This is a genomic window from Pedobacter sp. D749 (genome assembly GCF_019317285.1).
Taxonomy (GTDB): Bacteria; Bacteroidota; Bacteroidia; order Sphingobacteriales; family Sphingobacteriaceae; genus Pedobacter.
Genome location: NZ_CP079218.1, coordinates 3806306 through 3921648 on the forward strand (window position 1 = coordinate 3806306; position 115343 = coordinate 3921648).

The following is a 115343-nucleotide window of genomic DNA, read 5'->3' on the forward strand; positions in this document are numbered from 1 at the left end:
AAGTTTAAAAGTTAGACCTGAACAAGGCCTTTTAAAAATCCGTAAAGAACTTGGTCTCTTTGCCAATCTCCGCCCAATATTACTATTTGATGAACTTCTTCAGGCATCGAGCATTAAACCAGAAATTTTAAGAGGAACAGATATTTTGTTCTTCCGCGAATTGACAGGAGATGTTTATTTCGGAGAAAAAACACGATCTGAAGATCGCAATACGGCTTCTGACCTTATGATTTATCACCGTTATGAAGTAGAACGGATTGCACATAAAGCTTACCAGGCTGCGCAACAACGCGACAAAAGATTGTGTTCGGTGGATAAAGCAAACGTTTTAGAAAGCTCACGCTTATGGCGCGAAACCGTTCAGGAAATTGCAAAACAATATCCTGATGTAGAAACTGAGCACATGTTTATCGACAATGCAGCCATGCAGTTAATCAAAAATCCTAAAAAATTCGACGTGGTTTTAACGGCTAATTTATTTGGGGATATTTTAACCGATGAAGCTTCGCAGATTGCGGGCTCAATGGGTATGCTGGCTTCGGCATCTGTTGGCGAAAGTACAGGTTTCTTTGAGCCGATCCACGGTTCGGCGCATGATATTGCAGGTAAAGATTTAGCTAATCCGTTGGCCTCTATCCTATCGGCAGCCTTAATGTTGGAAATTGGTTTCGGACTTAAGGAAGAAGCCAAATTATTGGTTGATACCATCGATCAGGTATTGAAAGAAGGTTTCAGAACCCATGATATTGCCGATCAAAACACAAACCGTTTCAAAGTTTTGGGCACAGCCGAAATGGGCAAATTGGTTATTAAATTCTTATCACAAAAATTAATCACTTCCTAACCTTAAGATTATGATTCACGACCCAAACAAAGTTTATATTTTCGACACGACATTGCGTGACGGAGAGCAGGTTCCAGGCTGCCAGTTAGATACAAACCAAAAAGTAGAAATCGCAAAATCACTTGAGCTTTTAGGAGTTGATGTAATTGAAGCAGGTTTTCCGGTATCTAGTCCAGGAGATTTTAACAGTGTAATTGAACTATCGAAAGCAGTTAGCAATCCAATTATCTGCGCTTTAACCCGCGCAAATAAAAATGATATTGATGTTGCTGCAGATGCTTTGCGTTATGCAAAAAGACCGCGGATCCACACCGGAATTGGTTCATCTGATTTCCACATTAAGCATAAATTTAACAGTACCCGCGAAGAAATTTTAGAACGCGCCGTGGAAGCTGTAAGGTATTCGAAAAAATTTGTGGAGGATGTTGAATTCTACGCAGAGGATGCCGGCCGTGCCGACATTGAATTTTTAGCCAAAATGGTTGAAGCAGTAATTGCTGCAGGTGCAACAGTAGTGAATATTCCGGATACCAATGGTTATTGCTTGCCAGACCAATACGGTTCTAAAATTCTTTATTTAAAAGAAAACGTAAAAAATATCGATAAAGCCATTATCTCTGTGCATTGCCACAACGATTTGGGCTTGGCTACAGCCAATTCTATTGCAGGCTTACAGAATGGTGCCCGTCAGGTAGAATGTACCATCAACGGCATCGGAGAGCGCGCAGGCAATACATCCATGGAAGAAGTCGTGATGATTTTGAAAACGCACAAAATTTTAGGCTTAAACACACAAATTGATGCTACCCGTTTCTATGAAATGAGCCACATGATACGTAACCAGATGAATATGCCGGTACAACCAAATAAAGCAATTGTTGGTGGAAATGCATTTTCGCATAGTTCAGGTATCCACCAGGATGGTTTCTTGAAAAACCGCGAGAACTACGAAATTATTAAACCTGAAGATGTTGGTTTCCCTGATGCTACCATTGTATTAACGGCAAGAAGTGGTCGCCATGCTTTAAAACATCACTTAGACCGTTTAGGCCATAAATTAGAAAAAGACCATTTAGATATTGTTTACAAACAGTTTTTAGTTTTGGCTGATAGCAAACAGGGCATTAACGATTACGATCTGAACCAATTGGTTGCTTTGCACTTAGCATAAAAGGTTAAAGACTAAAGCTAAAAGCAAGCTGAGAATTGCCTTAAACTTTGAGGGGTGTCCCTCTTTGGAGGGGGCAGGGGGAGGATTTAAGTTTGAAATACAGACCTAGCCCACCTAACCTGATCCGATAGCTATCGGATGAAATGAGCATGAAGCGCAGCGGAATAAAATGTAAAGCAGGACTGCAATAACCGAAAAGTACCAAACCCTGCTTTACAAAACACACAAGAGAATATTGGTCTTGATACTTGATTCTCTCTATACCTGATACTACAACAATGAATACTACAACACCACATACACTGGATTTTAAATCTGCATCAGAAAGGCTCAAAGGCGTGGTAAAACGTACCCCACTTGAGTTTAATGCCGGCCTTTCTTCTCACTACAACGCCAACATTTATTTAAAAAGAGAAGATTTGCAGATTGTACGCTCTTATAAATTGCGTGGTGCCTACAATAAAATCAGTTCACTGCCTCAAGAATCGTTAGTTAACGGTGTTGTTTGTGCAAGTGCGGGCAACCATGCACAGGGCGTAGCTTATTCATGCAAAAAACTCGGTATTAAAGGCGTTATTTTTATGCCGGAAATCACCCCGAAACAAAAAGTTAAACAAACTTATATGTTTGGTGGCGACAGCGTAGAAGTCATTTTAGTTGGCGATACTTTCGACGATTGTTTAAAAGAAGCATTGGCCTATAGTGCCGATAAATCGGCAACTTTTATTCCACCTTTCGATGATGAAAAAGTAATTGAAGGACAGGCAACGGTTGGTGTAGAAATTTATGAAGACCTTCCTGATTTAGACATTTTGGTGATGCCTGTTGGCGGTGGCGGTTTGGCCTCGGGCGTGAGTGCCTACATGAAAACCGTAAAACCTGATGTAAAACTGGTTGGCGTTGAGCCGCTGGGTGCACCATCTATGGTTACTGCCATGGAAAACGGCGGTCCTTATACTTTAGACGAAATAGACCGCTTTGTGGATGGTGCCGCTGTAAAAAGGATCGGCCATATTACTTACGAATATTGCAAGGAACTTCTTGATCAGATGCATTTAATCCCTGAGGGCAAAATCTGCACCACCATTTTAAAGCTGTATAACGAAGACGCCATTGTGGTAGAACCGGCTGGCGCACTATCCATTGCCGCATTAGATCAGCTGAGAGATCAGATTGCCGGTAAAACTGTAGTTTGTATTGTTAGTGGCGGAAACAACGATATAGAGCGCATGCAGGAGATTAAAGAGAAATCTTTGCTTTTCGAAGGTTTGAAACATTATTTTATTGTACGTTTTCCACAGAGACCAGGCGCTTTAAAATTATTTGTAAATGAGGTTTTGGGTCCGCAGGATGACATTACCCGTTTCGAGTTTATCAAAAAAACGAATAAAGAAAATGGACCTGCGTTGGTTGGTATCGAACTTTCTAACAAAAACGATTATGCTAGTTTATTACAACGCATGAAAGATTTTAAATTTGAAATTATTGAGCTGAACCAGGATCAGACTTTGTTTGAATATTTGGTTTAATGGTCTAATCTTTAACCGCAAAGGGCGAAAAGTTTTTCGCAAAATACCCAAAGGCGGTTCGTCATTCCCAACTTGATTGGAAATCCTAATGCAATAGCTTTAAGATTCCCGCCTGCGCGGGAAAGACGACAGTTCTTGTAATATATTATAAAAGATGAATTTCAAAGACTTAAGCAACAAAGCATTAATTTCGGATAGCGATATCGATTGGGAAGATTTAGGCGCTGGTGTTAAACGCAAAATTATGGCTTACGATAATAACCTCATGCTTGTAAAGGTAGAATTTGAAAAAGATGCCATTGGCACCATTCACAATCATCCTCATCTTCAAATGAGTTATGTAGCCAAAGGAAGTTTTGAAGTGACCATGGGGGATGATAAGAAAATTTTAAATGAAGGAGACGTTTTCTTTGCCCCATCAAATGTTTTTCATGGTGTAGTTTGTTTAGAAGCTGGCTTATTGGTTGATATTTTTAATCCGCATCGGGAAGATTTTTTGAAATAAGACTGGTGATCGTCATTTCGAGTGGAGTACAACGAAATTGAGAACCACGGAGGTGCTCAGCGAAGCTAAACCTATCTCGAGGTAGATCTCTCCGCTCCACTGCGTTCCGGTTGAGATGACGACATTAGCTGTGAAGATCGCCAGGAACCTTACACCCTCAACCTTACACCTTAAACCTTACTCAAAAGTAAACCTCACATTTTTATAACCCAATCCTTCAATAATTGGCTTAAGCACGGTTGTCGCATTGGTTTTTGTCTGTGCTAAAATACTCGATTTTTTAACTTCGGCAGTTACTTGTCTTTCGGCTGCTTTATACGCTTCGTCTACTAAACTGGCCTCCCGGAAGAAAGCCATCTTCGTATCGTAAACACGGGAGTTTTTATGGTCGATTTTTACATAACAAATTTCGGGCTGTGGTAAATTTACTACAGCAGTGTCCGCATCAATCTCAATATCTTCGTGGGTAATTTTTGTTAAGTCGATACAGCCTACTGCTTCGGCTTTAACGATCAATAAAACACTGGCTTCGGGTAAAAAATCTGTTTTATTTTTGTGCTCCAAAACGTCGCTGATCTGATACCTTACCAGCTCTAATTTGCCAATGGCCTCAATTTTCTCTACCAGAAGCTGATGTTTGCTCTCTACAGAGGTGTTGATACTAAACTTTTTGGAGATAAATAAGTATCCTGCAACGATTAAAATTAACCAGGGTAAGAGGCGAAAAAAGAGCTTCATATTTTAAAAAAATAGGGTAATAACATTTGTGTATTTAATCTGTTGCACAATAATTAATCCATAAATCTCCAATTCTATTTTTTTGGCAACAGATTTGTAATACCGATATCACACACAAATAAATACTAATCAACATGAAAAAATTTACTATCCTAATGCTTTGCATTGTCACACTAGGTCTGGCATCTTGCAAAAAAGATCCAATTATTAATCAAACTACTCCGAACCGAACGATTATATTTGATAAACCGGGTAATAGTTGGAGGTTGTTAGCAGGAACAACAAACACTTATTATGTTGATTTAGTCGCTAATGAAATTGATAATATCAATGTTCAAGATGAAGGTGTTTTGGTTTATATTGCAACAGACGGAACTACTGCTACTGGTTATTTTCAAATTCCTAATCAGGCACAAAGTTATGATTATGATATATATACAGGTTCAATCCGGGTTTATTCTTACGGACCACCCCCAACAAATACAATTCGTATAAAAGTTGTTCTGGTTGCCGCAGAAAATGTGACGTAGAAAAAAAATAATTAAATTTTAAAAAACGACTAATGTTCCCCTGAACGTGGTCGTTTTTTTTTTATGCCATATTTCTAATTAGAAAAGTTATAATTATAACTTTTACAAAAAACCATTAAAATTATAATTACAGTTAAAATTCTAAGAAACGATTAATATTCAATTGAACGTGGTCGTTTTTTTTATGCTCTCCCCTGTTCAACTGTAAGGCCCGAACACTAACGCCATTTCTTTCTAACAGCAATTCGTCGTAAAAACCTTTATAGTAAACATCTTTTACTTCAAAACGTCTGCTGCTCCAATTATTGCTGATTTCTGCCCATTCCGGATAAAAAACTACATTTCCTGCAAAAGTTTTTAAGCCTATTTTCTCTGCATCCCCACGAGACAAAACAACTGCATTACCTAAAATCTGAGCAGTGTAAATGTGTTTTGGATTTTGATAAATATCTATAGGCTTACCAGTTTGCAAAAGTTCACCGTTTCGCAAAATCAGTAATTGGTCGGCAAGAAATAAACCATCAGCAGGGTCGTGAGAGACAAGAATAACAGTTACGCCAGTTTCCGCAGCAACACGCTTAATATCTGCCCTAAGTTGGTTTTTAAGTAAAGCATCAACCTGGCTAAACGGTTCGTCTAAAAGTAAAATCTGCGTATCGGCAACCATGGCTTTTGCTATGGCCACACGCTGTTGCTCCCCACCACTTAACTCGATGATTTTTTTATTTTGCAACGGTAAAATCCGAAGGTGCTCCATGATCTGAAGTGTTTTTTCGGCCTTGGTTTTCAGATCGGTATTCGATAGCTGTGAGGCAATATTATCGTAAACTTTCGCATAAATATTCAGCGAAAAATCCTGCGTCACCATTTTCATCTGCTTGTGGCCTGGGATAAGTTGTTCATCCGGTCCTTTAACCTTTTGATCTTCAAAAAAGATTTCACCCTCATCGGTTTTAAGCAATCCGTAAATGGATTTTAATAAGGTTGATTTTCCGCTACCGCTCTCGCCGATAATGGCAACCACATCACCTCTTTTAATGTCAAAACTTACATTTTTGATTCCCCCGGCCTGTTCTGACTGGTATTGCTTGGTTAAATTTTTAACGCTGATTATGGTATTGCTCACGTGGTAAAGATAAGAAAAAGGTGGAGGGTTTTGAGGCAGAGGGTATAAGGTTACAACTTGTATAATTGTTAATATTTTATTTAGAAATTCACAAAAATGGTATTTATCTTTAAATCAACTAAATACAAAGACATGAAAGCTAAAATCACACTAATTCTTGATGATGCTGTTATAGAGCAGGCTAAAATTTATGCGGAAGAGAGAGGAATAAGTTTAGATGAATTTATGGAGAATTGCTTTAAGTCTTTGATAGATGAGAATAACCCTGCTGAAACGTTATAACAAAAAATCCTGTCTCGCCTAACCGAAACAGGATCTGTTTTATTTGTGCATTAAGTCCCCTTTAGGGGATTTAGGGGTTAGTTTAGTCCGAAAGTAACCCCGAAACTCATATTCTTTAAGCCAGCTTGTTCAGCGGTAGTAAACATGTCGTTAAAGTAATATTTAGTAAATAATCCTATACCTCCGTAACCAAATCTAACTGTACCTCCGTAACGAACCGATTGAAAGTGGTAGCTATCATATTGTTTTTCTTTACCACGTTCTTCGCTTATCTGTTTAATTTTTCCATTTAGCAAAAAGCTAACCTCAGGACCCAACACCAAGTAAAATCTTTTGCCGTTTTTGTTTTCGCTGGTACGGAATTCGAAGTTTAATGGAATATGTACATAACTGCTGGAGAAACGGTTTTTAGAGAAATGTACTGGTGATTGATCGGTATAAGCAAACTCGTTAGCGTTTTTAGCAATCGTAATATCTTTTCTTAAACGGATTAAAGTCCAGTCAAAGCCTCCCGCTACATAAACTTTAAAATTAGAATTAAAACGGTAGCCAAACTGTAAAACATCAAAAGAGAATGTACTGGTTTTACCACCTTTGTAATCTAAAAAATCATTATTAGGAGATAAATTAAAACTTCCATTATCTATTAACCTGGAGAACCCCCAATCAACCCTGGTAAAAGTAATTCCACCCACGAAACGGCCTTTTTTTGCTGAATCTGCTGATTTTGTAGTAATCATAATACCATGACCTTCACTATAATCCATTTTCTTTTTGGTACTGTCTTGTTGTGCAAAAGCACCTGGAGCCATAACACCGGCAAGCCCGCTTACCAAAAGTGTTGTAAATATTAGACGTTTCATATCTGTGTGTTTTTTATTTTAATGAGTGAATTATTGATGGATTGAATGAGAGAATGAATAAATGATTTAAGTATAATGTTTAAAGATTTAAGTTTAAATGTTAACTGTTGAACTGTTAATTGTAAATCGCAAACTGTTTACTTCTTATTCCGTTTGCCTATTTTAAATGGACCAATATTGATTGATGACAAAGAAGAATCATCATCATCCGTGCGGAACTGAATTAGCTTATCTTTTCTTTTATCCATTTTGTTAACAATCAGGTTTACTACATCGCCAACGTTGCGGATACCTTTATTGCTCTGTTCGTTTTCGTTAACAGGATCATCCGTTTTAATGGCTGTAGAGTTAGCAACTATTACAGTTTCTTCTTTAGGTTGCAGAATCGCCTCTTCGATTTTCGTTCTAATATCTTTTTTAGGCTCTTCAACTTTAGCAACAATGGTTTCTTGCTTTTGCATTTCAGGGGCCGTAATTATCCGCGGTTGCTTTAAAGCAGGTTTATCTTGTTTCACCTTAGTTTTGGCAATAGCTCTTGCTTGTTTAGCCTCAACGGGTAAAATTGGTGCAACATCTTTAACCGGTTCAACTACTACAGGTGGCTGATCTTTTACAACTGGTGTTTCCACTGCTGGCTTAGGCTTTTCAATTGTATTATTGGCTAATTGTTTACCCTCATTCGTATTATTCTGCTGTTGATAAAGCAAAACCCCAATTGTGGCGATAAGCAAAACCGCTGCAGCTGATAACCAATAAATTGGTATGATTCTTTTTTTCTTAGGTATTATTTCACTTTCTATATTGCTCCATAAATCTCTCGAAGGTGCAACTTCCGCATCAGCAAAAGCATCCTTAAATAACTGATCAAAATCCTTATCCCGTATAGGTTGCATAACCAAATCCCTCCATTTTTATAATTTCTTCTTTTAATATTGCCCTTGCTCTCGACAGTTGCGATTTACTCGCGCCTTCAGAGATCCCAAGCGTTTCTCCAATTTCTTTGTGCGAATAACCTTCAATTACGTACATATTAAAAACCATGCGGTAACCATCAGCTAATTTTTGTATTACCTTCATCAAATCCTGCATTCCTAAAGTGCCAAAATCAAATCCGGTTGATGGTTGTTCGTAAGCTTCATCTATTTCTACAACATTTAAGCTGCGTAAATTTTTACGGTAACTTTCAATCGCAGTATTCACCATAACCCTTCTAATCCAGCCTTCAAAAGAACCATCACCCCTATACTCTTTTATTTTCTGAAAAATTTTAATGTACCCCATCTGCAGCACATCTTCTGCCTCCATCTTATCTTTGGCGTAGCGCATACAAACGGCCAACATCTTAGATGCAGTTTGCTTATAAAGCAGCTCTTGCATCTTCCGGTCGCCAGCTTTGCAGCCTTCCATCAAATCGTTTATCGTATAGCTTCGCGTCAATTTCATTGTGTGTTTGTATATAGAAGATGGCTGATTACAAACAATGGTTGCATGAGGGGAGAAAAAAAGTTAAATAAAGTTAAATTCAGAAATATATCTACTGATTATCAGATAGTTATGTTTTAAATAATTTTTAAGAAAGATATAGATTTTTTATTTGAAAATGAACATACAGCATTCCATCGGGAGCAGCAGTCCCGCTATTCGCTTCAAACCCTCGGTTCGTTCCTCACCTTCGTGTTTTTCGCTGCTATCGGGTTTAGGAACATGGGACAGGGCTTAAAACAATAAACCCCGCAGGTTTATATACCTCGGGGTTTGAAATGATATGAGCTTAGCTGCCCTAAACCTTACACCTTTTACCTCTCAGCCTTCTTCACCTTAAACAATTTGAAATCCTGTTTATAGGTCAAAAAGAAGGAGTGGTTAAACTGAAGTTGTTTATCAGTATTGTCTAAATCTATATGCGGTTCGAAACGTACATCAAGGTATAAATGTGGAATTAACTCTTTTTGATACGCATAACGCAATGAAACAATGTTTCTTGAACTTTGTCTCAAGCCCGGACTGTACAGGTTATCTGATACCGATTCATAAAGTGGCATACCTTTAATCGAAATAAAATTATTGCCCTTCCAGTAAGAGGCCACCAAACTGCCCCACTTACTTTCTACACCAGCATTTAGCCATAAACCAAAACCACCTTGGTAAGCCCTTCTTTTGTCAGGAGAAAAATCTTTGTAAACGGCGATATAGTTATCGGTATATACCTGTTTAATGTTGGAATTAATAGCTTTATGCAACTTTATACCCGTTGCGCCATTAAACATTGTCGTAATCGGGATTTCTTTTAACACATCAATTTGCCCGCCCTGGTGGAAAGCTAAAAACTGTGCAGGAATACTCAATTTCCAGTCTTCATTTTTGATTAAGAAACTTTCGGTTGATAAACCACCAATAATCTCTTCTTTCGCCGGATCACCCTTATAAATCATTTTTTGCCAGGCAATCCAGGCATCTAAAGTAAATTTCTTGCGTTCTACCAATAACTGCGTTCCATATTCAATCGGCGTAGTTAAAGTTCTTTCGAAATCGTATAAAGGTTCAATATATTTATGCTGAATGTTACCTTCTAAACTACCAAAAATTAAGGTAAGGTTACGCTTATGGTATTTTACGCTAAACAATGGTTTGGCATCAGAAATTCCGTTCCGCCCGAAATCTTTTCTGATAAAAGCACCGGCGGTAATCGCCAGATTAGGATGTGCGTAATAAACAATTTGAGGTTGCAACTGTGTTCCGTAAAGGGTATAACCATCATGAAAATCGTTGGTATACTCGTAATTACGGACGTAGTTTAAATTGTAGAAATTGAAGTGAACCTCATTGGTTAAGCTGCTATCGGGGCGGATTCTGTTTTCGAAAGCCGATTGATTAAACTGTGCCGAGGCAAAATAAGAACTAAAAAGAAAAGTTATCAGTAGTAAGGACTTTTTCAGGTCCGGGGTTGTAAACATGCGCTTGGATTTTATCGTCCAAATTTAGAATAGTTTTTGGTTTATTTAAATGAAGAGTTAATGAAGTTTACGAAAAGGAAACAAAATTGCTAGCTGGTTGACAACCAAGGCACAAAGAACACAAAGTTTTTTTTTAAAAGCCTTTATTTACAAACATATTCTTGGTGGCCTAGTGACTTTGTGGTAAAATGATTATTCGCCACGCTTCTTACGATAGTTTTTATACAGTTTAACTGCAATCATGATGGCCATCGCTACGCCCATTATGCCAACTAAACCGTAAATCCAGTTAATGGCGCTTTTAAGAATCACAACAAATACAATGGCAATCATAAAAATGGTAGCCAGTTCACGCCACAACCTCAACTGAAAGCTAGTTAGTTTGTACTGATCGTTTTTAAGCTGTTTAACGATGTTTTGACAAATGAAATGATAAATGAGTAAGCCAACTACAAAACCTAGCTTTACCCACATCCAATCGGCATCAAGCAGGTCTGGATTTAACGTTAACATTGCTGCCCCTGCCAGAACAGAAATAATCATTGCCGGGGTAGCAATAATCTTCCATAAAGTAGCTTCCATTTTAACAAACTGTTTTTGGAGGATACTTTTTTCAGGCTCAGGTTTATCGTTTGCTTCTGTGTGGTAAATAAAAAGACTTAAAATATAAAATAAACCAGCCATCCAGCTAATTACAAACACAATGTGTACAGCTTTAAAATACTGGTAAAATGGCAGTAGGGTTTCTATCATTTAATATAAAAGAGTTATAATTTCTGTGCAGCCTGCTCTTCAGAAATCTTTTGTAATCCAGAATCATCTTCTTGAAGCAACAGTATCCGCTCAATCAATTCATCTGCCGAAAATTCATCTGGCATCTCTTTCAACATATCTATAACTTCTATCTTCTTCATTAGAAAAATTTTAGAATAAGTAGCCCTATATATCCAAATATAACAATTCGGGTTCGCTGTTCAAAGTCCCCTTTAGGAGATTTAGGGGTTAATACCTAAACTCCTTTACCACCTCAATGGCATACTTCACATTATCGAAAGGAATATCTGGCATAATACCATGACCTAAATTGAAGATAAATCCTTCAGTACCGCGCATGCGTTCGAATAACTTGTGGATTTGTGCTTTAATTACTGCTTTATCTGCGTATAAAATATGTGGATCTAAATTTCCCTGAACAGCAATACCAGCTGGCAAAGCATTTTTAATGTTCAATAAATCTGCATTCCAGTCAACCGAAATCACATCTGGTTTGGCTTCTGCCATAATTGGTGCAAAAACCGAACTTCCTTTACAAAAAGAAATTACCGGAATATCTTTCCTATTCAAGTTGGCAATAATTTCCTGGATATAACGGTGAGAAAACTCCTGATAATCATTCCATGATAAAGCAAGCGCCCAACTATCGAAAATCTGCACTGCATTAACGCCGGCAGCAATTTGAAGGTTAAGATAATCGGCTGTTACTTTAGCAATTTTAGCCAAAAGTTTATGCGCCAGTTCTGGTTGGTTGTGTATAAATAACTTGGTTAATTTAAAATCTTTAGATGAACCGCCTTCAATTAAATAACTCATTACCGTAAATGGTGCACCAGCAAAACCAATTAAAGGAATATTTCCATCCAAACGTTGTTGAATCACTTTAATGGCATCAGCTACATATTGTAACTCATCTAAACAATCAACATTTAGATTTTCGATATCCTGCGCGTTACGTACAGGGTTTGCAAACTTTGGACCAACACCTTGCGTGAAACTTAAATCGCCTCCCATGGCCTCTCCGGTTACCAGAATATCACAGAATAAAATCGCGGCATCAATTCCCAATAAATCAACAGGTAACATAGTCACGTCGGCTGCAATTTCGGGAGTCTTACACATTTCTAAAAAAGAGTATTTGTTTTTAATTTCCCAATATTGTGGCATAAAACGGCCTGCCTGACGCATCATCCACACTGGTGGGCGTTCTGTTTGTTTTGAAAATGCTGCGTCTAAAAATAAGTTATTCTTCATGATTTGTATCTGGTATCGCACTACGCGTCATACTGAATTCAGGATGACGAATGGCTTAAAATTTAATTGGGCAAAGGTATTAAATAAAAAAAAAACGAAGTACCTTTTTATCAAAAACTGGTGCTTCGTTTATTCAAAACGACAATAGTCCTATTATATTTTGCTTATTTCTTTTTCAATCTTAACGATAATATCTTTTGATCGTTGCGATTCGGCAAGTTCCTTAGCCAGTTTAGTATAAGCTTCGGCCCTTTCTCTGTCTTTCTTCCGCAAAGCGAGATTAGCCAAATGGATCAGCACATACGATTTCTCGTTTTTTCCGCCCACCGGAAAACGACTCGCCAACTGAAAGTGATATTCAGCCTTATCGTAGTCTTCTTCCTTCAAAGCCATATTGCCTTGCATAAATTCGTAATAACCCCTTCGATTTTTAGCTAAGCGCTCTGGCCTAACCACCTCTGCCAATAAGGCTTTGGTTTTACCGAATTCGTTATTTTTGAAATGTTTCGATGCCATCAAAACTGAACTATGCTTAAAATGGCTCCAAACAACAAAAGCAAATAAAAGGCCTGAAACAGCGGCTAACTGGTATTGATTGTAAAAAATACAAACCAACGCAGCCAGCACAAAAACTGCCATTAAAGCATATCTGCCTTTATTATTGTACATTAATGACTATCAGTGAACTTATAGCCTACACCACGAATAGAGTGGAAATAAACTGGATTTTTTTGATCTGGTTCGAAATACTTACGGAACGTTAAGATGAAATTATCAATCGTTCTGGTTGATGGATAAACATCATAATTCCAAACGGTTTCTAAAATTTGCTCTCTCGAAACGGCATCGTTTTTACGCTCGATCAACAGTTTCAGCAACATCGTTTCCTTTTTGGTTAACGGTGTGATGGTACCATCATCATGTTTCAATTCGAAAGAGTTAAAATAGATCGTTTTATCACCAATTTTGTAAGAATTCAATTCTTTTAAATCGTCAGATTTTAAACTGCGTTTAACCAAAATACCCACACGAAGAATTAATTCTTCTAAGTTAAATGGTTTAACCAAATAATCGTCAGCTCCTTTTTTCAAACCTAAAACACGGTCTTCTGAAGTGTTTTTAGCTGTTAAAAACATAATCGGAACTTCTGCATTCTCTAAACGGATTGTTTCGCAAACCTGGAAACCATCCATTTCAGGCAACATAACATCTAAAATAATTAGATTGAAGCGTTCTTCTTTAAAAATTTTAAGAGCGGTTTTGCCATCTTTAACGGCGTGAACTTTATAACCCTCAAGTTCGAGGTTTAATTTGATAGCATCTAACAAGTGGTCCTCGTCTTCTACCAATAGAATTCTTAATTTTTGTGACATAATTGAGATTAACTAAATGTTACTTCAAAAATACTTCCTTGAGGCAAATTGTCTTTTACTATAATATCTGCATCATGGTATTGTAAAACCTCTTTCACAATAAACAAGCCTAAACCTGTTCCTTTCGCTTTTCTGACATTCTCGTTACCAACGCGGTAAAACTTATCAAATATCAACATTTTTTCGGCATCTGAAATACCAGGCCCTTTATCTATAACACTTAAGTGAATATGTCCATCTACTTCGTTTAAATGCACATTTATCTCATCACATGGACTTGAATACTTAACTGCGTTCTCAATTAAATTCGTTACAACTGACGATAAGGCAAATTTGTCACCCATTATCTGCAAATTTGGCTGAATTTGAGCACTTATTAATTGTTCGTTGCCACAAGAGTGAACCTGAAGTCGATCTGTAATTTTATAAACCAGTTCTGAAAAATTAAATTCCTCTTTCGGAAAGGTATACGAACGATTTTCAATCTTGGTAGCCAAAAGCATATTTTCAACCAGATCGTCCAAACGCTCAATATCTTTTAACGAATTATTTAATAAGGAGATTTGACGTGCTTTATCCAAATCCCGTTTAACAATAGTTTGAATAGAAAGTTTGATTGCCGCTAAAGGAGATTTTAACTCATGAGTGATCGACATTAAAAAGTTCTGTTGCTGTTCTCTTAATTTATCTTCACGTTTTAAGGATTGATGAAGAAAATAGCCACCAATACAAAGCAAAAATACAAATACCGATCCTTCACCCATAATCATCGTCATGCGACTGGGTTGCAAACGCACCACCAATGTTCCCCACGAAATGAGCTGAATCATCGCATAAAGCAATAAAGCGTAAAATATAATTATAGATTTCTTCATTTATCAGTTTTTCCTTCGGGTTGATTACACAGATTATTTTTCTTGTTCGTCATTGCGAGAAGGCTTTTTCAGCCGACGAAGCAATCTTACAACTGTCGCTACTAGCGTGCGCATTAAGATTGCTTCGTTTCTCGCAATGATGATCTTTCGAATAAAACTTATTTTTTAAACACCAAATCTAATGCTTCAAAAATAGCACGTTTAGCTTTCTCCAATTCAATCTTTGTATGTGCTGAAGATACGAAACCAACTTCATATCCCGATGGACCTAAATAAATCCCTCTATTCAATAATTCACGGTGCATCACTTTGAATTTCTCCATGCTTCCAGCATCGATGTCATCAGCCGATTGGATTTTATCCTTATCGGTAAAAGCAAACCAGAAGATAGAGCCAATGGTAAATACTTTAAATTTATAGTTACGTGCTGTGGCAAACCGCTGAATACTGGCTACAAATTCTTGTGCCTTGTTATTCAGGTCTTTGTAAAAACCCGATTTATTTAATTCTGTTAAAGTTGCAATTCCAGCTGCCATAGCCACAGGATTTCCAGATAACGTTCCTGCCTGGTATACACCGCCATCAGGAGAAATATGCGCCATAATTTCAGCGCGTGCACCATACATCCCAACTGGTAATCCACCACCAATGATTTTGCCATAAGTAACAATATCAGGCGTAACACCATAATGTGCTGCTGCTCCTTCAAAACCTACCCTGAATCCTGTAATTACTTCATCAAAAATTAAAAGAGAACCGTTATCGGTACAAATTTTACGCAAGAAATGAATATATTCTTCATCCTGCATAATTAAACCGTTGTTTGCCGGAATTCCTTCAATAATTACCGCAGCAATCTGATCTTTAAACTGCGCAAAAGCTTGTTCGATAGCTGTTTTATCATTTAAAGGCACCACAATGGTTTCTTCAGCAAAAGATTTTGGTACACCTGCTGAGGAAGTTTCTCCAAAAGTAACCAGACCTGAACCTGCTTTAACTAAAAGCGAATCGCTATGACCATGGTAACAACCTTCAAACTTTAAAATCTTATCCCGACTGGTAAAACCCCTTGCTAAACGTATGGCCGACATTACCGCTTCGGTACCTGAACTTGTGAAACGGATTTTCTCAACAAAACGGTTGTTTTTAATAATCAGCTCAGCCAATTCATTTTCTAAAGCCGTTGGCGCACCAAAGCTCATTCCATTCTGCATCACCTCGGTAACTTTTTCGCGGATTTTAGGATTGTTATGGCCTAAAATTAGTGGACCCCAGCTACCACAGAAATCGATAAATTGATTACCGTCGGCATCCCAGATAAAGCAGCCGTCACCTTTCTCGATAAAAAGTGGCGTACCATAAACAGATTTAAAAGCCCTTACCGGAGAGTTTACCCCACCAGGGAAATACGTTTTTGATTTTTCGTACAGTTCCGCGGATTTTACTCTAGAAATATCAGGTTTACTCCCTGTATTTACCGGAATATCGGCTTCGTTGCCTGAAAACATTTTCTTTAATGAATCTAACATCTTTTTAAGGTTGAAGGCAAAAGGCTTAAGGTTAATAGCATATGCCAGAGAACCGAAATATTACATTTACCTATGTTTTTTTAACGTGGTGTAGATAAGGAATGGCAAGGAAACCCTACACCTTAAACCCTTTACCTTTCACCTTTTTAAAGCCAGTTGTTATTTAAAATATCTTTAATGTGGTAAGTGGTAATAATGCTTGCACCTGCACGGGCAAAGGCATGCATGGTTTCCATTACCACTTTTTGTTCGTCTATCCAACCGCGTTCCGCAGCTGCTTTTACCATGGAGTATTCGCCGGATACATTGTAAACAGCAATGGGTAAATTGGTGTCTTGTTTTAACCTTTGGATGATATCCAAATAAGCTAATCCTGGTTTCACCATTAACACATCAGCGCCTTCCTGTTCATCCAGCTGCGCTTCCTTTAAAGCTTCCAGCGGGTTTCTGAAGTCCATCTGATAAGTTTTTCTATCGCCTTTACTTGGTGCGCAATCTGCAGCCTCCCTAAACGGGCCATAGTATGCTGAAGCAAATTTTGTAGCATGACTCATGATGGCCGCATTTACAAAACCGTTTTCATCTAGAAGATTACGCATAGCTTTAATCCGGCCATCCATCATATCCGATGGCGCAAACATATCAGCACCAGCTTCGGCATGCGTTAAAGCCATTTTAGCGATTACCTCAACTGTTTTATCATTTTGAACATAGTCGTTTTCTAAAATACCACAATGGCCGTGACTGGTATAAGAACAAACGCAAACATCGGTAATGACATATAAATCATCACCGAATTGTTTTTTCAACTCGCGCACCGCCGTTGGCACTAAAGAATGATCATGATAAGCCGATTTTGCATCTTCAGATTTTTCGTCGCCAACGCCAAACAACATAATTTTGTTGAGCCCTTTTTTTATTCCAACTTCAACATCTTTTATCAAAGTATCAACCGAATAATGGTTTACACCTGGCATTGCATCAATGGCATGGATAACATTATTGCCCGGCACAACGAAATAAGGGTACACAAACATATCTTTCGATAACCTTGTTTCGGCTACCATCTCTCTCACTAACGGATTTTTCCGTAATCTTCGCGGACGATTTAACATTTTTTTTTATCAAGTATTTAGTATCAGGATTTGAAGTATCGAGATTTTAGTATCGAGTATCAAGACCTGAATATCTTTAAATTTTTTCCTTCGGAGTGATTACACAGGTTTTTGGATTTTACATTTAGTATTAAGATTTAAGTATCAAGTATCAAGGCAGGAAACATTTAACCCTAAACATCCCTACCCTCTACCTTACTTCTATTCCAAAAACCGCTTCAGCCAATCCAATTTCATCAGGCGAGTATGGCAAAGTATATTTCACGCCCATTTCATCAAACTTCTTACCTGTAGAGTTTCCAATAGCAATTACCTGTTGCTCTGGCTCCAATAAATTATCAGCAAAATATGCATCAACATTTGAAGGGCTGGTAAAAATGAGCACATCAGCATAACTCTGATCGATATCTTCTTCGATTACCGTTTCGTAAATCGGCAGATCGATTATTTTAGCATCAGCTGGTAATGATTTCTGAATAGACTGCAAAGAATCCTGTGCTCTTGGAAACAATATTTGCTGACCGCTAACCAATTTTGCAAAATCTTCAGCTACTTCAGTAATATCGCCACTTTCACCAACAAAATCAGCAACATGATTAAATTTACGTAAAGCATCTTCTGAACCTCTTCCCACCACACCAAACTTTGTTTTCTTTGGCAGTACCGGTTTTAAGTTGAAAAAATATTCAACGCTGTTGCGGCTACTGAAGAAAACCCAGTCTACATGCTTCAAGATAAACTGATCTAAAACAGTTACTATCGGGAACGTCCGAATTAATGAACGTCCTTCTATTTCAATATTATTATTTTCTAATGCCCTACGGAAATAACTGTGCTCGCCGATTTCCCGTGAAATGAAAACCTTTGCTGGCTTCTTTCTTTCTGCATTAAATTTGCTTACAATTTTTTCTGCTAAACCTTCGGTACTTTCTGCACGCAAAAACAAACGCTCAGGAAAATGATCAGCGGTTTCGGCTTTTGAAGTCCAAATTTCGAATTTTCCATTTTCCTTTCTGCAATAACAGCCTAAAGGCATGTGGCAGCCACCTTCAAAAAGATTTAAAACCTTACGTTCTACAGTTACCGTTTCCGCGGTCTCCGGATCATGCAATTTTTGCAGTGCATCAAAAAGTTCAGTATCGTTTTCCCTGATCTGAATAGCCAATGCGCCTTGTGCAGGAGCTGGAATAAACTCTGTGGTTTCCAATTCTTCTACATGTAAATCACTCACATCAAGATTTAAGCGCTTAACACCAGCTTTTGCAATTAAAATGGCATCGTAATCCTCGTCACGGAGTTTTTGGATACGGGTAGGTACATTTCCACGGAGATCCTCAACCTCTAAATCAGGACGTAAGCCCAATAACTGCGCTTTGCGGCGGTTAGATGAAGTGCCCACCATTGCGCCTTTTTTTAGCGAAAGCTTCTGCGAAACATCTACGCAATCTTTTAAAATCAAAAGATATTCGCTTGCTTCCTCTCTTGGTGGTAAAGCAGCGATAATTAATCCTTCGGGATGTGTAGTGGGTAAATCTTTTAGGCAATGTACAGCCAGATCAATTGTTCCACCCAAAAGCTCTTCTTCCAATTCTTTGGTAAAAAAGCCTTTGCCCTCCAGTTTATCTAATCTTAAATTCAGGATTTTGTCGCCCTGAGTTTTAATGATTTTTATTTCTGCTTCTATTCCAATTACAGACAATTCATTTTTTATATGATTTGCCTGCCATAAAGCCAGGTCGCTACCGCGTGTTCCAATGGTTAATTTCTTCACTATAAAGGTTAAATGAGTTGCAAATTTAATTTAATTAGTGGTTTATACCATGAATTGTTTAAAAATGAGACAGTGAGGTTACAGAAGAGATAATTTAAAGGATTTCTGTGACATTATACAATCGGTTTGTCATTCTGAGCACAGCGAAGAATCTGTAACCCATAGGCATTGTTTTTAAACTCAACAGAAACAGGATCCGAATTAATTATCATGAGCTTTATAGAATTGAACCATATAAGAAATGTAAGGCCATTTAAGCTCAGAAGTATGAAAAAAGATACTGAAACAGGTTCAGGATGAAGGTAAGCGAGTGTAAGACTCCAAATTACAATTGGTATTAATAAATTCCTTTCAAGAAATAAAAGATTCTTCACTGCGTTCAGAATGACAGAAAAAAGGAAAATTAAACTTGGTGTTCTTTGCGCCTAAACTTAGCGATCTTTGCGGTTAAACCTTAAGATTGGTTAACCAAAATTTCTTTAGCCATAACCATCGGAACGCTGATGTATTTTTTCTCCATGTAGTTCATTACACGTTCTAAAACTTCGCGCGAGGCTTCATCCATCTGACCAATTTCATCTGCAAATACGCCATTTATAGCCGTGTTTTTGATTTCTTTAATTTTTCTTGGCACCTCTTGCATCGCAAGTTCAATACGGCGTTGTTTTAAAACAGAGAAAAAATCGGTAATGTTATTGCTGATAATTTCTTCGGCATGCACCAGTTCGTTGTAACGTTCCTGGATATTTTTACGCGCCACCTCTTTCAGCGACTCGACCTCAATATAATGTACAGGATTGTTATGGATTACTGCAGGTGTAACATCATTTGGAATGGCTAAATCTACAATTACCTTTTTGCCCTGATCACCATTTAACAGCTTAGCGTACAACGCTTCATTAATAATCGCCTCCGTTGAACCGGTACAGGTAATAATCACATCAAATCCTTCATTAAAATCTTCAAGCGCTGCCAAAGGATAAGCCTTACCACCCAGCTCTCCTGCTAAAGATTCGGCCTTAGAAAGCGTACGGTTGAAAATTGAAAAATTGGAGTATTTATGTTTGTTGAGGTATTTTGTTATATTCTGATTGGTTTCGCCCGCGCCAATAATTAAGATCCGCGAGTTGCCACACATATTCAACTCTTTTAGTTTACGGTAAGCCAATGAAACAACAGAAACCGGATTTTTCGAAATATTGGTATGCGTGTAAACTTCTTTTGCAGTTTTAACCACACGATCCATAATCATCCGCATGTAATCGCCGGTAAAACCAGCATCACGGCAGTTTTCGTAAGCTTTACGGATTTGTGCAAGGATTTCCTTTTCGCCAACTACCAAACTCTCTAAAGAACATGATGTTCTGAGCAAATGGTTAAAAGCTTCTTCGTTTTCGTATACCGTAACATTATCCAGGAAACGCTCCATAAATTCAGGAGGCAATCCCATGTCTAAAACAGTAAGAAACCTGGTTACAAATTCCTTGTCGGTCTTCTCTTTGGTAAGAAAAACAAACTCCACGCGGTTACAGGTTCCGATATAGAAAATTTCACTAACGGGAAGTTCTGCCTGAACATTCTTCAACCTGCTATCTAAACTCTGATCACAAATAACTAATTTCCCTAAAGATTTCAGGTCGATGTGGTGATGCGTAAAAGCTATTACTTTTAAATATTCCAAGTGCTTCCGTTATTAACTATTATCGGGATACAAAAGTAACATGGTGAAGGCATGTGACTGTCATTAACCTGTAATTTACATCAATTTAGAACGGTTTTAAATAACAACCTTCTAAGATTAAACCATATATCGATCATGATAAACAGACCAATTTATAAATTTTTTCTCTGGGTTTATGCCCTTTTCTACGTTCTGGCAGGATGTAACCATTTTTTATCCACTACAGTCTATTACGGCATTATGCCAAAATGGTTGCCTGCACATGGATTTTAATTTATTTTTCCGGAGTATTAGAAATCGCTTTTGGGATTTTATTATTGATTAAGAAGACAAGAAAGCTTGCCGCTGTGCTGATTATCCTGATGTTAATTGCCTTTATACCTGCGCACATCTACATGATCCAAAAGGCACCTTTTATATTGGGTAAAATACTGGTAACGCCGTTTATAGCATGGGTGAGGTTGCCTTTTCAGCTGTTGTTTATTGTCTGGGCATGGTATTATCATAAGAAAACAACCTGATGATGCCTTTTTTGAAAAGCAAAACCTGTATTTCATTTTCAGTGTTAGTCCCGCTATTCGTTACAATCTTTTTGTGAATGTCAGTCTGAGCCTATCGAAGACCGACATCAAAAAGTATTTTCACTCCTATCAGGTTTAAAGAACATTGTCCTCTGATTCTTTGAACGGTTTTCATAGCGCCTGCACAACAACAATATCATCAAGCCAATATAAAATCACACAACAAAATTAGATTTTATAGGTTTATATTTTATACCCATTCCTTTAAACTATGATTACACAAAGCAACTTTAGCCTTAGCGGTGCAGACGGAAAATTAATTATCGGCGACATCACTTTTGATGACAAAAACCCAAATACACCCATCATTCTTTTTGTACATGGCTTTAAAGGTTTTAAAGATTGGGGCGCACATAATTTAGTGGCAAGGTATTTTGCCAGTAATGGTTACCGTTATATCAAGTTCAACTTATCGCATAGCGGTGTGCCGGTTGATGACCCTATTGATGTAACGGATATGGATGCCTTTGCCCGTAATACGGTATCGAAAGAACTTTTTGATCTAAATGCGGTACTCGATTTTATCGAAAAAGCCTACGGTAAAGACACGAAGGTAAACCTGATCGGCCATAGCCGCGGCGGTGGCTTATCCATCATAGAGGCTGCAAACGATTTAAGGATCAACAAACTAATTACCTGGAGTGCCATTGCAGATTTTAGTAGCCTTTGGAAAAAGGAACAAGAGGCAGAATGGAAAAAGAATGGCAAAATATTCGTCACCAATGCCCGTACCAAAGAGCAAATGCCTTTAAACGTAACGTTATTGGAAGATCTGGAAGAAAATGCAGCAGCATTAAATATTTTGGATGCAGCAAAACGGGTAAATATCCCCTGGTTAATTATCCATGGCGATGATGATGTAAATGTTCCTTTTGAAACCGCACAAACCTTGGCAGAAGCCAATCCGGGCAGCAGGCTAATCAAAATTGAAGGTGCCAACCATGTGTATGGAGCAACACAGCCTTATACCAGCGAAACTTTACCACCGCTTTTGTTTAAGGTTTGTGAAAAGGTTTTGGTATTTTTGGAGGAAGAATAATTAAATGTTATGACTGCTTTAACCTCAGAACAAATTAAAGAAATTGCAGACACAATCGATTGCGGTTTCGTATGCCACTGGAACATTAAAAATAACAGACTGATTTTTATACCAAACGACGAAGGCTTTGAGCCTGCCGACAATGATGCATGGGATGAGGATATAAAAGAGTTAAAAACAAATTCAAGTGAATATAAGGAAATTGAAAAACCAGATTCGACTGAGTCTTTTAGATTTATGGAAGATTTCACAGATGAGTTACCTGATAATACACGGATAAAAGTTACACTAATGGAGGCACTTAATAAAAGAAAGCCTTTCAGAGAATTTAAACATGAAATAGATAATTCAGGAGATTACCGACAACTGTGGTTTGATTTTAAAAATCAAAAAATGATTGAGTATGTAAAGGACAGGATAGATTATATTATATTATTAAATACAAAACTGCTTAATGCTTTTTTTTGAATTTTAGTAGTGGTTTCATATAATTAATTATATTCTGCTCATGTAAATATTCTGGAATTCCGTATTCTAAGGTGAGGTTAAAATGTTTAGCAATTTCATCCAACGTTTTTGTAGTTGCTTTAATTTCTCCCTCAAACCAGTTGTTCCATACTAACAATATGGTTTCTTTATCTTTTTCAAATCGATAAAGATCAAAGTCAATTCCTTTGTCAAAGATTCTCTCATCATATTCAGCAGTCAATACCCAACTACTCTTCTTCAAGAATTTAATCACTGCATAAAATATTTCAGTTTCAACATTTGTAGCAATTTTTATTTCCATGTTATTCAAACTTGAAGACGTTAATCATCACCTCTCCTCACAAAATTACGCATGTCGCTACCACTCGGGCTTTGAAAAATTTCGAGATCAAAATAAGGTACTGCAGCCAATAAATGATCGAAAATATCGGCTGCTACTTCTTCGAAACGTTTTAAACCTTTTTCTTTCGAGAATACATAAATTTCGATAGGCAATCCGTTTTCTGTTGCCTGTAACTGGCGTACCATAAAGGTGAGTTCCTTATTAATATGCGGATTGCTTTCGAGGTATTTTTCAGCATAAACCCTGAAAGTACCAATATTTGTCATGTGGCGACCGTTAACCAAGTTATTTGGATTTACCGTGTTTTCGGCGTTATAACGTTCAATAAAAGTTTGAGTTTCTTTCAGATAATCCTTTAAAAAATCGATGCTCTGTAGCCTCCCGATCAGTTCCTCATCGCAGAACTTAATACTCGAAATTTTAATATTGATATGTCGCTTGATCCTCCTGCCCTCACTTTCTTCCATGGCACGCCAGTTCTTGAAAGATTCACTTACAATGGCATAACTGGGCACAATAGTTACCGTTTTATCCCAGTTACGTACTTTAATGGTAGTTAAATTAATCTCGGTTACTTCACCGTCGGCGCCATATTTTTCTACCGTAATCCAGTCGCCTACCCTAACCAGATCAATGGCACTCATTTGTACAGAAGCCACAAAACCTAAAATCGGATCTCTGAAAACCAAAATAAAAACTGCAGTAACCGCTCCAAAACCACCAAATACATACAGAGGTGATTCGCCAAGAATAATCGATAAAATGAGCACAAAACCAACAATGTAAAACACAATTTTGGCTACCTGTTTATAACTTCTTATGGGTTTATCGGCGTATTTTTTTGATGATTCCATGATGGACACCAAAGCATTCAGAAATGCATTTACAGCAAACATTACGGCTAAAACCATATAGATTTTAGCAAATATTAAAGCATAAAATAACCCGTTTTTAAAATCGATAAAAAGATAAGGAACAACATTGTGAATAATGTATGCCCCAAATATTAGGGCAAATGCCCTAAAAACCCTAAACTCGAACAACGCATTTTGCCAATCGGATTTGGTTTTTGCACTTTTTACAACCCCAATAAAAAGCTGTCGGGTTAAAAATATAGTAATGTATAGAAATAAAATAACACCAAGCAGCCCAATAAAAAAGTAAGAATACATGAGTTCGCTACCAGCAAGGCCTTTGCCAGCGAGCAAGTTTCTAAGTTCGTTAAATAAATATTGAAATTCCGGGATGTTCATCAAGGCAATTTAGGATTTATTGGTCAGAAAATTTAATGTTGCTCTCGTCTTTGTCATTCTGAATGCAATAAAGAATCTGCTAAATCCTCGGTCTGTGTACCCACAGACCGAAAATAAACGAGTAATTATAATTGTGATCTGTGGGGACACAGGCCACGGAATAAGCTAGTATTGATAATGGCACAGTAGTTTGTAATTCGGTGCTAACTGGATATAGATTCTTCGCTGCGCTCAGAATGACAGTATAGTGGTTTGTGGGGACACAAACCACGGCGCGCGACCACGCGCATAGTTATTAAACCTCTTTCTTATTAATTCTTCTCTACCCAGTTGCCATCATCTTTGATGATATCGATCAATTCATCAAGCGCATAAGCCGTAGTTACATTTCTCTTTACGACCTCTTTACCACGGTATAAAGTAATTTTATCAGGTCCGGTGCCCACATAACCATAATCGGCATCGGCCATTTCGCCTGGCCCATTAACAATGCAACCCATGATACCAATTTTGATGCCTTTTAAATGATCGGTACGTGAACGGATCAGCTGTGTGGTTTCTTGTAGATCGAAAAGCGTTCTTCCACAACTTGGGCACGAGATGTATTCTGTTTTACTGATCCTTGTACGGGTAGCCTGTAAAATTCCAAAACTGGTTGAGTTGATCAATGAAAGATTTTGCCCTTCCGCGTCAATCCATATGCCGTCGCCAAAACCATCAGTAAATAAAGCACCAATATCGGTAGCAGCATAAAGCATTAAATGATCAGCATCTGCATCCTGATAAGTCCTTTTGATAATTACTGGAACCTGATTTTTTTGTTCTTGCAAGGCTACAAAAAAGGCCCTTTGCTCGGCCATTCCGTGAGTTGAACTGGTTTCGAGGATTAAAACAACTGTGCTATCCAATTGTGGAATTGTTGTATTGTTAAATTGTTTTGAATCAATGTGTACAAAATTCAAAAATTCATCTTTAATATCTGCGGAACCATATTCTGCAAGCGTAAATAAAGGATGGCAATTGTTTTTATCGTTAAGTTTTAACCAGGTTTGGTAATTATAAACCTGTTGTAAATTCCCGGGGAAAGAGAACGATGGCAGATTATCACCTAAATAAGCTAAATCGCAAGCCTGATCGGCCAGGTTATACTTATCTAAACCTGCGCTGTAGTTGTAACCAACAGAACTTAAAAAATAGGGATCTTTTAAATTTTCTTTGGAAACATCAATCATCACTACCGGATGGTGATGCCCGCCAATATGTTGTACAGGCGTGGTAATGCGGCGATTGTACTCGTAAGGATTATAAGTTTGGCGTGGAGCGTGGGGCGTGGGGCGTAAATTAATCGATTCCGCACTTCCGGCTTCGGAATTCGGAATTCTTAAAGCATAGCGGTCTGCCAAAGCTTTAGCTACGGGTGCTTCAAATTCAGGATCTTCGGTCAGGGAAACACGAATGGTATCGCCCAGTCCGTCTTCTAATAAAGTACCGATACCAACGGCTGATTTAATGCGACCATCTTCGCCGTCACCAGCTTCAGTAACGCCTAAATGCAAAGGATAATTCATCCCTTCATTAGCCATGGTTTCTACCAATAAACGGTATGCCTGCACCATCACCTGAGTATTGCTGGCTTTCATCGATATCACCAGGTTATAATAATTCTGGTCTTCGCACATGCGGATAAATTCCATTGCCGATTCTACCATTCCTCTCGGGGTATCGCCGTAATGGCTCATAATCCTGTCAGATAGTGAACCATGATTGGTACCGATGCGCATGGCTGTACCATACTCTTTACAGATTTTAACTAAAGGGATAAATTTTTTATAAATCCTGGCCAGCTCTGCATTATAAGCATCCTGTGTGTATTCTAAATTCTCAAATTTCTTTTTATCGGCGTAGTTACCTGGGTTAACACGTACCTTTTCTACAATTCGGGCGGCCATTTCGGCAGCATTAGGCGTAAAATGGATATCAGCAATTAGCGGAACATTATATCCGCGGAAACGCAGTTCTTTTTTAATATTGGCCAGATTTTCGGCTTCTTTAATGCTCGGAGCAGTAATACGCACATATTCGCAACCCGATTCTACTATACGGATCGTCTGTTCTACCGTACCCAAAGTATCCATGGTATCGGTGGTTGTCATCGATTGAATACGGATTGGATTATGTCCACCCAATGCAATATCACCAATATTCACCTCGCGGGTTAAATACCTTGAATAAGCCGTTAAACTGTTGCAATATCCGCCAGCCAGATCATGTTTTGCCAATATATTTTCCATCTGTTTGCAAAGATAAGGATTGTTGGAATGTTTTAATGTTGGAATGTTGTAATTAAATCAGTTGATTTATAAAGGAATAATTTGATTTTTTTTTGGAAACGGAAGGGCAGGAGTGCCTAGGAAATGCAGTCCCGCTTTACGCTTTACTCCGTTGCACTTCGTGTTCGCTTCAATCGGGTTTATTTTTTAACGGTGGGTGGGTTTGGCATCATTGCACTGGCCTAAGTTTATTAAACGGGATGGAAGCGGCATACTCCGATTTTACATCGGAGATATAGCGTACAGCCCGACTAACCATTACAGATGTACTGTCCCTGCTTTTCTAACTTATATTAACCTGTCTTTTATGACCAAAGTATTGGCAGCAATATCATGCCAGCATTGGTTTTTCTTATTAAGAAAACTATATAAATAGCCAAAGAAAACAGGAATTACAGATAAAATTTTAGAGAAGTTTCTAACCAGCGAAATACCAAAAGAAACCTGGCTGCCTTCTAAATCGGTTACTTTAATATTGAGGAGTTTTTTACCAATAGTAGCCTGACTGGCTGATGCCTCTGCAATACTGCCATAAATGAGTTTAATAATAAATATGGATGGGAATGGGATCAGAAAAGCCATAATCCGCTGATCTTTGCCTTCAATAAAAATATAACTCGTTAAAATAATGATGCTATATATACCGAAAATAATAAAATGATCAATTACTGATGCCAATAATCTTTGATCAAAAGCGGCAAAATATTGAGGTGCAGTTTTTTGATAGCTAAAACCCAAAAGCTCACGCAATTCGGGAATTGCATGAGCTTCTTTATAATCGTCCATTCCGGGCTTACGTATAAAAGTATTCGCTGTGATGTTTAAATCTTTCAGTTCGTTTAAACTATACGGCCCTTGTGGCTTACCATTAATTACAACTATATATAATTTTTCTTTATCAGGATTCATTGGATTATAAGATTTCAAGATCAGCGTTTTATAAAAGTTAGACCGACTAAAGCCTTACACCCTCCACCTTAAAACCTTCTGCCTTTATATCAGGATTCATTAGATTGGATCAGAGTTGTTTGGATTTTAGGATTGCAGAATCAAAGCTTTATTAAGACTCAGTTAGCGAAGTCTAAGCCTTACGCCCTCCACCTTAAAACCTTCTACCTTTCTAATATCTGCTTACCTCAAAGTTACTCAATCCGCCATCTAAATTAATAAAGATTTTTTTAGCGGAAGTTTTATAATTAGAAGTCTCGTAAACTCCATCGCTCAATTTCTCAAATCCGTCGAAATCTTTAGCTGATAAACCTGTTTTAGTTCTAATCCTGCAGCCTGAGTTAGTAGGAACTTTGATTTTAACATCAGCTACACCCGATTTTACGATTACATCGGTTATTGGCAATAAATCTCCGAATTTAATATCCAAAGCTGCAGCTCCACCATCAAATCGGAAAGTACGTACTTTGTAATTGGCAAAGTCAAAGTTTGCTTCGCCAGCACCCAGTTTCATCAATATATCCCAGTTGGCTTCTTTATTTAATTTGAAGTCAACATCGTTACCACCATCACCAAAATTCCATTTATTCTTTTTATCGTCCATTTGGAAAGTAAGAACGGTAGCACTATCGGTAAGGACTTTCTTTAAAGAAAAGTTGCCATGTTTTTTCTTTACGTCTGCCTTGATCAACTCAGCTGTCTCACCATCAAGATTAAAAGAGATGCCACCTCCGGAAATATTTAATACCGTTTTTTTTGCATTATCTGCAGCTAAAAATGGTTCAGACAAACTTAAGTGATTATATGATGTGTCGTTATCATGATCATCGTCGTCGTTATCGTTGTCGTCATTATTGTGTTCAATATTAATGTCGACATCTTTTTTAAATTGACGGCCCCACCAACTTCCACCTTCGGGAACCTGTTGACCTTTATAAAAAAGGAACGAAAGGGCTACCACTAAAACACCAATAGAAATGATGCTGCCAGTTTGCGAATTGTTTTTATTAAACAGGATATTTAAGCCTGCTATAATTAAGAATACCGGCCAAAAGCTCCATACGTTGCGCCAATAAAAAGTGATTACGCCAAAGTTTTCGAGTAGAAGTACACCGCCAATAAAAAGCAGGATAATACCCCATATTAATCTATCTAATTTCATTTTAATTATACTTGAGGGTTAGCGGATGTTGAATTATCATCTTTGTTAACTGGTGTTGCAGGTTCATTTTCTGCAATGGTTTCAGAAAAATCAGCTGCCTTTTGTTGCTCAGCTTCCTGTTGGTGCTGAAAAGCTGCCCAATCGTTCTTTCTTTTTGATTTGGCTATAATACTTATGCCTAAAGCAATAAATATTAACGGCCACATGTACCTGAATAAGTTGCGGATACTAAACCAATCAGGGATGAAATCCATTTCTCGCATCAGGAAAAAACATCCTACTACAAGCAACACCAATCCGCCTATCGTACGACCAGTATCATTAGATTTATTGAATTTGTCGAAATTTGGTTGTGTTTCGAAAGGTGTTTTCTGTGTACCATCTACAGGTTGTGTCCAATTCTGATTCCCCTGATTAGCAGGTCCGGCAAAGGGATCGGCAGTTCCAAATGGTTGTGGATTTGGGTTTTTATTACCAAAGTAATCATTAAATTTCGAGAATCTTGCCGCCGGGTCGTTATTAACCGGAACAATAATCCACATTATAATATAGGCAACCAAGCCACCCCCAGCCATAAATATAGCCGATAATGCAAACAATAACCTAATTATGGTAACCTCCACCTGCATGTAATCTGCAAGTCCCGAAGCTACACCGGCAATCATCTTATCGTGTTCGTTTCTAAAAAGCTTCTTTTCCATAACGTTGTTCATTTTGTGTTTAAAAATCAAGCGGAGTAATCAAAACCTCATCTACATTTACCCCTTTACTTAAGTTTAAAATGGTAAACAAAGTTTCTGCAATATCTTCTGGCTGAACAAATTTTTCATCAGGAATTGTTGTTCCCTCCCAGGATGAAGTTTTGGTAGAGCCGGGCAAAAATGCAGTTACTTTAACATTGTGAGGTGCTAACTCTTGCCGCAATACATCATTAAGACTTAACATCGCTGCTTTTGTTACACTATAACTGCCTCCATTTTTTACAGGTACTTTACTGGCGACCGAACAGATGTTAAATATATGGCCTCGCTTTGCTGAACGCATTTTTTTTCCAAAAAACTTACTGATGTAATAACAGGCATTTGTATTTAATTGCTGTTGCTTTTCGAAGGTTTCGTCATCCTCATCGAGCATACTGCCAGGCAAAAAGATCCCTACATTGTTTACTAAAACATCTACATGATCAAAATTTATGGCTTTCGAATTTAAAAAAGCATACACTTCTTCTTTAACCGAAAAATCAGCTGCCTGCGTAAAAACAGCATTCCCATAAGGAATTAATTCCTGCCGAAACTTTTCGAGTTCATCTAAACCTCTTGCCACCAAAACTAAATCGTATCCATTTTGGGCAAATTTAGTCGCAATAGCTCTGCCAATTCCTTTAGTTGCTCCGGTTATTACAGCTTTCATTATTTATGGTTTAATTTTTGTTGACAAAAAACCATATTTATATTCAAAACCACGAATATTTTTACAATTAACAAAGCGCTCCAACTTTTTTATCGTTTCTTTGTAGTAGTATAGAACGATCATTTAAATTAAGCAAATACATACGGAATGAATTTTACCAATTTCGGCAGATACATCCTGCTACTCAAGTCTGTATTCAGAAAGCCGGAAAAACTGAAAATATACCTGAAAGAAATCGCCAAACAAATGGATTATGTTGGTGTAGGCTCTTTAGGTTTAATTGCCATTATCTCTACTTTTATAGGTGCAGTAATGACTTTACAAATTGCTTTCCAGTTGGTTAGTGATTTTATTCCAAAAACAATTATCGGTTCTGTAAACCGCGACTCCAGTATCTTAGAGTTAAGTCCAACTATTAGTGCAATTGTTCTGGCAGGAAAAATAGGATCAGCCATTTCATCAGAAATTGGTTCGATGCGTGTTACCGAACAGATTGACGCTTTAGAAATTATGGGTATAAATGCACCAGGCTACCTTATTCTTCCTAAAATTATTTCGGGCATAACCATGGTACCCATGTTGGTGATCATTTCTATGTTTTTAAGTATAAGCGGAGGATATATCGGCGGTTCTATTTCTGGAGCAGTTACACCCGCTGAATACATTCAGGGTATTACAACTGATTTTAATCCTTATACCATAGTTGTAGCATTGGTAAAAGCTTTTGTATTTGGGTTCATCATTACATCAGTTCCGGCGTATGAAGGTTTTTACGTTCGTGGTGGTGCTTTAGAAGTTTCGCAGGCCAGTACCAGAGCAGTTGTAATAAGCTGTATCTCTATTCTTGTTTGCGATTATTTAGTTACTCAACTTTTATTGTAATGATCGAAATTAAAGATATTTATAAGTCATTCTCTGGAAATGACGTATTGCAAGGTATTTCCGGAAAGTTTGAAGAAGGTGTAACCAATTTAATTATTGGTGGTTCGGGATCAGGTAAAACAACTTTACTGAAATGCATGGTTGGTTTGCATCAGCCAGATTCGGGCTCGGTATTGTACGATGGTCGCGATTTTACACCAATGACTTACGAGCAACGTATTGAAGTACGTAAAGAAATTGGCATGTTGTTTCAAGGCTCTGCCCTGTTCGATAGTATGACCGTTGAAGAAAACATCATGTTTCCATTAAACATGTTTACTGATCAAAGCAGAAAAGAAAAGCTGGAAAGAGTTGATTTTTGTTTAGAACGGGTAAACCTTGCGGGTAAAAACAAATTATTCCCGGCAGAATTATCTGGTGGAATGAAAAAACGTGTGGGTATTGCACGTGCCATTTCTATGAACCCAAAATATTTGTTCTGTGATGAGCCTAACTCAGGTTTAGATCCAAAAACTTCGATCGTAATTGATGAGTTAATTCAGGAAATTACCGAAGAATACAAAACCACAACCATTGTGGTAACACACGATATGAACTCGGTTATGGGTATTGGCGATTACATTTTGTTCTTACACGAAGGAAAAAAATTCTGGGAAGGTAGTAATAAAGAAATTGCACATACCGACATTAAGGAACTAAACGATTTCGTATTTGCCAGCCGCTTCATGAAGGCTGCAAAAGATAAGTTTTAAGAAAATTCTTATATTTGTTTAGTTATGACAACGGCTACTAAAAACATCATTCACAAGTTGGAAACCTTACCAGAAAGCATGGTAAACGAGGTAGAAGATTTTATTGATTTTTTAAAAGCCAAACATTCGAAGAGCTTTCCTAAATCGGAAAACGAAAAAACAAATATTTTTGAAGAACCAAAAAGCTTATATGGTGCTGCAAAAGGCTTATTTATCATTCCTAAAGATTTTAATGATCCAATAGACGATTTAAAAGATTATATGTAATGCGTCTTTTACTCGATACGCATATTTTCATTTCATTAATTAATGAAGATCATAATCTTGATCAGTCAACAATAAACAGCATTATTGATTCTGAAAATGAAAAATTTATAAGCATTGCCAGTTTATGGGAGATCATTATAAAGCTTAACATAGGAAAACTGATTGTTACCAGAAACCTGGAAGAGATGTATGAGGTAATAAATAATTTCAGTATATCAGTATTGAATATCCAAAAACAACATCTTGACAAGTATTTAGCTTTGCCATTGATCCATAGAGACCCATTTGACAGATTGATTATTGCACAGGCATTAGCAGACAATCTCACTTTGATAACTGACGATCAATACATTATAAATTACCCAAATTTAAAGTTATTTAATACATGATACAATTACTTGCCCCAACCCATTGGAAAGATTATGAACTGATTGATTGCGGGGATTTTGAAAAATTAGAACGTTTTGGAAATGTAACCCTTATCCGTCCTGAGCCTCAGGCGGTATGGAAAAAAACATACTCAGAACAGGATTGGAAAAAAACTGCCAACATCACTTTCAGGGGCCGTTCGGCTACTTCGGGCGAATGGGTAAAGAAAAACCAATCTATTCCTGATCGCTGGCATGTAGAATATAAAAATGATGAAGTGGCCATTAAACTCCGCTTAGGTTTAACGTCTTTTAAACACGTGGGCGTATTCCCCGAGCAGGCAGTAAACTGGGATTTCATTTCTTCGTCTATTAAAAAATTTAAAACGCCACAGCCAAAAGTTTTAAATCTTTTCGCCTACACCGGTGCTGCATCACTAATTGCCAACGCAGCAGGTGCAGAAACTACCCACGTTGATTCGATTAAACAGGTTGTTACCTGGGCAAATGAAAACCAGGAGCTTTCAGGATTGAAAAATACCCGTTGGATGGTTGAGGATGCACTAAAATTTGTAAAGAAAGAATTAAAAAGGGGCAAAAAATACAATGGCATTATTCTAGACCCACCAGCTTATGGCCACGGTCCTAATGGCGAAAAGTGGAAACTCGAAGACCATATCCAGGAAATGATGCAGGATGTAGTACAATTATTAGATGAAAAAGAACATTTCTTAATTTTAAATACCTACTCCCTCGGTTTTTCTTCAGTAATTGTTGAAAATTTAATCCGTACTTCTTTTCCTGCGGTTAACAATCTTGAGACGGGAGAACTGTTTCTACAGGCTACATCAGGCATTAAATTGCCATTAGGCGTTTTCGGTAAATTCTGTAATGTGTAAATGTTAATTACTTTATTTTAAACTATCAGATTTCCGTCCTACTTTCATCGGTCCGGAAAAAGACTAAATTTTAATTATCTAATATATTCTATGAAATTCCCTCAATTAGCAGGCACCATAATACTTGGTTTTGCCGCAATCAGCTTATTCGCCAACTGTAATTCAGACGGTAAGAGCAGTGGCGGCATTGGTAAAATCTTCTCATCTGATACCACTAAAAAGAAAACGGACTCAACTGTAAACGTAATGAAACCGGTTGATCCAAAACTTTACGATTCGTTAGTAAAAAAACTGGCAAATGGAGATACTACCGGAAGATGGCCGGTAAAAAAACAACCATATCCTTTAGCTGGGGCTATTTTACCGTTTAAACGCATTGTTGTTTATTATGGAAACCTGCATTCGAAAAAAATGGGAGCTCTTGGCGAATATGCACCTAAAGAAATGTGGCGACGCCTAAATGCTGAGGTTAAACATTGGGAAAAGGCTGATCCTACTACCCCTGTACAACCAGGATTACACTATATTGCTGCAGTAGCAAGTGGAACACCTGGCAAAGATGGAAAATACATCAACAGGATGGGCAATAAACAGATCGATTCTGTTTTAAAAATTGCCAAAATGCAACCCAACACAATTGTATTTTTAGATCTTCAGGTGGCTTTAAGTACCATAAAAGCAGAATTACCGCACATCGAAAAATATCTTGAACTGCCTTATGTACATTTAGGTATCGACCCGGAATTTTCAATGAAGGATGGTTCATTACCTGGTAGAAAAATTGGCACTTATGATGCTGCCGATGTAAATTATGTAACGCAGTACCTGGCCGATATTGTTAAAAAACACAATTTGCCTCCAAAAGTATTTGTATTGCACCGCTTTACAAAGAAAATGGTAACCAATTCAGCTAACATTAAACTACGTCCTGAAGTACAGGTTGTAATGCATATGGACGGATGGGGCGAACCCGATTTAAAAATAGGCACCTACCGCCACTTTATACAAGGCGAGCCTGTACAGTTTACTGGATTTAAGCTGTTTTATAAAAATGACCTGAAGAAAGAACCTAAACGGTTAATGACTCCGGAAGAGCTGTTAAAGCTTAAACCAAAACCGATATATATCCAATATCAATAAAAACTGAAGCCTGTAATTACGATTACAGGCTTTTTTATTTGCTCCCCAATTGGAAAAAGCATATCTAGTCGTAGCATCACGCTACGACTTTCAAAAAATTAGAAAATAATAAATTTCTTTGCGAGATGCTAAAACCAGCGTTTATTGGAATCTTTTCTATCTAGTTGTAGCGTCGCGACTTTCAAAAATTAGGGGAATATTAAATGTCTTTGCGTATATTTAAGAGAAGATTATTAGGTTTCATACAAAACATGTCCTCCTTAAAACACCCAGGAATAATTTAATCTTTAACTATACTGTAATATCAAAAAAATGTCTTTTTTTTGATTGATCTAAAAATTGGAACAGATTTTATATAATGTAGAATATGCAAATAGCAACATTTGGCGGAGGCTGTTTTTGGTGCACCGAAGCCGTTTTTCAGACATTGAATGGGGTAAGCCAGGTTACATCAGGCTACATGGGAGGAGATTTAAAGCATCCTACTTATATGGAAATTTGTAATGGCAATACCGGACACGCAGAAGTAATTCAAATTACGTTTGACGAGAACGTAATTTCGTTTAGTGAGTTGTTATTGGTATTCTTTAAAACCCACAATCCAACAACCCAAAATAGACAGGGTAATGATGTGGGTACGCAATACAGATCGGTAGTGTTTTACAAAAATGAAGATCAGAGAAAACTGACGGAGAAAATGATCGAAGATTTAACCAAACAGCAAATTTTCGACAAGCCCATTACAACAGAAGTTTGTCCTGTAGCCGAATTTTATGAGGCTGAAGACTACCATCAGAACTATTTTAGCAACAACCAGGGAAAACCTTATTGCGCATTTGTAATACAACCAAAACTGAATAAGTTTGCTACTGATTTTAGAGATAAAATTAAAACAGAGCTTTTGGAATAATTAAATTTCAAAAGTAAGTAAAGCATGCTGGCTTGCCGTATGAATATCTCTCCAAACCCTGTTAATTTCTGATTCCTTCTTTGCAGCCTCTAGGCCACAGTATGGAAATAAAGTAGCTGCCGATTTCCAACAGGCATGGGCCAATTTACGGCTTATTGAACTTACCTCGCTTAATTTGTCATCAGCAATTTCTCCATTACTCATTAACTGATTCCAGGACGCATCAAAAGTATGATAGAATTTTGCACGAAGGCTTAACACTTCTTCTTTGCAGCGGTTAAGTTCATGATTAAAAAACAAAATTTGTGCTTCGCTATATCTACCTAACCCGGAACGGGAGTAAAATGATTGCTCTACCAGCTTAATAAAATGATTGGTCATTCCTAAACTATTTACCGTTAACGTGGTTTCTGCGAGTTGCAAAAAGGGATAGTCAAAGCCAGAATCGGCCACTTCAATTTGCTGGTTAATTTTAAAGGCACGATTTTCTTCAACCTTTAAATCGCAAACTTCAAAAGCATGGCTCCCTGTGGCTATTAAACCAAAGTAAGACCAACCAGGTAAAATATTTACTTCCTCTTTTTTAAGGATGAATGACTTAATTTCCGGTTCTCCGTTTTCATCCAAAATGTCATCCCCATTTTCGTTTTTAATTGTACAGTTAGCAGTAAATATAGTAGCATGTAATGCACCACTGGCATAACTCCATTTTCCATTGAGCAGATAACCAGTTTGCGTTTTAATGGCCACACCACCAACAGCACCACTTCCGGCAAAACAAACTTCGGGATTAGCAAAAATCTCTGCAGCCAATTCGGGATTTAAAAACCCTGCAAACCAGCCTGCACCGGCACAAAGTGTAATGGTCCAGCCTAAACTTCCGTCGGCTTCTGCTAATTCTTCTTCCAGTCTTAAAATTTCAGGGAGTTTTTTGTTTGATCCTCCATAAATTTCAGGCACAAAAAGTTTAAACCAATTTTCCTGATAAGCCAGTTCTAAAATTTCGGGATGAAGTTTACCCATTTTTTCAGAAAGTGCGGCATAAGCTTTTACTTTTTCCTGCCAGGTAGTTGCTAATGTTTCACTCATGTTTTTTTTGTGTAGAATCTAATTAAGCCAACTTGAGCTTGTTTTTTTAATGATTTTGTTCCAGTCAAAAAATCCAAATATAGCTACGACGAACAAAAACGTAGTTAAACAGGCCATAAGCGGAAGCTTTTTATGAAATAGCAACGGAATGGCCACAATATTCGAAATATTCAGGAATATCCAGTTTTCTATTTTGCGTTTGGCCAACAGCCACATGCCTGCCCAGGCAGTAGCAGAAACAAAGGCATCTGCGATTGGAACATCTGATTTGGTAAAGAAAATATCTATTTTAGCAATTACAAAATGTTCAGGCAAATTGATTAGAGCGGTGTAGAAAATTCCGAATCCTATTACAGAAATTAAAACAGCTATAAGTAATTCTTTTCTTGTTGACCATAGAACCTCCATATGGTGATGATTTTCCTGATTTTTCCAAATTAGCCAACCATACACGCTCATTACCAAATAATAAACATTAAGTACAATTTCTGCATATAAATTCGCTTTGTATAATAAGCTCATCACCAATAATATAGAAATGATCCCGGTTGGATAAAGCCAGATATTATTTTTCCTCGCCAATAAAACTTCAGATACGCCAAAACCAACAGCCAGCCATTCGATTAATGAGGTGTGTAAAATCTGCTCCTGAAAAAGCTTAAACCAATCTTGAAAATTCATTTACAATAATTTGCTTTGCAGCCGGTAAAAAACAATTAGCTACTGTTTTCAGGGCGAAACAGTTTTGTAAATTTAACCTCTTCCTACGGCGGCATTACCCGCATCAGGTTCATTAGAAGGTGTAAGGTTTGAGGTATAGGGCGTAAGGTTAAACCCTATACCTTAAACCTCTTGGCTTAAACCTCTAAATGGGTATAATCTCAGCAAATTGATGGCAACAGAAATTGCAACATCAAAAAGCACCCCTTTGAGCATGGCAAATATAGCTTTAAAAATGAAATGTTTTGGTTGAAATACGAAGAGTTGTCAACTTTCTTGCCACCAGGCCTTTAAAGTTGACAACTCTCAAGTCTATTTAAAACAAGCCCAACTGTCCCTTATCGTCAATATCAATATCATCCGGATTGGTAATTTCGAAATCTATCTTTTTAGCAGGTTTTTCTTCAACCTCAGGTTTCTCTTCGGTTTTAACCTCTTCCTTTTTAACAGGTTCGGCTGCTGGCTTTGTTTTTTCTACTACTGGCTTTTCTACTGCAACAGGTTTTTCTTTTACCTCTGGCTTATGCGCTTTAACTACAGGTGTTTCTGCACGTTCAAATTTAGGTTTTGGCTGCGTTGCAACAGCTTCATCCGTAATTGTAGCATCATTGGCTTCAGTATCAGTTGCCGCTTCTTCATTACTAACCGCCTCATTAGCCGTTATGCCATCATCCTCATTTTCCTCAACACTGGTTTCTTCAGTTTCTTCAACAACCACTTCAGGTTCTTCTAATACCACTTTCTGTACATCATGTGGAGATAACCGATTACCATTTGCTTTTAATCCTTTAACATCAATCAATTCAGCTAAGGTTAAATCCAACGTTTCCGGAATCTGGGTTTTGCCCTTTAAAACATCAACAATAATTTTCGCTGCCGGATTTGAAGTAAGGTACAGCAACTTCGATTTCTGCTCCTCGCTTATAAAAATGGTTTTCCTTCCGTTAGCTTGCAGTTCGAATGCAAAACGTTTGATATAATAGTTCTGCGCTTTGCCTTCAAAATGAACAGCGGCAAAAATCTGTTCAGGATCGAACTTCTGAATCAGGATTAATCCGTCATCAAAGTGATTGCTCAGTTCGAAAGAACTTAACTCGTAGTAACCATCTTTATGTACCTGCAAAATACGGTCATCGCCATCAAATTCACCCAGGTATTTTCCACGGCCATCAACATTTAAGCGTTTTAATAAATCATCGTACCAGATTTTAAGACCCGATAAGGTAGAAACGCCTTTACTCTTCAGAATGATTTTTTTAACCGGGTATTTTGAAATAATATTTCCCTGCGATCCACGTCCTTTAATGGCCACTTCTGCAAAATCCTGATCGAACTGAAGTTTACGCAATTTAGAATGCGGTTTCAAGGCAACATTCACAATTTCCGCCTCACCATTCGGGTTGGCAGTAAAATATAAAACCTTTGAGCCTTTCGATCCTTTGGTTAAATCGTATTCCTTATCGCGTGTTACCCCAACTACGGCAAACCTTTTAATATACGACGTACCGCTGGCACCATCCTTATAAACCATATTGTAAATGGTACGCTCGTCGTTTTTCTTAAACACCTGGGCATGAATAATGCCTTTACCTACAAAGGTCTTATCAGCCACCTTAGTGATGATACATTTACCATCTTCGCGGAAAACAATTACCTCGTCTATATCCGAACAATCAGCCACAAATTCATCCTTACGCAAACCAGAACCGATAAATCCGTCCTCACGGTTCATGTACAGTTTCACGTTCGCTAATGCAACTTTCGATGCTTCTACCCGATCGAATAAACGGATTTCGGTTTTACGCTCCCTTCCTTTTCCATATTTACTCAATAATTTCTGGTACCAGGCAATTGCATAATCGGTAAGATGTTTTAAATGGTTTTTAACGACTTTAATCTCATCTTCCAGGTTTTTCATCTGCTCATCGGCCTTTTTCACATCAAAACGGGTGATGCTACTCATTGGCTTATCAATCAGTTTCTTAAAATCCTCAGGTAATATTTCGCGGTAAAGCGATGGTTTAAACGGATCGAATAAAATATGTAATACCTCAACTACGGTATCAAAATTGGATGAGTTTTCATATTCAGGATTTTTGTACATCCCCTCCTGAATAAATATTTTAAGTAACGAACTAAAGAAAATTTTCTCCTGCAACTCGTGCAAGCGAATCTCCAGCTCTCTCTTTAATAAATATTTAGTGTGTTTAGTATTTTCAATCAGGATATCGTTCACACTCAAAAAGAGCGGCTTATCACCCTGGATAATACATGTATTTGGCGAAATCGACACCTCACAGGCCGTAAAGGCATACAATGCATCAATGGTTACATCAGGCGAAATACCCGGTGCCAGGTGCACTACAATTTCTACATTGGCCGCCGTGTTATCCTCAATCTTTTTAATCTTGATTTTGCCTTTATCATTGGCAGATAAAATACTATCGATAACAGAACCCGTTGTGGTGCTGAACGGAACTTCGGTAATCACCAAAGTCTTTTTATCCTTCTCCGTTATTTTCGCACGAACGCGGATTTTACCTCCACGCTGCCCTTCATTATAATTCGAGAAATCGGCCATTCCGCCCGTAAAAAAATCGGGCAATATATTAGGGCGCACCCCTTTAAGCGCTTCTATCGAGGCATCCAGTAATTCGATAAAATTGTGCGGCATTACCTTGGTAGCCAAACCCACGGCAATACCCTCAGCCCCTTGTGCCAATAACAAAGGGAATTTTACCGGTAAAGTGATCGGTTCGTTGTTACGCCCATCATAACTTAACTGCCATTCGGTAGTATCTGGGTTAAACACCACATCGTTGGCAAATTTTGATAAACGTGCCTCAATATAACGGGGTGCAGCAGCACTATCGCCAGTAACCGGATCGCCCCAGTTACCCTGCATATCAATTAATAAATCCTTTTGACCAATCTGTACCATTGCATCGCCAATAGATGCATCACCATGCGGGTGATATTTCATGGTATTACCGATTACGTTGGCTGCTTTGTTGAAACGCCCGTCATCCATCTCTTTCAAAGAGTGCATAATGCGTCGTTGAACGGGCTTTAAACCATCGTTAATGTGTGGAACTGCCCTGTCGAGAATTACATAAGACGCATAATCGAGAAACCAGTTTTCGTATAAACCGTTGATTGGGGTTATGGTATGTTTGTGCTCTTCGTTTACGTTTTGATCTAATTCTTCACTCATTTATTTACAAAAATTGGCAGCCGTAAATATAATAAAAATGATTACACAGAGTGAAGAGAGGTTATTCACATTTTGAGATCTAAAAAGTCGTCATCTCGACTGAAACGAAGTGGAACGGAGAGATCTATCCAGATAGATTTCTCAACTGCGTTGTACTCCACTCGAAATGACGATCGCTGGGTACCCATCTCTAGAAAATAATATTATCCTATCGGCTGGTGTCTCACCTCCAGAAATCTAAATTTGTTTATGTTGATTTGGAAAGCAGGTTCCGTAAGTTTTGTTAAGCGTTACTCTGGCTTTCCGGTACGATCTTTTTTGTCCTCATGCCCCACTGCTCATGGCCGCAAAAAAGGATCTCCTCTTCAATCCGGTTTAGAAAGATAGTTTTGTGCTGCTATTTAGGGCTGCAGGATGCATAAGATAAAACCAAGCGCTTAGGAACGAGCAACAAAAAATCTGTTCATTTGAGCTTATATTAACTTAAATGCCTTACATGGTAAAAAGAGGCAAGAAAAAGATCCTTCACTGCGTTCAGGATGACAAATCATTTGGTTATTCCACCCCCAACAACACGCCCGAAACATTCCATGCACTTGAGCTGCCGCCTTCTGGTTTACCCATCGGGATGGTTACTTTTATGGTATGTGGTCCGGCCTTTAAATCTCCTAAACTAATCCACTCCGGATTGGTAACTGTGCCTGGGCACCAGTTAGAACGGCTTAAATCCGACGAGGAAAGACCAGTTTCAAAATTTCCGGATGCAGGATTCGATAAGCGGTAAGAACCGCAATCCTGCCGCCATGGTGTAAAAGCGAAGGTTTCTTTCTCATCCAGCCAGATGGTATTTTTCCGTGGCACAAACTCATCGCCATTACCCCAGCCACCATGGCCTGTTGTAATGTAACGCAGTTTAGCATTTTTTAGGTCTTTGGTTAAGGTAAAAGAAACTTCCAATCCTTTATCGCTGCTAAACATGGTTGCATATTCTTGTCCGGCCATTTCCATTACATTAGTCGAGTTAAATAAAGGCAAAATCACTTCTTTGGCTTCTTTTGCACTTCCACCATTATGCAGTGTTATATTTAAAGAAACTTTATGTCCACCTTTATCATAGTTACCAATAAAAACAGCTATCCAAACTTCTTTTCCATTTACCAGCGGAAACAATTCTGAAACATCCTGTCTGTAATAAACTTTATCCGCCCAATTTTTATCCTTCAATTTTAAAGTATTGTATTTACCAACACCAAAAGGAGTAAAAAAGCGCATTAATTCTATAACCGGATTATAATTTGCTGTGGCAACAACGCCCTGGTATTTCTTCCCGTTGCCATTATCATAAACAGGCAGGTCTTTAACAGAATTTTTAAGTGCATCCATTAAACTGATCTGTTTATCAGTCGGGATAATAAATACCGATCCTGTTCTATCGTAAGCATCGCCGTTAGATTGCTCGGTTAAATCGACAAAAACATTAGGATTGGACTGGTATTCGGGAAATTTAACTTTCCTGGCAATCACAGTTCCTCCTGCAAATCGGAATACAGAATCGTTCGATTGTGGTTTATCTATAAAATTAATCGTTTCATTATTAAAAACACTTAGCGTGGTAAACCGGCTTTTCCAAAGCAAATCTTTATACGTTAATCCATCTGTTAGCTTAGCGCTTATTTTTTGGAGATCGACCGGTTTCGAATTTTTAACTTCCCCGATTTTTACAGCAGTTATAAAGCTATTGCCATTGCGCACCTGCTCTAAAACCAAACCAAGGTTCTGGCCTAAATTGGTTGGCGCAGCTTTTATTCCGGCATCAGTTGTATACCATAAGTCTATCCGATTAGAGTTAACAACTGTAGTTGCCTTTTTGCAGGTATAACCCAAAATCACTTTGGTTTCGTTACCCAACTCAAAAGCCTGCTTACCAATTGCAAGGCTATCAGCAGTCGCAATTTGTTTATCTGTATCTAAATCGGCAACCTGAAACAAAATTTGCGCAGGTTTAGTAACAATACTCTGTTCGTAAGGATACTTTGCCTTATGATCGAGAATACCAGCATTACTAATTAAATTCTGGCTTGCTGAAGCCAATACCACAGTTGGATTACGGTCTTCTTTTGGCTTCCCATCAGTCGAACGGAAATAAACTATTTTATAAACCATATTATTTTTAAGTACAGCCTGCGCATTGGCACCAAAAGAAATAAAAGCAGAGAAAATAAGGATGTAGAGTTGTTTCATTATGCTTAAAAAACCAAATATAAGGATAAAGCCGGAGGCCCGAGATCGGGAGTTTGAAGGAATAATTACATTCTGATAGACAAGTCGTCATTGCGAGAAGGAACGACGAAGCAATCTTACAACTATGGGTTATAGCGAGTGCATTAAGATTGCTTCGGCGGCTGAAAAAGCCTTCTCGCAATGACGATCTGCCGAGAGATACCTCCCCGCCTATCGCTCCAACCGATCCTCTACAAATGAAAAAGGCAGTAAACTCTTTACACTCGGTACTTTTAAAACCTCTCCGTTTAAGCAATAAAAAATCACCTCGATTGGTGCATTTTGCTTACGTTCAAACTCTGCCATCACCTGCAAACAGCCTCCACAAGAGGTAACAGGTTTTAAAATCTCAAAATGATCAGTCTGGGCAGTAATAGCCATGCTTTCAATCACTGCATTTGGGTAGGTGGCGCCAATGGTAAAAAGAGCTACACGTTCTGCACAAAGCCCAGATGGATAAGCTAAATTTTCCTGGTTGCTGCCTAGAACGGTTTCGCCTGAGGCCAGGCGGATTGCTGTACCCACCCTAAATTTAGAATAGGGAGAATAAGAAGTATTTAAAGCCTTTTCTGAAAGTTCGCAAAGGGTTCTATCTGCCAATGTTAATTCTGTAATACTTTCGTATTGTTCAAAAGATATATTTAAATTTAATGAATTCATTTGTAACTAATTAGTAAACCGCCAATATTAAATTTTTATAGCGGGCGAACAATTTAAGTTATTTTTTGTATTATTTAGTAAAACAGGCCTTAAAATTAATTTTAATGGCGTGCTTTTAGCATTTATCAAACACCAAACACACTTAGCATTGAATAAATACGTACGCAAAAGTCTAAAAATTCTATTGTGGGTAATTGCTTCCATCATCATTCTGGTAGTTGGTGTAGCGCTATCCTTAAATATTCCAGCTGTCCAAAATTTTGTTAAAGGCAAAGCCATAAATTACCTGAAAAACAAGACTAAAACAGAGGTAAGTTTAGAAAGCATTAAAATCGCATTGCCAAAAGATGTAGTTTTAAACAAATTTTACATCGAAGACCGTAAAGGTGATACTTTATTATATGCCGAAAAACTAGCGGTTGATATCAGTTTATTTAAGCTATTAAAAAATACAGTCGAGATCAATAATATTGAACTAAAAAATGTACGCGCCAATGTAAAGCGCATCACTCCCGACACCACCTTTAACTTTTCTTTCCTGGTGGATGCTTTTGCAAGCGATCAGAAAAAGCCAGAAGAGAAAGTAAAAAAAGATACCACTTCTACCCTAAAATTCTCTGTTGATAAAGTTTCTTTTGAAGATATTGGCATCAACTACCGCGATGATGTTGCAGGTAATGATGTGAAATTATATTTAGGTGCCTTTAAAACAAAAATCAAAGATTTCGATCTGGCCAACCAGCATTATGTAATTAAAGAGTTAAGCCTGGTGAATACTTCGCTTCGTTATTTACAGCAAAAGCCTCTTGTCAAATTGGTTCAGCATATTACCAACAGTGTGGATAGTGCAGAGAAAAAACAAGGTAAATTGCCATTAATCGAGGTACAGAACTTCGTTTTTAACAATGTAAAGGTAAACTACGACGACCAGATCTCGACCACCAAAGCCATTGCTACCGTAAACGACCTTGGCCTGGCAAACCTGAAAGTAGATTTAACTAATAGTAAATATTCAGTTGATGATGCACATTTAAACAAATCGAATATTCTTTTTGCATTTAAACCAGCGCCGAGCAACGATTTAAAGAAAGTTAAAGATACTGTAGCGCCCCAAAAATCGGCTTTAGGCCTCATTATCAAAAACATCAGTTTAGCCGATAACGATGTACAGTTTGATAATCTGGGTGCAAAACCTGCTCCTAAAGGAATGGATTTTAACCACCTGAAAATTAACCAGCTAAACTTAGGTGCCAGCAATGTAAGTTATAGCGCCGCAGGTATAAAAGCAAATGTTAAAAACGGATCACTAAAGGAAAAAAGCGGCTTTGTTCTGGATGAATTACGTGGCGACGCGGTGTATAACGACAAACAGATTAAACTGAGCAATTTCATCCTGAAAACACCAAATACCTCTATTGAAAATGCAACTGAGTTAAATTTCACCTCAATGGAGGATTTAACCAAACATCCTGAACGTGTAAAACTAAATATCGCCCTTAAAAACACCACCATTGGTTTAAAAGATGCCGGATACTTCAGCACTGCCATACCAGCCAATTATAGAAACGAAAAAATAAAAATCAATGCGGATGTTAACGGCTATTTAAACAACCTGAATATCCCAAAACTGCAGATCAGCGGCTTAAAAAATACCCAGGTTGATATCAGCGGAAATGCCAAAGGCTTGCCCGATATTAAAAAAACCTTTCTCGATTTAAACATTAAAAAACTTCATGTTACCAAAGGTGATATTTTGGTTGCTGTACCTAAAAAATCAATTCCTCCTTCAATTGAACTGCCTAATGTAATCGATGCAAAAGGTAATTTTAAAGGCTCAATGACTGATTTCAATACCAACCTGAACATCAACACCGATATGGGTGGTGCAGTGATAGTTGCAGGCATGAATGGCCCTAAAGGCAAAGAAAGTTACAAGGCAGATATCAGTTTAAACAACTTCAACGTAGGCAGGCTGTTAAAAATGCAGCCAAAACTTGGCCGTGTTTCGGTTAAGGCCAATGTAGCAGGTACCGGCCTAGATCCCAAAAAAATCAATGCAAAGTTTAATGCCAAGGTGTTAAGTGCTTATTATAATAAATATACCTACCGGAATTTAACCCTTGCCGGCAATTATAGCAACCAGAACATCAGCATTAAAAGCAGCATGCCCGATAGCAATGCCAACTTTAATTTAGCCGCTAAAGTAAATATGGCGGGGAAATATCCAGCAGTAAAAGCCGATTTAAATTTAAAGCAGGTAAACCTTCAGGCACTAAACTTTAGTCCGACGGTTTTAAGTGCCGCAGGAGTGGTTAAAGTAAATCTGACTACTGCCGACGCCGATTATTTGAACGGATCTGTTGATGTTACGGGTTTACAACTGGTGAAAGATAAACAAAGAATTAATGTGGATACGATTTCGATCCGTGCAAAATCTACCGCAACAGAAAACGAACTTACACTGAAATCTGAAATACTCTCAGCAAAAATCGACGGAAAATACCAATTGACCAAAGTAGGTAGTGCAATCATTAACGAAATCAATAAATATTATGCTTTTGGAACCGTTACAAAGGTTCCGGATCAGCGTTTGCGTTTTTTTGTTCAGGTTTATGATTCTAAACTATTAAAGAGTTTTGTGCCTGAATTAACGGCTTTTAAACAATCGCAGTTTTACGGATTGATTGACACACAAAAAGACAGCCTACAGATTAAAGGTAATTTCCCACAGGTAGTTTATGGAGATTTCAAAGTAGATACCACGGTTTTAAACATCAATAACGAGAATAATAAACTGGCCTATAGTTTAACGGTTAAAAGCCTTCAAAGCCCGTCTGTAGCACTATTTAATACAGAAGTTAGTGGTGAGGCTTTAAATAATAACTTAGGCGTTAATATTTTCCTTCGCGACAGGCAACTTAAAGACAAATATGTAATCGGCGGTACTTTCCAATCGATTAATAAGGATTTTAAATTTGCTTTAGATCCTCAAAAGTTATTGCTTGATTATCAAAAATGGGTGGTTTCGCAAGATAATTACATTCAATTTGGTGCATCAGGCATATTGGTTAACCAGTTCCAGATCAGCAACAGCGGTCAGTCGCTTTCCATTAACAGCAGCCCTACGCAACCAAATGCACCTCTAACCGTAGAATTTAAAGATTTCCAATTGGAAACCTTAACCAAGTTTGCTGAAACCGATACCACTTTGGTTGGTGGCCGTTTAAACGGAACCGCAAATGTTAAAGATTTGGCCGGTACACCAAAATTTGAAGCGAATTTAACCATCGACCAGTTGCGCTATCAGAAAGATCAGTTGGGTACTTTACGTTTAGCGGTAAACAACGATACCAAAAATGCCTTCGAGGTAAATATGGCCTTAACTGGCATACATGAACTGAGGGTAAATGGATTTTATTATACTGCACCTCAAAGCGCCTTAGATCTTACCGTCAACATCGATAAGATTGAAATGAAAAATATTGAAAGTTTATCTGCAGGTCAGCTTAAAAATGGTACAGGTACCTTAACCGGCGCCCTTACTGTTAAAGGAGCCTTAACTGCACCGAAAATATTAGGCGATTTAACTTTCAATAATGCAGGGATCAGAGTAGCTTATGTAAACTCTTATTTCCGTTTGCCGAATGAAAAAATATCATTTACCAATGAAGGCATCAGTTTTAACAATTTTACACTGATCGATTCTCTAAATCAAAAAGCAACTATCAACGGAAAAGTTTATACTACCGATTTTAAAAATTATCGATTCGGTTTAGATATCCGGATGAACAATTTCAGGGCAATCAATTCTACCGCCGCCGATAATGATATGATTTATGGAACGGTATTTTTAACCAGCAATATCAAGGTTCGCGGAGACTTGAATCAGCCGGATGTAAACATGAATATCAACGTGAATAAGGGCACAAAATTCTTTTTCGCTTTGCCTTCAAGTGATCCGGCAATTATTGACCAGGAGGGTATAGTACAGTTTATTGATGCCGATGCACCGCCGTTTAACGGACAAAAAGCTTTAAAGGTTGATAGCATCAGTAAATCTCCTATTAAAGGTTTAAACCTTGTAGCAGCTGTAAAAGTAGATCCGGAAGCAGAACTTAATGTGGTTGTAGATGCATCTACCGGTGATAATTTAAAAGTTAGGGGCGACGCAGACTTAAATGTAACGATGGATCCAAGCGGAAAAATAAGCATGACTGGCCGCTACGACATTGTTGACGGTTCGTATAACTTAACACTGGCCGTTGTAAAAAAAGAATTTAAACTGGTTAAAGGCAGCAGCATCGTCTGGACAGGCGAACCTACTTCTGCAACTGCAAACATTACTGCACTATACGAAGTTAACGCTGCTCCTATCGACCTCTTAAATCAGCCAGATCTTTACGAGGCGAGAACAAAATTACCTTTCCAGGTTTATTTGATGATAAAAGGCGAATTATTAAAGCCAACTATTTCATTTAAACTCGACTTGCCAGAAAATGAGCGAGGTGCTTTAAATGGCCAGGTTTATACCAAATTAATTAATGTAAACCGTGATGAAAGTGAATTGAACAAACAGGTTCTTGCTTTACTTGCCTTAAACAGGTTTATTGCGAATAATCCTTTTCAAAGTCTGGCAGGCGGCGGTGGTGGTGTTTCTACCCTTGCACGTTCGAGCGTAAGCAAACTATTAACCGAGCAATTGAATAATTTAACCTCCGATTTAATTCAGGGTGTTGATCTTAACTTCGGCGTAAATTCATCTGAAGATTATTCAACCGGTTCGATGCAGCAAAAAACAGATCTGGAGGTTGGCCTATCTAAAAAACTGCTAAACGATAGATTAACCGTTAGCGTAGGAAGCTCTTTTGCTTTAGAAGGGCCTCAGGCACCAGGAGAAAAATCGACTAATATTGCCGGAAACGTAAACGTAGAATATGCACTCTCTGCTGATGGACGGTACCGTTTAAGGGCTTACCGCCGAAATCAGAACGATATGATTGTACAGGGACAGATTGTTGAAACAGGCCTGGGCTTTACCCTGGTTGTAGATTACAATAAGTTTAGAGAGATTTTTCAAAAGAAAAGAATAAGAAGAATAAGAAACATTGAACAGAAAGCACAAGATGAGAAAACTAATTAGACCGCTTTTATTTATACTGGCCTGTTTAGTTTGGGCGGCTTGCAGCAGTACCAAATCGTTAAAACCAGGACAGATTTTGTATACCGGTGCTGAAGTAAAAATTAATCCAGACTCATCGGGGAAAATTGACAATGAAAAACAGGTTAAAACCGATCTGGAAGCCAAAACAAGGCCACGTCCTAATAAGTCGTTTTTGGGTATAAAATTTAAACTGGGCATTTACAATCTTGCCGGCGAGCCCAAAAAGCCAAAAGGTTTTAGAAACTGGCTGCGCAGACAAGGGGAAGCGCCCGTACTATTAAACGAGGTAAAACTGAAATACAATAATGATGTACTCTCCAGTTATCTTATTAGTGAAGGCTATTTACAGGCAACCGTTACCGGCGATACCGTTGTAAAAGGAAAAAAAGGTAAGGCCATTTATACTGCCGTTACCGGCCAACGATATAAAATCAATAAGATTAATTTTCCTCCTGATACCGGGGCACTCACAAAAATCATCAACGCCAACAAAGATAAAACCTTGCTAAAAGTTGGCGATTATTACGATATCGATACTTACAAAAATGAACGGATCAGGATTGATAACGACTTAAAGGAAAGTGGTTATTTCTATTTCAGCCCCGATTATTTAATTATGCAGGTAGATAGTACTATAGGTAAAAACCTGGTTAATGTTTCGGTTAAGGTAAAAGACATTGCTCCCGATGCAGGATTAAAACCTTATACTATAAAAAACATTAACATCTACCCTAATTATTCGTTAAGGAGAGATAGTACATTAAGAAAACTGAAGCCGCTCCAGTATAACGATTTCAATATATACGATGACCGGAACACCTTTAAACCCAGGCTTTTTGACCGTTTGGTATTCTTTCAAAAAAACGAGCTTTATAACCGTAAAGACCATAACCAATCATTAAACCGAATGGTAAACGTAGGTGCTTTTCAGGATGTAAGAGCCGAATTTTTACCTGTTGATAGTTTCAAAAACAACCAGCTCGATTTGAATATCTATTTAACCCCTTTAAAGAAAAACTCACTTACCTTTTCGGTTGTAGGAACCAGTAAATCGAACAATTTCGTCGGTTCGGAGGTGAAAGTAACACAAACCACCAGAAACTTGTTTAGAAATGCAGAACAATTAGATGTGAGTGTTAGTGGTGGTTTTGAAACCCAAACCAAAGGTACTTCTTTAGGCAAAAACTCCTTATCATTAACTGCCGAAGGAAAACTAACCTTCCCCAGGTTTATTGTTCCCTTTTACAAACCGAATAGCACCAACGCTTTCATCCCGAAAACGATTACGTCGCTTTCTTATCAGATGCTTAACCGTGGTTCTGAATATACTTTACATGCAGTTAAGGGGCAATATGGTTACAACTTTAAAGAAAACTTGTACAAAGAGCATAATTTCAACCCGATATCAATCAGTTATGTTTCCACTTCTTTCCCTTCTGATAGTGTAGAAAGAAGAATATATGAGCAAAACCCACTCTTAAGAACCACATTAGAAAGTCAGTTCATTATTGGAAGTAACTATAATTTCACCTATACCAACCAGATGGAAGATAGCCGAAGAAATAATACCTATTTCTTTGGTGGTTTAGAAACCGGAGGTAATGTATGGGGCCTGTTTACTCCAAAGGATGAAAATGGCCAGCGATCTATCTTTAACAAACCGTTAACGCAGTTTATCAGGGCAGAAGCCGATTTAAGAGATTATTACAAAATTACCAGAAACTTAATCTGGGCAAACCGGTTAAACTTAGGTTATGGTTATGCTTATGGGAACTCTACCTCATTGCCGTTTGTCAGGCAGTTCTTTGCTGGTGGCAGTAATGACATCAGGGCTTTTCCAGCCAGGACTTTAGGCCCGGGAACTTTTAAGGTTAAAGATGATGCAATTTTTGCAGATCAGGGTGGTGATATTAAGTTGATGCTTAACTCAGAACTGCGATTTAAAATAGTGAGTGTACTTTATGGCGCTTTGTTTGTAGATGCGGGAAATGTCTGGTTAAGGAAAGAAGATCTTGGAGAACCTGGCAAACCTGAAACGGCAAGACTTGGATCTGGCTTTAAGCTGAAAAATACTTTTAACGAGCTGGCCGTGGGTACTGGTGCAGGATTACGTGTAGATGTAAGCATTTTTGTGATCCGCTTAGATGTAGCCTTCCCAATTCGTAAGCCGTATTTACCTGAAGGACAAAGATGGGTATTAGATGATATTGCCTTTGGAAACAAAGATTGGCGCAGACAGAATATAATTTATAACATTGGGATAGGATATCCGTTTTAATTTTTAGATGAAAGTAATCACCAAGATCAAAAACTTCTTTATTGCGCTTTACCATCTATTTATTGCGGCAGGAAAAGGCTTTGTAGAAGATAGGGTAACTAAATTAAGTGCTTCGCTTGCCTATTACACTATTTTTTCCCTTACACCGCTGATCATTATTCTCCTCTCTGCAGCCACCTTATTTTTGGGCGATAAAAAAAATGAAGAAACGCGGGGAAAATTCTTTGGACAGGTGACCGAATTGGTGGGGAAAGATGCGGCAGGCCAGATCCAGGGGTTTGTAGAACACGCCAATAAAACCGGGCAATCAACCTTTAGTTTAATTGTAGGTATTGTGGTACTGATTATTGGTTCGACGGCTATTTTTATCGAAATACAGGATAGCATCAATATGATCTGGAAAGTAAAGGCCGTACCCAAAAAGGGTTGGATAAAAATGCTTACCAACAGATTATTATCATTTTCATTAATCGTTTCGATGGGATTTTTATTGCTGGTATCGCTCGTGGTAAATAGCGTAGTAGTGGGTTTGGGTTCTAAATTGGCCAGTCTGCTTTCGCGGAGCAATATAAACGAAGTCATTCCGGTTGCTAATGACACCATGGCGCTGATTATTTATATTCTAAATAACGTAATCACACTGGCAGCAGTTACCGCTGTATTTGCCGTTATTTTTAAAGTATTACCTGATGTGATCATCCGCTGGAAATCGGCAATAATTGGAGCATTATTTACTGCTGTACTTTTCAGTTTAGGTAAATATCTGATCGGGATTTATATCGAAAAAGGTAATCCAGGTTCTGCTTTTGGAGCCGCGAGCTCCATCATTGTTATTTTATTGTGGATTTATTACACCTCTATCATTTTATATTTCGGAGCAGAATTTACCCAGGCTTATGCCGAAAAATATGATAACGGCATCTCCCCTAGTAAATATGCGGTATTTACAAAAATCACTATAGTAGAGAAAAAGGTAGATGTATTGCCACCGCAACATCCGGAAGATACGGTGAATGCCCCTAAAGAATAATTACCATTTTAGATCATAGCCGTCATCCTGAACTTGTTTCAGGATCTTACCAATGTGGTCGTCATACTGGGCACGCGGAAATTTAAGTCGAGAAAACAGTTATAACCAAGGAAGTCAAGCTTTAAAAGCTTGACTTCCTTTTTAGATAATGTAAACGTAGTTCGTGAAGACACGAACCACGGATATTGCTAAGCTACCTCTTCCGTAATCACTTTAGGTTCTTCGGTTACTTCGTCCTTCTCTACCCTTAGGTTACGGATAATGTGTTGTTGCCTGTCAGGTGTATTTTTACCCATGTAATATTCAAGCAAACTTTTAATTGTTTGATCTTTCAAAATAACAGGATCTAACCTGATATCTTTCCCGATAAACAAACCGAATTCATCTGGTGAAATCTCTCCCAAACCTTTAAATCGCGTAATTTCTGGTTTATTACCTAGTTTTTCGATGGCGTTTCTACGCTCTTCGTCACTATAACAATAAATGGTTTCCTTTTTATTCCGAACCCTGAAAAGCGGCGTTTGTAGAATATAAACATGACCAGCTTTTACCAGATCAGGGAAAAACTGAAGGAAGAAAGTCATCATCAACAAACGGATGTGCATGCCATCTACATCAGCATCAGTCGCAATTACAATATTGTTATAATGTAATCCTTCTAAACCATCTTCGATATTTAAAGCATGTTGTAGCAGGTTAAATTCTTCATTTTCATATACTACTTTTTTGGTAAGCTCATAACAGTTAAGCGGCTTACCCTTTAAGCTAAATACGGCCTGGCAATCAACATCGCGCGATTTTGTAATTGAACCCGATGCCGAATCTCCTTCAGTAATAAACAATGTAGTTTCATACCGTTTCTCATGCGTAGTATTAAAATGCACCTTGCAATCACGCAGTTTTTTATTGTGTAAGGATGCTTTTTTTGCCCTGTCGTTTGCCAGTTTCTTGATACCGGCAATATCTTTACGCTCGCGCTCCGACTGCATAATTCTTTTCAGTAACGCATCGGCAACGTCGGGGTTTTTGTGCAAATAATCATCAAGCTCTTTTTTAACAAAATCGTTAATAAAAGTAGCTACTGATGGGCCTTCTGGTCCCATGTTCTGCGAACCCAGTTTTGTTTTGGTCTGCGATTCGAAAACCGGCTCCTGTACACGCACAGAAATTGCCGCGATGATAGAAGAACGCACATCGGCCGCATCAAACTCTTTTTTGAAAAACTCCCGAACAGTTTTCACCACCGCAGCTCTAAATGCCGCCTGGTGGGTACCACCTTGCGTAGTGTGTTGTCCGTTTACAAATGAGTGGTAATCTTCGCCATATTGCTGACCGTGGGTCATGGCAATTTCGATATCTGGTCCAATCATATGAATAATCGGGTAGCGGATCTCTTCTGGCTTATTAAATTTAGAAAGCAAATCGTACAGACCTCTTTCTGAAAAATATTTCTGGTTGTTAAAATTTACAGTTAAACCAGTGTTCAAGAAAACATAGTTCCAAACCATGCTCTCTACAAAATCAGGAATGTAATGGTAGTTCCTGAAAATCGTTTCATCCGGATAAAAAGTAATGGCCGTACCATTACGTTGAGTAGTATCAATAATAGGTTGTTCAGTTACAATTTCTCCTTTTGAAAATTCTACCTTTTTCGTTTTCCCATCACGATAAGATTGTACGGTAAAACTGGTAGAAAGTGCATTAACCGCCTTGGTACCTACGCCATTTAAACCTACCGATTTTTGGAAGGCATTACTATCGTATTTACCGCCGGTATTAATTTTGCTTACACAATCGATTACCTTACCCAATGGAATACCGCGGCCGTAATCGCGCACATTAACCTTTTGCTCCGAAAGGGTAATTTCGATGGTTTTTCCGGTGCCCATTACAAACTCATCGATAGAGTTATCTACAATTTCTTTAAGCAAAACGTAAATACCGTCATCTTGAGCAGAACCATCGCCAAGTTTACCAATGTACATCCCCGGACGAAGCCTGATGTGCTCTTTCCAGTCTAATGAACGAATACTGTCGTCGTTATAAATTACTTCTGCCATATTATGTTTATCTGTTCTTCAATGAAAAACTTTGCATTTATTGGCCTGCAAAGCGATGAAGAATTTGTAGAAATAACCCTGACGATTGAAATAAAAATATTTTTAAATACGCTCTTCAGAATTATTATACAATAATAGATTTATTCTGTGAGGCTCGCAAAAGAAAATATCAACAAAAAGATGGAAGAGGTATTAGGTAAGATGACGATGGCTAGGTAGCAGAGCGATCGTTGATAGTTCATGGCTCATGGTCAATAGCCTAACGGCTAATGGTTCATGGTTTTTATAGGCAATTGTTGATAACCCCTTAAGCTATCAACCATGAACCAAAAGACCATAAGCCATAAACTCATCCTACCTCTTACATCTTCCATCTTTACATAATTTCCCTATCTTCATCCGATTATTCAAAATCCTATTTAATGCAACAAAAGAAGCAGCTTTCGCTATTTGACTTATCCATGATTGTGGTGAGTTTGGTTATTGGAATGGGCGTATTCCGTACACCTGTAAACGTAGCGGCGAAAGCGCAAATTCCAGAATTATTTTACCTGGCCTGGTTTATTGGTGGCTTCGTGGCTTTTTGCGGTGCATTAACCTATGCCGAAATTGGTTCCCGTTTCCCTGTAACAGGTGGATATTATAAAATATTTTCTGCAGCCTATCATCCCTCTATCGCTTTCGCAATTAATTGTATTGTGATTATTTCCAGCGCAGCATCTGTAGCGGCGATTTCAATTATTGGTGCAGAATATCTCAGTAAAATTATTTTGCCTCTTGATAAACAAACCGAAACCTATCGGGTCGCCATAGCCATATTTACTATTTTAACATTCTATTTCATTAACCTTTTAGGCTTAAAAGCAAGTTCCAAAACACAAAATGTATTAACGGTAATTAAAATCGGAATGATTTTAACGCTGATTTGCGCGGTATTTTTTGGTGGACAAACCGAAACGATAACTCCTGTTTTTAAAGCAGCAACAGGCACTTTACCAACCTGGTCTGATTATGGAAAAGCTTTGGGCTTATGCTTAATTGCCGTTTCTTTTTCTTATGCAGGTTATGCACAAACCATCAACTTTGGCGGCGAAATTAAAGAAGCCAAAAAAGTGATTCCACGTGCTATCATTATTGGCTTAAGCATTATTGTAATTCTTTACCTGGCCATCAACTATGTGTATGTAAAGGTGATTGGTTTTGAAGAATTAAAATCAGCAGAAAGTATAGCCGCGATATTGGCCTCAAAAATCTTTGGTCCGGCAGGATTTAACGCACTTTCTGTAATTATCTTTTTTTCTGTAATGGGTTATATAAATGTAAACCTGTTGAGTAACCCAAGGGCAATGTTTGCTATGGGCGAAGAAGGCGCCCTGCCAAAAATATTCAGCAGGATGAATAAAAAAACAGAAGTAATGACCATTAGCTTAACGGTTTTTACGTTAATTGCCGTAGTGATTATTTTCTTTGCGAAAACTTTCGACAAGATTTTAAACTATACCATTTTCTTAGAATGCATCAGTATGGCCAGTTCGGCAGCCACAATTTTCATCCTTCGAAAGAGAACAGCACATCTTGATAAAAAAACCATCTATACTGTTCCTTTATATCCTATATTGCCTATTATTTTTATTGCGGCTTATACTTTCGTGGCCTTTAGCATTTATGCCGACGATCCGAATGCAGCACTTAATGGTTTATATATTTTTGTTGGCTTTCTGGTAGTTTATTTTGTGAGCAGATGGTTTAACAAGAAATAGTTTCTTCATAGTTCAAACCTCGCAGGTTTTCGAAACCTGCGAGGTTTGACGAGGCCAACTAAAGCAATAAACTGATTGGAATGAACATCCCGATTTTTCATTGGGATAAAATGGAAAGCAAGACTGATCTAACCGATTAACTCAGCAACCTGCTTCCAAAAAATAAAAATTAATTATAAAAATTTTAATGAACAAAACACTCTCCTTAAAACAAGAAATTGCTTACGCCGCCGGTATGATTGGTTGGAGCACGATGACAAATATTATCATCGTAATGCTTCCCTTTTTCTATCTGCCCCCAAACAACGCTGGCTTACCTCCTTTGGTACCACAACTGGTTTTATTGGGCGCGTTTAATATTCTTTCTATTATTGCTGCTTCAGGAAGATTGGTCGATGCCCTTTACGATCCATTTATTGCCTCAAAAAGTGATGCCAGCACAAATAAAAACGGTCGCAGGATGCCTTTTATGAAATGGGCAATTATTCCGTCAATGATATTTTGTGGCCTGGTATTCTACCCGCTCCAGAAAACAGAAAGCCTGCACAATGCCTGGTGGTTAACCATCACACTTTGTTTGTTTTTTGTATCGGTTACCACTTATATAATCCCTTATAACGCGCTACTGGCTGAAGTAACCAACACGCCAAGACAAAAAGTTAAATTATCAAGTTATCAGCAGGTCGGTTTTGTAATCGGAATCATTTTATCGGCCTGCACCAATAATTTTGCCGATCTGGTTGAGGCTCATTTTCATGTAGCCAACCGCAGCGAAGCCATCCAGATTGCAATCTGGGGCCTGTGTATCTTATCTGGACTGGTAATGTTATTGCCTATTTTTTTTATTAACGAAAAAGAATTCACGGTTGCAAAACCCACCCATGTGCCTTTATGGCCTGCCATTAAGAGTACCTTCAAAAACAGCAATTTTAAATATTACCTGATATCTGATTTCGCTTTTTATACGGCATTGAGCATTATTTCTAGCGGTTTATTATTTTTCTGTACCGTTTTATTGGGCCTGCCAGAATCAGAAGGTGGAAAATTTATGGGTGCCATGGTTTTGGCTTCTCTGCTATTTTACCCGCTGGTTAATTTTGGTTCTGCTAAAATTGGCAAAAAACCTTTTGTATTGCTTGCCTTTGGCGTGTTGTGCTTAATCTTTGTCACCATTTTCTTTTTAGGCAAATTACCATTTGGTCCACATACACAGATTTACATCCTGGTACTATCCGCTTCGTTTCCATTAGCGGCACTTGGCATTTTACCGACAGCCATCTTAGCCGACATTGCCCAAAGAGATACATTAGAAACCGGAGAAAACCATGAGGGCATGTTCTTCGCAGTGAAATACCTTTTTGTAAAACTTGGTCAAACCTTAGGCATTGCCATTTTCGCCATGCTCACCATTTACGGCAAAGATCCGGGAAATGATTTCGGGTTACGATTGAACGGAATTGTAGGTTTCGGACTCTGTTTAATTGCGTTATTGTTTTTTAGCAGGTTTAAAGAGGAGAAATAATTTGGCATTGAGCGTTTTGAGTGGGAATCAGAACCATATAATAACTTAAGTTTCTTAATAAAAATGGTTGCTCTAATTTCCAGTTTTTTTTTTATGGAAAGCAATTTCTGTGGTGCTTCGGTTCCTTTAGCCCCGCCCTTTGCTTAATCCCGATAAAAAGAAACGTGTAAATTAAACCATTCTTAATCGGGATAACCGCTGGCGGTCGGGTTTATTTTACTACTGATAGTAGCAGTTTCATCCGCCTAAATCCATATCAACTCGATATGCTACAATTGCTTTCCAAAAAACAAGAAGATTACTTAATGTGCCGTCATCCCAACTAAAGTGCAATGAAATGCAGTGATTTGTTGTTTTTTGACCACACGAGAAACTCTAAAAACATCCAAACTTTGTATGTTCATAGCTAAAATACATGAGCAGAGCAATGTTGATGCTCATCGCTCCGCCAATGTATCTCATTTATAACCTAAATCCTAATATCCCGGGCTTTGTTTTAATGTGCCTTTACTTCTATCAATCTGATCCTGAGGTAAAGGAAAATAATCATCCCTGGCTTCAATGGTAATGCCTTTTAAGTAGTTAAAGTACCCACCTTCAAAAGCAAAATAACTCTCGAGGGTTTGTTTGGCTATGCCCCAACGCACAAGATCGAAAAACCGGTGGCCTTCCATTGCCAATTCCAATCTGCGTTCGAAACGTACCGCATTTCTGGCATAAGTATCATTTGGGAACGATACGTACTCACTAACCATGTAGGCTGCAGCCGGCACCCCATTTATAGATTGAGGTGTTATTTTTGCCGCTCGCGCCCTCACAATATTAACCAAAGTTAAGGCCCTGGCTAAATCGCCTTTTTCTACCGCGCATTCTGCTGCCATTAGATAAACATCACCTAAGCGGATGAGGTTCACATTTAGTCCGGTTACATTGGTAGTGCCAGGAGCGGTTCCGCTTGAGATCTGAGCCGCATCAATGGTATTCTTAACGGCTAAAAAAGGACCACCGTTACTGGCATCACGAATCCAGGTATCGCCCGGCATTAAACCCCAATCGCGATATGGAACACCGCGTCTTCCTATTGTCGATTCAATTCTCGGGTCTAACGGTAAGGTTTTATCAACAGTATAATTGGTTTTATCTGTTCCCGTTAATCCATAATCAGATTTATATGGATTAGTACGGTAACTGCCATCCAATAACGGTAAACCTGTAGCACTCACCTTAAATGAGTTCGCCAAATCTATAGTCGGCTGGAAGAAACCACAACAGTTAATCGGTGCATTACCATACGGAAAGTTTAGTATATCGCCCACATTGCCATTATCACCTCCGGTACCATCTGTTCCAACGGAATGCTGAACAGACATAATGGTTTCAGGTCCATCTTCTTTGGTAATGTCAAAGTTATCTGAATACGGCATATCAATCAGAGATGGTTTTGCCAAAATTACAGCATTCAACAAATCGTAGGCTTCAGGATATTTTTTTTGATACAAAAATACCTTTCCAAGATAAGCCTGAGCCGCATATTTATCTACCCTGCCTTTTTGATTTTTTGGTTTGGTTGTGCTTAAATTGGCAACAGCAAACTGAAGATCATCTACAATATTTGGGTAAATATCTTTATCATTCGGAACAAAAGTACCGCTTGTAGCCTCTGTAAGGTATGGTACAACTTTAAATATCCGGACCAGAAAGAAATAATAGTGTGCCCGAAGTAACCTGGCTTCACCCTGAATTTCTTTTGCACGGGCATCGCTAAATTTTGCGGTACCTTTTCCGGCCTGGAGATTGGCCAGAATTTTAAGGGTACTGTTACAACGTTGAATCCCTTCAAAACACCTGTCCCAGATATTCGATAAATTATCGTTTGTACTGGTTGGCGAATGCTGTTCTATCGCATTCATTGGTGGCTGATCGCCAATTTCACTCCCTTTATGTGCATTATCAGAAGCCACCTCGCCAAATAACCATTGGCTGGGTGCTGCGCCATAATTGCCATAGGTTCCGTTTACATTACCATTGAGTAAGCCATAGGCCCCTACCAGCAAACCTTCTACACCATCCTGCGTAGTCAACTGATCTTCAGTTAATTCGCCTTGTGGTTGAAGCGTTAAAAACTCCTTTTTGCAGGAAAACGTACTGCAAATCAATAAGGATAGAAGAATATATTTGATATGTTTCATTTTGATATCTTTTAATTAAAATCCAACATTAATACCGATTAAAAACTGACGTGGCGAAGGATAAACGCCCTTATCAACCCCAAGTGCCGAGAACGTATCAGCAGGCGGACCTGAGCTTCCTACTGAAGAAGCAGCATCTCTGGTTTGACTAACCTCTGGATCCAGACCTGTATAATTGGTAATAGTGAAAAGGTTAGTAGCACTGACATAAACCCTTACTCTGGAAATGCCCGATTTTGGTCCGAATGCTTTAGCTGTTGGAATGGAATAACCGATCTGTATATTCTTCAACCTTAAAAAGCTGCCATCCTGAACGTAATAACTTGAAGAAGCCAGTTCAACATCTGATGCACCCACGTAAGCAGATGGAGTAAGGCTTGACGGATTACTAGGGCTCCAGGCATTTAACAATCTTGTACTTTTAGCGCCTGCAAAAGATGGAAAATCTGTGAAATAACGGGTAGCCTCAAATAAGTCGTTGCCTTGAACACCGTATAAAAAAGCTGAAATATCGAAATTTTTATAAGATGCATTTAAGTTTACACCATAGGTAAAATCTGGATTCGGATTACCAATAATGGTCCTGTCTTTAGGATCGATTATGCCATCGCCATTAATATCCTGGTAACGCAAACCGCCAATCCTTGCGCCTGCATATGATGGATTATTCTGAATATCTGCAGCACTTTGATAAATCCCGGCCGTTTTGTATCCAAAGAAAGAGCCGAACGATTCGCCTTCCTGCAATACACTGGTTTGTAAGCTTCTGTAATTGCCATATATCTGGTTAAAAATACCAGGCGCTAACCTTACAATTTTATTGTCATTTTTGGAGAGGTTTAAACCAATGTCAAATTTAAAAGGGCTATCTGCGCTTCTTCCGTAGTGATAAGCAACATTAAATTCGACCCCTTTATTACTCATATCGCCGATATTCACATAGGGCGAACTACCTAAACCAACTACACTCGAAGGTAATGGCAGATTATAAAGCATATCAGATGTTTTTTTGTTGTACCAATCTAATGATCCGTCAATAGCACCACCTAGTAGCGTAAAATCAAGACCAATATTTAAAGCTTTTAACGACTCCCATTTTACATCAGCATTTTGGTAAGCATTTTGCCACACACCAGTAGTAAGGCCATTGCCACCGCCAACAGCATAAGCCGAGTTAACAATTGAGCTCTGGTACCTGTTGATGTATTGATATGGAGGAATCCGCTGGTTACCGGTTTGGCCATATCCAACCCGCAATTTTAAATCGCTGATCCATTTAACACTTTTCATAAATTCTTCTTCCGATAACCTCCATGCTGCACTTGCTGCCGGATAATAACCATACTTGTTTGCAGGACCGAAGTTTGAAGAACCGTCACGGCGAACCGTAACACTGGCCAGATAACGATCATGATAAGAATAATCTGCTTTGGCAAACAACGAGAAAAGGGAGCCTATTGATCCATAACTCGAATTACTGATGTTAGATGAACCTGTATTGAGGTAATAATAATCCTGACTGCCTAAAATAAAGTAGCCATTTCTTCCGGCATTCAACTGTCTTGATCGCGATCTGATGGCCTCAGTACCCACCAACACATTTAACCTGTGCTTTTCATTAAATACCTTGCTGTAATTTAAAGTGTTGGTCCAGGTCCATTCAGTATTGTATCCCTGGTACTCGTTCAGGTTATTTGAATTGTTGCCTTCAGAAAATTCCAGATTTGGATAACGCATAGATAAACCATTAAAGTTTTCATAACGCAAACCGAAATTGGTTTTTAATACCAATCCAGGAATGATATCACCCTCTGCATAAACATTTCCGAAAAAGAAATTACTCTTATTTTTATTGTCTTTTGCACGGTAAAGAAAGGCAACAGGGTTTTCTGCATTTCCCAGCTGGCTTCCGCGACTACCGGCAAAATTCCCCGCAATATCGTAAACCGGAATAATGGTAGGAATCCGGTAGGCCCAGCCCAGTGCACTTCCCTGATCCTGGTAATCGCCAGAAACATTCGGGTTTACACCCAAACCAAAGCCTTCTGAATAGCTGTATTGCGCATTCTCACCAAAACGAACCCTTTTATTAAACGCCGAAATATTGGTGTTCGATCTAAAATTAAACCTTTTAAATCCGGTGTATTTAATGGTTCCTTTCTGATCAAGATAACCGCCGGAGAAAGTATAAGTTGCATTTTCTCCACCTCCGGTAGCACTAAGCTGATAATTTTGAACAGGCGCGGTTTCAGTAATTTCATCAAACCAATTGGTGCCTGCTTTATTTGCTTTTGTAATCTGATAAAAAAGGTCAGGATCACGGCTATAGTTGTATTTAGATGGATCCGCATCAGCAGCAGTAACATCCTGACCAAGGCTTAAACCGGCCACCAAATATTCTGGTAATACAGGGGTAGAACCAGAACCATAATTTTTCCCTGCTGCAACTGGAAGTCCTGCATTGGCATAACCATCAAATATATACTGAGCATATTGCTGGGGATTCATCATTTCAGGAAAACTATTTTTTCTGGGAACCTGTGTGCCATAATAAGAATCGAGCGTAATTTTGGGTGCACCTGCTATCCCCTTTTTAGTGGTGATAATTACTACGCCATTATTTGCCCTTGAGCCATAAATGGAAGCTGAAGAGGCGTCTTTCAATACCTGCAGGCTTTCGATATCATTCTGGTTAAGCCATGATAATTTACCTTCAAAAGGAACGCCATCAATAACATAAAGTGGTTCGTTATTATTGATTGTACTGATTCCCCTGATTCTGATCTGCGGTGTTGAACCCGGCGCACCGTCGTTTATAATCTGCACCCCTGTGGCTTTCCCTTGTAAGGCCTCTACCGCACTTGCAGCAGGTTGCGCTTTTAATAGTTCCATATTAACCACAGCAACGGCACCGGTTAAATCCTTTTTCCGTTGAGAAGAATAACCGGTTACAATCACATCTGTTAAATTGTTATTCTCGGCTTGTAAAATAATCGTGATATTGGTCTGTTTACCCACTACCACTTCTTTATTACCATAGCCAACAAAAGAAATCACCAAAATATCTGTAGGCTTTACACTTAAAGAGAAGTTTCCGTTGCCATCGGTGGTGGTGCCTCCGGCGGCATCTTTAATTTTAACTGTGGCACCAATAACAGGTAATTTGTCATCACTGGCAATAACTTTACCAGTAATTTTTGATTGGGCCATTGCACCAAGGGCAAACAGCATCCCCAAACACAAGAGAAGAAAACTCCTCTTGATACAAAATAGATTTTGTTTCATAAGTTTATAATGATTAGGTTAATAATGCGTACTCATACTTCTGATAGCTAATAAACAGACAACATCAGTTTGTTAGCTCTGCTACGATGGCGTATTTAAGTAATTTGCTTTACAGGATTTACCATCGTTAAAAAAACGAAGGAATGCAGGAAGAATGGATTTCTTCCGTTAGGGAGTAGTTTTTTTCTCATAAGTAGTTTGGTTAGATAAGTTTTATTAGTTGTTTTTATTTATAGTCTACATACTGGTATTTTTAAAACAAAAATAAATTAGTGTAATATGTACACTTTAACAAAAATAAATATACGTATAAAAAATAATTATACTACAAATTATATATTTATAAAATACCAATTAAGCAGATTGTCATATAAGTAAACATGCGTGATGCGGTGATGATTGAGATTTACATTATCAAAAACACATTCTTTATACATTTTTTGTATCTTTGCCGCTGAAGCAGGAATAAGGGCTTGCCATTCTGAATGGCATATTCTCTCCGCAAGTTAGTCCTTCAACAAATGATTGTTCTAGCTTCTTCGATAAATATTACACAGAAAAATACATGTTATTCAAAGAATTAAACCTCATTGAGCCCATTTTAAAGGCCCTTGAGACCGAAGGTTATACACAACCAACACCAATACAGGAGCAATCTATTCCAACCATCTTAAAAGGCAAAGATTTACTAGGCTGTGCACAAACAGGTACCGGAAAAACCGCTGCCTTTGCCATCCCGATGTTGCAGTTACTGCACGAAAAACACGTCAATACCAAAGCAACAAAAAACATAAAGGCTTTAATTTTAACACCTACACGCGAGCTTGCCATTCAGATTGAAGAAAGCTTTAAAGCTTATGGCCGTCATTTAAACTTACGCCATCTGGTAATTTTTGGCGGAGTGAACCAACACTCGCAGGTAGAAGCATTAAGAAAAGGCGTTGATATTTTAGTGGCAACACCTGGTCGTTTATTAGACTTAATGAACCAGGGTTTCATTAGCTTAAATACCATTGAACTTTTCGTACTGGATGAGGCCGATCGTATGCTGGATATGGGCTTTATTCACGACGTGAAAAAAGTAGTAGCTAAATTACCAGCTAAACGTCAGACTTTATTTTTCTCGGCAACCATGCCAGATGAAATCCAGAAGTTGGCGAATACCATTTTATCTAGTCCCACAAAAGTAGAGGTTACTCCAATTTCTTCAACTGCAGAAACGATTGTTCAATCCGTTTATTTTGTTGATAAACCAGATAAGAAAAAGTTATTGATCCATCTTCTTGAAGATAAAAATATTCAGACAGCCCTGGTTTTTACCCGTACCAAACATGGTGCAGACCGTATTGTTAAGGATTTAGCCCATGCAGGGATTAAATCTGCTGCTATCCATGGCAATAAATCGCAAAATGCCCGTCAAAGAGCATTAACTGATTTTAAAGATAGAAAAATCCGTGTTTTAGTTGCTACAGACATCGCTGCCCGCGGGATTGATATCGATCAGCTATCACATGTGATCAATTTCGAATTACCAAACATTCCTGAATCTTATGTTCACAGAATTGGCCGTACCGGCCGTGCCGGTGCAAACGGTATTGCGATTTCTTTCTGCGATGCGGAAGAAAACGAATACTTATTGGATATTCAGAAACTGATTAAAATTACTTTACCCGTTGTTGATGATCACCCTTACCCATTAAGTTGGGAAAGTATGTTGGCCAAAAACCAGGTTAAACGCAAACCACAAGCCCAATCTAAAGGTGGTGGCGGTGGCGCTAAAAAAAGTGGCGATGGCAATATGAGTGGCAAACCACGTAATGCCAGCAACAACAGGAGGTTTGGTGGGAATAGAAAAAGAGGAGAAAGATAGGCTTTTGAGGTTGAGGGTTTAATTTACCTTTAACAACAAAATCCCTAACGATTATATAGCTGACTAAGCATATTATTTACAAAGTAATATCCACGCGATCGTCATTTCGAGCGCAGCCGAGAAATCTGCGAAGTAGATCTCTCCATTTCAGTCGAGATGACGACCCTTCTATTTGAACCTGTCAAAAAAAACAAAAAACCCGATTTGCAAAACGCAAATCGGGTTTTTATATTTCTAGCTTAGGCAAGCGCAAGGAAAACCCTCCACCTTATTACCTTCCGCCTTCTACCTCCTTAAACAACTACATTAATAATCTTCCCTTTAACGAAAATGATCTTTTTGGTTGGTTTTCCATCTAAGAATTTCAGGAATTGCTCATCAGCTAATAAAATGCTTTCTACCTCTGGCTGAGCTAAAGTTAAGCTCAAATTCAGGTTCATTTTCATTTTACCATTAATGGAAACCGGGTAAGCAAACTCATCTTCTACCAGGTACTCAGGCTTAAATGTTGGGAAAGCAGTATAGGATAAAGTTCCAGCTTCGTTACCCAGTTGTACCCAAAGTTCTTCGCAGATATGTGGCGCATAAGGCGAAAGGATAATCACCATATCTTCCAAAATCTGACGGTTTTTACATTTCAGATCCGTTAATTCATTTACCGCAATCATAAAGCTTGATACAGAAGTATTGAATGAGAAACGCTCGATATCATCCTGTACCTTTTTAATGATTTTATGCAGCGATTTCAGCTCTGCTTTGGTAGGCACATTATCGTTTACATGGAAAGTCCAGTCTTCGTTGTGGAACAGACGCCAGAATTTACGCAAGAACTTAAATACGCCTTCAATGCCATTCGTATTCCAGGGCTTACTCTGCTCCAACGGACCTAAGAACATTTCGTACATCCGCAAAGTATCAGCACCATAACGTTCAATCAAATCATCTGGGTTAACCACGTTGAATTTTGATTTCGACATTTTCTCTACTTCAACACCGCAGATGTAACTTCCATCACTTTCAAACACCCATGAAGATTTTGCATTTTGAAATTTCTCTATCCATTTTTTGGCAGGTTCAATTTCTAAATGAGCAATGTTTGCATCTAAATTATCAAACACAACATAATCAATGGGAACATGTAGTTTTTGTGTCTTTTCATAATCAATTTCAAATTCGACATTTAAATCATCAATCTGATAACTTTCTTTGATTAGTGAAGTAAACAAATCTTCATGAGATTTTCTTTCATCTGAAGTCAAAGTACCTTTAATTCCTCTTAGATAAATATTCCTAGATACAAGAACAACAGGAGAAGGCATTTCTAATAATGACTGGTTGTTATTTAATGAATCGTCCTCAATCTTTTTTCCCAGAGAATTCATTTCATCATTAATTGGATTAGTTTTACCGACTTTATATTTTTTTAACTGAAGTCTGTAAATAAACGAAGACCTGCCCTGAATCATCCCCTGGTTAATCAGTTTTTTGAAAGGCTCTTCTTCTTTGGTATAACCCAAATCTTTCAAAAATTTATTCCAGAAACGACTATATAATAAGTGCCCCGTTGCATGTTCAGAACCCCCGATGTATAAATCTACATCTTTCCAATACTCAATAGCTTCTTTTGAAGCAAAATCGTTGTCGTTATTGGCATCCATATAACGGTACCAGTACCAGCTGCTTCCTGCCCAGCCTGGCATGGTGCTTAACTCGTAATGGCCGCCATCTTTAGGCATCCAACCCTCAGCTCTGGCCAAAGGCGGTTCTCCTGTTTCGGTAGGCAAATATTTATCAATTTCAGGAAGCAACAATGGTAATTCTTCTTCCTTTACCAAATAAGGCAATCCATCTTTAAAGTAAACCGGAATTGGCTCACCCCAATAACGCTGGCGACCGAAAATCGCATCGCGTTGACGGAAATTCACTTTGGCTTTTCCAACTTTTTCGACCTCTAACCAGTTATTCAAGAACGCTACAGCTTCTTTATAAGTCAACCCGTTAATAAAACCAGAGTTAATGTATTTTCCTTCTTTAGTCGGATCTGCCTGTACATCAATATCTTTTTGTCCGTCCAGAATCTGAATAATCGGTAAATTAAAGTGTTTAGCAAATAACCAATCGCGCTGATCGCCACTTGGAACACCCATCACTGCACCTGTTCCATAACCAGCTAGTACATAATCAGCAATCCAAAGCTGAACGCGCTCGCCACTTACCGGATTGATAACATACGTCCCTGTAAAAGCACCGGATACCGTTTTAGTATCCGCCATGCGGTCTAATTCTGATTTCTTTTTGGTTAAAGCGATATAATTTGCAATGTCTTCTTTTTGTTCAGGAGTAGTCAATTCGGCTACCCACTCATGCTCCGGCGCCAAAACAAGGTAAGAAACACCAAAAATCGTATCTACACGGGTAGTAAACACTTCAATCTGTTTGTCATTTCCTTCTACCTGAAATTTAACGGATGCCCCAACACTTTTACCGATCCAGTTGCGTTGCATTTCTTTAATCGGTTCAGGCCAGTCAATCGTATCTAAACCTTGCAAAAGCCGGTCTGAGTAGGCTGTAATCCGCATACTCCACTGCATCATTTTCTTTTGCTCAACCGGAAAACCACCACGCTCAGAAAAACCATCTTTAACTTCATCATTCGCTAAAACAGTTCCTAAAGCCGGGCACCAGTTTACAGTACTCTCACGAAGATAAGTTAAACGGTATTTTAACAATTCAACTTGTTTCTCTTCATCGGTAAAGGTTGCCCAATCGCTCGGCAAAAATTCTTTTGTATCTTCATCACAAACTGCTTTAACATCAGCTGTGCCAGATGCATTGAATTTTTCGATCAAAGTGGTAATATCTTCTGCCCTATCGTTTTCGATATTGTACCAGGAATTGAACAACTGCATAAAAATCCACTGTGTCCATTTGTAATAAGATGGCTCACTAGTGCGGACCTCTCTACTCCAATCGAAAGAAAAACCAATCTGATCTAACTGACGGCGGTAAGTTGCAATGTTTGCTTCAGTAGTAATGGCCGGATGCTGTCCGGTTTGTATGGCATATTGCTCTGCAGGTAATCCGAAAGAATCGTATCCCATTGGGTGCAATACATTGAAGCCTTTAAGGCGTTTATATCTAGAAAAAATATCTGATGCAATGTAACCCAGCGGGTGACCAACGTGTAAACCTGCTCCCGATGGATAAGGAAACATATCTAATACATAGTATTTTGGTTTATCAGAATTGCTTTCGGCTTTAAATGTTTGATGATCTGCCCAGAATTTCTGCCACTTTTGTTCTATTTCTTTGAATTGGTAATCCATTGCAAGTTTTAAATTTTTAAAGGGGCGAAAATACGGAAATTAAGGGGCTTAAAAAAGGAGATTCATGATATTATTTTGCCAACAGAAATGCAGAATAAGAAGAAGTTAAGGGTAAAACCTAGGCACCTTTTGTGTAATCAGATGTTACCATCCGACTGTAAAAGAAAGTAAATGCATAATTTATTATTTAGTATCTTCGTATATCAAAAAATGACTGTTATGACACATCTTACCATTGAAAATAAGAAATACGTACTCATCCCAGAAGAAAGTTATCAAGAATTACAAAAAAATGCAGCTTTAAAACATCATCCTGAAAAAACATTTTCTATTAATGAAGCGCGTGCTCATAGTAAAAAGTTAATCAGGAAATGGGCAACAGAAAAATAACAATTAAGGAATCTGTTGCAGAAAGTATTGCAGAAGTTGCCTGGTATTTAGAATCCGAAGGTCTTCCTGCCACTGCAGAAAAATTTGCTGACGGCATTTATGATTTCATTGAAAAACTAGGGGACAACAGAAAAAGTTACAGAAATTGCAGGGAACCACAAAGAATTTTGATGGGTTTTAAATGCATATCTTACAAGAAAAAATATACTATTGTTTTCATTGAATTGGACACAGAGATCATTATATGCGAATTTATTCCATCGAAAATGATTTACTGGTAATTTTCTGTCGCTGTTCACCTGTACAGTCAGATGTTACCATCTGACTTGCTATAAAAATGACTTTTGTTACATACGACTCAGTGTCAGTTGGTAATACCGCCACTACTACTATAATACATCTCCACAAAAAAAATGCGCCACTGATATAAAACCAATGGCGCAGCAAATAATCGGGGGATTAAGATCTTATCTTGATAAAGAATATACTTTAGTCACGTTTGTTTTATCAATTTTAGCAGTAAACTCTAATTTGTTTGCAGTAATACTGTTTATTTTACAATAATTAAGTCCATCATTAATACTCATACTAAACTGATCCGAATAAATAATCACATATTCACCAATTGTCCTGTTTCCAGATAAACTTATCTCCACTTGGTCATCATTATTTGATTTATAATCAATATAATCAGTAGTTTTGCCATAATTAACCTCTCCGTTAAGTTTTTCGTCAGTATAACCTGTGGTCACAATCTTATTTAACGTCCAACGGCCCATCATTTGAGCTTTTAAAGAAGTAGTATCCTTTTTGCATGAAATAATTGTTGAGGTGAGCAGCATTAACAAGCTTAGAATTGTAATTTGTCTTTTCATAGTTAAATTTAGTTTTAAGATATCCATAATTAACGCCGTTTTAGCAAATTTCGTACCGCCATTCGAAAAAGAATCAGATTTACTGAGGAATTTAATCTTCAAACTAAAAGCTAATCGCATACGTTATTATTCATTTAGCCATCATTAATTGGTGTTTATCAGGTATAATTTATATTTTCGCAGAAACAAAAATGAAATACATGGAAGAATTCGAAGTGAGTGATGCATCTAAGAAAACCAAAACCGTTTATATTTCCACTATAATCAGTATTGCCTTGGTTTTATTAATGCTGGGGCTACTTGGTTTGGTACTTGTGCATGCCAAAAACCTATCTAACTATGTAAAAGAAAACATCGTTTTAAACATTATTGTTGATGAAGGTGCAAAAGAAGCAGATGTTTTGGCTTTCCAAAAAGAGCTAAATGCGAATCCGGCGGTAAAGCAAACCCAATATGTAAATAAAGAACTTGCAGCAAGAAACTTAACCCAGGATTTAGGTGAGGATTTTGTTAACTTTTTAGGGTACAACCCACTAACTTCTACCTTCGATGTGTATTTAAAGGCAGAGTATGCGAATAATAAAAGCATAGATGCCTTAAAAACAAGTATTTCTAAAAATCCTGTAGTTAAAGAAGTGGTTTATCAAAGTTCTTTAATAGATATGGTAAATAAAAATATCAATACTATCGGTTTGATTATTTTAGCTTTTGCAGCATTATTACTCATCATTTCTATCGCCTTGATTAACAATACGATAAGATTAGCAATCTACTCACAGCGCTTTTTAATTAAAAGTATGCAACTGGTTGGTGCAACGAAAAATTTTATTCGACGTCCTTTCTTATTATACGCTGCTTTGCACGGCCTGATTGCCGCATTTATTGCCATTATAATTTTATTGGCAACTTTAATTTATGCCCGCAAAGAGGTACCTGAAATTATTATTTTAAATAACTATCAGGAATTTGGCTTCGTATTTATAGGCCTCTTAATTGTGGGTATTTTTATAACAGGCATTAGTACATGGTTTGCGGTAAGCAGATATTTACGTTTAAAATCTTATCATCTTTATAGATAATGGCAGAAAAAAAAACAGGTCCGGTTGTAAAGGACGTTAAAAGCGAATTGGTTTTTACCAAACAAAACTATCAATTATTGTTAATCAGCATAGCAATTGTAGCGGTTGGTTTTATATTAATGATGGGTACTACTGGAGATATTTATGATTTCAGAAGAACTTTACTGGCACCTATTGTGGTATTGGCAGGTTTTGCTTTTGGTATTTATGCCATCTTAAAAAAATAAATGTTTTGTATTCAGTAAAGTGTTTTTTAACTTTATAGTATGACAACAACAAATTTGCAGATCGAAATTAATTCGCTTCCCCTAAACCTTAGGCAGGAAGTTGCAGATTTTGTTGAATTCTTAAAAACAAAACACAAGAACAAGCCGAAATTAAAATCACGTGAGTTCGGGTATGCAAAAGGTAAAATCAAATTATCTGATGATTTTGATGAACCGTTAGAAATGTTTGCTGATTATATTTAATGGCATATCTATTAGATACTCATACCTTCTTGTGGTTTGTAGCAGGAGATAGTCAACTGCCAATTTCAATAAATAAAAAATTATCTGACATAAATCAATCCTGTTTCTTGAGCATTGCCTCTCTTTGGGAAATTGCCATCAAAAAACAAATTGGAAAACTCGATTTAAAAATTGGTTTTGAAGAGCTTTTTAGATTTGCAGAAAGAAACCAGATTGAGATTGTCTCCATTAATGAAACCCATCTTACGACATTACTAAACCTCGAATTTATTAACAATGATCCTTTTGATCGGATTATTGTGTCACAAGCAATTTCAGAAAATTTAACCCTGATATCGAGAGACAAAAAATTAAAAAACTATAAAGTAAAATTACAATGGGACTAACCCATTAATCAATGATATATGAACTATTTTGAAGCCATTATCCTGGCAATTATTGAAGGTTTAACTGAATTTTTACCTGTATCGAGCACAGGTCACATGGCCATAACATCTGCACTAATGGGAATCGGTAAAGATGACTTTGTGAAACTTTTTGAAGTTGCTATTCAATTAGGTGCAATCTTGGCAGTAGTCGTAATTTACTGGAAAAAATTCTTCAACTTTTCTGATTGGAAGTTTTATCTGAAATTAATTATTGCTGTTATACCTGCTTTAGTTTTTGGTTTTCTATTGAATGATTTTATCGATAATACTTTAGGTAATCCTATATTTATCTCTGCAGTTTTATTAATTGGAGGTATAATACTCCTATTGGTTGATAAGTGGTTTAAAAACGCTACAATTGATAGTGAAAAAGAAATCACAAACGCAACTGCGCTAAAGATCGGTTTTTTTCAGGTACTTGCTATTGCTTTCCCTGGCCTGAGTAGAAGTGCCGCGACAATTTTGGGCGGAATGAGTCAAAAATTGACAAAAAGTGCGGCCGCAGAATTCTCATTCTTTTTAGCCGTGCCTACAATGTGTGCAGCAACAGGATACAAGATTTTAAAAGGTTATCATTTGTTAAATACAGAAAATATTAAGCTGTTATTAGTTGGCAATATTGTCGCCTTTATTGTTGCCATAATCGCTATAAAATCATTTATCGGCTTTTTAACCAAACACGGATTTAAAGTTTTTGGCTGGTACCGTATTGCTTTGGGAATTATCATCTTGGCATTGTTCTTATCAGGATATCATATTGATATAAACTAATCCGTATCTTTGCGCAAAAAAGATTTGTGAGTACCGAAAATTCTAAATTCAAAGACTTCAATTTTGCTGAAGGCGAATTGCTCTTAATTAACAAACCATACAAATGGACTTCATTTGATGTGGTGGGCAAAATCCGTAATTCTTTAAAACCACTAAAACTAAAGGTTGGTCATGCCGGCACTTTAGATCCCCTTGCTACAGGTTTGTTGATTATCTGCACAGGCAAGCTAACCAAACAGATCGATACTTTTCAGGCTGAAGAGAAAGAATATACCGGTACCATGATTTTGGGCGCTACCACCCCATCATTCGATATGGAAACCGAGGTTGATCAAACTTTCGAGATCAGCCACATTTCCGAAGAAGAAATTTATGCTGCCTGCAAACCATTTACAGGCGATATTGAACAATATCCACCTGCACATTCAGCAGTGAAGGTAAATGGCGAACGTTTATACGTAAAAGCAAGATTAGGTGAAGAAGTTGAATTACGTAAACGTTTTGTAAGCGTTCCGGAATTTGAAATTACACGGATCGAACTACCAGAAATCGATTTCAGGATTGTGTGTAGCAAAGGCACTTATATCCGCTCCTTAATATCCGATTTTGGTAAAACTTTAAATAACGGCGCTTATCTTTCTAAACTTACCCGTACCCGAAGCGGAAACTTTTCACTAAAAGATGCATTTGAGGTATTAGAACTTGTTAATTATATTCGCAGTAAGAAAGAAGAAGCTAAAACTGAAACAGAAGCATGAACCGAATCAAAAACAGGCACACCAGATTTATAAAAGAAATTCTTTTAATCATTGCAGGTGTAACTTCGGCGTGTTTTGGCCTAAAAAGCTTTTTAATGCCGAGCCATTTTATTGATGGCGGTGTTACCGGTATTTCCCTTTTGCTAAGCACCTTAACGGGCTGGAATTTATCATACCTCATTGCCATCATCAATATCCCATTTGTAATTTTAGGTTACAGGCAGATTGGTAAAGGTTTTGCCATCAAAACAGCTATTGCCATTGCTGCGCTTTCACTAGCACTAATTATCTTACCCTTTCAGCCCATTACACACGATAAATTGCTTATTGCATTTTTTGGGGGTTTGTTTTTAGGTGGAGGAATTGGATTGGCCATGCGTGGCGGCTGTGTAATTGATGGCACAGAAGTTTTAGCACTTTACATCAGTAAAAACAGCATTTTAACTGTTGGAAATATCATCCTGATTTTAAATATCATTATTTTTGCTTTCGCAGCTTATTTCTTAAACATCGAAACTGCGCTTTATGCCATTCTCACGTACTTATCGGCATCCAGTACTATCGATTTCATCGTAAATGGCATAGAACAATACACCGGTGTGACCATTATTTCAGAACATCAGGAAGCCATAAAAGGATTCATCATTAACGAAATGAAACGAGGTGTAACCATCTATAAAGGCGAAGGTGGCTATGGAGAAAAGAAAGATATCGATATTATTTTTACCGTGGTTACCAAACTAGAAATGAGCAAATTACAAACTGCTATTCGCCAGATTGATCAGGATGCATTTGTGATACAACAACAAATTGCCGATTTAAAAGGCGGGGTAGTGAAACGCCATGCTTTACATTAATAAATAACAGGAATTTGGGCATGCCCCTAAGCTACGCAAAGGGTCGGGCTGTATGCTAAATCCCCGGGAAATTCCGATAGTTATCGGAACGGGGGATACCGCTTCCATCCCTCATGCAAACCCATACCAATAAAATAGATTTTACCATTGAAAATATACCATAACCTTTCGGATTTTAAAAAATTAGATAATGCCATTGTAACCATTGGCACTTTTGATGGCGTACATTTCGGACACCAAAAAATCATTAAACAGCTGGTAGAAAAAGCAAAGTCCGATAAAGGAGAAAGCGTAATATTAACTTTTTTTCCCCACCCGAGAATGATTATTGATCCTGAAAACCAGGATCTAAAAATGATTAATACCATTAATGAAAAAGCAGAAATTTTAAAAGGTTTGGGGGTAGATCATTTAATCATCACACCTTTTACCAGAGATTTCTCCAATCAGCTGCCTGAAGATTATATAAAAAATACATTGGTGAACAATATAGGCACCAGACATATTATTATTGGTTACGACCATCGTTTTGGTAAAGACCGTTCGGGCAACCTAACCGATTTGAAAGCTGCTGGCCTACACTACGGCTTTACTGTGGAGGAAATTATGGAGCAGGATATTCATGACGTTGCGGTAAGCTCAACCAAAATCCGCCAGGCACTTTTGGTTGGAGATGTAAGTTTAGCTAATGATTACCTCGGCTACTCTTTTTCTATTTTTGGAAGGGTAATTAAAGGCGATAAAATAGGCAGAACAATCGGTTTTCCAACTGCTAATATCTTTGTAGAAGAAACTTATAAACTGATTCCGGGCGATGGCATTTATGCAGTTACTGTAGAAATGAGTGCCGAATTTAAAGAAGAAGGTTCAGAATCGACAAACAGACTTCAGACTACGGACTCCGGACTCCGGACTTACAAAGGCATGGCCTACATCGGGCAACGACCAACTATTAACGGGATGACCAGAAACATTGAGGTAAATATTTTCGATTTTAACCAGGAAATTTATGGACAGGATATTAAGATGAATTTCTTAAAATTCTTGCGTCATGATGTAAAATTTACGGGATTAGAAGCGCTGACCGTTCAGTTACAAAAAGACAAAGAAGCTACGCTCGATTATTTTAACAGGTAAATTTATTTTTAGCGTATCTAGCGCGATCGTCATCTCGACTGAAACGCAGTGGAATGGAGAGATCTATCTAAACAGATTTCTCGACTTCGTTGCACTTCGCTCGAAATGACGGTAAAGCGAGACTTGAGTGATTGTATAAATCAATTTAGTAACCCAAGTGAAAAGGCTGTCAAGTAAGTTTAAATCATATTTTCCTTTCAAAAAAGCCTCATTTTCGTTATATTAGCGGCAATGAGGCTTTTTTACATCATTTTCTTTCTATGTATCTCCATTAATTTTGCGGCCTTCGCATCGCAGGGAAAAAGAAACGATGCGCCAGCCAAAAACTTAAAAATAAGTTTTATAACCGATAAAAAAATCAACAAACATAATTCCGGTTTCAATCAGGACAATGAAAATTTGCAAAAAGATTTCATCAACTCTTCTATTGTAAAAATATCTTTTGCCGCTTTTATACTTCTTTCTTTTTTGACATTTCTTTTTTTTAAGAACAAAACGATCACCGCTAAAGTTGTAATTAGAAGATTAAAATATAATTATTGGTGCCTTTTTAAGATGCTCTACCCAAAACATGTTTTTTGGTAAGTAATTTCATTTTTAGCCACTTTAACGTGGAATTTTCAATAAAATGCCAGGTATTAATTATATCTGGAAATAAATTATTTAATCATCAAAACCCATTTTTTATAGATGCATTTACCCGATTTAATAGCCGATTTAGGATTAATCCTTGCAGCAGCAGGAATAACCACCCTTATATTTAAAAAAATTAAGCAGCCCCTCGTTTTGGGCTATATATTGGCTGGCCTATTGGTTGGTTCTCATTTAGATTTCTTTCCCTCTGTTACCGATACCAAGAGTATTAACATTTGGGGCGAAATTGGTGTAATTTTCCTTTTATTCAGCCTTGGTTTAGAATTCAGCTTCAAAAAACTTGTTAAAGTTGGCGGATCGGCCTCTATCACTGCGATTGTAAAAGTCCTTTTTATCATTCTGGCAGGTTACTTAGTTGGTAAAGCAATGGGCTGGAAAGATATGGATAGCCTGTTTTTGGGTGGGATCTTATCCATATCCTCAACCATGATTACCATAAAAGCCTTCGAAGAACTTGGCCTAAAGCATAAAAAGTTTGCTGGTCTGGTTTTCGGGGTTTTAATTGTTGAAGATCTGGTTGCCATCTTGTTACTGGTACTGTTTTCTACTTTAGCGGTAAGTCAGCAATCGGCAGGTACAGAAATGCTGTATTCCATTTTGAAACTGGCTTTCTTTTTAGTCCTTTGGTTCTTAGGCGGAATTTTCTTAATTCCTTCATTTCTTAAAGCAACCAAAAAATTAATGAATGATGAAACCATGTTGGTGGTATCTTTAGGTTTGTGTTTGGTGATGGTATTACTGGCCGATAAGGTTGGCTTCTCTCCTGCTTTAGGTGCATTTATAATGGGTTCCATCTTAGCCGAAACTACACAGGCAGAAAGAATAGAACACTTAACCAAATCGGTAAAAGACTTATTTGCCGCAGTTTTCTTTGTTTCGGTTGGTATGCTAATTGATCCGGCTATGCTAGTTAAATACTGGGTTCCAATTTTAGTGGCCACCGTGGTTATTATCTTTGGGAAAATTATATTTACCATTTTAGGTGCGTTATTGTCTGGCCAGCCACTAAAAACTTCGGTACAATCAGGCATGAGTTTAGCACAAATTGGTGAGTTTTCATTCATAATTGCCTCATTAGGCTTAACCCTTAAAGTAACCAGCGATTTCCTTTATCCAATCGCTGTGGCAGCGGCAGCTATTACAACCTTTACCACACCATATCTGATTAAACTATCCGAACCTTTTTACCAGTATTTAAACCGTGTTTTACCAAAAAAATGGCTTGATGGTATAGAAAGATACAGCTCCAGTACTGAAGGGATTACCACTTTAAGCGATTGGAAAGTTTTATTAAGGTCTTATATCTTTAATACGATTATCCACTCGGTAATTATCATAGCTATCATATTTCTTGCTTACCGATACGTTCAGCCTTTTATTGTGAGCAATGTTGCCAATAGTTTAACCTCAATTATTATCAGCGTAGTGGTTTCGTTCATTTTAATGTCGCCATTTTTATGGGCATTATCTATCCGAAGGATTCAACGAACAGCCTATTCTCATCTCTGGCTGAATAAAAAATATACCCGTGGTCCGTTAATTGCCATTGAATTTTTCAGAATAGCCTTAGGGATTTTCTTTGTAGGATTTTTAATGTATGAATTCTTTGACACCTGGATTGCAGCTGTAATCGCATTAGGCCTGATTATTTTAGGCATGGTTATCTTCTCCAGGAAACTGCAGTCTTTTTACGATAAACTGGAAAGACGTTTCATGTTAAATTTAAATGCCCGTGAGAATCAAAAACCTGACATTTTGCCCTGGGATACCCACCTAACAGAACTCACTGTTTCACCTGAATCGGAAGTGGTAGGAAAAACGCTTACCGAATTAATGATCAGGGAAAAATATGGTGTAAATATTGCCTTAATCGAACGCGGAAGAAACAATATCCCTACACCAGGCAGAGATGAGCGGCTTTATCCAAACGATAAACTGTTGTTGATCGGAGCTGATGATCAGCTGGCAGCTGTTAAAGCACTTTTAGAAGTTGATGCTCCGGAAATAGCTGAAGAAAGTAATTTTCCGAATAAAGAAATGACCTTGCAAAAGGTTGTTGTTCATACCGAATCGCCTGTTTATGGAATGAGTATCAGAAATGCAGGGATCCGCGAGAAAGCACAGGCACTAATTGTGGGTATTGAACGTGGTGCTGATAGAATATTGAATCCTTCATCCGACTTTGTGTTCGATAATGGCGATGTAATTTGGATTGTTGGGAACAATAAGAAGATAAAAGAGGTTATTTAGTTAGTCCGAAGTCCTTAGTCGGGAGTCCGGAGTTTAGATGCATAAATAGTCTATGGTTTTTTACTTTCGGACCTCTGACTTCTGACTTCCGACCAAAAAACATATCTTCGTGTATAACCTAACCTATGAAAGTCGATAGAGAAAAGAGTGAATTTCTTGATGATATGATCGAGCAGTGGCAAAGCGATGGGATCATTAACGAAGAAACAGGAAATAAACTCCGCAAAAGTTATGAGGCTAAAAATTTTGATTGGCTCCGTTTAGCACAATATGCATTTTGGGTAGCCTTAGCTTGCGGTTTTATTGCTCTTGGATCACTCCTTATTGATAATTCCATCTTAAACTATTTAAAAAGGGTTTACAATACACCTAATATCGTTATTGCTATTGTTTCTGGCGGATTGGCGGGATGGCTTTACATCCTTGGGTTTAGGCGAAAAAAGAAACTGACTCATTTAAAGTTTAGCAATGAAGCCATTGTATTTTCTGCAATTTTACTCACAGCAAATGCTATTGCTTATTTTGGAAAGGTGGTGGATAATGGTTCTGGCAATTTCTCCATCCTGATTTTAACATCCGTTTTTATTTATGGTGCTTTAGGCTATATCTTCAATTCACGTTTAATCTGGATTTTTGCTTTAATATCATTAGGTGCCTGGTTTGGCACAGAAACAGGCTATTTAAGCCGATGGAATTATTATTTCCTCGGCATGAATTACCCTTTACGTTTCGTGGTTTTCGGAGCAGCATTAACCGCAGCATCGTTTATTATGAAAGCTTTTCCTAAAACGCAAAATTTCTTTCAGGTCACCTATATCGCAGGGATGGTTTACTTGTTTGTATCGCTTTGGGCCTTATCTGTATTCGGTAATTTCGCCAGCTTAGAAGAATGGTATACCGTGAGGCAGTTAAGTTTGTTTTATTGGGCCTTAATTTCGGCTGCAATATGTGTAGTAAGCACTTTATTTGGCTTAAAGTATCACGACGATATCGCAAGGGAATTCGGCATTACCTTTCTCTTTATTAACCTCTACACACGCTACTTTGAATACTTCTGGGACAGTTGGCATAAGGCTCTGTTTTTTTCTGTATTGGCTGCATCTTTTTGGTTGATTGGCAGAAAAGCAGAGAAAATATGGAATGTGGAGTTTTTGAAATAGCATCCTGAAATTAATTAAATACACTAATCGTCATCTCGACCGTAGTAGAGAGATCTATGAATTGAAAAAGTCAGACACTGTCTGACGAATTTGAAAATCTCAAAATTTCAGATCTACTTCGAAAATTTAAAATGAATTAATTAAAATGAAAATATATCAACAAGCCTTAGCACTTAGAGAACGTAGAAGGGGTTTCCATATCATTACCGATGAGGTTGAGGATGCCCTGCCCCAAATTGACGAGATTAACATTGGTATTTGTCAGGTTTTTATACAGCACACCTCGGCTTCACTTACGATTAACGAAAATGCAGATCCTACAGTGAGGGTAGATTTTGAAATGTTTTTTAATAAAACTGTTAAGGAGAACGATCCGGATTATGAGCATGACTACGAGGGATCTGACGATATGCCAGCCCATTTAAAATCTGCACTCTTGGGCAGTTCTGTAACCATTCCGATTAGAAATGGCAGATTGGCGCTTGGTACCTGGCAGGGAATTTACCTTTGCGAACACCGCAACCATGGAGGACAAAGAAGATTAATTATTACTGCCTGGGGAGAATAAATTATTCTTTTTTCACTTCTTCCATAATTTCAGGATGATTATCCTGTATAGATTTTCCATCCATTTCTACTTCAATTTCTTTGGTGGTAACCGCATAATGAGAAGGGTAAATCTCAGATCCAAAAGCAACAGCATAAGCCTTCGTAAACTCAGCCCCGAAATATAAAATAATAGAAGAATAATAAGTCCATAAAAGCACCACAACCAATGAGCCCGTTGCACCATAAGTACTTCCCACATTGCTTTGCCCAATATAAATTGAGATCGCAAATTTGCCGATCATAAATAGGACAGCAGTTACTATTGCTCCTGCGATTACATCACGCCATTTTATAATTGCATCGGGTAATACCTTAAATATTACGCCAAATATTAATGAAATAACAGCCAGGGTTACAATTTGGTTAACGATGTAAAATACGATAACAGATACTTCGGCAAAGCGCGCCTGCAAACGGTTACTAAATGCATCAAGCACAGAGGTAACTGCTAAAGAAACCAGTAGTACAAAACCTAAACTGATGATTACCGAAAATGAAAGGAAACGGTTTTGTAACAATTTCACCCACCCTCTTTTTGGTTTAGGCTTTAAACCCCAAATGGTATTAATCGAATCCTGAATATCGCCAAAAACAGTAGTTGCACCAATGAGTAGGGTGATGATACCAATAATTAAAGCGATGGTGCTTTTCCCATCCAGATAAGCATTCTTGATTAATTGCTGTAAAGAAATGGCCGATTCTCTACCTAAAAACCCTTCAAGCTGGGCATAAACCTGTCCTTCGGCCATTTCCCTCCCTAAAAATATACCGCATAACGAAATAATAACCACAAGTAGTGGCGCCATAGAAAACACCGTATAGTAAGCTAATGAGCCGCTGAGCTTCGTTACTTTGTGATCATTAAATCCTGTAAACGATGCTTTTAAAACGCCCCATATTCCTTTTAAAGTGATTTTCCGCTTTTCCATAAACAAACTATTTAAGATAAGATGCCCTAAACTTAAACCGCTTATTTTTTGAATTGTTTGTTAATTAATTAACGAAGGCAAGGATATGAGGAAATCAAATGCAACAAAAAAGCTCCGGTTTTAGTCGGAGCTTTTTCTTTATCGATAAGTCATTTTAGTTTTATTTGGCCTTAATCCATAAAGCTAGATCATTAACCAAGGTTTCAGATACGCTTACAGCAGCCTGATATTGAGCCATGGTACCTTTTTCGGTTTGTGAACTTAACAGGTGATTTAAATCAGGGTAAAATTTAAGAAACACGTTTTTCTTTTTATTCAAAGCAGCGCTCCATAAATCAAAATCTACTTTACCTACCTGAAAATCATTACCACCTTGCAATACGTAGATTTTAAGTTTCGAAAGACTTTTAGCTACAGCAACCTGATTGTAGGCATTTAAATCTGTCCAATATTTAGCTGGCAACCCTAAAATTACAGAATCAGGTTTTATAGTAGTTCCCAACTGTGAAATTCTACTTTTATTAATTTCCACATCAGCATCTGCCAATTGTTTTTTAAAGGCAGCTGTTGTATCATTAGCCTGATCGAACATATACTTATTCTGATCAACAATAATATCTGTGAGTTTTCTCGCAGGTGCTGCCGCCAAAATAATTCCTGCTAAATCAGGTGTAAGTGTTGCAATTTTAGGTGCTAACATTCCGCCTAAACTATGACCGAATACATAAACCGCTTTAGGATTAGCACCAACAACTGTTTTTGCAAGTGCAATAGCCGCAGTTGCATCATCCAGGACTTCTTCTTTTACGGTAAAAGTCTTATTAAATTCGTTAGGATAAATTAAAGTTCTTTTTACGTATCGAACTGAAGCAATGCCTTTGGAGGCTAAACCGCCAGCCAAATCTTTAAAAGGCTTATTCACACCAACAGTTTCATCCATATCAGCAGGTCCGGAGCCGTGTACAAAAACCACTACAGGAAAATTTTTGGCATTTTTTGGGGTGGTAATAATGGCTGCCAATTGTTTTCCTGCCGGCCCAATATATACTGATTTTTCCTGGTATAAACTGGTATCAACATAAGTTGGCTTTAAATAAGAAGATGTTTTCCGCGAAGGTGCCAGAAAGATTCCGACAATTTTCTGTTGTTTATTAAAACCTAAAATAAAGTTCTGATCGCCGTTAACAAATTTACCTTCAACCGTTACCGCGAAAAACTCGCCCTGAGCTTTACTTTGAACGGCATCTAACGATTCTGCCTTTCCATATTTTGTTCCGATATCTCCCCAAAGTTTCTTTAAGTTTTCTTCTGTTAATTTCGTTTTCAAGGTATCATCAAAGAAAGCATGGGCATCTTTAAACTTCTCCTCCTGTAACAGTTTAAAAAAGTCGTTTGCACCGTTAAACAGCTGGATCACATTCTGAGAAAATGCTGAAGTGGTAAATAATAAAGCAATTATGAATAAAAGGCTCTTTTTCATTCGTGTAATATTGTTTTTAGGGTGATTAAACCATATGATTCCACATTAAATCTGGAATCATAATCGTTTTATTGTTGTGTTTGGTTGTTTGCAATACCCAAAGTTAACAATATTTGGTTCTGAAAAGCCTCTAATTAAACTAACCATTTAGTTTTAACTATTTTTAACATTTGCTTTAATTTTTTTCCATAAAATGTAAGGAATAAACATAATAACCAAAGCAACAAGTGGTGGGATCAGCAGCGATACCCTGTCGCCAACAAATGCCCTGGAGGCAAAAGCGCCAATAAAATTGATGGCAAAACCTGCATAAGCCCATTCTTTAATGGCTGTATATTTATTCTGTAAAATTGATACTGCCCCAAGCAATTTTGCAATGCCAACAATGATGAGCAGATAAATTGGATAACCAAGGTGTTTAAGCACTTCTTTGCCTGCTTCCTGTTGAGTAATTCCTCCAATGCCATCCATAATCATCATTAAAGCAAAAATAATGGTGGCAATCCAATACCACGTTTTTAGCTTCTTCATATTTATCTGTTTTTATCGTAATTTATTAACCAGTTATTCCCAAAACGGTCTGTTAAATCGCCTAAAAGTGCGCCCCAAAAGGTTTCCTGTAAAAGGTGCGAGGCTCTGCCACCAACTGAAAGTTTATGGTAAAAAGCTTTTGCCTCTTCTTCAGAATTGCAGTTGAGCATCATAGCTACGGAGTTTCCTTTTACAAGCCCCCTTTCTTCAACCATATCAGTACCCATAATTACCATTTCATCTTTAACTAAAACGGCATGCATCACGCTCCTTCGTATGATATTGGGCATTTTTTCAGCAAAAGCTGATTCTCCAATGGTTTCGAGTATTAACTCTCCACCGAGGCAATCCTGGTAAAAAGTCATTGCTTCCCGGCAATTCCCATTAAAAGTGAGATATGAATTTATGCTAGCCATTTTGTTTCTATTTATTTGATGTCATTCAGCAATCATTTCCTCTATTATACACTTTGACATCAGCCTTAACAGTGCAAACATACTGGGAGATTACAGCAAACTGAACACGTAGAAACGACAATTGCGGGGGTTGTTTACGACAATTAGCCTCGTTATATTTGAATGATGAAACATGTATCTATCTTGATTCCAGAGACTGCCGTGATTGAAGCCATTGCAGATCCCCGCTATCTGTTTACCGCTGTTAATGAATTTTTACAGGCATCGGGCAAACTTTCGCTTTTCAAAGTTGAACTTGTAGGAATGACGAAGGAAGTAAGGCTGAATAATAGTCTTTTCTCTGTGCATGCCGATAAACTGTTACACGAGGTTGAACATACCGACCTTATTTTTGTGCCGGCCATTAGCGGAAATATAGGTTATGCAATGGAAGCAAACCAGGATTTATTGCCATGGATTATAAAGCAGCATGCTAAAGGTGCAGAAGTGGCTTCACTTTGTCTTGGTGCATTTATATTGGCCTCAACAGGTTTGTTAAACGGCCGGAAATGTTCTACACATTGGTTGTTTGCCAATCAGTTTAGAGAGATGTTTCCTGAAGTAGAGCTGGTAGATGGCAGTATAATTACCGATGCTCAGGGTTTATACTCCAGCGGTGGTGCAAACTCCTACTGGAATTTACTTTTATATTTAGTTGAAAAACATACAGATAGAGATACCGCCATTTTAGCGGCCAAATACTTTGCCATAGATATCGATCGCGAAAGTCAGCTGGCTTTTATGATGTTTCAGGGGCAAAAAGGTCATGAAGATGCTAAAATTAAAAAAGCGCAGGAATTTATTGATGGCAATTACCAGGAACGGATTACGGTAGATCAACTGGCCGATATGCTGGCATTGGGGCGAAGGAGTTTTGAGCGGAGATTTAAAAGTGCGACTAAAAACACTGTGATCGAGTACATTCAGAGGGTTAAAATTGAGGCTGCAAAGCGAAGTTTCGAATCAAGCAGAAAAAATATTACCGAGGTAATGTTCGATGTAGGTTATACCGACACAAAATCGTTTAGAGATGTTTTCAAGAAAATTACTGGTTTAACACCGATTGAGTACCGGAATAAATACCATAAAGCCGTACCTGTTTTGCAGGTTTAACTGCATCTTCAGAAAAAAAATAAAAAAATTTAAGTTGCACACAATATATTCTATTTACAGCGTTTATGTATGTGAGAGCGTTAATTTAGATGACGGGGATACTGCCTAAGGGTGGAATCCCCGTTTCTTTTTTGTTTGTCATCCTGAGCGTAGTCGAAGGATCTCTTGAAACAGATTTCTCCGTTCCGCTTCACTTCAGTCGAAATGACGGTAAAGAAGCTAAATAATCTATCATTCATTTTAGTCCCATTTGTTCAAATAAAAAAGGGACATTGTTAAAAAATGTCCCTTTTTAAGATATATGATGGAGTTAAGAATTTTAGCTTTGCTTATCAGTAAAATCAACTGGTTTCTTTTCAAAATACTGATCGAAGTTTTGTGCTTTTTTAGGTTTTAAAATTACATACAGTCCTAATCCGATTAATGCCATTGGAATACTAATCCTAAACAGATCAAAATCAAATATGTTTATCGCTCTAAAAGTGAATAAGCCACCAATAATCGTCAATGCCAACCAGCTACTTCCCTTAAAATCTTTACGATAACCCATCCACAACCCTATACCTAACATAATGGTGTGCCATTTCAAAATCCAGTGTGGAACATCTATTCCCGAGTTTCTTAATAAGAATACCGAACCGATAGTGATAATTAAAATGCCTAGACCAAATTGTTTATCTGCGTGATTTTTTTTGATTAAATTTTCCATGACCGTTTGTTTTTATGATTCAAATGTATCACGAATAGCAATGCTGGGGAATGGCTTTTCCCTTAGTTATGTTGTTTTATCGGTGAGTGAAATAAAATTATCGGTAAAAATTTATGGCGATTTAAGAAAAGAAAAAATTATCGGTGAAATAATCAGTTTTGCCACGGAAACACGGAATTAAAACTTAATTTCTTTAACTCCTTTACTAAAAATTAGATCGCCATTTAGAAATTAAAATCACTAAAAAAAATTCTTTTTTCGCAATAAGGGTAAATGAACCAATGATTAATTAACCAGTTAACTAATAGCTATTCAAAAATAATAATATCTGCCCCTTCGCTCATGATTACTTTCGAAGTGATGTTAATGAATAAACCATGGGCCAATAATCCGTTAATTTGATTGAGGTTAGAAGCTAATTTTGCAGGATCATCAATGAGGCCAAAATCAACGTCGATAATCAGGTTTCCATTGTCGGTAATAAATGTTTGGCTTTCTACAGTTCTCAATATGCCCTTTCCACCAAGTTTATTAATTTGATCTAATACATATTGATAGGCTAATGGTATTACTTCGATTGGCACCGTAAAAGCACCCAGCTTTTTTACTTTTTTAGAAGCATCGGTAATGATGATGGCATTTCCACTAAGTGAAGCAATTATCTTCTCTCTAAACAGTGCCCCGCCTCCACCTTTAATCAAATCGAGTGATTCTGTAAATTCATCAGCCCCATCAATACTGATATCAATTTTGCTTAAGCGCCCAAGATCAAGAATTTCGATGCCTAAAGATTTCGCGAGTTCTTCTGTTCGGATGGAACTTGCAGCAGCCTTTATCTTAAGGCCTTCTTTTACTCGTTTACCTAATTCTTTAATGGCAAAAGTTGTGGTAGAACCAGTCCCCAGGCCTACTACATCGCCATCTTTAACAAATTTTACTGCAGCCTGGGCTGCCGCCAGTTTTTCTGCATCTTGTTGGGTTTTATCTATCGTTGCCATAAAGTAAAAATAGGTTTAAATGATAAACATAGCAAAACGAAAAAAAATTGCTGTTGATGCAATCAATCGTTTTAATAGCGTTTATGTATATGAGAGCGTTAATTTAGATGATGGGGATTCTGCAATAGTGGAATCCCCATTTCTTTTTCAGCTATTTTAGCGTCCCAATAAGCGGATCGTCATTGCGAGAAGGCTTCTTCAGCCGACGAAGCAATCTTACAACGATCGCTATTATAGCCAAATAAAATTGCTTCTTAACTCGTAATGATGGAATTTTCTGACAATAGATTTCTCCATTTCGCTGCGCTTCAGTCGAAATGACGACTACCTGCAACGACTCAACACACACAAAATCAAGGCGAAAAAAATCACTCACAATGCAATAAATCGTTTTTATAGCGTTTATGTATATGAGAGCGTTAATTTAGATGATGGGGATTCTGCAATTGTGGAATCCCCATTTCTTTTTTCATGAATTTTTAGCGTCCCCAATAAGCGGATCTTCATTACGAGCAGGCTTCTTCAGCAGGCGAAGCAATCTTACAACGATCGCTGTTATAGCCAAATAAGATTGTTTCGTAACTCGGAATGATGGAATTTCCTGATAATAGATTTCTCCATTTCGCTGCGCTTCATCCGATAGGTATCGGGTCGAAAGGACGACTACACGCAATGACTGAACAGTCACTCACAAATCATGGCAAAAAAAATCACTCACAATACAATAAATCCTATTTACAGCGTTTATGTATATGAGAGCGTTAATTTAGATGATGGGGATTCTGCAATAGTGGAATCCCCATTTCTTTTTCTAATTCTTTTTTTTAAGCATTTTGTCATCCTGAGCGTAGTCGAAGGATCTTTTCATTTAATAGACCCTGAAATAAATCCGATAGCTATCGGATCAGGGTGACGCTTCAATTAAAAATTTCTGCTACACCAATACACTTCATTTTCTTATAAAACAAAAAACGGCTGGTATTTCTACCAACCGTTTCCTAACAATCAACTTATTTATTTAAAGAGTTTATCCAGGCTGCAATTTTTAAAGCTTCTGCTTTGGTTACTTGCGGCATTGGAGGCATTTCTGTTGAGTAACCCGGCCAGTTTTGTGGTTGTGGATTGTGGATCAACTGAAATATTTTCTCCGGTGAATATTTACGTTTTGCAATTTCTACGAAGGGTGGGCCTATCTGCCTTTTGGTTTGATTGTGACAGGCCAGACAAGTGTTTTTAGTCAACAATCCTTCAACCTCTTTAAAGGTAGGTGCTTTAGTAGTAGTTGTAGGCTTAGCCGGAGTTACCGCTCCTTTTGCTTCGGGAGCTTTACCAATAATACCTTTTGGCACTGCCGTTTTTTTAGCAGGAACATTTACCGGTGTTGCCGAGTTTTTGGTACTTACTTCATTGGCAGAAAGTTTATTTCCATCAGGAATCTGGTTCAAGGTGTAATAAGCTACCGGATGAACTAAAGAATAAAAGCCATCCTGAGATCTTAAACCATCTAACGTTAAGGTATGGATATAATATTGGCGTAGGTTTTTCACAATAATTCTGGCTTTTAAACCATCTGCTGAAACTTTAACCCCCGAGATTTTTAATTTTTCGGTATTTACCGGAGGTGATCCATACACAGGGTGATATTTGTAAATAAAGCTTTCCGCGTCATATGAGGCTAAATCTTCGGCCGATTTACGATCAACCGGCATAGTAAACTCCACTTCAAAACCATCAGGCATTGCCCTGACAGCTTTCATTTCGAAAGGGGTTTTGTTGTTGTACACCAATCTTTCTAAACCTTCGTTGGCATCACCCGCCGATCCCCAGCCACGGTTGGTTTCTCCAACAAATAGTGAGCCATCAGTGCCCCACTCTAACCTCAATACTCCTGAACGGAAACCTTTACGGAAAAGGAAAGCTGCACCTTGTTCTTCACCTTTCACCGTCTCCATAAAAATCCTTGAAATAATACTCATTCCCTGATCTCCAACTAAAATCTGACCAGCGAACGGGCCAAATGTATTTGCAGGAATTTTAACAGGTTCGGCAGAAGAAATACCTAAGATACCATAAGGTAACCAAACCGATGGCAAACGTAGTTCAGGGAATACTTTCTTCATTTCGAATAAGGTTTTGAATGTTTCGTTTACCCTATTCTCTGGTTTAATGTACCTTCCTTGTTCGTTTTTAATACGGCGTTCATCCATTTGAGAATAAAAGAAATCTGATTGAAGTTTTACCGGAGAATTAGGCAGGTTTGTCCACCTTAAACTGGCCGGATGCCCCATAAAATCACCTTTGTTTACTTTCCATAAACCACCTGAACCTACCCAGTCGCCCTGGTTTTCGGTATAATAAAACTGACCGTCAATACTTCCAATACCCGCTGGCGAACGGAAACCAGCAGCATAAGGGCTCATTTTACCATCTTCGGTAATGTTCATGGCCCAACCACGCATGGGCACACGGCTTTCTGCACGCCACCATTCTTCATCGCCAAAGGCTACGTTTGCGGTAACCATAAAAGTACCATCAGGCATTATTTTCGGACCAAAACTATATTCGTGGTAGTGACCGCTTAAAGGCCATGCATAAATGGTTTCGTACACATCGGCTTTACCATCCTGATCTTTATCGATCAATTTGGTCAACTCGCCGCGCTGCGCTACGTAGATTGCACCATTTTTATAGGCAATGCCCAAAATTTCGTGCAAACCATAAGCAAATCTGCGCCAGTAGGGTTTAGCACTTGTGGGATTTTCTACGATGTACACTTCTCCCCTACGGGTAGATACGCCTAAATCGCCATTTGGTAAGGTAACCAGTCCACCAACTTCTAAAATCGGGCCTTCGGGCACGCGTACTTTATTTATCCTGAAAAAATCTTCTTCTTTCGGTGTTTCTTGTGCAAAAACTGTAGTAAAGCTAAAACTTAATGCCAGTATTGCTAATTTTTTAAATGTATTTCTCATTACTATCACAATTAAAACAAAATGGTATAATTCAACTTACTTCCAATGGCTGCAATAATTTCCCATTTGCCATCAGTATTTCTAATAACCGGTTTTGCGGTGCCTTCACCAAGCTGTATGTAATACGCTTTATCACCAATTAAATATAAACCCTTGCCAGCTTCTTCAATGTTTGAAGCAGTAGCCAAAAGGAAATACAAATCTTTTGATGGTTTATCAATAGTAATCTCTCTCGTTAAACCTTGTCCATTTTCCATCACTTTAACGGCATCAGTAACATTTGTTCCGTTAATGATGTACTTAAACTCCGGACGGTCTTGTTTATCCATTACATAACCCTTGGTTTTAAAACCAGTGCCAGCCGTGTCGGCAATCCAATTAGCCTGGTCGTTTGCTAACTTTGATATGGCCAGAACAGATTTTTTCGTGAAGCGGGTAACACTGCCCAATGCACGTGAGGTACCATTTCCACGGCCATCCCACATTGGCGTAGCATCGATAAAATCGCCGTGCCATCCTTGCAATAATGTACCATTATCTAAATCGTAGCTATAGGCAACTTTCTCTGGTCCGCCTACTGAAATAGCGTGCACCGAGCGTACTCCAGGGGCTACATCTACAAAACTTCTTATCATATTGTTGCTAGCTGCTTCAATATAAATTGGGTCTGCACCATCGTTTTGGTTTGGTTTTGGAATTTCGGATAGTTCAGTGATTTGGATATTTCTGAACGCTACCGAACCATGATCGCCTTGCAAACGTAAAGGTCCTTTGGCTTTTTCAGCTCCTGCAGCTCCTCTGGTTGCGCCAAATAATTCAACATTTTCATGAATCAACACACCATTTAGTTCTGCACTGACGATTTTAGCATTTTGCGTTTTCTTTCCTGATGCATCAAATTTTGGCGCCTGGAAGATAATTTTAATGTGCTGCCATAAACCTGGCGCTTTACTTGCATTCTGACGGGGAGCAACACCACCAAATCCTTTCTCAGCTTCCGGTTTGCTATCGTCCCAGCGTTGATAAATACCGCCATTGTTTGATGATGTAGCATTTTTCAACCCCCATGCATCGTCAATCTGGATTTCATAATTACCTTGAAGATAAATACCAGAATTTGTTCCTTTTGCTGTTAAATAATCTAACTCTACGGCTACGTCACCATATTGATTTATGGTGTATAAATCGGAGCCTGCTTTTTTTGCTGTTGATTGGTTAACCAAAACCCCTTCACCTTTAGTTGTTTTTAAAACATTTTCGGTATTTAGGTCGGCCACTACATTTTGGGCCAATGACCATGAATTTGAGGGATTTTTAAAGGCTGAAAGATCTTTGAGATCAATACGCTGGCCGAATGCCAACAGGGTTCCGAAAAGCCAGCAAATGGCTGTAAAACCCGTCTTTGAGATATTCATATATTTGGTTTGTTAGTTTTAGCCATGTTGAGGCCAATTATTACTTTAAAAATCAGACTGTATCATAAAGTGTAAACTAAATCTGTCATTCGACAGGCTCAGGATACAACCCTATTTTATGATACAGTCTTTATTTTTTTCTATTTTTCTGTTGATAATGAATAAGGGAAATCGGCTGGATTTGAACCTCTGGTTTTATTCGGCGTTGCACTCATATTGAAATTTAATACTGCACCTTTTTGCAAACCACTGTGGCTGATCCAGTTTTTAGAATATGGTTTACCATTCATCTGTAACGACTGAACATAACGGTTGTTATCGCTATTGGCTGCTGCATTAATTACAACAGTTTTACCATTTTCTAAAGTAATCGTTACCTTTTTAAATAAAGGAGCACCTAAAACATATTGATCAACCGCTGGTGTTACCGGATAAAAGCCCATTGCCGAGAAAACATACCAGGCAGAAGTTTGTCCGTTATCTTCGTCACCGCAATATCCATCCGGAGTAGCTTTGTACATTCTGTTCATGGTTTCTCTTACCCAATACTGTGTTTTATAAGGTGCTCCACCGTAGTTGTACAGGTAAATCATGTGCTGGATAGGTTGGTTACCATGTGCGTACTGGCCCATGTTCGCAATCTGCATTTCGCGGATTTCGTGAATTACACCGCCATAAGCACTCTCATCAAATACAGGAGGCATAGAGAAAACTGAATCCAGTTTGGTTACAAATTTACTATGGCCACCCATTAATTTGGCCAAACCATCTATATCCTGAAAAACAGACCAGGTGTAGTGCCAGCTATTACCTTCGGTAAATGCACCGCCCCATTTAAATGGGCTGAACGGGCTTTGGAAAGTTCCATCCTGATTTTTGCCACGCATTAAACCTGAAGCCGGATCGAAAAGATTCTTGTAGTTCATGGCTCTTTTCTTATAGATATCAATTTCTGATGCTGGTTTACCCAAGGCTCTTCCTAACTGGTAAATGGTAAAATCGTCATAAGAATATTCCAGGGTTTTAGCCGCATTTTCATTCTTTTTCACATCGAAAGGTACATAACCCAATTCGTTGTAATATTTAACACCATCGCGACCAACAGCTTCCATCGGACCCTCGTTATTTGCGCCATGTTTTAAAGCCTGCCATAACGTTTCGATGTCGTAACCACGCATACCTTTAATATAAGCATCAGAAACTACCGAAGCAGAGTTGTTGCCAACCATAATGTTTGCATAACCCGGACTGCTCCACTCTGGCAACCAACCACCTTCTTTGTAATCGTTGATTAAGCCTTGTTGCATTTCCTTGTTAATTGAAGGATAAACCAGGTTTAAGAAAGGATATAATGCCCTAAAAGTATCCCAGAAACCTGTTCCAGCGAACATGTATCCTGGTAAAACCTGACCGTTGTAAGGACTCCAGTGTACGATCTGGTTTTGTGCATCAATTTCGTATAATTTATTAGGGAAGAATAAGGTACGGTACATTGCCGAATAGAAAGTACGGGTTTGATCAATCGTCCCACCTTCAACCGCAATTTTACTTAAGGTTTTGTTCCAGATTGCTCTACCTTTTGCTTTAGTGGCATCGAAACCATCATTAGCCAGTTCTCTTTTTAAATTTAAATCGGCTTGCTCAAAACTGATAAATGAAGAGGCCACTTTTGCAAGTACCTGCTCGCCTTTTTGTGTGGCAAAACCAATAACAGCACCGGCATGATCGACAGTTAACTCTAAATCTTTATCGTTAAGTTTTTTATCATTCCAGGTTTTAGATAATTTGAAATCTTTATTGAAATAGATTACGAAGTAATTTTTGAAATTTTTAGGCAATGGACCCCGGGCATATTTAGTGGTATAACCGATAATTTTTCTTTCTGCAGGAATAATTTTAATGTAAGAACCTTTATTCTGTGCATCTACTACCACATAAGCACTATCCGTTTTAGGAAAAGTAAATCTGAACTGCGCGGCCCTTTCTGTTGGGGTAATTTCGGTGGTTACATCAGCATCTGCTAAATAAACACTGTAATAATATGGTTTAGAAACCTCTGCTTTATGGCTGAACCAACTTGCACGGTCATCATCAGTAAATCTTAATTTACCAGTAACCGGCATAATAGAAAAAGCGCCGTAATCGTTCATCCAGGGCGAAGGCTGATGGGTTTGTTTAAAGCCACGGATTTTGTCGGCATCGTAAACATAGGCCCATCCATCTCCGTTTTTACCAGTTTGTGGCGACCACATGTTCATTCCCCATGGCAATCCGATTGCCGGGTAGGTATTTCCATTTGATAGATCTGGTTTCGAAGCTGTTCCCATTAATGGGTTAATCCAATCTACCGGATCTGTGATTTTGCCAATTGTTTGCGCGAAACTGGTTGATGCCGCGACACTCAATAAGGCGATAAATAATCTTTTCATTTGTTGTGTTTGTGTTTTTTATATGCTTGTATTTATTTTCCTAAACTTGAGAATTTTTAACATAATCTACCCAAAGCGCATCTAAATCTTTACCTGTTAATTTTGTCCAGATATTTTTGGTATAGGTATGGTCTCTTAAAGAAGCATCAACGGTTTTAATAATCCCTGGTTTTACGCTTATTTCCATCCAGGCAAAAAAACCTGCAGTAATGCGGTAACTGTTTGTATAGCTGTGATCTGGTTTTAGCGCAGGGAGTGACCATTTAGCACCCGCATTGTCTACACCAAATTTATAGCGGGCATAATCTGCAATACCTTCGGTTAACCATCCCGGACCAACGCTTCGGCCATAATCCTGCACAATGTGCATCACTTCGTGGGTAACCACGTCAATATCTTCGGGATGTTTAATCATCCACATGGAACTGAACGTTACTTTTCCATCAGCAGTTGCGGCAACGCCATCATAAGCAGTATCAACAAAAAATTTTACTAATTTTATGGTTGATGGATTGTATTCTTTTGCCAGTTTTGGATAAACATCAAAAAAGGTCTTAATTAAGCGCTTTTTCAATTGTGGATTCAGCGCCGCAAAATTGCTTTCGAACGATAAGGTATAACCGTTCTTTTTGGTAATTTCCTGTGCTTTTAATTGCAATGAAAATGCGGAAACAAGCATTACAAAAATCGAAAGAATAGCTGTTTTTTTCATTTATCTGTGTTATTATTATTTTGGTTAGCGTGTTTAGTTCTGCAAAATAAATATAATATGTAAAACGTTTTAGTAAATGATCAAAAATTTTACTTTAGTGATGATTATTTTTACAAACGCGCACTGGAGGAGTGTAACGGAGTCGAGAACCATGATTGCTCAGCGAAGCTAAATCTGTTTAAATAGATCTCTCCATTTCACTGCATTCCAGTCGATGACGATCGCTTTGTTAAGTTGTCATCCTGAGGGTTAATAATTTGTTTAAAATCAATATGAGTGACCTATAATTATCTTCTCTTATCCCGTGGCGCGGTCTTGCCTCGGCTCGCCGCCGCCGAAGGGCTCTTTCTTTTTGGCATCAAAAAGAAACAAAAACTGCCGGCTGAAAATTTTTCTTTCGAAGCCAGTTGTTCGGCCAGAACAGTGCAGCCCGAAAAATTTGTTAGGCCGGATTTAAGTAGAACGGAGGTACCGTGCTAAGGCCTAGCTTGATGGAAATACAAAAGCAGCTAAGTTATTTGATTAATAATGATTTGTAAATAACGTCAATGGTAGCGGAGTCGAAGGATCTCCATTCTTTTGCTTTTCATCCGATAGCTAGCTATTGAGATGACGACCGTTCTATGTAAATCTTTTTTGTAATGTTCCTCCTAAAGAGAAGTCAAGTTTTATGGCAAGTGTGCTATTTAAAACTTGACTTCTCTATAATTACTTTTTGCCGCTATAAGTAAGGCTTACCTTTTGTGGTTCTTTACTATAATCTTCCCAAAGCTGATCTAGTGTTTTTCCAGTTAAGGAAGCCCACGATTGTTCGCTGTACTGGTGTGCCCTTAGTTGCTGATCTAACGCAGCAATTAAACCAGGTTTTACATTCTGCTCCAACCAGGCAAAAAAGCGCGCGGTAATCCGGTAACTATTGGTGTAACTCTGTTTCTCATTATAGGCTGGCAAACTCCATTTTGATCCTACATTATCAACCCCATATTTATACCGTACATAATCCGCAATGCCTTCAGTTAACCAAACCGGACCGGCACTATAGCCATAACCCTGCACAATATGCATGGTTTCGTGTGTTACCACATCAATATCGGTTGGGTGTGCTTTCATGTAACCAGCACTAAATAAAATTCTGTTTCCGCTTGCTTCTGCAACTGCTTTATATGCTGTGTCTACCACAAAAAGCACATCGTGTGTAGATTTATCGTTAAATGTTTTAACTAAAATTGGATAGATTTCGAAATAAGTAGCAATTAAATTCTTCCTTACCATTGAATCTAAATCCGGGTCTTTGCTGATAAATGTTAATTCGTAACCTTTGTGTTTTTCTTTACTGTAAGAAACCCAGTTTTTTGAAAGTGCTGTAAATAGTTCCTTTTGAATTTTCTTTTGCGATTTATTTTTAACCCATTTACTGTTGACTTTAATTTCTCCGGCTTTGGCCTGTATTGTTGTCGTTTCTTCTGTTACTAAATCTAACACTACGTTTCTTTTGGTACGGTATCCATCTGCCTGGGCAAATTTTGGGTAAACCTGAAAAAAAGCTGCCTTAAGTTTGGCATTTACGATGGCGTTGATTGTACTGTCTTTATCGTTAATGGTAATTTTGTATTCTCGTTCTCTATTTTGGGCGAAAGTATGAGCGCCTATAAAGGATATCGATGCAAATATTAATAACTTCTTAATCATATTTTTTGTGTGGGTTTAGAAACAGAAATGATCTTGCTGTTGGCAAAATCATCTCTGTAGGTTTATTATATTTTACTTTAATAAGTGATGGCTGGAAAATCGGTTTTGGCCTTGACAAGCATTGGCGCCCAATCTGCTCCTTTTTCATCTTTTGATCCAAAAGCCGTTAATGCCAGTGGTGCCAAATCTGCTTTCGCTGCACCGCTCCAAAAGTGAATAAATTCACCAAAATTCATTTTCCTGGTATATTGTTGATAGCTTTTACCTTGTACAGTGAGTTGTTGTTTAGGAAATTGTTGAGACAATAAGGTAAAGAAACCATTTAAAACTTTTGCTTTACCATAGTTATCATAAATTGGAAGAAACCAATTTTTGAACCATTGTGTTCCTGCCTTAGGGTAACTGTCGGTAACCGTCATCATTTTATTGTACCAACGTTGTGCATCGACGGTTCTGTTTAAGCCTAAATACACATCGTATTGATAAATCTCCATCCACTTACTATCATGCCAGATATCGAAAGCCGGCGATTCTTTTACTCCTTTTGATGCGCCTTCTACGATGTGGCCGATTTCGTGGGTAGACAAATCAATATCGTTATCAACGCCGGTAGTCCAGGCATCGAGACTGCTGGCTCCACAATCGGTTACGTTTCTATAATCGTGCGCGGCATCCAGATAAGTACCCGGATGGCCTCCGCTGTATTTACCTGCGTGATAAATTACAAATAAGCGGCTATCATCTCCAAACTTACCGTAAGTTTTTTTGGTATAGTTCCAGGCTTCTGCCATGTATGTTTTTGGCCAGGCAATAGTTGGTTTAACGTCGCCATCGTAATAAACCACTACGCTGGTATCATAATAAACCCGGTTCAACAATTGCACATGCTCAAACCAGTGCTCCTTCCATGTTTTTGGTGGTGCATCTGGTGGATCCACACTTTCTATAAACGGCGGTGCTGGCTTTACGGTCTCAACTGGTGCTTTTTTACTGTTGCAGGCTAACACAGCAAATAGAGCAATTGCCGATAACGATAAAATATTTTTCATAGTGCTAGTATTAATATTTAAAAAAAGCACCGGGTGTTTCACCCGGTGCTATATGTATTTTACCAGCCTGTATTTTGTACAATTACAGGAACTTTTTGAATTTCGCCATTTGGTATAGGCCATAAATAGTGTTTCTTTTGGAAAACCCTGTTTTCGGTAACCACTGGTGTAAAAAATCCTGGTGCATTTTGGGTAATATTTAAACCCTTAATCTGCTTGTCGGTAGTCTCTGCAATTTTCCATTCCCTGGTATAGAAATAGCGGTCTAGTTCGAAAGCCAATTCAACACGTCTTTCCCTGCGGATCGCATCTCTCATATCAGTTGGTACAGGTAATGCGCCAGCACCACTTCCGTAAGGCGCTATACCCGCTCTAACCCGGATCTTGTTCAAATAAATCAAGATATCAGGATCTGAAGGATTAGACTCCTGCAATGCCTCAATATAATCTAAATAGATCTCTGCTAATCTGATCATGGTAAAAATAGGTCTGCCCTCTGTCCAGCCTGCAACAGTTAAGTGCTTTCTTGAGGTATAGCCTGTTTTAGTATAATCGTTGTTGGCAATAGCATTTTTGCCGGCATTACCGTTAAATTCAAAACTAGTGATAATATTTGATGATGGATTGATCCACTTACGGCCGCTATAGGTAATATTTGCGTAAAAACGAGGCTCGCGGTTAACATACATATTGCTAATTACCCTTGGTCCGTCCTGATCATTCGGATCTGGAGCCTGATAGGCCGAGGTACCATTTGCAGTATAAGCCGGATCATTTTCAATTGGTAACCCATTTGCTGTAAAATAAGCATCTACCAATTGTTGTGAAGGAGACAGGAACGATCCGCCTTTATCGCCATCAGAAGCACCGTTGTGATTTGGTGCCAATGAATATTGATAAAGCGTAACATCACCTCCCCTGCCAAAAATAATTTCTGAGTTCCAACCGTTCAAAAATACATCTCTTGTAGCAATGAAAGCCCTGTTAAAAGCATTATCCGGCAAACCAGCAGGAGTAGCAGCAACATTATAAAGTGCATAATTTGCATAACGGGAATTGGTTAAAAATGCTTTTGCAGCAGTTGCCACTTTTGTCCATTTTGCAACATCAGCAGTTTGGCTGATTAATTGTTTACCATCCTGGTTTTTAAGGCTGGCATAATCAGTGTTTCCATTAAATAACGGACGTGCAGCGGTTAATAATGCTTTTATTTTGTAGGCATCAGCAACTGAAGCAGTAACATGTCCATAATCCTGGCTCGCTTGTGGTGTTGCAGGTAAACGCGAGCTTGCTGCCTCTAATTCGCTTACAATATAATCGATACATTCATCCATTGAATTACGTGGCTTACTGATTTCCGGTAGCGGAGCGTCAGATGCGATTGGATCGTTGCCCAATAGAACTACAGGGCCATACTGCCTCACTAAATAATAGTAATAAATGGCCCTTAAAGCCCTGGCTTCGCTGTAGTAACGGTTAACAATATCAATTCCTCCAATGTTACAATCAGTACACCTGTTAACATTCGCCATAAAAGAACTGGCGGATTGTATTCCTTGATAAAAGCTTTGCCAGTGGTAGTTTACCGCGCCACTGGTTGCATCCCATGCACCCGAATTTACGTTCTCGCTAAAGTTAGGCAAGGTGTAATCCGCCTCATCAGAAGCAGCTGTCCACGGACCAATGTTTCCACCTGCTGACGGTGACCGGTCCTGATCCTGATCCGGAAGTGTAGAATAAACGTTTGCCAATGCCTGATCGACAGTAGACTTTTTTTCGTACATCTGATCGAAGGTTAGCCTATCATCAGGTACTTGATTTAAAAATTTCTTACAGCCATAATTACCAACGATCAGTAATGCGCCAACTGTATATATCAATATTTTTTTCATTCTTTTTATTTTAAAAATTAGCGGTAAGACCTAAAGAATAATTAGAGGTTAGTGGGTACCTTGTACCGTTATTCGTACCAAGTTCAGGATCCCAAAGCTTAAATTTGCTAATGGTGAAAACATTATAACCTGTTGCATAGATCCTTAAGCGTTTAACACCTATAGATTTTATACCTTCTTTAAGTGTATAACCCAAATCTGCATTTTTTAACCTCAGGAAGCTGATGTCGCGTTTCCACCAGGTACTCGTTTGATAGTTATTGTTATTTGTACCACCATAAGATAAACGGGGATAAACTGCATCCTGACGAGGATTTGTTGGTGTCCAGCGATCTGCAGCTACGGCGAGCATATTACCCAAACCACCCGAATAGGCAAATGAAGGAATGTTTAAAATAACATCAGCATTGTCCTGTCCCTGGAAAAACAAACCAAAATCGAAGTTTTTGTAAGTTAACGAGAACCCGAAACCATAGGTTGTGCTCGGAATATCTCCCCTGCCGATTATCGTCTGGTCAAATGAATCGATTTTACCATCACCATTTAAATCTTTATACTTGATATCTCCAGGCATTAACGTACCAAATTGTGTTGGGCTCGCATTGATCTCTGCCTGGCTGTCGAATAACTTTTCGGCAATATAACCAACACGTGTTGCAGCCAAAACATTATAACCGCGTTGCTCCATCCAAGGGTAAGGTTTCGGTGCCTGATCGTTCTCGATTACTTTATCTTTATTGTAAGTAAAGTTAGCCCTTAAATTAAGCGACCAATCTTTACCGAATTGTGTATCATATTGGATGGTTCCATCAATACCTTTGTTATCAACAATACCCAGGTTACCAATTGGTGTATTGGCCAAACCGATATAATTGGGTACCGTACCTCTACTGATAAACTGGTTCTTTCTTCTTTCTTTATAAAAATCGACGATTAACGATAAGTTGTTATTTAACGTTTTTAATTCAAATCCTAAATCCTGTTTACGGGTTTCAGCCCAGGTTACATCAACACCATAAGCCGTTACACCTAAACCGTTTGTTCCAAGATTTCCATTTTGGCCGAAAGAATAATCACCAGCATCACCAACTTTAGTTAAATAGTAGAAACGTTGCCCTTCGTTATCTGCATAACTATTGCCACTACCTCCACTACCCACAATACCGTCAGAATAACGGAATTTAACCATTTGAATAGCATTTTTAAGCGGTTCAAAAAATTTCTCACTCGAAAGCAACCATCCCAGACCAACAGCCGGAAAAAATCCATAACGTTTATTTGGCGCAAAGTTTTCTGAACCATTATAGCCCATGTTAAATTCAAAGAAATACTTATTATCATAAGCATAGGTAGCGCGACTTACTAAACCCTGTAAGCGGTAAGGAAGTGAAAGGGTTAGGTTAGGTGCAGAAGCTTTGGTATTATCATTTTGATTATACAACAATAAGCCGCTTACAGCATGTTTACCAAAGGTACGGTTATAATTAACAGCCCCTTCAAAGTACATTTTCTTATCGCCACCATTGTCATAGTTGTAATTTAAAAAGTCTTGTCCCTGTAAAATTAAACCATATTTATAACCTGAATTCGGATCTCCAGGAGTAAGGTAAGGGTCGCTAGGGTTAATTCTGTACAAGCTCTCTCTTTTAGTCCTGTTAATTCCATTGGTATTATTCACATCAAAAGAAAACATCGTTGTAACCGATAAACCGGGTGTTATTTCTTTTAAGTCCTGTGTTAAACGGATATTTGAATACAACTGGTTGGTGTAACTGGTTCTATATCCATTTCTCGTAATATCACCATAAGGATTACGCTGATCGGCTTGCGGGCTGATACCAGGTAAACTGCCATTTGGATAAAGCACCGGAAAAGAGGTAGGGTTAATTAAAAAGGCCTGACTGAAAATGTCCTGTGCAAGCAAGTTACTTGGGTAATTATTTTGCCCCAAAATACCCTTGATCCCTAAATCCAACTTGGTGGTACCGGTAATATCCCAGTTTAAGTTTGCACTAACATTATAGCGGTTATAGTTTTGTTTAACCGCAGAATTTACAGCTTCATCGGTTTTAAATAAACCATCTTCACCATAATAACCTAATGATACATAATATTTTGCATTGCTTACTCCACCGGACAGATTGGCTGTTGCTGATCTGTTTCTACCAAAATCGTTATAAATGGCATCAAACCAGTTTACATTCGGGTAAAGGATTGGGTCGGTTCCGGCAGCAGTTTTTTGAACCGCATCTATCGAATATGCCGGCGTAAATGCACCTGCAGCGCCTCCTCTTAAATAATCAGAGTATTTGGCCTCGTTAGCTAAGTTCATGTAATCTACGCCATCAATCAATTGCGGTCTTTTGGTGAAACGGCTTATCCCTTCGTAGTATTCTACGTTAATTCTAGGCGAACCGGTTTTACCTTGCTTGGTGTTGATTAAGATTACACCGTTTGCACCGCGGATACCATATACTGCTGTTGCAGCTGCATCTTTTAGTACAGTGAAGTTTTCTACATCGTAAACACTGATATCGTTTAAGTTACGGTTAGGCACACCATCAATAATTACAAGCGGGCTTCTATCGCCAGATGATAATGAAGAGATACCGCGGATGAAAATATCTGATCCGGTGGCACCTGGCTCACCATTTCTTGATACGTTAATTACACCCGGGATACGACCTGCCAATAATTGACTCATACTGGAAACCGGTTGTTTCAAATCTGCAACGTTTACCGATGACTGTGCACCTACTAAACTTTCCTTTTTCTGCACACCAAAACCTACAATGGCAACTTCCTGTAAGTCAGAACCAGTTGTTTCCTTTAAACGGATATCCAGTGTGGTTTGCGTACCAACTGTAATTTCTTTTGTATCATAACCAACATAAGTTATAATTAAGACTGTATTTTGATCAGGAACGGTAATGCTAAACGCTCCATTTACATCTGCAGCAGCACTCGTAGAACTACCTTTTACTTTAACACCTGCGCCTGGTAATGGTGCACCAGTTTCATCTTTAATGATACCACGTATCACAATATCAGCCTTGGCTTGATTAACTGAAACCGAACTGTTTATATTAATCGCTGAAGCATGAGCTGTTGCGTAAAAACTACTGCTTAAAGCTAAAGTAAAAGCGATAGCCTTAAAAGCACAATCTTTAAGCCTGAGCCTGCCTCCAGTTAAATTTGTATTTTTTTTCATCATAAAATTCATTTGTTGTTAACAGATTACTGTTATAGGTCTATTGATCAGTTGAAATAGATTTATTGCCTAACCGCTTGAACCGGCTGAATAAATCTTTGTGTATCTTATTTACAGAAGTTGGATTGAAAGCTACTGTTGCTCCTCTGGCACTTCGATTACACGCCATTCTGACAACTGGAATAATGAACTGCTACCAATTGCTGTAATGCTCAACCTATAATGCTTATACAAAACTTTGTTTTTGAAGCTATAGGTTTTCATCATGTTACGACCTGAAAATGTTTCGTCATTTCTGGTATCCAGATCTACCCAATTGGAGCCATCCAAAGAACCGCTTAATTTCCAGTTTTTCGGATCTCTGCCCGGAGCATCATTACCTGATGTTAAGGTGTAAGACGCAACCTGTTGAGGAGCAGGAAAAGATAACTGCAAATAAAAGTTGTTTTGGTAAGGGTTGATCAGGAATTTAGTGGCTGGATCGTTATCAACTACCTTTGCAGATCCTTCTGCACCTGCTGATCCTCCAGAACTCTCAATGTTAACAGAAAGTGCGGCTTTTGCCGTTACATCAACTTTGGCTTTCCAGGTGAAAAGATCTACCGCAGGGTATTCTTCTTTACCGCATCCAAAAAGTAAAACCAGGGCAACACAGAGTCCGAAAGTGCTCCTGGTAATTTTTAAAAGATTCATAATTGATTAATTTATAGTTTGGTGGTTATTAAAATGTGCAATAGTTAATCGTAGATCAATGAATGATCAGGAGTATAAATTGATTCAGGGGGGGTAGATTATACCGAAGCTCATACACCTGCCTTGTGCGTCGGCTTCTTAAGTCGAGAAAAAACATTGGTATTGCCAAAGACATGGCCAATTCTGGTCGGGTATTTTTTTGTTCATAAATGGGTTTTAGTTTGGTTTGGTTTCCGTTGGAGACGGAAGAGATTTGTTAAAATGTAAATTTTACTTCATTGAGATTCTCCTTTTATTTTTATGTGAATAGTTAATTAGTTTAAAGAAAAGATAAAACGTTTTAGCATTGTTTGATAAAAAAAAGTCTTGATCTTGTGATCAACACTTCATGTAACAAAAAAATGCTTAATGAATAGAAGACTAAAACGTTTTATTAAACAATAATAAGCATATTATTAATAAATCAAAAATTATTTTATTTTTTTATCAAAGTTAACTTCCTGAAATCGTAAACATTAGCATAAACAGATCGTATTACAATAAAAAAAACTTGTGAAAAGCACTGTTTTTTTAGGAAAAAAGAAAAAGCGGAGATATGTCGCAGAATTACATTATGAAAATTGCAATTCTGCGGTTATATTAGAATAATTTTAAAGTACTTTGGGATATTCAGGCAGAATAGGTTAAGTTAAGCTCAAATCGCAGCAACTTGCAGCACCAATCAATGCTGCATGTTCTTTTAATTCTGAAATCTTAATATCAGTGTCTATTCCGTTGCCTTTTAATGTTGCAATTAATTCGGGGGCAAATGCATTAAAGGATTGCGCAATATTACCACCAACTATTACAGTATCTATTTTGTGCTTCTTGATAATGGGGATCAGGAACTGTGCCAGGTTATAACCAAATTCCATAAAAACCATTGTTGCAAAATGATTGGTTTCTACTATTTCAACCAGTTCTTTCACTCCATTTACCGTTTTGCCGCTAAGTTGATTAAAACGTTTTACGAACCAGCGTGTAGAAAGGTAATCTTCTGCAATTCCATCTAAAAATTCGGAATTCCAGAGGTCAGCATCAAAAGCTTTATCATTGAGACAAAGCGATGAGCCTAGTCCAGTACCAAGCGTTAAGCCTAACACACTCACATTTCCTTTCGCGGCGCCGGCAAAAACCTCTCCTTGTAAAAAACCTGCCGCATCGTTTATAAAGTGAATATGCTCGGCAGGGATATCCAGTCTTTCAGATAATTCTTCTTTTACATTGATCTGGTAAAGTGATTTAAACTTATCCTGATCTTTAATTAATGAAATGCCTTCACTATAATTAAAGGGGCCCGGCATGGCTATTCCCACATTCCTATTGCCGTTTTTAATATTTTTAAAAGCCTTATTGATGATATCGCACCATGCTGATAAAATCACTTCTTTACTCTCCTGCGAATCCACAGGGCTACGCTTGATGGAATCCTTCACTAAAGTTCTTGTTTCCAAATCCACCAATGCGGCCGTAATATGCGAGCCGCCAATATCTACACCTAATGCAACAGGCTTTTCCATTCTATATATATTTCTGTTATCTATTCTTTATTAATCTGAACTAATCCGCCAAAAGTAGTAATTCAATATCTATTTACTGAGCGAAAATGGCTTATCTTCTTCCAATATCCCTCTATTTAACGAAGGTTTAACATTCATCTCCAATTTTAACACCCCTCCTTTTAACAAATCGCTATGGTTTATAAAATTTTTAGTATAATTTTTCCCATTTAAGCTTGCCGATTTTATATAAACATGGGCAACATCATTTGCAGGTGCTTCGATGACGAATTTTTTGCCATTTTCCAGGTTGATGGTTGTTTTTTTAAACATCGGGCTCCCTAAAACATATTCACCAGTACCTGGAGTTACGCTGTAAAATCCCAGAGCACTTAATACATACCACGAAGAGGTTTGCCCCTGGTCTTCGTCTCCCGGATAACCATTTTCTGTGGCATCATACAATTTATGCATCACCTCACGGGCATAAAATTGTGCTTTCCATGGTTGGTTGGCATAATTATATAAATAAACCATATGTTGGATAGGCTGATTGCCATGTGCATATTGCCCCATGTTGGCCATTACCATCTCGGTCATTTCATGAATCATCCCGCCGTACGAACCCACATTCACTTTATTAGGTTCGCTGAAAACAGAATCTAGTTTTGAGATAAAATTGTTGTTTCCGCCCATCAAATTAATTAAACCTTTGGTATCCTGAAAAACCGACCATTGCCAATGCCACGCATTTCCTTCGGTAAATGGACCTCCCCATTCGGTTGGATCGAAATTTGGCGACCACTTGCCTTCCGCATTCCTTCCCCTCATAAAACGGGTAGCCGGATCATAAACATTTTTATAATTGAACATCGGCTTCTCAAAAACTTCCATGTAATGTTTATCGCCAATCATTTTGGCTAAATTGTAAGCGCAATAGTCATCGTAAGCATATTCTAATGTTTTTGCGGTAGCTTCTCTATATTTTGGATAAGGAACATAACCTAACTGGTTATACTCGGTTACCCCATCCCTGCCATTTGCCGGCCCCCAGGGCCCTTTGTTCATCGCTTCGTGGTAATAGGCATCTAAAGCCTTTTTCGGATCGAATGTCCTGATTCCTTTTGCCCAGGCATCGGCTAATAAAGAAATGGCATGGTTACCAATCATACTTCCTGCCTCGCTGGGGAAAGACCATGAGGGCAACCAACCGCATTGTTTGTAGGCATCGAGCATGGCTTGCATGTAACGGCCATGCATTTCTGGCTGGATCAATGTATTTAGTGGAAACTGCGCCCGGAAGGTATCCCAAAAACCAGTATCGGTAAACATATAGCCATCGTGCACTTTACCATCATAAGGACTAAAATAATATGGTTTTCCGGCTTCGTTTATTTCATAAAACTTTCTGGAGAATAAACTTGCCCTAAAAAAGCAGGAATAAAAAGTTTCCATATCTGCTTTCGATCCGCCTTCTACTTCGATCTTACCCAGCGATTTATTCCATACCGCAGCAGCATTGGCTTTGGTATCTTCTAAAGTCTTATCATTGCCTAGCTCTCTTTTTAAATTAAGTTCGGCTTGTTGCAAACTGATGTAAGATGAAGCAGTTTTTACCTGCACCTTTGTACCCGATTCGAACTGTACAAATGCGCCTTTACCCAATCCTTCAGCTGAAATCGAATCTTTTGCTATGGTATTACGTTTGTTCTCCCAGGTGCCGTAAGATTTAATCGGCTGATCGAACTGAATTACAAAATAACTTTTCCAACCTCTTTTAAAACCTTCGCCATTGTTTACCCAGCCCGTTATTTTATTCTCTTTAGGATAGATTTGTACATCACTTAATCTGTTGTATCCGTCTAAAATTAAAAAGCTTCTTTTGCCTTTTGGATAGCTGAACCTGAGGTGTGCACCACGTTCTGATGGCGAAATCTCGGTCGTGATATTATTTTCAAATGTTACCTTATAATAATTTGGTTTAGCAATCTCGTTCTGATGACTGAATTTGGTTTCGCGTTTGTCTTCACTTACAATCAGTTCATCAACCACAGGCATTAAAGAAAACACGGCATAATCTCTCGTCCACGAACTGCATTGATGCGCTTGCTGAAAGCCTCTTATTTTATCTTTAAAATATTGATATTTCCAACCATCGCCATTTCTACCCGTTTGTGGAGTCCAGGTGTGCATGCCAAATGGTAGTGCCGTTGTTGGATAAGTATTTCCTCTGGTGAGTTCATGTTTAGAGTTGGTGCCCTGCAGCGTGTTCACATAGTGAACCCAATCTTTCTGCTGCGCCAATAACCCTTTGGCAACCAGGCAGCATAAAATGGATGCAATTAATTTAAGTTTCATTGTGTGTTTGTTGGTTCTTTTCAGTCGATGTAAATCAACTGTATATTCAAAATCAGCTTTTACCTGCTCAAGTAAGTGGTTGCAGGCAAAGCTGATTAATGTTATTATTTAATATTCCATTTGTCGGCCAGCATTTTGATGAAGTAACCGCCAACAACACTCCTCGCCTGGAAGCCGGTCATTTTACCATTGGTGGTTTCATGCCAATCGCTCAATGGCACCTTGCTTTCGGTTTCGGTAGCATAACGGTATATCGGACTTATAAATTTTTGGAAATCGGCTTCGTTATCAGCCAAAGTCGCAGTCCACATAATCCAATCCGATTTAGTGTAAGTCTTGCGGCTATCCAATGGTAGTCCGTACTCTTTTTGTTTGGTTAGATAAAAGTTAATCTCCTTTTTGTACACTTCTTTAGGAAAGAGATCTAGTTTTAACAGTTTGTTCCAAACGAGGTTATATTTCTGGCTCCAGGTATTTTTATCATTAAAGGTTAAAGCATAATGATCGCCATCATCGGCCATTTTTATCCAGTTCTGTGCCATTTGTAAGGCAGCTGTTCTGTATTTATTAGCTACATCCGTTTTACCAGATAATTGCGCCATTTGTGCATAAGCGCCTAAAGCGACAATGGCTTTAACCGATAAATTCGAATTTCTGGCCAAATGACCTGCAAAATCGTCGGTACATAATTGATTGGCCGGATCGAAACCTTCTCTCAGCAGATAGTTTGCCCATACAGACAGTACCTCCCAGTGCTTTTCGGCATATTTTGTATAGCCCTCGGCCCTGGTAATGGCAGCAGTTAAAATGATCATGTTCCCTGCCTCTTCTACCGGCATATCTTCACCATAGGTTTGGCCGTTGGCTAAAGGATAAGTGCCTAAATCGTGTGCAGCAAATGGTTTCTTCCATTTTCCACTTTCAGAATAATAGAAAATACCATTCAGCATTCCTTTTAACAATTCGGGGTTGTACACCAAAAATTGTGGTGCTGATGGATAAGTTACATCAACCGTATTGATAGAGCCATTACTGAAATTTTCTTTGGATAAAAAAAGGATATCGCCATTTGGTGCATATGCAATTTTGTGTGCTGCAATAGCCTGTCTGTAAGCTAATTTACATAGATCTGCATACGCTTTGCCACCAGCCTTTTCTGCGTCGGCGTATAATTTCGCATCAAAAGTGGCGCACTTGGTTTTTAACGAAGGGTATTGGGCATCGGCTTCCGCCAATTGATCTTCAAATTGTTGATTGCCCGAAAGTCTCCAAACTGGCTTCAGCTTTTCGCCAAAATACTCAACCGATTTCAGGTCGTCATAACCCAACATCATATATTTTTCTATGGGTTTTGAAGAAACCGAACCGAAAGGAATAACACTACTTAAATTTAACGTTTTAGAATTTAAAACCTGTGCTTGTTCTGGATATTTGGAATCGACGAAACTTTTTAAGCTCTCGTTCTGTGCAGCAATAAATTGAGTAGCATTAAACCTGGCTGGAACGGCCATGTACAAATAACCCCAATCAATGCGCAGGTCATCTCCCCTTTTATTTAATACCGGCTGCTCTACGGTTCCTGTTTTTAAGATAGAGAGCTTGTTTTTAGAACTCTTCCACGCCGATACGCTTTGGTTTGGTGTATTTACAGCCAGGTTTGATGATGCCCCAAAGAAAATATCTACGCTGTGCTGCCTGGCATCAGTAGATTTTACGGAATAATTAATATAACTGATTGGCCTTGCGGTTAATTTAATATCATTCAGTAATAATGGAGAGGTAAAAGCTACCTGTAATTCTACCGGACCACAGCTAAAAGTGTATTTGGTTGTAGTTGCCTGAATGGATGCATTGGTTTGAGTGGCTGGAGCAATATTTAAATGATCAGCCTCTTCTTCAACTATCCCGGCATCCAGGTGCCTGCCACCAGCCGTATTTTTGCAATGGATAGCCAATACATTTTTTCCTGTTTTTAAAATACCATCTTCAATTGGCAAATAGCTATAATCAGAAACCCATCCGTTCTTTTTGTAAATTACTTTCCCATTTAAATAAACAATTACGTTATCATCGTGATTGAGTTTAAGGTATTTTTTTGCGGCCGATACTTTGGCTACATCGAAGGTTCTTCTGAAGTAAAGATCATCACTATTCCATTTTGTTTTGGCAGAATTATCGTCTCCAAAAGGGGCTTCGGCTTTTTTCCAGTCATGATCATTGTATGTACTGCTTTCCCAACCTGCTTCAGGTTTATCGAAGCTATAACTGGCCTGATATGTTAATGCATCAGCCGCCGGAAGTATATCTTTAAAAGTTTTACTTCTTTCGCCTAGAAACCGGTAATATTTACCATCAACCTTTATTACACCTAATAAAGATTGTTCCTTCCCCGTCCAATGTTTGGTAACCGATTGGTTAAGCCCATCGCCGAAAGACCAGATGCTAAAATAGGCATCGTGCGTAATTAATGGATAAGCGGGTGCCTTATCTTGAGCTTTTGAAATTAAATTAAAAAAAAGGCAAAATACGACTAAGGAAAGTTTTCTCATAATTAGATATTTGGTTTCATTAATAAATCGTTTTACCAAATTCTTTCAGACAATTTCTCATTCTGGAAATAAAAAATATTAACTGACTGCTGGATTGATACTATTCAGTAAGAAATAAAGTAAAACGTTTTACTAATTCAATATTAGAGAAATAAAAGTCATATTAAAATAGCTTAATGTAACATTTAAGCTACTGAGTTTAATCCCTGATAATTAGTTTAGCCGGAATAATGATCTCCTGGTTATCGGGTTTTGCTTTGGTCGACAATTGTTTAAGAATTAGCTTAATCACATTCTCTGCAATTTCTTCAAGTGGTTGTTGAATTGCTGAAATACCAGGTGTGTGCAGTTCGAAAGCTTCATGGTCATCGTATGCAATAACAGCAAAGTCGTCGCCAATTGTCTTATTGATCTTTTTCAATACTTTTAAGCCACTAATTGCCAAATAGTTGGTTGCAAATAATACTGCATCAATTTTTTTATTATCGAAAAGTTCTTTAATCTGAGTAATCGTTTCGCTTTCTTCCTGGTTAAAATGGATCTTTAATACGAGGTTTTCGTCATACTTGATTCCGTGATCTTCTAATGCTTTTTTATAACCATCATAACGTTCTACGATCTGCTCCACGTTAATATCAGTAGTAACAAGGGCGATGTTCTTTTTACCTTGATCGATAAAATGCTGTATTGACTGGTATGAGGCATTAAAATGATCGGCTCCTACATAACTGGTATTGATATCAGTCAGGTTCCTATCAAAAAAGATTACCGGATTGCCATCTTCCAACAGCATTTTAACATCTTCTTCTATTCCTTTTATTGGAGAGATGATATAGGCATCAACTTTTCGCGATTTAAACATGTTGATCAGTTCTTTCGCTTTGTCAACACTGTTTTCTGTACTGGAATAAATAATTTTATATCCTCTTTTATAAGCTTTATCTTCGATTAGCCTGGCAATCCTGGAAAAGAATGAATTGGAAATATCTTCGATAATCAGGCCGATAATATTGGAGTTACCGGTTCTTAAACTTCTTGCAATCTGATTGGGTTTATAACCACTTTCTTCGATAATTTTTTCTACTTTCTCTATAACTGCTTCGCTTATCGATTTCTCTTTTGCTTTACCGTTAATAATGAATGAAACTGTGGTAATGGATACATTGGCTTTTACGGCTATATCTTTGATAGAAAGCGATTTCATTTGGTTGGATTTCTTTTGTGTTAATCAATTCAAAGCTAAATAAAAATTGCAGCTTTTAATTTTTTACCAATTTTAAAAGCGCAATTTAACATTTTTTATATTAATCGTTTTAGAAACAGTTATTAATGGTTGGCACAACCTGAATGATCAGGCTTTAAACAACAAAAGGCGCTGTTTAAAGCGCCTTTTACATTGAAATTAATAACCAGGGTTTTGGGTCAACTTAGGATTAAGGTCCCGTTGCCGCTGAGGAATCGGGTATAATGCTTTGGTTGCTGACGAGGCTGTGTGGTCCCACCAGGTTCCGGTTGTAAATTTCCCGAAACGGATTAAATCATCTCTTCTGAAACCTTCGAAAATAAACTCTCTGCCGCGTTCTTTCAAAAGTTCATCTAAAGTTAAAGTAGCAGTTGTATAAGCTTTAGCATCGCGTATGGCCGGTGCATAAGCCCGTTTTTTTGTGGTATTAATCAAGGCTACCGCTTCTGCCGTAGCTACACCTCCGCTTTTACGCATAAGTGCTTCTGCTTTGGCAAAGTAAATCCACGTTAAACGGTAAACATTCCAGTCTGTATTGTTATAATTAGGGTCAGGCTGAACAGCAGTTGTATCTTTGCCGTTAATCACAAAACCAGGAACTGAATTACCGAGTTTATATTTATTGAAACGAACACCACTGTTTTCTTCTCCTTCACTCATGTTGGAAACAGTAGATCCTGATTTATTTTTCCGGATATTATCTACAAAAACCAATGGCAAACCCTGGTATTCTACTGTGCCCAATACTGCTTTTGTTTTAAGATTGGTATCGGCAAATTTGTATTGAGGACCAATTAACAGCCATTCTGTTTTACGTCGGTCATCAACTTCATAAGTATCATAAACTCCAGGAATAAGTACAATACCATCATTACCGTTTCTACCGCCACCATAAATTTCTTTTTGGGCAAAATGATAAAATTCGCCGGTCCAGGATGGTTCGAACTTGGCCCTTGTGTAATCATAAGCAATGGAAAATATAACCTCTTTAGATAAATCGTTTGTGTTTTTAAACTGGTCGGTTATTGTGGTATCCAATTGCATGGTTCCGTTTTGCCCACCTGCTTCATTGTTGATCAATTTATCAGCAGCGGCAATACAATCATCCCAACGGGCTGTACCAGACCATACTTCGGCATTTAAATAAAGTTCTACAAGCATGGCGTAGCCACTCGCCTGACTCATTCTGCCTAACATTGCCCTTGATAATTTCGGCACGTTATTAATATTGTCTTTAATTTCTTTCTCCACAAAATCAAATACTTCTTTTCGGCTTGAGGTACCTGGATAAACCGGATTTGCAGGATCTGCAGGTTCAGTTACAATAGGCACTCCGCCAAATAAATCCATCAGTTTCAGGTAATGAAAAGCACGTAATAATTTCAATTCTGAAATAAATTCATCCTTTTCCTTTTGGGTAATTCCCATGGTAGAAATATCGCGTTTGCTAATATTTGCAATAGGATCGTTGCAATATCCGATACCGCCATAAATCAGCGACCATGCATTATTTAATCCTGCTTCGTCTACTGTCCAGCTATGATAATGCAACCGCTTCCATTTTCCACTATCTTCACCATGTGGCCCTTTTGTTGGCCAGGCAAGCTGATCTGCTGATAATTCTGCAGGCCTCCACCAGCCATCCTGGCCCGATGGCGTTACCCAAGCATTTGCGTGCGTATAAGGGCGCAAAACAGCCGATAATACTTCGTTTTTATTGGTGTAAAATTTGTCAGAAGGAATCTGATCGTATGCATTCTCATCTAACTTGTTACAGGCACTAACTATACCAACCAATAAAATTAATGCTGTATGTAATATTGTTTTATTTTTCATTTTTATATCATTAAAAGCCCACATTAACACCAAATAAGAAAGATCTGGTACTTGGGTAAGCACCACGGTTATCAATACCTGGACCTAAACCTGTATCCTGAATAAAATCAGGGTCGTTACCTGAATATCCGGTTATTGTAGCCAAATTCTGGCCGGTTGCATACACACGGATGTTACGAACCATCTTGGTTTTAAGTTTGAAATTGTAACCTATCGTTACTTCATCAATTTTAACATTGGTTCCATTTTCCAGGTAGTAATCAGAATACATATAGGTGTCGTTAATCTGGCTATACTTTCCGAATGCTTCTTTTAAATAGTTAATCCCTGAAATAGACGGGTTACCATAAGACAATGCAGTGGTATTTAAGATTTGATAATCGAATTTACCACGTAAGAATACCCTGAAATCGAAATTCTTATAGGTAAAGTTTGCGGTGTATGAGGCATAATATTTTGGAATGGCGTTTCCAATTGGAGCAAGATCTGTTAAGTTTTTATCTTTTGAATAATTGATCTGATCATTACGCACAGCCTGTCCGTTTCTGTTGTAGAACAACCATTTTCCGTCTGCATCAAAACCTGCAAAACGTTTACCATAGAAAATACCAACATCTTCCCCTTCGTAAGTGGTAATGGCATCACCAAGATCTCCGGCTCCACCAATGCCACCAAAGGTTTTATATTTAACGGCATAAATATCGTTAGAGTAAGAATCCAGGGTATTTTTGATGGTACTTCCTGTAAAATCCATACTAAAAGTAAAATCTTTGGTTTTAATAGCCTGGTATGATAAAGCAAGTTCTATACCTTTTGATGAAATCTGCCCTACGTTGGCAAAAATGCTCGATTGCACGTAAGGTGGCTGAGGTGTAGTATAGGTATCTAATAAATCTTTGGTTGTACGTTTAAATACATCTAAAGCACCTGTTAACTTGTTATTGAACAAAGTAAAGTCAGCTCCAACATTCAACTCCCGTTTGCTTTCCCATTTAAGAAACGGATTTGCATTTCGGCTGGGTCCATACGTTTCGCGGTATGCACCATCAGGATATAAATATTTCCCGCCAGTACTCAAAGTAACCCTTGAGGCATTGTTTTGAAAACCCGAGTTACCCGTTACGCCATAACCCGCTCTTAATTTTAAATTGTTAACCCATTTTACATTCTCCATAAACTTCTCCTGGCTTACATTCCACCCTAGTGATACCGCCGGGAAGTTTCCCCACTTGTTATTTTCTCCGAACCTTGATGATCCTTCTCTTCTTAAAATGAACTGGGCAAGATATTTTCCATCAAATGCATAATTAATACGGCCAAAGAAAGCAATTAGGGTATTGTCGTTTTTAAAACTTCCCATCGCTGCTTTACCATCGGCCAGTGCCTGACCGGCATTTAAATTATCTTCATGAAACTGATCGTTTAAGAAACCGCGGTTACTCGCTTTTGCACCTTCTTCGATATAATACCGATAACTGTAACCTGCCAATGCAGTAAATGAATGTTTATCTGCAATGGTTTTGGTATATTGTAAAGTTGGCTCGAAGGCAAAACTCTGAGATAGGAAGTTATTTTTAAAAGCATAACCTCCATTAGGATAATCACTGTTCTCTACAGAATTTTCGCTGGCAATATTTGCATAGCCACCGTCTATATAACTGTCTCTTTGTACTGAACCAAAAACAGTTCCTTTTAAACCTGTCAAAATATCTAAATCAGCTTTAATATCTGCCGAACTGGTTTGTTGTTTACGGTAACTTGTTTCCTGAAATAAACGTGCAAACTGATTGGTACTCTGGTTATCGTAATAATAAGAGCCGTCGGGGTTATAAATCAGCTTGGTTGGATTTTTAGTTGCTTCTTCTTCCCAACCGCTTCCTGTTAGTTCGTTGTCAAAAAAATCAATTTTGGTTCCATTAGCAAGCAGGTTGGCATTGTTAAAATTGGTTGCCAGGTTCATCTGAACATTCAATTTATCATTCAATCCTCTTTGATTTACATTTAGCCTTAAAGTATATTCTTTTCGGCCGTTTTCCAAAGCAATACCTTGTAAATCCCTGTAGTTTATACTTGCACGGTAACTTGTTTTGTCAGATCCTCCGGATAATGAAAGGTTATGGTTTTGTGACAGGTTATCGTGGTTAACCAATCGGTCGTATAGATCTTCACTGCCACCATAGTCAATTGCATTAATCTGTTTTGAAGCAATTTTTTGTCTAAACTCATCCGCTGTTAAAAAATCCAGGCGGTTTTGGATAAATTCTTTCCTTGCATAGGCCGAGTAGTTAAAAGTAGGCGCACCAGGTTTACCTTTTTTGGTGGTAATTAAAATTACACCGGCATTGGCACTGGTACCGTAAATTGCTGCTCCAGAACCGTCTTTTAAAACGTCAACCGATAAGATATCATCTTGCTGTAAAAGATCAGGGTTACCACCTGGAATACCATCGATAACGAAAAGCGGACTTGCACTTCCGGTTACAGAAACAACACCCCTTAGTTGTACACTTGGGCCGGAGTTAGGATTCGAACTTCCCCTGGTAATGTTCAATCCTGCAACTTTACCCTGAATAAGATCGAGTGGATTCCGGGCCCCACTTTGCCTGAATTGAGCCGTATCTACGTGTGCAACGGATGAAGTAACCTCTTTAGTTTTTAACGTACCGTAACCAACCACCACTACCTCATCTAATTTTTGAGATTGCGACGGGACTAAACTGATGGTTAACGGCGTTGCTCCGTTACCAGCCGGAACGGATTTGGTTTGGTAACCGATATAGCTAAATACGAGCACATCAGTTGCGGCAGCAACATTGATACTGAATTTGCCATTCTCCTGTGTTACGGTACCACCTGTTTTGCCCTGGATCTTAATTCCGACGCCAGGTAAACCGATTTTCTGCTCGTCTACAACGGTACCGGTGATTGTTTTTTGCCCTGCTGATGCCGCAGGAGCTGTGCTTACCGGTGTAGCAGGTGCTGTTGCAGCTGGTACTGGTGCCGGGGTAGTAACCGGACGTGAGCCACCCAGCGGGTTTGGTGGTACCTTTACCGAATCAGCAGGTTTAGCCACCGGGACTTTTTTTGTTGTGTCTTGTTTTTTAGTTGTATCCTGCTGAAAATAATAGCGGTTAAAATTCTTTTTTTCGCTCTTAATTTTCGCAAACAACTGGGGGCATGAAAGTAGGACAAGGCATAGAAATCCTGTCGTCCTGAGTAAAATGTTTCTCATTGGCACTCACTAGTTTAGTTTATAATTAGTTACGCAATGCGGCCAAATTTCACCAAATTAATAAGAGCTATGAGATTAATTAGTTATGATTAGGTTTTCCGCAAAACGATTTAGTAACGCCTTAAACACGGTTTTGTTTTAAAAAAATTTGAAAACACATTAAAATGTTACGCTACAGGTAAAACTAAACTTCACTAATAAACAAGCGCAGGAATTTATAAAAATTTAAAAAAAGGGGTTAAAAACTAAATGAAAAAATTCTTTATTTAAGATCATCAGCACGCTTGTGGTAGTTAAATAACCCAAAACTAAGACCGGCTTTTGCAAACCAGGCTGACCGCTGAAAATAGGCATTGTATGTATCTTGTCCATAGTAACCACCCTCTATAAACAATCCGGCAGCACTAAAGCCACGCACCCTGTAGTGCAAAGTAGAATGAAAATTTATCCGATCCTGGAAAGTTGCTTTGGATAAATTATAAATGGGCCCAATATTCATCTGGTTGGTGATAAAACTTGCAAAAAATTCTATTCTAAAGCTTTCTATCGGATTATATCTTGTAATATCATATATCTTTTTTTGTTCATGATCAACAATGGTGCGTTTATAATTCTTCGAACTTTTGAGAGAATAGAATAAATTAAACTTATTAGTACCATAAACATGATACTTTTTCATTCCAGGTGCCAATCCTGATGATTGTCCATAACCAAATTTTATATACTGGTTGATGGTATTAC

The 115343-nt window shown here is 38.1% G+C and carries 90 protein-coding genes and 1 riboswitch (2 of these 91 running past the window's edge); of the genes, 35 read left to right on the forward strand and 55 right to left on the reverse strand.

Annotated features, from left to right (window positions below; all coding sequences use genetic code 11):
- The 4 genes from leuB to KYH19_RS15290 all read left to right on the forward strand — a co-directional run.
- Positions 1–844: the 3' portion of a 3-isopropylmalate dehydrogenase gene (leuB, locus tag KYH19_RS15275; protein WP_219075740.1), read on the forward strand. 248 nt of this gene lie to the left of the window's left edge; 844 of the gene's 1092 nt are visible here — the last part of the coding sequence; its start codon lies beyond the left edge, outside the window; the stop codon is at positions 842–844.
- A 10-nt stretch (positions 845–854) separates the two neighbouring features.
- Positions 855–2015, forward strand: a complete 1161-nt coding sequence (locus tag KYH19_RS15280; protein WP_219075741.1) for a 2-isopropylmalate synthase — start codon at positions 855–857, stop codon at positions 2013–2015.
- 278 nt (positions 2016–2293) lie between these two features.
- Positions 2294–3544, forward strand: a complete 1251-nt coding sequence (gene ilvA / locus KYH19_RS15285) for a threonine ammonia-lyase IlvA (RefSeq protein WP_219075742.1) — start codon at positions 2294–2296, stop codon at positions 3542–3544.
- Between the two features lie 154 nt (positions 3545–3698).
- Positions 3699–4049, forward strand: a complete 351-nt coding sequence (locus KYH19_RS15290; protein WP_219075743.1) for a cupin domain-containing protein — start codon at positions 3699–3701, stop codon at positions 4047–4049.
- A 177-nt stretch (positions 4050–4226) separates the two neighbouring features.
- On the opposite strand, the gene KYH19_RS15295 is transcribed toward KYH19_RS15290, so the two are convergent.
- The gene (locus tag KYH19_RS15295; RefSeq protein WP_219075744.1) at positions 4227–4787 is read right to left on the reverse strand and encodes a DUF4230 domain-containing protein; all 561 of its coding nucleotides are present in this window, start codon (positions 4785–4787) and stop codon (positions 4227–4229) included.
- A 134-nt stretch (positions 4788–4921) separates the two neighbouring features.
- Between KYH19_RS15295 and KYH19_RS15300 the strand changes: the two genes are divergently transcribed.
- Complete coding sequence (locus tag KYH19_RS15300) at positions 4922–5317, forward strand: hypothetical protein (RefSeq protein WP_132403697.1); 396 nt, start codon at positions 4922–4924, stop codon at positions 5315–5317.
- 133 nt (positions 5318–5450) lie between these two features.
- On the opposite strand, the gene KYH19_RS15305 is transcribed toward KYH19_RS15300, so the two are convergent.
- Positions 5451–6443, reverse strand: a complete 993-nt coding sequence (locus KYH19_RS15305) for an ABC transporter ATP-binding protein (RefSeq protein ID WP_219075745.1) — start codon at positions 6441–6443, stop codon at positions 5451–5453.
- Positions 6444–6575: 132 nt separating this feature from the next.
- Between KYH19_RS15305 and KYH19_RS15310 the strand changes: the two genes are divergently transcribed.
- Positions 6576–6725: a DUF6364 family protein gene (locus KYH19_RS15310; RefSeq protein ID WP_219075746.1), complete on the forward strand. Its 150-nt coding sequence runs from the start codon at positions 6576–6578 to the stop codon at positions 6723–6725.
- A gap of 77 nt (positions 6726–6802) precedes the next feature.
- Here the strand turns inward: KYH19_RS15310 and KYH19_RS15315 are convergent, their stop codons facing one another.
- The 14 genes from KYH19_RS15315 to hemA form a co-directional block, all read right to left on the reverse strand.
- Entirely contained in the window at positions 6803–7588 is a 786-nt protein-coding gene (locus KYH19_RS15315) for an outer membrane beta-barrel protein (RefSeq protein WP_219075747.1), read from the reverse strand.
- A gap of 137 nt (positions 7589–7725) precedes the next feature.
- Entirely contained in the window at positions 7726–8481 is a 756-nt protein-coding gene (locus tag KYH19_RS15320; protein ID WP_219075748.1) for a hypothetical protein, read from the reverse strand.
- On the reverse strand, positions 8462–9031 hold the full coding sequence (locus tag KYH19_RS15325; RefSeq protein WP_121283711.1) for an RNA polymerase sigma factor: 570 nt from the start codon (positions 9029–9031) through the stop codon (positions 8462–8464). The genes KYH19_RS15320 and KYH19_RS15325 overlap by 20 nt, the downstream gene beginning before the upstream one ends.
- A gap of 353 nt (positions 9032–9384) precedes the next feature.
- Positions 9385–10542, reverse strand: a complete 1158-nt coding sequence (locus KYH19_RS15330; RefSeq protein ID WP_219075749.1) for a hypothetical protein — start codon at positions 10540–10542, stop codon at positions 9385–9387.
- Positions 10543–10734: 192 nt separating this feature from the next.
- A complete protein-coding gene (locus tag KYH19_RS15335; protein ID WP_219075750.1) occupies positions 10735–11295 on the reverse strand; it encodes a CopD family protein in 561 nt (186 codons plus the stop codon).
- A gap of 14 nt (positions 11296–11309) precedes the next feature.
- Complete coding sequence (locus KYH19_RS15340; protein WP_165902760.1) at positions 11310–11456, reverse strand: hypothetical protein; 147 nt, start codon at positions 11454–11456, stop codon at positions 11310–11312.
- An 88-nt stretch (positions 11457–11544) separates the two neighbouring features.
- The gene (gene hemE, locus KYH19_RS15345) at positions 11545–12570 is read right to left on the reverse strand and encodes a uroporphyrinogen decarboxylase (RefSeq protein WP_219075751.1); all 1026 of its coding nucleotides are present in this window, start codon (positions 12568–12570) and stop codon (positions 11545–11547) included.
- Between the two features lie 153 nt (positions 12571–12723).
- On the reverse strand, positions 12724–13239 hold the full coding sequence (locus tag KYH19_RS15350) for a hypothetical protein (protein WP_219075752.1): 516 nt from the start codon (positions 13237–13239) through the stop codon (positions 12724–12726).
- Positions 13239–13943, reverse strand: coding sequence for a response regulator transcription factor (locus KYH19_RS15355; RefSeq protein ID WP_025146905.1), 705 nt, complete (start codon positions 13941–13943; stop codon positions 13239–13241). The genes KYH19_RS15350 and KYH19_RS15355 overlap by 1 nt, the downstream gene beginning before the upstream one ends.
- Positions 13944–13951: 8 nt before the next feature.
- Positions 13952–14818: a sensor histidine kinase KdpD gene (locus KYH19_RS15360; protein ID WP_219075753.1), complete on the reverse strand. Its 867-nt coding sequence runs from the start codon at positions 14816–14818 to the stop codon at positions 13952–13954.
- Between the two features lie 158 nt (positions 14819–14976).
- Positions 14977–16347, reverse strand: a complete 1371-nt coding sequence (gene hemL, locus KYH19_RS15365; protein ID WP_219075754.1) for a glutamate-1-semialdehyde 2,1-aminomutase — start codon at positions 16345–16347, stop codon at positions 14977–14979.
- 146 nt (positions 16348–16493) lie between these two features.
- Positions 16494–17462 carry a porphobilinogen synthase gene (gene hemB / locus KYH19_RS15370; protein ID WP_219075755.1) on the reverse strand — a complete coding sequence of 323 codons (969 nt, stop codon included), beginning with the start codon at positions 17460–17462 and terminating at the stop codon, positions 16494–16496.
- 190 nt (positions 17463–17652) lie between these two features.
- A complete protein-coding gene (gene hemC / locus KYH19_RS15375; RefSeq protein WP_219075756.1) occupies positions 17653–19233 on the reverse strand; it encodes a hydroxymethylbilane synthase in 1581 nt (526 codons plus the stop codon).
- A gap of 454 nt (positions 19234–19687) precedes the next feature.
- Positions 19688–20914: a glutamyl-tRNA reductase gene (gene hemA, locus KYH19_RS15380; protein ID WP_219075757.1), complete on the reverse strand. Its 1227-nt coding sequence runs from the start codon at positions 20912–20914 to the stop codon at positions 19688–19690.
- Positions 20915–21706: 792 nt separating this feature from the next.
- On the opposite strand from hemA, the gene KYH19_RS15385 reads away from it, so the two are divergent.
- Positions 21707–22534: a S9 family peptidase gene (locus KYH19_RS15385; protein ID WP_219075758.1), complete on the forward strand. Its 828-nt coding sequence runs from the start codon at positions 21707–21709 to the stop codon at positions 22532–22534.
- Positions 22535–22543: 9 nt separating this feature from the next.
- Positions 22544–23002, forward strand: coding sequence for a UPF0158 family protein (locus KYH19_RS15390; protein ID WP_219075759.1), 459 nt, complete (start codon positions 22544–22546; stop codon positions 23000–23002).
- On the opposite strand, the gene KYH19_RS15395 is transcribed toward KYH19_RS15390, so the two are convergent.
- From KYH19_RS15395 to KYH19_RS15425, 7 genes are all read right to left on the reverse strand, one after another.
- Complete coding sequence (locus KYH19_RS15395) at positions 22986–23324, reverse strand: hypothetical protein (RefSeq protein WP_219075760.1); 339 nt, start codon at positions 23322–23324, stop codon at positions 22986–22988. The two genes, KYH19_RS15390 and KYH19_RS15395, sit on opposite strands and share 17 nt — an antisense overlap.
- Positions 23325–23344: 20 nt before the next feature.
- Positions 23345–24619 (reverse strand): mechanosensitive ion channel family protein, encoded by a 1275-nt coding sequence (locus tag KYH19_RS15400; RefSeq protein ID WP_219075761.1) that lies wholly within the window; start codon positions 24617–24619, stop codon positions 23345–23347.
- 311 nt (positions 24620–24930) lie between these two features.
- Positions 24931–26910: a (E)-4-hydroxy-3-methylbut-2-enyl-diphosphate synthase gene (ispG, locus tag KYH19_RS15405; protein ID WP_219075762.1), complete on the reverse strand. Its 1980-nt coding sequence runs from the start codon at positions 26908–26910 to the stop codon at positions 24931–24933.
- 327 nt (positions 26911–27237) lie between these two features.
- The gene (locus KYH19_RS15410; protein ID WP_255562439.1) at positions 27238–27876 is read right to left on the reverse strand and encodes an RDD family protein; all 639 of its coding nucleotides are present in this window, start codon (positions 27874–27876) and stop codon (positions 27238–27240) included.
- 193 nt (positions 27877–28069) lie between these two features.
- The gene (locus tag KYH19_RS15415; protein ID WP_219075763.1) at positions 28070–29059 is read right to left on the reverse strand and encodes a LiaI-LiaF-like domain-containing protein; all 990 of its coding nucleotides are present in this window, start codon (positions 29057–29059) and stop codon (positions 28070–28072) included.
- Positions 29060–29064: 5 nt separating this feature from the next.
- Complete coding sequence (locus KYH19_RS15420; RefSeq protein ID WP_219075764.1) at positions 29065–29760, reverse strand: PspC domain-containing protein; 696 nt, start codon at positions 29758–29760, stop codon at positions 29065–29067.
- Positions 29761–29779: 19 nt separating this feature from the next.
- The gene (locus KYH19_RS15425) at positions 29780–30469 is read right to left on the reverse strand and encodes an SDR family oxidoreductase (protein ID WP_219075765.1); all 690 of its coding nucleotides are present in this window, start codon (positions 30467–30469) and stop codon (positions 29780–29782) included.
- Between the two features lie 147 nt (positions 30470–30616).
- Here KYH19_RS15425 and KYH19_RS15430 point away from each other — a divergent pair, with 147 nt between their 5' ends.
- The 7 genes from KYH19_RS15430 to msrA all read left to right on the forward strand — a co-directional run bounded on the left by KYH19_RS15430 (position 30617) and on the right by msrA (position 35687).
- On the forward strand, positions 30617–31351 hold the full coding sequence (locus KYH19_RS15430) for an ABC transporter permease (protein WP_132403625.1): 735 nt from the start codon (positions 30617–30619) through the stop codon (positions 31349–31351).
- The gene (locus KYH19_RS15435) at positions 31351–32103 is read left to right on the forward strand and encodes an ABC transporter ATP-binding protein (protein ID WP_086547603.1); all 753 of its coding nucleotides are present in this window, start codon (positions 31351–31353) and stop codon (positions 32101–32103) included. The genes KYH19_RS15430 and KYH19_RS15435 overlap by 1 nt, the downstream gene beginning before the upstream one ends.
- 24 nt (positions 32104–32127) lie before the next feature.
- Entirely contained in the window at positions 32128–32370 is a 243-nt protein-coding gene (locus KYH19_RS15440) for a DUF2281 domain-containing protein (protein WP_219075766.1), read from the forward strand.
- Positions 32370–32759, forward strand: a complete 390-nt coding sequence (locus KYH19_RS15445) for a type II toxin-antitoxin system VapC family toxin (RefSeq protein WP_219075767.1) — start codon at positions 32370–32372, stop codon at positions 32757–32759. The genes KYH19_RS15440 and KYH19_RS15445 overlap by 1 nt, the downstream gene beginning before the upstream one ends.
- Positions 32756–33637, forward strand: a complete 882-nt coding sequence (locus tag KYH19_RS15450; RefSeq protein WP_219075768.1) for a class I SAM-dependent methyltransferase — start codon at positions 32756–32758, stop codon at positions 33635–33637. Before KYH19_RS15445 ends, KYH19_RS15450 begins: the two co-directional genes overlap by 4 nt.
- 90 nt (positions 33638–33727) lie before the next feature.
- A complete protein-coding gene (locus KYH19_RS15455) occupies positions 33728–34777 on the forward strand; it encodes a hypothetical protein (protein WP_219075769.1) in 1050 nt (349 codons plus the stop codon).
- 367 nt (positions 34778–35144) lie between these two features.
- The gene (msrA, locus tag KYH19_RS15460; protein WP_219075770.1) at positions 35145–35687 is read left to right on the forward strand and encodes a peptide-methionine (S)-S-oxide reductase MsrA; all 543 of its coding nucleotides are present in this window, start codon (positions 35145–35147) and stop codon (positions 35685–35687) included.
- On the opposite strand, the gene KYH19_RS15465 is transcribed toward msrA, so the two are convergent.
- The 5 genes from KYH19_RS15465 to KYH19_RS15485 all read right to left on the reverse strand — a co-directional run bounded on the left by KYH19_RS15465 (position 35688) and on the right by KYH19_RS15485 (position 43650).
- A complete protein-coding gene (locus KYH19_RS15465) occupies positions 35688–36776 on the reverse strand; it encodes an acyl-CoA dehydrogenase family protein (RefSeq protein WP_219075771.1) in 1089 nt (362 codons plus the stop codon).
- Between the two features lie 18 nt (positions 36777–36794).
- Positions 36795–37457, reverse strand: coding sequence for a nicotinamide riboside transporter PnuC (gene pnuC / locus KYH19_RS15470; RefSeq protein WP_219075772.1), 663 nt, complete (start codon positions 37455–37457; stop codon positions 36795–36797).
- A 62-nt stretch (positions 37458–37519) separates the two neighbouring features.
- A riboswitch (TPP riboswitch) is annotated at positions 37520–37591 on the reverse strand.
- Positions 37592–37812: 221 nt separating this feature from the next.
- Positions 37813–40710: a DNA gyrase/topoisomerase IV subunit A gene (locus KYH19_RS15475; protein WP_219075773.1), complete on the reverse strand. Its 2898-nt coding sequence runs from the start codon at positions 40708–40710 to the stop codon at positions 37813–37815.
- 555 nt (positions 40711–41265) lie between these two features.
- On the reverse strand, positions 41266–42951 hold the full coding sequence (locus KYH19_RS15480) for a PNGase F N-terminal domain-containing protein (protein WP_219075774.1): 1686 nt from the start codon (positions 42949–42951) through the stop codon (positions 41266–41268).
- A 210-nt stretch (positions 42952–43161) separates the two neighbouring features.
- Positions 43162–43650, reverse strand: coding sequence for a cytidine deaminase (locus KYH19_RS15485; RefSeq protein WP_219075775.1), 489 nt, complete (start codon positions 43648–43650; stop codon positions 43162–43164).
- Between the two features lie 148 nt (positions 43651–43798).
- On the opposite strand from KYH19_RS15485, the gene KYH19_RS15490 reads away from it, so the two are divergent.
- From KYH19_RS15490 to KYH19_RS15500, 3 genes are read left to right on the forward strand one after another with little or no spacing between them, the layout of a single operon-like run.
- Complete coding sequence (locus KYH19_RS15490; RefSeq protein WP_219075776.1) at positions 43799–48790, forward strand: translocation/assembly module TamB domain-containing protein; 4992 nt, start codon at positions 43799–43801, stop codon at positions 48788–48790.
- Complete coding sequence (locus tag KYH19_RS15495; protein ID WP_219075777.1) at positions 48774–51089, forward strand: BamA/TamA family outer membrane protein; 2316 nt, start codon at positions 48774–48776, stop codon at positions 51087–51089. The genes KYH19_RS15490 and KYH19_RS15495 overlap by 17 nt, the downstream gene beginning before the upstream one ends.
- 7 nt (positions 51090–51096) lie before the next feature.
- Positions 51097–52119 (forward strand): YihY/virulence factor BrkB family protein, encoded by a 1023-nt coding sequence (locus tag KYH19_RS15500; RefSeq protein ID WP_219075778.1) that lies wholly within the window; start codon positions 51097–51099, stop codon positions 52117–52119.
- A 188-nt stretch (positions 52120–52307) separates the two neighbouring features.
- Here KYH19_RS15500 and KYH19_RS15505 read toward each other — a convergent pair whose 3' ends face one another.
- A complete protein-coding gene (locus KYH19_RS15505; protein ID WP_121283744.1) occupies positions 52308–54179 on the reverse strand; it encodes a DNA topoisomerase IV subunit B in 1872 nt (623 codons plus the stop codon).
- Between the two features lie 422 nt (positions 54180–54601).
- On the opposite strand from KYH19_RS15505, the gene KYH19_RS15510 reads away from it, so the two are divergent.
- The gene (locus tag KYH19_RS15510; RefSeq protein WP_219075779.1) at positions 54602–55939 is read left to right on the forward strand and encodes an APC family permease; all 1338 of its coding nucleotides are present in this window, start codon (positions 54602–54604) and stop codon (positions 55937–55939) included.
- A 187-nt stretch (positions 55940–56126) separates the two neighbouring features.
- Entirely contained in the window at positions 56127–57461 is a 1335-nt protein-coding gene (locus tag KYH19_RS15515; protein ID WP_219075780.1) for an MFS transporter, read from the forward strand.
- A 476-nt stretch (positions 57462–57937) separates the two neighbouring features.
- Here KYH19_RS15515 and KYH19_RS15520 read toward each other — a convergent pair whose 3' ends face one another.
- Positions 57938–59650, reverse strand: coding sequence for a RagB/SusD family nutrient uptake outer membrane protein (locus KYH19_RS15520; protein WP_219075781.1), 1713 nt, complete (start codon positions 59648–59650; stop codon positions 57938–57940).
- Positions 59651–59665: 15 nt separating this feature from the next.
- Positions 59666–62935 carry a TonB-dependent receptor gene (locus KYH19_RS15525; protein ID WP_219075782.1) on the reverse strand — a complete coding sequence of 1090 codons (3270 nt, stop codon included), beginning with the start codon at positions 62933–62935 and terminating at the stop codon, positions 59666–59668.
- Between the two features lie 565 nt (positions 62936–63500).
- On the opposite strand from KYH19_RS15525, the gene KYH19_RS15530 reads away from it, so the two are divergent.
- Entirely contained in the window at positions 63501–64805 is a 1305-nt protein-coding gene (locus tag KYH19_RS15530; protein WP_219075783.1) for a DEAD/DEAH box helicase, read from the forward strand.
- A gap of 293 nt (positions 64806–65098) precedes the next feature.
- Here KYH19_RS15530 and KYH19_RS15535 read toward each other — a convergent pair whose 3' ends face one another.
- Positions 65099–68131: a leucine--tRNA ligase gene (locus KYH19_RS15535; RefSeq protein ID WP_219075784.1), complete on the reverse strand. Its 3033-nt coding sequence runs from the start codon at positions 68129–68131 to the stop codon at positions 65099–65101.
- 219 nt (positions 68132–68350) lie between these two features.
- Here KYH19_RS15535 and KYH19_RS15540 point away from each other — a divergent pair, with 219 nt between their 5' ends.
- Entirely contained in the window at positions 68351–68521 is a 171-nt protein-coding gene (locus KYH19_RS15540; protein ID WP_165902650.1) for a hypothetical protein, read from the forward strand.
- Positions 68503–68802 carry a type II toxin-antitoxin system RelE/ParE family toxin gene (locus tag KYH19_RS15545; protein WP_132398739.1) on the forward strand — a complete coding sequence of 100 codons (300 nt, stop codon included), beginning with the start codon at positions 68503–68505 and terminating at the stop codon, positions 68800–68802. The genes KYH19_RS15540 and KYH19_RS15545 overlap by 19 nt, the downstream gene beginning before the upstream one ends.
- 186 nt (positions 68803–68988) lie before the next feature.
- Here KYH19_RS15545 and KYH19_RS15550 read toward each other — a convergent pair whose 3' ends face one another.
- A complete protein-coding gene (locus KYH19_RS15550; RefSeq protein ID WP_132398737.1) occupies positions 68989–69396 on the reverse strand; it encodes a hypothetical protein in 408 nt (135 codons plus the stop codon).
- A gap of 200 nt (positions 69397–69596) precedes the next feature.
- On the opposite strand from KYH19_RS15550, the gene KYH19_RS15555 reads away from it, so the two are divergent.
- The 11 genes from KYH19_RS15555 (at position 69597) to KYH19_RS15605 (ending at position 79528) form a co-directional block, all read left to right on the forward strand.
- The gene (locus KYH19_RS15555; RefSeq protein ID WP_090499014.1) at positions 69597–70475 is read left to right on the forward strand and encodes an ABC transporter permease; all 879 of its coding nucleotides are present in this window, start codon (positions 69597–69599) and stop codon (positions 70473–70475) included.
- Positions 70475–70702, forward strand: coding sequence for a DUF3098 domain-containing protein (locus KYH19_RS15560; RefSeq protein ID WP_121283753.1), 228 nt, complete (start codon positions 70475–70477; stop codon positions 70700–70702). The genes KYH19_RS15555 and KYH19_RS15560 overlap by 1 nt, the downstream gene beginning before the upstream one ends.
- Before the next feature lie 39 nt (positions 70703–70741).
- Positions 70742–70945 (forward strand): DUF2281 domain-containing protein, encoded by a 204-nt coding sequence (locus KYH19_RS15565; RefSeq protein WP_029275802.1) that lies wholly within the window; start codon positions 70742–70744, stop codon positions 70943–70945.
- On the forward strand, positions 70945–71331 hold the full coding sequence (locus KYH19_RS15570) for a type II toxin-antitoxin system VapC family toxin (protein WP_121283754.1): 387 nt from the start codon (positions 70945–70947) through the stop codon (positions 71329–71331). Before KYH19_RS15565 ends, KYH19_RS15570 begins: the two co-directional genes overlap by 1 nt.
- An 18-nt stretch (positions 71332–71349) precedes the next feature.
- On the forward strand, positions 71350–72144 hold the full coding sequence (locus tag KYH19_RS15575) for an undecaprenyl-diphosphate phosphatase (RefSeq protein ID WP_121283755.1): 795 nt from the start codon (positions 71350–71352) through the stop codon (positions 72142–72144).
- A gap of 26 nt (positions 72145–72170) precedes the next feature.
- The gene (gene truB / locus KYH19_RS15580; protein WP_219075785.1) at positions 72171–72902 is read left to right on the forward strand and encodes a tRNA pseudouridine(55) synthase TruB; all 732 of its coding nucleotides are present in this window, start codon (positions 72171–72173) and stop codon (positions 72900–72902) included.
- Positions 72899–73759 carry a YitT family protein gene (locus KYH19_RS15585; RefSeq protein ID WP_132398729.1) on the forward strand — a complete coding sequence of 287 codons (861 nt, stop codon included), beginning with the start codon at positions 72899–72901 and terminating at the stop codon, positions 73757–73759. The genes truB and KYH19_RS15585 overlap by 4 nt, the downstream gene beginning before the upstream one ends.
- Before the next feature lie 147 nt (positions 73760–73906).
- Positions 73907–74896, forward strand: coding sequence for a bifunctional riboflavin kinase/FAD synthetase (locus KYH19_RS15590; RefSeq protein WP_219075786.1), 990 nt, complete (start codon positions 73907–73909; stop codon positions 74894–74896).
- Between the two features lie 690 nt (positions 74897–75586).
- Complete coding sequence (locus tag KYH19_RS15595) at positions 75587–77800, forward strand: cation:proton antiporter (protein ID WP_219075787.1); 2214 nt, start codon at positions 75587–75589, stop codon at positions 77798–77800.
- Between the two features lie 125 nt (positions 77801–77925).
- Positions 77926–78960, forward strand: coding sequence for a DUF2157 domain-containing protein (locus tag KYH19_RS15600; protein WP_132398723.1), 1035 nt, complete (start codon positions 77926–77928; stop codon positions 78958–78960).
- A gap of 145 nt (positions 78961–79105) precedes the next feature.
- Complete coding sequence (locus tag KYH19_RS15605; RefSeq protein ID WP_219075788.1) at positions 79106–79528, forward strand: secondary thiamine-phosphate synthase enzyme YjbQ; 423 nt, start codon at positions 79106–79108, stop codon at positions 79526–79528.
- Between the two features lies 1 nt (position 79529).
- On the opposite strand, the gene KYH19_RS15610 is transcribed toward KYH19_RS15605, so the two are convergent.
- The 4 genes from KYH19_RS15610 to KYH19_RS15625 all read right to left on the reverse strand — a co-directional run bounded on the left by KYH19_RS15610 (position 79530) and on the right by KYH19_RS15625 (position 82925).
- Positions 79530–80498, reverse strand: coding sequence for a YihY/virulence factor BrkB family protein (locus tag KYH19_RS15610; RefSeq protein ID WP_132398719.1), 969 nt, complete (start codon positions 80496–80498; stop codon positions 79530–79532).
- 160 nt (positions 80499–80658) lie between these two features.
- Entirely contained in the window at positions 80659–81978 is a 1320-nt protein-coding gene (locus KYH19_RS15615; RefSeq protein ID WP_219075789.1) for a DUF3887 domain-containing protein, read from the reverse strand.
- A 153-nt stretch (positions 81979–82131) separates the two neighbouring features.
- A complete protein-coding gene (locus KYH19_RS15620) occupies positions 82132–82509 on the reverse strand; it encodes a DoxX family protein (protein WP_219075790.1) in 378 nt (125 codons plus the stop codon).
- Positions 82510–82511: 2 nt separating this feature from the next.
- Entirely contained in the window at positions 82512–82925 is a 414-nt protein-coding gene (locus KYH19_RS15625) for a VOC family protein (RefSeq protein ID WP_219075791.1), read from the reverse strand.
- Between the two features lie 165 nt (positions 82926–83090).
- Between KYH19_RS15625 and KYH19_RS15630 the strand changes: the two genes are divergently transcribed.
- Positions 83091–84077: a GlxA family transcriptional regulator gene (locus KYH19_RS15630; protein ID WP_219078951.1), complete on the forward strand. Its 987-nt coding sequence runs from the start codon at positions 83091–83093 to the stop codon at positions 84075–84077.
- A gap of 319 nt (positions 84078–84396) precedes the next feature.
- Here KYH19_RS15630 and KYH19_RS15635 read toward each other — a convergent pair whose 3' ends face one another.
- The 18 genes from KYH19_RS15635 to KYH19_RS15720 form a co-directional block, all read right to left on the reverse strand.
- Positions 84397–84786, reverse strand: a complete 390-nt coding sequence (locus KYH19_RS15635; RefSeq protein WP_219075792.1) for a LiaI-LiaF-like domain-containing protein — start codon at positions 84784–84786, stop codon at positions 84397–84399.
- A gap of 308 nt (positions 84787–85094) precedes the next feature.
- Positions 85095–85784, reverse strand: coding sequence for a ribose-5-phosphate isomerase RpiA (gene rpiA, locus KYH19_RS15640; RefSeq protein WP_219075793.1), 690 nt, complete (start codon positions 85782–85784; stop codon positions 85095–85097).
- 1010 nt (positions 85785–86794) lie between these two features.
- Complete coding sequence (locus KYH19_RS15645; protein ID WP_219075794.1) at positions 86795–88756, reverse strand: hypothetical protein; 1962 nt, start codon at positions 88754–88756, stop codon at positions 86795–86797.
- Positions 88757–88767: 11 nt separating this feature from the next.
- A complete protein-coding gene (locus tag KYH19_RS15650; RefSeq protein ID WP_219075795.1) occupies positions 88768–90171 on the reverse strand; it encodes a DUF1080 domain-containing protein in 1404 nt (467 codons plus the stop codon).
- A gap of 140 nt (positions 90172–90311) precedes the next feature.
- Positions 90312–92600, reverse strand: a complete 2289-nt coding sequence (locus KYH19_RS15655; protein ID WP_219075796.1) for a GH92 family glycosyl hydrolase — start codon at positions 92598–92600, stop codon at positions 90312–90314.
- Between the two features lie 40 nt (positions 92601–92640).
- Positions 92641–93312, reverse strand: coding sequence for a basic secretory family protein (locus tag KYH19_RS15660; protein ID WP_219075797.1), 672 nt, complete (start codon positions 93310–93312; stop codon positions 92641–92643).
- A 708-nt stretch (positions 93313–94020) separates the two neighbouring features.
- On the reverse strand, positions 94021–95001 hold the full coding sequence (locus tag KYH19_RS15665) for a basic secretory family protein (protein WP_219075798.1): 981 nt from the start codon (positions 94999–95001) through the stop codon (positions 94021–94023).
- Positions 95002–95078: 77 nt separating this feature from the next.
- A complete protein-coding gene (locus tag KYH19_RS15670; RefSeq protein ID WP_219075799.1) occupies positions 95079–96050 on the reverse strand; it encodes a hypothetical protein in 972 nt (323 codons plus the stop codon).
- Positions 96051–96109: 59 nt separating this feature from the next.
- Entirely contained in the window at positions 96110–97942 is a 1833-nt protein-coding gene (locus KYH19_RS15675) for a RagB/SusD family nutrient uptake outer membrane protein (RefSeq protein WP_219075800.1), read from the reverse strand.
- A gap of 10 nt (positions 97943–97952) precedes the next feature.
- Positions 97953–101153, reverse strand: a complete 3201-nt coding sequence (locus KYH19_RS15680) for a TonB-dependent receptor (RefSeq protein ID WP_219075801.1) — start codon at positions 101151–101153, stop codon at positions 97953–97955.
- Between the two features lie 132 nt (positions 101154–101285).
- The gene (locus KYH19_RS15685) at positions 101286–101846 is read right to left on the reverse strand and encodes a discoidin domain-containing protein (protein WP_219075802.1); all 561 of its coding nucleotides are present in this window, start codon (positions 101844–101846) and stop codon (positions 101286–101288) included.
- A 683-nt stretch (positions 101847–102529) separates the two neighbouring features.
- Positions 102530–103405: an ROK family protein gene (locus KYH19_RS15690; RefSeq protein ID WP_219075803.1), complete on the reverse strand. Its 876-nt coding sequence runs from the start codon at positions 103403–103405 to the stop codon at positions 102530–102532.
- 69 nt (positions 103406–103474) lie between these two features.
- The gene (locus KYH19_RS15695) at positions 103475–105742 is read right to left on the reverse strand and encodes a GH92 family glycosyl hydrolase (RefSeq protein ID WP_219075804.1); all 2268 of its coding nucleotides are present in this window, start codon (positions 105740–105742) and stop codon (positions 103475–103477) included.
- Positions 105743–105846: 104 nt separating this feature from the next.
- Positions 105847–108291, reverse strand: a complete 2445-nt coding sequence (locus KYH19_RS15700; protein WP_219075805.1) for a glutaminase family protein — start codon at positions 108289–108291, stop codon at positions 105847–105849.
- A gap of 199 nt (positions 108292–108490) precedes the next feature.
- The gene (locus KYH19_RS15705; RefSeq protein WP_219075806.1) at positions 108491–109495 is read right to left on the reverse strand and encodes a LacI family DNA-binding transcriptional regulator; all 1005 of its coding nucleotides are present in this window, start codon (positions 109493–109495) and stop codon (positions 108491–108493) included.
- A gap of 198 nt (positions 109496–109693) precedes the next feature.
- Complete coding sequence (locus KYH19_RS15710) at positions 109694–111370, reverse strand: RagB/SusD family nutrient uptake outer membrane protein (protein WP_255562440.1); 1677 nt, start codon at positions 111368–111370, stop codon at positions 109694–109696.
- A 10-nt stretch (positions 111371–111380) separates the two neighbouring features.
- A complete protein-coding gene (locus KYH19_RS15715; RefSeq protein WP_219075808.1) occupies positions 111381–114602 on the reverse strand; it encodes a SusC/RagA family TonB-linked outer membrane protein in 3222 nt (1073 codons plus the stop codon).
- Between the two features lie 262 nt (positions 114603–114864).
- Positions 114865–115343, reverse strand: partial view of a hypothetical protein gene (locus KYH19_RS15720; RefSeq protein ID WP_219075809.1) — the final stretch only. The gene runs 691 nt beyond the window's last position; 479 of the gene's 1170 nt are visible here — the last part of the coding sequence; the start codon falls outside the window, past its right edge — the gene reads right to left on this strand; the stop codon is at positions 114865–114867.

What these genes read in the sequence shown, in the direction of transcription:
- KYH19_RS15280 (WP_219075741.1), top strand. Translation starts at nt 855, where the DNA reads ATGATTCACGACCCAAACAAAGTTTATATTTTCGACACGACATTGCGT.
- ilvA (WP_219075742.1), top strand. Translation starts at nt 2,294, where the DNA reads ATGAATACTACAACACCACATACACTGGATTTTAAATCTGCATCAGAA.
- KYH19_RS15290 (WP_219075743.1), top strand. Translation starts at nt 3,699, where the DNA reads ATGAATTTCAAAGACTTAAGCAACAAAGCATTAATTTCGGATAGCGAT.
- KYH19_RS15295 (WP_219075744.1), bottom strand. Translation starts at nt 4,787, where the DNA reads ATGAAGCTCTTTTTTCGCCTCTTACCCTGGTTAATTTTAATCGTTGCA.
- KYH19_RS15300 (WP_132403697.1), top strand. Translation starts at nt 4,922, where the DNA reads ATGAAAAAATTTACTATCCTAATGCTTTGCATTGTCACACTAGGTCTG.
- KYH19_RS15310 (WP_219075746.1), top strand. Translation starts at nt 6,576, where the DNA reads ATGAAAGCTAAAATCACACTAATTCTTGATGATGCTGTTATAGAGCAG.
- KYH19_RS15315 (WP_219075747.1), bottom strand. Translation starts at nt 7,588, where the DNA reads ATGAAACGTCTAATATTTACAACACTTTTGGTAAGCGGGCTTGCCGGT.
- KYH19_RS15320 (WP_219075748.1), bottom strand. Translation starts at nt 8,481, where the DNA reads ATGCAACCTATACGGGATAAGGATTTTGATCAGTTATTTAAGGATGCT.
- KYH19_RS15325 (WP_121283711.1), bottom strand. Translation starts at nt 9,031, where the DNA reads ATGAAATTGACGCGAAGCTATACGATAAACGATTTGATGGAAGGCTGC.
- KYH19_RS15330 (WP_219075749.1), bottom strand. Translation starts at nt 10,542, where the DNA reads ATGTTTACAACCCCGGACCTGAAAAAGTCCTTACTACTGATAACTTTT.
- KYH19_RS15335 (WP_219075750.1), bottom strand. Translation starts at nt 11,295, where the DNA reads ATGATAGAAACCCTACTGCCATTTTACCAGTATTTTAAAGCTGTACAC.
- KYH19_RS15340 (WP_165902760.1), bottom strand. Translation starts at nt 11,456, where the DNA reads ATGAAGAAGATAGAAGTTATAGATATGTTGAAAGAGATGCCAGATGAA.
- hemE (WP_219075751.1), bottom strand. Translation starts at nt 12,570, where the DNA reads ATGAAGAATAACTTATTTTTAGACGCAGCATTTTCAAAACAAACAGAA.
- KYH19_RS15350 (WP_219075752.1), bottom strand. Translation starts at nt 13,239, where the DNA reads ATGTACAATAATAAAGGCAGATATGCTTTAATGGCAGTTTTTGTGCTG.
- KYH19_RS15355 (WP_025146905.1), bottom strand. Translation starts at nt 13,943, where the DNA reads ATGTCACAAAAATTAAGAATTCTATTGGTAGAAGACGAGGACCACTTG.
- KYH19_RS15360 (WP_219075753.1), bottom strand. Translation starts at nt 14,818, where the DNA reads ATGAAGAAATCTATAATTATATTTTACGCTTTATTGCTTTATGCGATG.
- hemL (WP_219075754.1), bottom strand. Translation starts at nt 16,347, where the DNA reads ATGTTAGATTCATTAAAGAAAATGTTTTCAGGCAACGAAGCCGATATT.
- hemB (WP_219075755.1), bottom strand. Translation starts at nt 17,462, where the DNA reads ATGTTAAATCGTCCGCGAAGATTACGGAAAAATCCGTTAGTGAGAGAG.
- KYH19_RS15385 (WP_219075758.1), top strand. Translation starts at nt 21,707, where the DNA reads ATGATTACACAAAGCAACTTTAGCCTTAGCGGTGCAGACGGAAAATTA.
- KYH19_RS15390 (WP_219075759.1), top strand. Translation starts at nt 22,544, where the DNA reads ATGACTGCTTTAACCTCAGAACAAATTAAAGAAATTGCAGACACAATC.
- KYH19_RS15395 (WP_219075760.1), bottom strand. Translation starts at nt 23,324, where the DNA reads ATGGAAATAAAAATTGCTACAAATGTTGAAACTGAAATATTTTATGCA.
- KYH19_RS15400 (WP_219075761.1), bottom strand. Translation starts at nt 24,619, where the DNA reads ATGAACATCCCGGAATTTCAATATTTATTTAACGAACTTAGAAACTTG.
- ispG (WP_219075762.1), bottom strand. Translation starts at nt 26,910, where the DNA reads ATGGAAAATATATTGGCAAAACATGATCTGGCTGGCGGATATTGCAAC.
- KYH19_RS15415 (WP_219075763.1), bottom strand. Translation starts at nt 29,059, where the DNA reads ATGAAATTAGATAGATTAATATGGGGTATTATCCTGCTTTTTATTGGC.
- KYH19_RS15420 (WP_219075764.1), bottom strand. Translation starts at nt 29,760, where the DNA reads ATGGAAAAGAAGCTTTTTAGAAACGAACACGATAAGATGATTGCCGGT.
- KYH19_RS15425 (WP_219075765.1), bottom strand. Translation starts at nt 30,469, where the DNA reads ATGAAAGCTGTAATAACCGGAGCAACTAAAGGAATTGGCAGAGCTATT.
- KYH19_RS15430 (WP_132403625.1), top strand. Translation starts at nt 30,617, where the DNA reads ATGAATTTTACCAATTTCGGCAGATACATCCTGCTACTCAAGTCTGTA.
- KYH19_RS15435 (WP_086547603.1), top strand. Translation starts at nt 31,351, where the DNA reads ATGATCGAAATTAAAGATATTTATAAGTCATTCTCTGGAAATGACGTA.
- KYH19_RS15440 (WP_219075766.1), top strand. Translation starts at nt 32,128, where the DNA reads ATGACAACGGCTACTAAAAACATCATTCACAAGTTGGAAACCTTACCA.
- KYH19_RS15445 (WP_219075767.1), top strand. Translation starts at nt 32,370, where the DNA reads ATGCGTCTTTTACTCGATACGCATATTTTCATTTCATTAATTAATGAA.
- KYH19_RS15450 (WP_219075768.1), top strand. Translation starts at nt 32,756, where the DNA reads ATGATACAATTACTTGCCCCAACCCATTGGAAAGATTATGAACTGATT.
- KYH19_RS15455 (WP_219075769.1), top strand. Translation starts at nt 33,728, where the DNA reads ATGAAATTCCCTCAATTAGCAGGCACCATAATACTTGGTTTTGCCGCA.
- msrA (WP_219075770.1), top strand. Translation starts at nt 35,145, where the DNA reads ATGCAAATAGCAACATTTGGCGGAGGCTGTTTTTGGTGCACCGAAGCC.
- KYH19_RS15465 (WP_219075771.1), bottom strand. Translation starts at nt 36,776, where the DNA reads ATGAGTGAAACATTAGCAACTACCTGGCAGGAAAAAGTAAAAGCTTAT.
- pnuC (WP_219075772.1), bottom strand. Translation starts at nt 37,457, where the DNA reads ATGAATTTTCAAGATTGGTTTAAGCTTTTTCAGGAGCAGATTTTACAC.
- KYH19_RS15475 (WP_219075773.1), bottom strand. Translation starts at nt 40,710, where the DNA reads ATGAGTGAAGAATTAGATCAAAACGTAAACGAAGAGCACAAACATACC.
- KYH19_RS15480 (WP_219075774.1), bottom strand. Translation starts at nt 42,951, where the DNA reads ATGAAACAACTCTACATCCTTATTTTCTCTGCTTTTATTTCTTTTGGT.
- KYH19_RS15485 (WP_219075775.1), bottom strand. Translation starts at nt 43,650, where the DNA reads ATGAATTCATTAAATTTAAATATATCTTTTGAACAATACGAAAGTATT.
- KYH19_RS15495 (WP_219075777.1), top strand. Translation starts at nt 48,774, where the DNA reads ATGAGAAAACTAATTAGACCGCTTTTATTTATACTGGCCTGTTTAGTT.
- KYH19_RS15500 (WP_219075778.1), top strand. Translation starts at nt 51,097, where the DNA reads ATGAAAGTAATCACCAAGATCAAAAACTTCTTTATTGCGCTTTACCAT.
- KYH19_RS15505 (WP_121283744.1), bottom strand. Translation starts at nt 54,179, where the DNA reads ATGGCAGAAGTAATTTATAACGACGACAGTATTCGTTCATTAGACTGG.
- KYH19_RS15510 (WP_219075779.1), top strand. Translation starts at nt 54,602, where the DNA reads ATGCAACAAAAGAAGCAGCTTTCGCTATTTGACTTATCCATGATTGTG.
- KYH19_RS15515 (WP_219075780.1), top strand. Translation starts at nt 56,127, where the DNA reads ATGAACAAAACACTCTCCTTAAAACAAGAAATTGCTTACGCCGCCGGT.
- KYH19_RS15520 (WP_219075781.1), bottom strand. Translation starts at nt 59,650, where the DNA reads ATGAAACATATCAAATATATTCTTCTATCCTTATTGATTTGCAGTACG.
- KYH19_RS15525 (WP_219075782.1), bottom strand. Translation starts at nt 62,935, where the DNA reads ATGAAACAAAATCTATTTTGTATCAAGAGGAGTTTTCTTCTCTTGTGT.
- KYH19_RS15530 (WP_219075783.1), top strand. Translation starts at nt 63,501, where the DNA reads ATGTTATTCAAAGAATTAAACCTCATTGAGCCCATTTTAAAGGCCCTT.
- KYH19_RS15535 (WP_219075784.1), bottom strand. Translation starts at nt 68,131, where the DNA reads ATGGATTACCAATTCAAAGAAATAGAACAAAAGTGGCAGAAATTCTGG.
- KYH19_RS15540 (WP_165902650.1), top strand. Translation starts at nt 68,351, where the DNA reads ATGACACATCTTACCATTGAAAATAAGAAATACGTACTCATCCCAGAA.
- KYH19_RS15545 (WP_132398739.1), top strand. Translation starts at nt 68,503, where the DNA reads ATGGGCAACAGAAAAATAACAATTAAGGAATCTGTTGCAGAAAGTATT.
- KYH19_RS15550 (WP_132398737.1), bottom strand. Translation starts at nt 69,396, where the DNA reads ATGAAAAGACAAATTACAATTCTAAGCTTGTTAATGCTGCTCACCTCA.
- KYH19_RS15555 (WP_090499014.1), top strand. Translation starts at nt 69,597, where the DNA reads ATGGAAGAATTCGAAGTGAGTGATGCATCTAAGAAAACCAAAACCGTT.
- KYH19_RS15560 (WP_121283753.1), top strand. Translation starts at nt 70,475, where the DNA reads ATGGCAGAAAAAAAAACAGGTCCGGTTGTAAAGGACGTTAAAAGCGAA.
- KYH19_RS15565 (WP_029275802.1), top strand. Translation starts at nt 70,742, where the DNA reads ATGACAACAACAAATTTGCAGATCGAAATTAATTCGCTTCCCCTAAAC.
- KYH19_RS15570 (WP_121283754.1), top strand. Translation starts at nt 70,945, where the DNA reads ATGGCATATCTATTAGATACTCATACCTTCTTGTGGTTTGTAGCAGGA.
- KYH19_RS15575 (WP_121283755.1), top strand. Translation starts at nt 71,350, where the DNA reads ATGAACTATTTTGAAGCCATTATCCTGGCAATTATTGAAGGTTTAACT.
- KYH19_RS15585 (WP_132398729.1), top strand. Translation starts at nt 72,899, where the DNA reads ATGAACCGAATCAAAAACAGGCACACCAGATTTATAAAAGAAATTCTT.
- KYH19_RS15595 (WP_219075787.1), top strand. Translation starts at nt 75,587, where the DNA reads ATGCATTTACCCGATTTAATAGCCGATTTAGGATTAATCCTTGCAGCA.
- KYH19_RS15600 (WP_132398723.1), top strand. Translation starts at nt 77,926, where the DNA reads ATGAAAGTCGATAGAGAAAAGAGTGAATTTCTTGATGATATGATCGAG.
- KYH19_RS15605 (WP_219075788.1), top strand. Translation starts at nt 79,106, where the DNA reads ATGAAAATATATCAACAAGCCTTAGCACTTAGAGAACGTAGAAGGGGT.
- KYH19_RS15610 (WP_132398719.1), bottom strand. Translation starts at nt 80,498, where the DNA reads ATGGAAAAGCGGAAAATCACTTTAAAAGGAATATGGGGCGTTTTAAAA.
- KYH19_RS15615 (WP_219075789.1), bottom strand. Translation starts at nt 81,978, where the DNA reads ATGAAAAAGAGCCTTTTATTCATAATTGCTTTATTATTTACCACTTCA.
- KYH19_RS15620 (WP_219075790.1), bottom strand. Translation starts at nt 82,509, where the DNA reads ATGAAGAAGCTAAAAACGTGGTATTGGATTGCCACCATTATTTTTGCT.
- KYH19_RS15625 (WP_219075791.1), bottom strand. Translation starts at nt 82,925, where the DNA reads ATGGCTAGCATAAATTCATATCTCACTTTTAATGGGAATTGCCGGGAA.
- KYH19_RS15630 (WP_219078951.1), top strand. Translation starts at nt 83,091, where the DNA reads ATGAAACATGTATCTATCTTGATTCCAGAGACTGCCGTGATTGAAGCC.
- KYH19_RS15635 (WP_219075792.1), bottom strand. Translation starts at nt 84,786, where the DNA reads ATGGAAAATTTAATCAAAAAAAATCACGCAGATAAACAATTTGGTCTA.
- rpiA (WP_219075793.1), bottom strand. Translation starts at nt 85,784, where the DNA reads ATGGCAACGATAGATAAAACCCAACAAGATGCAGAAAAACTGGCGGCA.
- KYH19_RS15645 (WP_219075794.1), bottom strand. Translation starts at nt 88,756, where the DNA reads ATGAGAAATACATTTAAAAAATTAGCAATACTGGCATTAAGTTTTAGC.
- KYH19_RS15650 (WP_219075795.1), bottom strand. Translation starts at nt 90,171, where the DNA reads ATGAATATCTCAAAGACGGGTTTTACAGCCATTTGCTGGCTTTTCGGA.
- KYH19_RS15655 (WP_219075796.1), bottom strand. Translation starts at nt 92,600, where the DNA reads ATGAAAAGATTATTTATCGCCTTATTGAGTGTCGCGGCATCAACCAGT.
- KYH19_RS15660 (WP_219075797.1), bottom strand. Translation starts at nt 93,312, where the DNA reads ATGAAAAAAACAGCTATTCTTTCGATTTTTGTAATGCTTGTTTCCGCA.
- KYH19_RS15665 (WP_219075798.1), bottom strand. Translation starts at nt 95,001, where the DNA reads ATGATTAAGAAGTTATTAATATTTGCATCGATATCCTTTATAGGCGCT.
- KYH19_RS15670 (WP_219075799.1), bottom strand. Translation starts at nt 96,050, where the DNA reads ATGAAAAATATTTTATCGTTATCGGCAATTGCTCTATTTGCTGTGTTA.
- KYH19_RS15675 (WP_219075800.1), bottom strand. Translation starts at nt 97,942, where the DNA reads ATGAAAAAAATATTGATATATACAGTTGGCGCATTACTGATCGTTGGT.
- KYH19_RS15680 (WP_219075801.1), bottom strand. Translation starts at nt 101,153, where the DNA reads ATGAAAAAAAATACAAATTTAACTGGAGGCAGGCTCAGGCTTAAAGAT.
- KYH19_RS15685 (WP_219075802.1), bottom strand. Translation starts at nt 101,846, where the DNA reads ATGAATCTTTTAAAAATTACCAGGAGCACTTTCGGACTCTGTGTTGCC.
- KYH19_RS15690 (WP_219075803.1), bottom strand. Translation starts at nt 103,405, where the DNA reads ATGGAAAAGCCTGTTGCATTAGGTGTAGATATTGGCGGCTCGCATATT.
- KYH19_RS15695 (WP_219075804.1), bottom strand. Translation starts at nt 105,742, where the DNA reads ATGAAACTTAAATTAATTGCATCCATTTTATGCTGCCTGGTTGCCAAA.
- KYH19_RS15700 (WP_219075805.1), bottom strand. Translation starts at nt 108,291, where the DNA reads ATGAGAAAACTTTCCTTAGTCGTATTTTGCCTTTTTTTTAATTTAATT.
- KYH19_RS15705 (WP_219075806.1), bottom strand. Translation starts at nt 109,495, where the DNA reads ATGAAATCGCTTTCTATCAAAGATATAGCCGTAAAAGCCAATGTATCC.
- KYH19_RS15710 (WP_255562440.1), bottom strand. Translation starts at nt 111,370, where the DNA reads ATGAAAAATAAAACAATATTACATACAGCATTAATTTTATTGGTTGGT.
- KYH19_RS15715 (WP_219075808.1), bottom strand. Translation starts at nt 114,602, where the DNA reads ATGAGAAACATTTTACTCAGGACGACAGGATTTCTATGCCTTGTCCTA.